Origin of the sequence: Microbacterium terrisoli (assembly GCF_030866805.1) — a bacterium.
Lineage (GTDB): Bacteria > Actinomycetota > Actinomycetes > Actinomycetales > Microbacteriaceae > Microbacterium > Microbacterium terrisoli.
This window is the reverse complement of the sequence record NZ_CP133019.1, coordinates 2006880-2115419: the sequence shown is the minus strand read 5'-3', so window position 1 is coordinate 2115419 and position 108540 is coordinate 2006880. Positions and strand designations below refer to the sequence as shown.

Below are 108540 nucleotides of genomic sequence, written 5' to 3'. Positions count from 1 at the left end.
TCTTCCATCGCCGTCAGGGCCAGCAGCTGCAGCAGGTGGTTCTGGATGACGTCGCGCGCGGCGCCGATCCCGTCGTAGTAGCCGGCCCGCCCGCCCACGCCGATGTCCTCGGCCATGGTGATCTGCACGTGGTCGACGTAGTTGCGGTTCCAGATCGGCTCGTACAGCTCATTGGCGAAGCGCAGCGCCAGGATGTTCTGCACGGTCTCTTTGCCGAGATAGTGGTCGATGCGGAAGATCGCGTCGGCCGGGAAGGCGCTGCGCAGTGCGTGGTTCAGCTCGCGTGCCGAGGCGAGGTCGTTGCCGAACGGCTTCTCGATCACGACACGCCGCCAGCGGTCGGGCTGGTCGGCGGTGTCGTCGACCAGACCCGAACTCTTCAGCTGCTGTGCGACCATGGCGAACGCCCGGGGCGGGATGGACAGATAGTATGCGTGGTTGCCCATCGTCCCGCGTTCGACGTCGAGCCTTTCGACGGTCTCGCGCAGACGCCGGAACGCCGCGGGATCGTCGAACTCGCCCGAGACGAACCGGATGCCCTGCAGCAGCTGCTGCCAGGTCTCTTCGCGGAACTCGGTGCGCGAGTGCATCCGCACCGCGTCGTACACGACGGCCGCGAAATCCTGGTCGGCCCAGTCGCGACGGGCGAAGCCGACCAGGGCGAACCCGGGGGGCAACAGGCCGCGATTGGCCAGGTCGTACACGGCCGGCATCAGCTTCTTGCGTGACAGGTCTCCCGTCACACCGAAGATGACCAGGGCGCTCGGCCCCGCGATGCGGTTCAGTCGTCGGTCGTCGGGATCGCGCAACGGATTGGCGTCCCGGGTGATCAGCACACTCATGCGGCTCCTATTGGGCGGCTTCGAAGAGCGCGAGCACTTCGGTCGTCGAATCGGTCAGGGTCAGGCTCACGACGGGACGCCCGTGGTCGGCGAGCACCTGCGCATCTCCCGCGGCCTGGGCGGCGAGCAGCCGTCCGAACGTGAACGGCAGGCCTGGGATCTGCACGTCATCGCCGGCGCGTTCGACGATCTGCAGGAACACCCCGGTGGCAGGACCCCCCTTGTGATACTGCCCGGTCGAGTGCAAGAAGCGCGGCCCCCAGCCGAAGGTGGTCGGACGTCCGGCATCGGCGGCGACGAGCTCGCGCAGTCCCGCGAGCTCGGGCGTGTGCACGCGATCGACGTAGGCCTGGATCGCGACGTAGCCGTCGTTGCCGAGACGCTCCCAGAGGGCGTCGAGCGTGCCCTCCAGAGTGCCCGAGGCGGCCAGCGCGGGGTCCGACACGCGCACCTCCACACCGCCGACGGTGAACGCGGCCGGTGTGGCGACGGGCGTGCGGGCCAGCAGGTCGCGCGTGGCGGCCTTGGCCGACTCGACGTCGGGCTGATCGAACGGGTCGATGCCCAGCATCCGTCCGGCGATGGCCGTCGCGTACTCCCAGACCACGAACTGCGCCCCCAGCGATCCGCTGACCAGGATCTCACCCTCGTGCCGGTCGAAGAAGTGGAACTCGTGAGCCTCGTCGACCAGTCGCACGACCTGAAGGTCGGCCGGCTGAGTCTCGAGTTCGGGGGAGACCGGCAGCAGGACGACGGGCAGGATGCCGGTGCCGGCCTTTCCGGTCGACTCGGCGATCAGCTGCTCGATCCAGTCCGGAAGGCCTTGGATGTGCGTGCCGTCCGATACCAGGCCCAGCTTGTCGCGGCGCGGGGTGCCGCCGGCGATCGCCGCGGCCAGCACCAGCGCCGGGTTCTCGGGGCTGTCGATGGCCACTTCCAGCAGCGTGGCATCGGCCTCATCGAGCAGTTCGCCCAGATCCGCGCCGGCCAGGCCCGCAGGCACCAGACCGAACGCCGTCAGCGCCGAGTAGCGCCCGCCGACGGTCGGGTCGGCATGGAACACGCGGTACCCCGCCGCCTGCGCGGACTGGTCCAGCGCCGAGCCCGGGTCGGTCACCACAATGATCCGCTCGGCTGGGTCGACGCCCATCTCGCGGAAGGCCGACTCGAACAGCCGTCGCGCGGCATCCGTCTCGACAGTCGAGCCGGACTTGCTCGAGACCACGAGCACCGTATCGGTCAGGCTCCCCTCCCCGTCGCCCTCGAGCGCGGCCAGCACCTGGCCGGGCGCCGTGGAATCCAGCACCGTCAAGGGGACGCCGGTGGTGGCGGCGATCACCTCGGGGGCGAGGGAGGAGCCTCCCATCCCGGCCAGCACGACGCGCGAGAGCCCGCGCGCTCGCAGGTCATCGCGCAGAGCCGTGATCTCTGCGACCAGTGGTCGCGAGACCGAGACCGCCTGCACCCAGCCGAGGCGACGGGATGCCTCATCCTGCGCGTGCGGACCCCACAGTGTGGGGTCCTGCGCGGTGATGCCGGAGGCGAGCAGGCCCTGGACGAGCCGGGGCAGCTCGTCGTCGACGATGGCCTTGACATGACCGCTGACGCGGATGTCGAAACTCACCGGGTCGCGCCCTGCGCTTTGGACAGAGCGGCGGCCACCGTGTCACGCATGTCGTGCCACGATGCGATGAACTTCTCGACTCCTTCGTCTTCGAGAAGCTGGGTGACGTCGTCGAAGTCCACGCCCACCATCGCCAGCGCATCGATGACGGCGTGCGCGTCGGCGTAGTTGCCGGTGATGTTGTCACCGGTGAACACTCCGTGGTCGTACACGGCGTCCAGTGTCTTCTCGGGCATCGTGTTCACGACGCCCGGGGCGGTGAGTTCGACGACGTACAGCGTGTCGGGCAGAGACGGGTCCTTCACACCGGTCGACGCCCACAGCGGGCGCTGCGTGTTGGCGCCGGCGGCAAGCAGCGCCTTCGCGCGGTCGCCCGCGAACGTCTGCTCGTACAGCTCGTACGCGAGCCGGGCGTTGGCGATGCCCGACTTCGAGCGCAGCGCGGCTGCGGCATCCGTCCCGATGGCGTCGAGCCGCTTGTCGACCTCGGTGTCCACGCGGGAGACGAAGAACGACGCGACCGAGAAGATCTGCGTCAGGTCCTTGCCGGCCTCGCGGGCGCGTTCGAGACCGCTGAGATACGCCTCGATGACCTGGGCGTAGCGCTCCAGCGAGAAGATCAGCGTCACGTTCACCGAGATGCCCGCGGCGATCGTGTCGGCGATCGCGCTGATGCCCGCCTGGGTGGCGGGGATCTTGATGTACGCGTTTGGCTGGTCTACCGCTGCGGACAGCTGCGCCGCCTGGGCGATGGTGGCGGCGGTGTCGTGGGCGAGGTCGGGGGAGACCTCGATCGACACGCGGCCGTCGACACCGCTGGTCGCGTCGTACACGGGGCGCATGATGTCGCACGCGTTGCGCACGTCGGTCGTCGTGATCTCGAAGATCGCGTCGTCGGCCGAGGCGCCGCGCGCGGCGAGTTCGGCGATCTGGCCCTCGTAGCCTTCGCCGTGGCTGATCGCGTTGGCGAAGATCGTGGGGTTGGTGGTGATGCCGACGACGTTGCGCGTCGCGATCAGATCGGCCAGATTGCCGGTCGTGATCCGTCGACGTGCGAGGTCGTCCAGCCAGATGCTGACGCCCTGGTCGGAAAGCTGCTGGGTCGGGCTGGTCATGCGATCTCCTCAGTGTGTGTCGAGGTCGCCGCGTTCGCGGCGAGGGTCTGACGGGCCGCCTCGATGACGGCCTCGGCGGTGATGCCGAATTTCTGGAACAGGGTCTTGTAGTCGGCCGAGGCACCGTAGTGCTCGATCGACACCGAGCGACCGCGGTCGCCGACGATGCCGCGCCACGGCATCGAGATGCCGGCCTCGACCGAGACGCGGGCGGTGACGGCTGCCGGCAGCACGCTCTCGCGGTATGCCTCGTCCTGCTCGGCGAACCACTCCAGGCAGGGTGCCGACACGACGCGCGCCTTCACGCCCTCGGCGGCCAGCGCCTCGCGGGCTGCCACCGCCAGCTGCACCTCGGAACCCGTGCCGATGAGGATCACGTCGGGCGTGCCGCCCGGCGCCTCGGCCAGCACGTATGCGCCGCGCGCGGTGTGCGCAGCCGAGGCGAAGGTGTCGCCGTCGGCCTCTCCGGTGCCGCGTGCGAAGGTCGGCACGTTCTGGCGCGTCAGCGCGAGACCTGCGGGCCCTTCGTGCCGGCGCAGGATCTCGAGCCACGCCTGCGCGGTCTCGTTCGCGTCGGCGGGGCGGACGACCGACAGCTGCGGGATGGCGCGCAGCGCCGCGAGCTGCTCGATCGGCTGGTGGGTCGGACCGTCTTCGCCGAGGGCGATCGAGTCGTGCGTCCAGACGTAGGTCGACGGGATGTTCATCAGGGCGGCCAGACGCACGGCCGGGCGCATGTAGTCCGAGAAGATCAGGAACGTGCCGCCGAACGCGCGTGTCGGACCGTGCAGCGTGATGCCGTTGACGATCGCGCCCATCGCGTGCTCGCGGATGCCGAAGTGCAGCACGCGGCCGAACGGGCTGGGCTTCCACTCGTGGGTCGTCCACTGGTCGGGGTTGAAGGATGCCGCGGCCTTGATGGTCGTGAGGTTGGACTCGGCCAGGTCGGCCGACCCGCCCCACAGCTCCGGCAGCTGTGCGGCCAGCGCGTTGATGACCGCACCCGATGCGGCGCGTGTGGACAGGTCCTTGCCGGCCTCGAACGCCGGAAGGGCGTCGTCGATGTCGTCGGGCAGCGCCTGCGCCTCGAGTCGGTCCAGCAGCGCTTTGCGCTGCGGGTTCGCCGCCGCCCAGGCGTCGAACGACTCCTGCCAGGCACGGTGCGCGGCCGCACCGCGGGCACCCAGCTCGCGGGTGTGCTCGAGCACGCCGTCGGGCAGGGCGAAGGACTGGTCGGGGTCGAAGTCCAGCACCTTCTTGGTGGCGGCGACCTCGTCGGCGCCCAGCGCCGAGCCGTGGATCTTGCCGCTGTTCTGCTTGCCGGGGGAGGGCCAGCCGATGATCGTCTTGAGGATGATGATCGAGGGCTTGTCGGTCTCGCCCTTGGCCGCCTCGATCGCGTCGTTCAGCTCCTGCACGTCCTCGACGTACTGTCCGGTCTTCTTCCAGTCGACCGTCTGCACGTGCCAGCCGTACGCTTCGTAGCGCTTGGCGACATCCTCGGTGAACGCCACGTTCGTGTCGTCCTCGATGGAGATCTGGTTCGCGTCGTAGATGACCACCAGATTGCCCAGCTGCTGGTGACCGGCCAGCGAGGACGCCTCGCTGGTGATGCCCTCCTGCAGGTCGCCGTCCGAGGCGATGACGTAGATGAAGTGGTCGAACGGCGACGTGCCGGCCGCGGCATCCGGATCGAACAGCCCGCGCTCGTAGCGCGAGGCGTATGCGAAGCCGACCGCCGACGCCAGGCCCTGACCGAGCGGTCCGGTCGTGATCTCGACGCCCTTCGTGTGCCGGTACTCCGGGTGGCCCGGGGTCAGCGAGCCCCAGGTGCGCAATGACTCGAGATCGTTCAGCTCCAGTCCGAAGCCGCCCAGGAACAGCTGGATGTACTGCGTCAGCGACGAGTGGCCGCACGACAGGATGAATCGGTCGCGGCCGAGCCAGTGAGTGTCGGCCGGGTCGTGGCGCATGATGCGCTGATAGAGCAGATATGCCGCAGGCGCGAGGCTCATCGCGGTGCCGGGATGTCCGTTGCCGACCTTCTGCACGGCGTCTGCCGCCAGTACGCGCACGGTATCCACCGCACGCCGATCGATCTCTTCCCAACGCAGTTCGGACACGAGGCCGCCTTTCACAGGTTGGGCGCCCGGCACCCGAGAGTGCAGCGTCGCCACGGCAGGGTCCGGCGCAGGGCGCACGTGTGGTTCCAGCATAGCGATCCGCCGGTGGCGGAGAACGTGTGTGACCGAGTGCGGCCCGGTCGCCGCGCCCCTCGCGGCTCGGCCGCCGCCGGTGGGGTCAGGCGTGTCGCTTCAGGCGCAGCACCACGACGGTCATCGCGGCCACCGACAGTCCCGCGATGATCATGTGGATGCCGACGGCCAGGGCGGGAAGCCCCTCGTCGGCCTGATAGATCCCCAGCGGGATCTGCACCAGCAGCAGCACCAGCAGACTGAGCAGCCACGGCCTGGTGGGCAGCCTCTGCACAGAGGCGACGGCCATGAGCACGACCACGAGCACGAGCAGCGTGTAGCCGGGGATCGAGTGCACGTGGGCCATGATCTCGGGGTTGAGCAGGTGCCGTACGACGCGCTGGTCGCCAGAATGCGGGCCGGATGCCGTGGTCAGCACGCCGATCAGAAGGGTCAGCACGAGCGCGACCGAGGTGATGTGGGTGAGGATCGCGTACCAGCGCGGCACGGCGGCGACACGCGGTCCGCGCTCGTCATAGGCGCGCACCACGAACGCCGCGGTCAGTCCCACCAGGGCCAGCGTCGCGAGGAAGTGGAAGCCCACGATCCACGCGTTCAGTCCGGTGAGAACCGTGATGCCGCCCACGACCGCCTGCGCGAGGATGCCGCCGATCACGATCCACGCGATGGTGTACAGATCGCGCCGGTCGCGGCGGATCCGCAGGATCAGCAGCAGCACGGCGAGGGCGGCCAGCCCCACCACACCGGTCATGAGCCGGTTGCCGAACTCGATGTAGGAGTGCAGGCCCATGCCCGGCAGCGGCACGAGCGAGTCCGGCGTGCACAGCGGCCATTCGCAGCCCAGGCCCGACCCGGTCAGCCGCACCGCACCGCCGGTGCCGATGATGAGCACTTCGGTGATGAACGAGATCCAGGCCGCCACCCGTACCCGGCGATCCACGCTGTCGGGCAGCCACTCCCAGATCCGCCGGCGCAGTGTCGGGCGCGAGGGGGTGGTCGTTTGCGTGGACATCGGGATGCTGCCTCCAGGCCGGTCCGCAGCGCGTCGCGGGATGGGTCCGGCCCGCCGGTCGCAGGGACCCTATAGAATCGAGGGGTCGGATGCACCGCACCTGCGGAGCGCATCCCTGACAGTCTAGGCGTGCTGATCGCGTCTGAAGAGCGGGGCCCGAGAAGCGGCATCCACCCCCACCACTCCCGTGGGGGACTGAGTTGCCGGGACGGATGACACCGTAGCGGTCCGAAGAGGAGAGTGTGTGACGTCATGTCTGATGTTCTGATCGAACGCCCGGAACTCGATGGCCTGGGGGTGTACGAATTCGGCTGGCACGACGCCGATGCCGCCGGTGCCATCGCCCAGCGCGGCCTGACCGAGTCCGTTGTACGCGGAATCTCGCAGCTGAAGAACGAGCCCGAGTGGATGCTGCGCAGCCGGCTCAAGGGCCTGAAGCTGTTCGAACGCAAACCGATGCCGACGTGGGGCGCCGATCTCAGTGAGATCGACTTCGACCACATCAAGTACTTCGTGCGCTCGACCGAGGGCCAGGCCGAGACCTGGGAAGACCTCCCCGAAGACATCCGCAACACGTATGAGCGGCTCGGCATCCCCGAGGCCGAGCGCCAGCGCCTGGTCGCCGGTGTGACGGCACAGTACGAGTCCGAGGTCGTGTACCGCCAGATCCGTGAGGATCTGGAGGCGCAGGGAGTCATCTTCACCGACACCGACACCGGACTTCGCGAGCACCCCGAGTTCTTCGAGGAATACTTCGGCACGATCATCCCGGCCGGCGACAACAAGTTCGCCGCGCTGAACACCGCGGTGTGGTCGGGCGGCTCGTTCGTCTACGTGCCGCCGGGCGTGCACGTCGAGATCCCGCTGCAGGCGTACTTCCGCATCAACACCGAGAACATGGGTCAGTTCGAGCGGACGCTGATCATCGCCGACGAGGGCTCGTACGTCCACTACATCGAGGGCTGCACGGCTCCCGTGTACAAGTCGGACTCGCTGCACTCGGCCGTCGTCGAGATCGTCGTGAAGAAGAACGCACGCGTGCGGTACACGACGATCCAGAACTGGTCGAACAACGTCTACAACCTGGTCACCAAGCGTGCGATCGCGCACGAGGGCGCCACGATGGAATGGGTCGACGGCAACATCGGATCCAAGGTGACCATGAAGTACCCGTCGATCTACCTCGCCGGCGAGCACGCCAAGGGCGAGACCCTGTCGGTGGCCTTCGCCGGTCCCGGCCAGCACCAGGATGCCGGCGCGAAGATGATTCACCTGGCGCCGTACACGCAGTCCTCGATCGTGTCCAAGTCGATCGCCCGCGGTGGTGGGCGCTCGGGTTACCGCGGCGAGGTGCGGGTCGAGCCGACCGCGCACCACGCGGCCAACACCGTGCGCTGCGATGCCCTGCTGGTGGACACCATGTCGCGCTCTGACACCTACCCCGCGATCGACATCCGGGTCGACGACGCAGAACTCGGTCACGAGGCGACGGTGTCGAAGGTCAGTGCCGAGCAGCTGTTCTATCTGCAGTCGCGCGGCATGCCCGAAGACGAGGCGATGGCGATGATCGTGCGCGGCTTCATCGAGCCGATCGCGCGTGAGCTGCCCATGGAATACGCGTTGGAATTGAACAAGCTCATCGAGATGGGCATGGAAGGATCGGTCGGCTAGATGGCGGCCACGACGACAGCGTCCGAGCAGGTTCCCGCCGCTCGGACGGAAGACAACCACGCCCACATCGACCCCGCGGCGCAGCTGCTGCGCACCTACGAAGCGCCGGTGCAGACGCGCTCCGAGCGCCCGCACTCGTTCGAGCCCGCCGACTTCGGCGAGCCGAACGGGCACGAGGTGAACTGGAAGCACACGCCGATCGCCCGCGTGCGGCCCCTGTTCGCGGTCGCCACAGGCGATGACGCCGTGCAGTACGAAGTCAGCGACGAGCGCTTCGTGCAGCCTCCGCTGGCCATCGGCGTCGCACCCCGCGGTGAGACGTTCCGCCCCGAAGACGTCGTCTCGGCAGTGGCATGGCAGGGTTCGAGCCAGGCGCTGCACGTGCGCGTGCCGCGCGGTGAAGAGGTCGCCGAGCCGATCACGGTGTCCATCACCGGCACGAGTGCTCATGACCGCGCCGACGCCCACCTCGTGATCGAGGCCGAGGCCAACAGCCAGGCCACCGTCGTGCTCAACCACAGCGGGGCGGCGCAGTACGCGCAGAACGTCGAGATCCTCGTCCGTGAGGGCGCGCGTCTGACCGTGATCGCCGTGCAGGACTGGGATCGCGATGCCGTGCACGCAGCGTCCCACCAGGCTGTCGTGGCCAAGGATGCGTCGCTGCGCCACTTCGTCGTCAGCTTCGGCGGCGACCTGGTGCGGGTCAACCCCAGCATCCTGCTGGCCGGCGCGGGGTCGCACGCCGACGTCTACGGCGTCGGCTTCTGCGACGCCGGGCAGCACCTGGAGAGCCAGGTGTTCGTACACCATGAGGGCGTGGCCACCCGTGCCAACGTGCTCTACAAGACCGCGCTGCAGGGGACCGACGCGCACACCGTGTGGGTCGGCGACGTGCTGATCGGGCGCAACGCCGTCGACACCGACTCGTACGAGGCCAACCGCAACCTGGCTCTGACGCCGGGCGCACGCGCGGACTCGATCCCGAACCTCGAGATCGAGATCGGAGACATCCGCGGTGCCGGTCACGCCAGTGCCACGGGTCGCTTCGACGACGAGCAGCTGTTCTACCTGCAGGCTCGTGGGATCAGCGAGCTCGAAGCCCGTCGCCTGGTCGTGCTCGGATTCCTCAGCGAGGTCATCCAGCGCATCGGCATCCCCTCGCTTGAGACGCAGCTGATCTCGCACATCGAGCGCGAACTGGCCGACGACGAGATGCTGGCGCCCGCCGAGGCGACGGCATGAGCGCTGCGCGGGCCTGTGCACTCAGCGAGCTCGTGCAGGACCAGCCCCTGAAGGTCGTTCTGGATGACGTGCCGATCTGCGTCGTGCTCGACTCAGCCGGCGACGTGCACGCGATCGGCGACACATGCACGCACGGCGAGGTCTCTCTGTCCGAGGGGTTCGTCGAGGACGACACCGTGGAGTGCTGGGCCCATGGCTCGCGCTTCTCGCTGCGCACCGGCGCCGCGCTGAATCTGCCCGCATACGAACCGGTGCCGGTGTATGTCGTTCAGATCGACGGCGACGATGTTCTCATCGACCCCGCCGTCACCAAGGCCGTGGCCTGAGCCCGGCACCGTCACCACACGCTTTCACGAAGGAAAATCAATGTCAGTCCTGGAGATCCGCGACCTGCACGTGACCGTCGAGACCGAATCCGGCGTCACGCCGATCCTCAACGGTGTCACCCTCACGATTCGCACCGGCGAGACGCACGCCATCATGGGCCCGAACGGCTCGGGCAAGTCGACGCTGGCCTACACGATCGCCGGCCACCCGAAGTACAAGGTCACCGGCGGCTCGATCACGTTCGACGGCGAGGACGTTCTGGCCATGACCGTCGACGAGCGCGCACGCGCCGGCCTGTTCCTGGCGATGCAGTACCCGGTGGAGATCCCGGGCGTGACCGTGACGAACTTCCTGCGCACGGCCAAGACCGCCGTCGACGGCGAGGCTCCCGCGGTGCGCACGTGGAGCAAAGAGGTCAAGCAGGCCATGAAGAACCTGCGCATGGACGCGAAGTTCGCACAGCGCAACGTGAACGAGGGCTTCTCGGGCGGCGAGAAGAAGCGCCACGAGATCCTGCAGCTGGAGCTGCTGCAGCCGAAGATCGCGATCCTCGACGAGACCGACTCGGGTCTGGACGTCGATGCGCTGAAGATCGTCTCGGAGGGCGTGAATCGCGCCAAGGAGGCGACGAACCTGGGAGTGCTGCTGATCACGCACTACACCCGGATCCTGCGCTACATCCACCCGGACTTCGTGCACGTGCTCGTCAAGGGCCGGGTTGCCGAAGAAGGCGGGCCGGAGCTGGCCGACCGCCTTGAAGAAGAGGGCTACGACCGTTACCTCGAAGGCGAGCCGGAGCCCGAGGGCGACCTCGACCCGCTCGCCGAGATCGATGCGTAGACTCGAAGCATGAGCGCGACCCTCACACCCGAGAAGTACGACGAGGTCACCGAGGCACTGAAAGACGTCATGGACCCCGAGCTGGGGATCAACGTCGTCGATCTCGGTCTCATCTATGACCTTGCCTGGGATGACGAGAACGATGCGCTGATCGTCCACATGACGCTGACCAGTGCGGGCTGCCCGCTCACCGACGTGATCGAAGAGCAGACGGCGCAGGCGCTGGACGACGTCGTCGAACGATTCCGCATCAACTGGGTCTGGATGCCGCCGTGGGGTCCCGAGAAGATCACCGACGACGGGCGTGACATGATGCGCGCGCTCGGGTTCGCGATCTGACGCGAGTCGAACCGTGACGTCGGCGCGGACGCTGTTCGCGTGCGTCGGTAGGCTCGTGGGGTGACCGTCACCGTCCTCGAAGCCCTTCCGATCGATCAGCTGCGGCAGCGTTCCAGCACCAAATGGCGCAAGTATCCGGCCGACGTGCTGCCGCTGTTCGTCGCCGAGACCGACTTCGCGCTGGCTCCGGCGATCACCGCGCGCTTGAACACCGCGGTGGCGCTGGGCGACACCGGCTACACACCGCCGGATCCCGGCATCCGTGAGGCGTTCGCGTCGTTCGCGCAGCGCCGCCTGGGGTGGGATGTCGATCCCGCCAGGGTGCGCTCGACGTGCGACGTCATGATGGGCGTCGTCGAGGTGCTGCGTGCGGTCATCGAGCCCGGTGACCGCGTGGTGGTCACCCCGCCGGTGTATCCGCCGTTCTACGACACCGTGCCCGAAGCGGGCGGAGTGGTCGAGCGTGTGCCGCTGACGGAGGGCGCGGCAGGGCCTGCGCTCGATCTGGCGGGAATCGAGGCTGCTCTGGCCGCCGGCGCGCGGGCGGTGCTCTTGTGCAACCCGCACAATCCCACGGGAACGGCGCACTCCCGCGAGAGCCTGGCAGGGCTGGCCGAGATCGCCGAGCGATATGGCGCGCACGTGATCAGCGATGAGATCCATGCGCCGTTGACGCAGCCGGGAGTCGTTTTCACGCCGTTCCTGGCGGCATCCGATGCCGCCGCCCGCGTGGGGTTCGCGGTGACCAGCGCGAGCAAGGCGTTCAACCTGGCCGGTCTCAAATGCGCGCTGATGGTGACGGCGGACGCCGCGACGGCGAAGGTCGTGAACGCTTTGCCCGACGAGGTCGAGTGGCGCACCGGACTGTTCGGGGCGGTGGCCGGGGTCGCGGCGTTCGCGCCGGAGAGCGACCCGTGGCTGGACAGCCTGCTGGCGACGCTCGACGCGAACCGGCGGCTGCTGGCCGACCTGCTGACCGAGCACGTCCCCGGAGCGCGCTATCGCATGCCCGACGCGGGGTACCTCGCGTGGGTGGACCTGCGCGAGCTCGGCTGGGGCGACAACCCGGCGCGCAAGATCCTGCGCGAAGCGAAGGTGGCGTTGCATTTCGGCCCCATGTTCGGGGTGCAGGGCAAGGGCCACGTGCGCATCAACATCGGCTGCTCGCCGGCGGTGCTGCGCGAGGCCGTGGAACGGATCGGAAGCCTGGTCTCAGCCGGCTGATGCGGGTCACACCCTAACAGTGCTCGGGAACGAGTTCCACCCGCCTCGTCTGTGCCGCGGCCGCGGCCTGCTCCGCCGCACGGGCTCGTGCGCGGCGGCGGCGCACGGCCGCGAGCTGATCCACTGTCACGCCGATCGTGATGGCCAGTGCGACCCCGATCACACTCGCCACCAGCGGCTGCTGGGCAACCCAGCTGCCGGCGAGCACGCCGATGCCCGCGCCGTACGCGGCCCAACTCACTCCCGCCACGACGCTGACCGGCAAGAACGTGCGCCACCGGTAGCGCAGGGCGCCGGCGGCCATGTTCACGGCGACCCGTCCCGCCGGGATGTAGCGGGCACCGATGATCAGCGCGGCGCCGCGTTCGGTGAGAGCCTGCTGCGCGCGGTCGAGGGCGGCGACCACGCGGGGCTGCCGCATCCATCCGAAACGTCGCGTGCCCAGCGCGCGACCCAGTCCGTAGGCGAGATTGTCACCCAGCACCGCGCCGGCCGCCGCCGCCAGGCACAGCAGCGGGATCACGCCGCCCGCGGCCGACGCCGCCAGCGCCGCAGCCGCCGCGACCAGGATGGTCTCGCTGGGAATCGGAGGAAAGACGGCGTCGATCACCGCGACGGCGAACATGACCAGCAGCATCCATGGGGAGGCGGCTGCGGTCAGGAGGAAGGCGTTGACGATGTCCACCCCAGAACGGTAGGTGGATGGCGCAGGGGGACACATCCCTCTGCAGTACCTTCGGCGTCATACTTCAGGGTGGTCTTCGTGGCGGCGACGTTCAGGGAGGCGGACGCCGGGCGAACTATACTGGGAGGCTGGCCCGTTTTCTGGCCGATCCCCCTCCACCGAGCGAACGGACGTCGACTGTGCTTGCCGTGCACGACCTGCAGATCCGCGTGGGCGCGCGCATCCTCATGTCCGAGGTGTCGTTCCGTGTCGGCGCAGGCGACAAGATCGGGCTCGTCGGGCGCAATGGCGCGGGCAAGACGACTCTGACGAAGGTGCTCGCCGGTGGCCTGCTGCCCTCCGAGGGCAAGGTCGATCGCTCCGGCGAACTCGGCTACCTGCCGCAGGACCCGCGCTCGGGCGACCCCGACATGCTCGCGCGCACCCGCATTCTGGACGCGCGTGGCTTGGGTTCTCTGGCGATCGGCATGCGCGAGGCATCTGAGCAGATGGCCTCAGACGACATGGATGACGCGGCCCGCGCGATGCGGCGGTACTCGAACCTCACCGAGCGCTTCGAGACCCTGGGCGGGTACGCAGCCGAAGCCGAAGCGGCATCCATCGCCCACAACCTCTCACTGCCCGACCGGATCCTCGACCAGCCGCTGCGCACCCTCTCGGGCGGTCAGCGCCGCCGTATCGAACTGGCGCGCATCCTGTTCTCGGATGCCGAGACCATGATCCTCGACGAGCCGACCAACCACCTCGACGCCGACAGTGTCGTGTGGCTGCGGGAGTTCCTCAAGAGCTACAAGGGCGGGCTGATCGTGATCAGCCACGATGTCGAACTGGTCGGCGAGACGGTGAATCGGGTGTTCTACCTCGACGCGAACCGTCAGGTCATCGACATCTACAACATGAACTGGAAGAACTACCAACGTCAGCGCGTGGCCGACGAGGAGCGTCGCAAGAAGGAGCGGGCGAACGCTGAGAAGAAGGCCACCGCGTTGCAGCAGCAAGCCGCAAAGTTCGGCGCGAAGGCCACCAAAGCCGCCGCCGCCCACCAGATGATCGCCCGCGCCGAGAAGCTGCTCAGCGGCCTGGACGAGGTGCGTCAGGTCGACCGGGTCGCGAAGCTGCGCTTCCCCAAGCCGGCACCGTGCGGCAAGACGCCGTTGATGGCCTCGGGGCTGTCGAAGTCGTACGGATCGCTGGAGATCTTCACCGATGTGGATCTGGCCATCGACCGTGGGTCGAGGGTGGTCGTGCTGGGTCTGAACGGCGCGGGCAAGACGACGCTGCTGCGCATTCTCGCAGGTGTGGACAAGCCCGACACCGGACAGGTCGAACCCGGACACGGGCTGAAGATCGGCTACTACGCCCAGGAGCACGAGAACCTCGACGTGAACCGGTCGGTGCTGGAGAACATGATGTCGGCCGCGCCCGACATCACCGCGACCGAGGCCCGCAAGGTGCTCGGTTCGTTCCTGTTCACCGGCGACGACGTGCTCAAGCCCGCCCGGGTGCTGTCGGGCGGAGAGAAGACGCGCCTGTCGCTGGCAACGCTCGTCGTCTCCAGCGCCAACGTGCTGCTGCTGGACGAACCGACCAACAACCTCGACCCGGCTTCGCGCGAGGAGATCCTCGGCGCACTGGCGCACTACGAAGGCTCGGTCGTCCTGGTCTCGCACGACGAGGGCGCTGTCGAGGCGCTGAACCCCGAGCGGGTGCTCATCCTGCCCGACGGCGTCGAAGACATCTGGGGTCGCGACTACGCCGATCTGATCACTCTGGCCTGACCCGCGTACGCGCCTCAGCGTTCAGCGTGGTCGAGCAGCGCGTCCTCATCCTCGGAGTCGCGGTCCGCACGCAGCTTGGTGCGGCTGTGTGTCCGTTCGGCCACGCGCTCGGCCGCCAGCCGCGCGGCGGCTTCGGGGTCGGTCGCCGCGAGCGCTTCGATCTCGGCGGCGTCCTCGCGGTCCTCCCGGCGAATGCGCCGCTCGGACCGGATCACGTACCAGATGAACACGAACCCCATCACGGCGAACAGGATCCACTGGATGCCATAGGACAGGAACGGTCCCGGGTCGGCCGAAGGGGCATCGAACCCACGCGGCGCTGTGGCGGGGGCGGGATTCTCGGAGACCAGCTGGCCGTAGGCGCCGCGATCGAGCGCTGCGCCGTCGGCCCCGCCGATCTTCTGCGCGATCAGCGGAAGATTGATCGAAGGCACCTGACCGGCCGGCGCGTTCTTGCCCGCCGAGGGGAGGTTCTCGCCCGGCAGCAGACGCACGACCACCTCGACGGTGCCCGACGGCGCGGCGGGGATGACATCAGGCGTCGGCTGTCGGTTGCCCGGGGGCTCCCATCCACGATCCACGAGGAAGACCCGGCCCTCGGCGGTGCGCAGGGGCACGATCATCTCGTATGCGGCGGTGCCCGCGTGAATGCGGTTGCGCACCAGCAGCTGCTGATCGCCGAGGTAGGTGCCGGTCAGCGTCACCGGGCGCCACTTGTCACCGGCCGGCAGCGTCTGGCCGGGGGTGAGGAGGTCGCCCAGGGCGACGGGCGTGGCGTCGTAGTTCGTCGCGATCAGCTGCAGCTGATCAGTGCGCTCGGAGTTCTTGCTCAGCTGCCAGTTCGAGAGGAACGCGCAGGCGATCGCGAAGACGATCGCGACGCCGACGTAGGCGGTCCACCGGACGGCGGCCGGTGCGGACTGGCGGCGGGTGGTCATCGAGGGTCCTCGTCGGCGTGGAAGGGGGCGACCTCGACCGGAAAGCGGCGCGAGGCGAGATAGTCGTGCAGGAATGCGACGTGCTCGTCGCATGCGAGCCAGATCTTACGTCGCTCGGCTGTGTGGATACGGGGGTTGCGCCACAGGATCTGCGCGGTGGCCGGAAGACGGCATCCCGCCCGCGAGCAGATCGGGACGTTCTCGCGGATCGCGGCGTCCGCATCACCGGACGCGAAAGTCACGACGCGTCGCCGGGAGTGTGGTGCTCGGCGGTCGGCTGCGTGCCGTCCGGGGTCGCCGCAGCCTCGGGCTCTCCGCCGATCTCGCGCGTCTCGCGTACGGTGATCACCGTCGGGGCGTGCTCGGAGTCCGCGTGCGCCGTGGCATCCAATGCCCGCTCGGGCGTCTCGGCGACCGCGGTCTTCGCGTCCTGACCGACGTTTGCCAGCACCACGGCGATGTACGGCAAGAAGATCGCACCGGCACCGAAGACCCAGGTGTACCACCCGAACGGCTGGACGAAGACCATGAGGATGAAGCACAGTACGCGAATCCCCATCAGCAGCAGATAGCGATGGGAGCGCGTTCCCACCTCGTCACGCGGGGCGCGGGGCAGCGAGGTGGCCGATTGAGGGTGCGACGTGGTCTTCACGATGCATCCAGCCTACGCCGAGTGCGCCGGATGGTCGCCACTAGGCTGGTGCGAGAATCCGACCGCTGATCCATGGAGTCACCTATGTCTGAAGCCCCCGTCGTCCTCGTCACCGGTGGCAACCGGGGCATCGGCCGGGCCATCGCCACGCGTTTCGTGAATGCCGGCTATCGTGTCGCGGTCACGGCGCGTTCGGGCGAGGGCCCCGAGGGGACGCTGACCGTCCGCGCCGACGTCACCGACTCCGCGGCGGTGGATGCCGCCTTCACCGAGATCGAGCAGCAGCTGGGTCCGGTCACGGTTGTGGTCGCCAACGCCGGCATCACCAAAGACACGCTGCTGCTGCGCATGACCGACGACGACTTCGACAGCGTCGTCGCCACCAATCTCGGCGGCACGTTCCGTATCGTCAAACGCGCGTCCAAAGGGATGCTGAAGGCGCGTTGGGGCCGAGTCATCCTGATCTCCTCCGTCGTCGGGCTGTACGGATCGGCCGGCCAGATAAACTACGCAAGCTCCAAGGCGGGGCTCGTCGGCTTCGCCCGTTCACTGACCCGTGAACTCGGCGCGCGGGGAATCACCGCGAACGTCGTGGCACCCGGCTTCATCGAGACCGAGATGACCGCGGAGCTGCCCGAAGAGAAGAAGGCCGAGTATAAGAAGGCCATCCCCGCCGGCCGCTACGCGTCGGCCGACGAGGTCGCCGGTGTGGTCGCGTGGCTGGCCTCCGACGAGGCGGCCTACATCTCGGGCGCCGTCATCCCCGTCGATGGTGGACTGGGGATGGGGCATTAGCCATACGTGGCGAGGAAGTCCTCGATCGCGGCGATGGTCGTCGTGTTGTCTGTGTGCAGGATGCCGCGAATGCCCGCCTGTGCTGCTCCGTCGAGCGAGCCCTGGTGGTCATCGATGAACAGCACATCGGCCGCACCTGCGCCCATGCCTGCCAGCGCGATCTCATACGCGGCGAGCGCGGGCTTGTTGACGCCGATCTCGTGGCTGTAGAAGATCGGATCGACGACGCTGGACAGACCGAATCGACGCTCTTCCTGTTCTCGGGCTCCGTCGGCGGAATTGGACAGGGCCGCACGCCCCACCGGCGCGGGCAGTGCGCGCGCGTAGGAGAGGAGCTGCTCATTGGGCGTGCCGCAGTACAGGTCCCAGAACTGCGCGCGCACCTCGTGGCGCGTCGTTTCGTCCAAGCCCAGTGCGTCGCCCAGACGACTCCAGTACTCGGTTTCCACATCGGACTCGATATCGATGCGGGGAAGATCGGCGGCGTCGACGCACGCGCCGAACTGGTCGTCGTCCAGACCGGACAGGTCGCGCAGCCCGAGAGAGAAGCGCTTCTGCCAGACTCCGTCGTCCGCGAGTGCGAAGACTCCGCCGATGTCGAACAGAATCCAGGGCTTGGAGGTCACCCCGTCAACGTACCGGACGAGGACGGCAGCCGTCGGATGGCCACCCTCAGCGGTCGATCGCCTGAACCAGAAGCTGCGCGAGACGCTCCGGCACCGAGAACTGCGGCCAGTGGCCCGACCCGATGCGCACCACTTCGAGATCGGCTATCGCCTCATATTCGGCGGCGAACGGGCCCCACTGCCGGATCGCCTCCGACAGCTGCTCCTGCGTGGCATCGCCCATGAGCAGCGTCACCGGGACATCGTGCCGGCGGGCGTCGGACAGACGGATGGGGTCGGTGGGCACGCGGGCCGGAACGCTGTGGGTCAGTGGCAGCGTGCGCTCCCGGGTGGCCGCGTCGAGATCGTGGACGTCTTCGTCGGGGAAGAAGTCCCACCCCGGGAACGGCACGACACCGTCGACGACGTCGAACTCGGAGATGCCGTTGTCGCCGGGTGGCGGGACCGTGTCGACGAAGACGACGCGGGCCACGCGGTCGGGCCGCGCGTCGGCGGCGCCCCAGACGACGTTGCCGCCGCCGGAATGCCCGACGAGCACGACCGGGCCCTCAGCCGCGTCGATCGCATCGACGGTGGCCGCGACCCAATCGGCGATGCCGATATCGGCGGTGTCGGCGGCGCGCCCACCGGTGCCGGGCATCGTCAGCGGTTGAACGCTGTGGCCGGCACCGCGCAGGGCGGGCAGGATCAGATCCCACGATGATGCGTCGAGCCACAGTCCGGGCACCAGGATGATGTTCATCCCCGCACGCTAGTCCAGGCGTCCGACACTGCGCTCACAGCGGCAGCAGTGGGATGACCTGAGCAAGGTCGACCGGACCGACCACGAGGTCGGCCTGGGCCCGCACGGCAGGCTTCGCGTTGAAGGCCAGCCCGAGAGCCGCCGCCTGCATCATCAGCAGGTCGTTCGCGCCGTCGCCGATCGCGATCGTGCGCTCGGGCGGCACGCCGTGCCGATCGGCCCATTCTCGGAGCGTGGACGCCTTGGCCGCGGCATCCACGATCTCGCCGTCGACCCGACCGGTGAGCACCCCCGCTGCCGCCTCCAAGCGGTTGGCTCGCCATGCGTCCACCTCCAGCTCACGGGCGACAGTGTCGAGGATCTCGTGGAACCCGCCGGAGACGACGCCCACGATCCCGCCCCGCTCATGGACGGCGGCGATGAGTTCGCGCACGCCGGGCGTGGGCTCGATGCGGGTCAGCACCCGCGCGAAGGCGGCGGTCGGAACGCCGCGCAGCGCCTGCACCCGCGCGCGCAGACTCTCGGCGAACTCGACCTCGCCGCGCATCGCCGCCTCCGTGGCGGCGGCGACCTCGGCCCGGCGACCGACCTCGTCGGCGATGAGCTCGATCACCTCGTTGCGGATCAGTGTGGAATCGGCATCGAGGACGACGAGCAGGCGCGCAGACACGCGTCCACCCTATCGGCGGCTCAGCGCTCGACCCGCACGCCCTTGCCGACGATCGTGATGCCCGAATCGGTCACGGTGAATCCCCGGGCAAGATCGCGCTCGCGATCGACGCCCACCGTTGCGCCGTCTTCGAGGACGACGTTCTTGTCCAGGATCGCGCGGTGCACGCGAGCCCCCTGGCCGACGCGCACGTGGTCGAACAGCACGGCATCGGTGATGGTCGAACCGCCGCCTGCGAGCGTCCAGGGACCGACGACGCTGCGCTCGAGGTGGGTGCCCGAGAGCACCGAGCCGAGCGAGACGACGGAGTCGATGGCGTTGCCGATGCGACCCACCGAGTCGCGCACGAACTTCGCCGGCGGCGAGTTGACCGACTGCGCATGGATCGGCCACTCCGTGTTGTAGAGGTTGAACACGGGCAGAGTCGAGATCAGATCCATGTGGGCGTCGAAGAACGAGTCGATCGTGCCCACGTCGCGCCAGTACGAATGGTCGCGGTCGTTCGAGCCGGGCACGTCGTTGAGCTTCATGTCGTAGACGCCTGCTTCGCCTCGGTCGACGAAGTACGGCACGATGTCGCCGCCCATGTCATGGTTCGAGGTGGGTTCCTCGCCGTCGGCGGTGACCGCCTCCACCAGCGCGTCGGCGTCGAAGATGTAGTTGCCCATCGAGGCCAGCACCTCGTGCGGTGCGTCGGCCAGCCCGGTCGCATTCTGCGGCTTCTCGAGGAACTGCCGGATCCGGCCGTCGTGCTCGGGGTCGACGTCGATCACGCCGAACTGGTGCGCGAGGCCCAGCGGCTGGCGGATGCCGGCCACCGTCGCCCGCGCGCCCGAGGCGATGTGCGCGTCGAGCATCTGGCGGAAGTCCATGCGATAGACGTGATCGGCGCCGATGACGATCACGATGTCGGGCTGCTCGTCGTTGAGCAGGTTCAGACTCTGCAGGATGGCATCCGCGGAACCCGAGAACCAGCGTTTGCCCAGTCGCTGCTGTGCGGGCACCGACGCGACGTACGAATCCAGCAGCGCCGACATCCGCCACGTCTGCGAGATGTGCCGGTCGAGGCTGTGCGACTTGTACTGCGTGAGCACCACCACCTGGCGCAGCCCCGAATTGATGAGGTTCGAGATTGCGAAGTCGATCAGGCGGTACTGACCGCCGAACGGCACCGCGGGCTTGGCCCGGTCGGCCGTCAGTGGCATCAGCCGCTTTCCCTCACCGCCGGCGAGGATGATTCCGAAGACCTTGGGTGTGGCTGGCATGGCACCACACTAGGCCCCGGATGGCGTGTGTACTAGCGTTCCTGACATGCGCGTGGACATCGTGACGAAGGAGTACCCGCCGGAGATATACGGCGGCGCGGGAGTGCATGTGACCGAACTGGTCAAAGCCATGCGGGGGGATGCTGCGGCCGACCTCGACGTGCGGGTGCACGCATTCGGCGCTGCGCGCGAGGAGCCGGGCACGACGTCGTACGGCGTGCCTGCGGAGCTTGCCTCGTCCAATCCGGCGATCCAGACGATGGGCACCGACCTGCGGATCGTTGCCGACGTGACCGGAGCGGATGTCGTGCACAGCCACACCTGGTATGCGAACTTCGCTGGTCACCTCGCCTCGCTGCTGCACGGCATTCCGCATATCGTCACCGCGCACAGCCTCGAGCCGCTGCGCCCGTGGAAGGCCGAGCAGCTTGGCGGCGGCTACGCCGTCTCGAGCTTCATCGAGCGGACCTCCTACGAGGGGGCCGCGGCGATCGTGGCGGTCTCGGACGGCATGCGCTCCGACATCCTGCGCAGCTATCCCGACCTGGATCCGCGCAAGGTCCGCGTCATCTACAACGGCATCGACGTGCAGCAGTGGCATCCCGTCGACGATCCCGACCTGCTGCGCGCTCTGGGAGTGGACCCCGAGCGTCCCTCGGTGGTCTTCGTCGGACGGATCACCCGCCAGAAGGGGCTGCCGTATCTGCTGCGTGCCGCGGCGCTGCTGCCGCCGGAGGTGCAGGTCGTGCTGTGTGCGGGTGCACCCGACACGCCCGAGATCATGGCCGAGGTGACGGGTCTCGTGCATGCCCTGCAGGCCACGCGCGACGGGGTGGTGTGGATCGACCGGCTGTTGAGCCGTCACGAGCTGTGCACCGTGCTGACGGCGGCGACCACGTTCGTGTGTCCCTCGGTGTACGAGCCGCTGGGCATCGTCAACCTCGAGGCGATGGCGTGCGGGGCGGCCGTGGTGGGCACGGCCACCGGGGGAATCCCCGAGGTGGTGATCGACGGACAGACCGGGCGACTGGTTCCCATCGATCAGGCCGATGACGGCACCGGCACGCCCAACGACCCCGACAGGTTCGTGGCCGATCTCGCCGCCGCACTCACCGAGGTGGTCTCGGATCCGCAGCAGGCCGCCCGATACGGCCAGGCGGGGCGTGAGCGGGCGACCGACGACTTCAGCTGGGCGACGATTGCGACCCAGACCGCGGCGCTGTACGCGGAGGTGGTCGGCTCCGGCCGATAGGCTGGACGCATGCCACACGTCCTCGAGTTCTCCGACGTCGTCGTTCGCAGAAGCGCCCGGAACATCGTCGACGGCATCGACTGGTCTGTCGACGACGACCAGCGGTGGGTCGTGCTCGGTGCCAATGGCGCGGGCAAGACGACGATCCTGCAGCTGGCCGCGACGTTCATCCACCCCACCGCAGGCACGGTCACGATCCTCGATGAGCGACTCGGTCGCACGGACGTGTTCGACCTTCGCCCGCGCATCGGTTTCGCGTCGTCGGCGATGGCGCGGAGGATGCCGCCCGAAGAGACCGTGCTGAACACGGTGATGACTGCCGCCTATTCGGTGCTGGGCCGCTGGAACGAGTCGTACGAAGACATCGACGAGCGCCGTGCGCTGCGGGTGCTGGCGGAGTGGCGGCTGGATCATCTCGCCGATCGCACATTCGGCACGCTGAGCGAAGGCGAGCAGAAGCGCGTGCAGATCGCCAGGTCGGTCATGACCGATCCCGAACTGCTGCTGCTGGACGAGCCGAGCGCAAGCCTGGATCTGGGTGCGCGCGAAGAGCTGCTGCAGCTGCTGGGCGGCTACGCCCAGGCGCCCACCACTCCGGCCATGATCATGGTCACCCATCACGTCGAAGAGATCCCGGTCGGCTTCACGCACGTCCTGCTGCTGCGCGAAGGCGAGGTGGTCGCCGCGGGGCCGCTGGCCGAGACGCTCACCGCAGCGAACCTGAGCACGGCATTCGGCATGCCGATCGAGCTGACCAGTACCGCGGGGCGGTACGCGGCGCGTGCCGCGTCGCAAGCACCCGTCGCGCACTGATAGAATCGACCCTTGGTGCTTCTCGCGCCGTAGATTTCCCTTCCGCACTCGCAAGGAATTCCATGAAGACTGACATCCACCCCGACTACCACGCCGTCGTGTTCCGTGACCTGGGCTCAGGCGAGACCTTCCTCACGCGCTCGACCGTGACCAGCGACAAGACCGTCGAGCTCGACGGCGTCGAGTACCCCGTCATCGACGTCGAGATCTCGTCGGCATCGCACCCGTTCTACACGGGCAAGCAGCGCATCCTCGACTCGGCCGGCCGTGTCGAGAAGTTCAACCAGCGCTTCAAGAACTTCGGCGCCGGCAAGTAGCCGACCCCGCACGAAGCACCGTCTTCAAGGCCCCGCCTCGGCGGGGCCTTCGGTGTACCCGGGATCGCGCAGGCCGTCGGTCGGCGGCTCCGCTACGGCGTCAGCGGACCGGCCGGTACGGCGTCAGCGGACCGGCCAGCTGCCGTCGAGCTTCTCGGCCGGGTCGATCCGCCCGATGCGGACGAAATACTCGGTCAGGCTCTCGGCCTGATCGCGTGCCCATCCGATCTGATCGGTGTGCAGCTGCGCGGCCGTCGACGGCAGCAGATCGGCGAAGCGTTCGACCAGGGCCAGGGCCACTCGTCCGGCGGCGACGGCGTCTGCCGAGGCTTCGTGCGCGTCGTCGAGCCGCACGGCGTAGTGCTCGGCCACCGCCGTCAGCGTCCGCTTGCCGCGGCGATAGCGATCGTAGGCCTTGTCGATGACGAGCGGGTCGATCACCGGCGCGGGGGCGTCCAGCGGAGCCAGCGCATGGCGGATCGCCTCGTACTTGAGCAGCGAGAAGTCATACGAGGCGTTGTATGCCACCACCGGTATACCTGCGTCCAGCAGGTCGCGCAGCGCGGCCGACACCTCGGCGACCACCTGCGCAGCCGGCAGCCCGTGCTCCCGCGCATGGGCCGTGGTGATGCCGTGCACCGCGGTCGCGGCATCCGGAATCTCCATGCCGGGGTCGGCGAGCCAATCACGGGCGCTGAGCACAGCACCTTCGGCGTCGAGCACTCCCACGTGTGCGGTGACGATCCGATCACGGGTCACGTCGACCCCGGTGGTCTCCAGATCGAACACCCCCACTCGACGTGACCATTCAGGTGTGTCGAAGAGAGGGAGCTGCTCCATGTCGCCCACGGTATGCGAACCCTCCGACATCGCACGATCCCACGCCGATGCGGGGCGGCTCGGTCTTTAGACTCGTGGGGTGACCGAGTCCGACCAGGCGTCCGTGCCCAGCCCGTACGCTCAGCAGTTGAAGGCCATCCCCGTCGCGCGACACGAGGCGCGCGTGCTGGGCGGCACCACGGCGTACTGGGTGTACGGACCCGATGACGCGACCACCACGATCGTCGCGGTCCACGGCTTCCGCGGTGAGCATCACGGGCTGGAGCCGGTCGTCGCGCACCTGCCCGGCATCCGCGTCGTCTCACCCGATCTGCCCGGTTTCGGCCAGACTCCGCCGCTGCCCGGACGGCGGCACGACCTGGACGCGTATGTCCAGTGGCTCACCGCGTTCTGCGCGGACGTGGCACCCGGCGCGGTCGTCCTCGGCCACAGCTTCGGCTCGATCGTCGCCGCCGCCGCCGTCGCACGGGGCCTGCCCACGCCGCGGCTCGTCCTGGTCAATCCGATCGGCGCGCCCGCGCTCGACGGACCCCGCGGCATCCTGACCCGTTTCGCCGTCTTCTATTACTGGCTCGGAGCGAAGCTGCCTGCCCGGGCCGGCGACGCGCTGCTGCGCAACGGGCTGATCGTGCGGGCGATGAGCGTTGCGATGGTCAAGACGAAGGATGCCGCGTTGCGGCGATTCGTGCACGACCAGCACGACACGTACTTCTCACGCTTCGCCGACCGCGAGGCGCTGCACGACGCGTTCGTGACGAGCGTGACGCACGACGTGCGCGAGGCGGCCGCCGGCATCGCTCAGCCGACGCTGCTGATCGCCGCCGAACGCGACGACATCACGCCGATCGAGAAGGAGCGTGAGCTTGCGGCCCTGTTCTCGGACGCGACGCTCGTGGAGATCCCGGGGGTCGGGCACCTGATCCATTACGAGACGCCGGCCGAGGCGGCAGCGGCCATCACCGCGTTCCTGCCCTGATCGGCCGACGCCGTCACACTCTCTGACGAAATCATATGATTTCGACCGCAACACATCGCTTTGACGTCGGTTCGATGTGTCCTGGTCGAAATCACATGATTTCGACGCGAAAAGGCGGGCGGGTCAGAGCTCGGCGCGAGCCAGATCCATCAGCGGCTGCACGCGGTAGCCGATCACTTCACCCATGGCCAGTGACGTCTCGGTGCGCTCGACGCCTTCGATCGACAGGATCCGTGCGTCGGTGTCGAACAGGTGCTGCGTGTCGCGGCAGGCGACCTGCACGAGCAGATCGATCGGGCCGCTGAGCCCGTGCGCCTGCACGACCTCGGGGACCCGGTGCAGTTCGGTTCTGATGTAGGGCAGGTCGGCCTGACGCACCGTCACGCTGATGAATGCCTCGATGGGAAATCCCAGGGCAGTGGCCGAAATCGCACGTTCGAACGAGAGGAAGGCGCCGGAGCGCTCCAGACGCGCCATCCGCGCCTGGACGGTGTTGCGACTCAGCCCCAGCTTGTCGGCGATGGCGACCACGGTGGCACGCGGTTCGTGCGAGAGGGTTGCGAGAAGCTCGAGATCAACGCTGTCCAGTTGAGCCATAGTGCGAAACATTAGCATGGATGACCGGCCTGCTTCTGCGCAACATGCTCACTATGACCCGGCATGCTTGAGCTAGGTGTGAATCGGACGTACTCTCGGGGTATCCGGTGATGACGCCGGCTCGTCACGCGGAGCGCCCCACGAGGGACCCGCGAGAAGGAGGGATGACCGATGGTGTACACCCTTACTCCAGCCGCAGACCTGCATTCCGACGTCGAGGACGTCGCACGTCTGCTGACCGCAGACGGTGAGCGCATCACCGACCACGAGCTCGACCCGTGGGTGACAGACGTCGGCCCCGAGCAGCTGCGCGCGCTGTACCGCGACATGGTGCTGCTGCGCCGCATCGATTCCGAGGGCATGGCCCTGCAGCGGCAGGGCCAGGTGGGACTGTGGGCCCCGTGCCAGGGGCAGGAAGCCACGCAGATCGGATCGGCGCGGGCACTGCGCACCGATGACTTCGCGTTCCCGAGCTACCGCGAGACGGGCGTCGTCTACGCCCGCGGCGCCGAGCCCGAAGGATTCCTGCGGGCCTGGCGCGGTGAAGCGCACTCCAGCTACGACCCGAACGAGCTGGGCACCGCGATCCCGCAGATCATCATCGCCGCCCAGACGCTGCACGCGGTCGGCTATGCGATGGGCATCCAGCGCGACGGCACCGATCAGGCCGTGGCGACCTGGTTCGGCGACGGCGCGACCAGTCAGGGCGACCTCAACGAGGCGATGGTCTTCGCCGCCTCGTACAACGCGCCTGTCGTGTTCGTGTGCACGAACAACCAGTGGGCGATCAGCGAACCCGTCGGTGTGCAGGCGAAGGCCCCCATCGCGGGCCGGGCGCCGGGCTACGGCATCCCGAGCATGCGGGTGGACGGCAACGATGTGCTCGCCGTGACCGCCGCCATGCGCTGGGCGCTGGATCACGCGCGCACCGGCAAGGGACCCGCGTTCATCGAGGCGGTCACCTACCGGATGGGGCCGCACACCACCAGCGACGACCCGACGCGCTATCGCGGCAAGGACGAGGTCGAGTACTGGCGCTCCCGCGACCCGCTGGCCCGTGTCGAGGCGTACCTGCGGGCGCAGGACGAGTTCGGCGACGCGTTCGCCGCACAGGTGGCGAAGGATGCCGATGACCTCGGCGCCGCGGTGCGGGCGGCGTGCCTGCAGATGACGACCGCTCCGGCCATCAGCATCCTCGACAACGTCTATGCCGAGCCGCACACGGGGCTCGAGGAGGAGAAGGCCTGGTTCGGCGCGTACCTCGACGGATTCGAGGAGGCGGCACTGTGACCGATCTGACGATGGTCAAGGCCATCAACGAAGGGCTGCGGCGCGCGATGCGCGACGACGACAAGGTCCTGGTCATGGGTGAGGACATCGGGCGTCTGGGCGGCGTGTTCCGCGTCACCGATGGGCTGCTCGACGAGTTCGGGGCGCAGCGCATCGTCGACACCCCGCTGGCCGAATCCGGCATCATGGGCACCGCGGTCGGTCTCGCGTATCGCGGGTACCGGCCGGTCGTGGAGATCCAGTTCGACGGGTTCGTCTATCCCGCGTTCGACCAGATCGTCTCCAACGTCGCCAAGCTGCACTACCGGTCGCAGGGCGCAGTGAAGATGCCGATCACGATCCGCATCCCGTGGGCGGGGGGAGTGGGAGCGGCCGAGCACCACTCCGAGTCGCCCGAGGCGTACTTCGTGCACACGTCGGGGCTGCGCGTGGTCGCCGTCTCCAACCCGCAGGACGCCTACGTGGTGCTGCGTCAGGCGATCGCCTGCGACGACCCGGTCGTGTTCTTCGAGCCCAAGCGGCTCTACCACACCAAGGGTGCCGTGAACCTCGACACCGACCTCGCCGACGCCGCGCCCATGGGCCTTGCCCGCATCGCGCGGCCCGGCACCGATGTGACGCTGCTCACCTACGGCGCGCAGGTGGCCACGGCGATGGATGCCGCGATTGCGGCAGAAGACGAAGGCACCTCGATCGAGGTGATCGATCTGCGGTCGCTGTCGCCGGTGGACTACAAGACGGTGACCGCGTCGGTGCGCAAGACCGGGCGCGTGATCGTCACCCACGAGGCGGCCCGTGAGGCCGGTGTGGGCGCCGAGCTCATCGCCAGCGTGACCGAACGCTGCTTCAACTACCTCGAGTCCGCGCCGGTGCGGGTGACCGGGTGGGACATCCCCTACCCGCCCGCGAAGCTCGAGAAGCACCATGTGCCCGACCTCGACCGGATCCTGGACGCGGTCGACCGCGTGCTGGACCGCCCGAACAGTCTGACGGGGGTCGAACTGTGACCGGCGTGAGCCTCGGCCGCGCAGCGGCCGGAGATAGAGGAGCACTCTAAATGGCACAGGACTTCCGCCTTCCCGACCTGGGCGAGGGACTTCCCGAGGCCGAGCTCGTGCAGTGGCTGATCGCCGAAGGCGACACTGTCACGCTGAACCAGAACATCGCCGAGGTCGAGACGGCCAAGGCCGTCGTTGAACTGCCCTCGCCGTTCGCCGGAACCGTGGGCAAGCTGCACCACGCCGCCGGAGACACGATCGAGGTCGGCGAGGTGCTCGTCACATTCGACACCGGCGATGAGCCGGCGGCTGCTTCGTCGGCGCCGGTCGCAGGCACGGCCGAGCCCGAAGAAGAGAAGGCGACCCCGAACCTCGTCGGCTACGGGGCGGCCCCCCGCAAGTCGGCGCGTCCGCAGCGGCGCGCTCGCGTCGCGCGCGGTGGCGCCACCGGGGCGACCGACACCGCCGTGCTCGAGGCGGCTCCCCACGACGCGATCGTCGAGACGCCGGCCGAGCGCCCGGTGGAGCGTCCGCGCTCCACGCCACCGGTGCGTAAATTCGCCAAGGACCTGGGCATCGATCTCGCCCTGGTCGAAGCCGGCGGTGTCACGGGGCTGATCACCCGCAGCGACGTGGAGGCGTACGCCGCCCACGTCGGTGTCGTGCCGGCCGCACAGCCGGATGCTGCAGCCGCGGCATCCACGCCCGCACCGCGGGACGAGGCTCGCGTGAGCCGCACGCCGATCCGTGGGGTGCGCAAGCACACCGCCGAGGCGATGGTGCGCAGCGCCTTCACCGCTCCGCACGTGTCGACGTTCCACACGTTCGACATCACCAAGACGATGCGGCTGGTCGCCTCGCTGAAGGCCGACCGGTCGCTCGAGGGCCATCGCATCGGCGTGATGGCCGTCGTGGCCAAGGCTGTGTGCCTCGCGCTCGGCCGCAATCCCAGCCTGAACGCGAAGTGGGATGCCGAGGCCGGCGAGATCGTCGAGCATCACTACGTCAACCTCGGCGTGGCCGCGGCCACCGACCGCGGGCTGATCGTGCCGGTGATCACCGATGCCGACACCCTGACGCTGGTCGAACTGGCCGACGCGATCACCGAGCTCGCGCAGGTCGCCCGCTCGGGCAGGACCGCGCCGGCGGCGATGATGGGCGGCACGTTCTCGATCACGAACTTCGGCGTGTTCGGCATCGAGGCGGGCACGCCGATCCTCAATCCCGGTGAGGCGGGGATCCTGGGCGTGGGCAGCGTGCAGCGCCGGCCGTGGGAGCACAAGGGCAAGATCGCCCTGCGTGACGTGATGACCCTGAGTCTGTCGTTCGACCACCGGTTGGTGGACGGCGCCGAAGGCTCGCGGTTCCTGGTCGATGTGGCCGGCATCCTGCAGGACCCGGGCCGGGCGATGCTGCTGCGCTGAGCGGTTGCGCTTTCGATCGCCGGATGACGCTCGTGCACACGCGTGCGCGGGCGTCATCCGGTCAATGCCTGCGCGGAAGAGCCCTAGGCTGACGACCATGTCCGACTATCGCGCGCACTTCGACTTCGCCGTCTCCTTCGCCAACGGCGGAGAGATGTCGGGAACCGGGTTCCGGCTCGATCTGCCTTCGGCCGACCTCGATGTCGATGCGATCGGACGGCTGTTCATCCAGCACCTCGGACTCGCACTGGTGGGGCGGCTCGAGCTGCGCGGGCTGCAGATCGTGCAGGAGCAGCACCGCGGCAGCCGCGGCATCGCGACCGCGGATGCCGCCGACCGGGGCACGATGCGGGTCGTCGACCTCTCGCACACGATCCGTGCCGGGCTCGTGACCTATCCCGGACTGCCGGCGCCGGTGATCACGCCGCATCTCACGCGCGAGGACTCCCGAGCGAAGTACGCCCCGGGCACCCAGTTCGCGATGGACATCATCACCATGATCGGCAACACCGGCACCTACCTCGACGCGCCCTATCACCGCTATGCCGACGGCGCCGACCTCGCCGGTCTCGACCTGGCGACGCTGGTCGGGCAGCGCGCCGAGGTGTTCCACCTCGACGACGCCGTCTCGCCCGTGAACCGCGGAATCAGCGCCGAGATGCTCGCGGACCGCGACGTGCGCGGCGCCGCCGTGCTGCTGCACACCGGGTGGGATCGCTGGTTCGGTGCGCCCGAATACGCGGTGGACGCACCGTTCCTGACTGCCGAGGGCGCGCAATGGCTGATCGATGCGGGGGCGGTGCTGGTCGGCATCGACTCGCTGAACATCGACGACACGCAATCCGGCGGGCAGCGTCCTGCGCACTCGTCGCTGCTGGCGGCCGGTGTGCACGTCGTGGAGCACCTGGCCAACCTGGGGGCGGTGCCCGCTCGGGGTGCGCGGTTCACTGCCGCACCGCCGGCGGTCGAAGGCTTCGGCACGTTCCCGGTGCGCGCGTTCGCCGAGGTGCCCGCGTAGTCTCGACGGCTGGGCCGGCGCGTACGCGGGCGGCAGCGGGTCGCCGGGCGGCCGTCAGGCCGTGAGGGCGGCGTGGGCCTGCTGAGCGAGGATCGCGCGCACTGCCTGTTCGGACGGGGCCGTGCGCAGGCCGCGCACGCTGTGCGGTGTCGAGTTGATCAGCCCGAACACGGCGTGGGCGCGCACGCGCAGGTCCGCGTCGTGGCGGGAGGGGTGGATGCCGCGCAGCACGCCGACCCAGATCTCGACGTATTCGCGCTGCAGGCGTCGAACCCGATTGCGATCGGAGTCGGCCAGGCTCTCGAGATCACGATCCTGCACGCGGATGACGTCGGCGTCGGCCAGGGCGAAGTCGACGTGGAACCGGATCAGCGCGTCCAGGCGGGCCGCGGCATCCTGCTGCTCGTCCAGGACCGCAGCCCCTCCGTCGCGCAGCCGTTCGCTGACTTCGACGAGGATCGCCGCCAGCAGCGCCTGCTTGCCGGCGAAGTGCCGATAGACGGCCGGTCCGCTGACGCCGACGGCCGCACCGATGTCTTCGAGGCTGACCCCGGCGAATCCGCGGGCGGCGAACAGGCGCGCCGCCTCGCGCACGATCGCCGCGCGCCGGTCGGACTTCGCGCGCATGCGATCTGTCGTCGCCGTTGCCATCTCAGTTAATCCTCGCTAACCTGGAATCCCAGTTAATGAAGACTAACAGTCCTGTGCAGGGGACGGGAGAGGCGCGATGAGCAACCTTGCCACCGATGCGATGCCGGCGGACCCGGTGACGCAAGCCGCATTGGCCGCTGCGCTGCGCGAGCGCCTGGCGGCGGTGGCGCTGGGCGGACCCGAGCGGTCGCGCCAACGCCATCTCGCGCGCGGCAAGCTGCTGCCGCGCGATCGCGTCACGCGGCTTCTCGATGAGGACAGCCCGTTCATCGAGCTGGCACCGCTGGCAGCAGAGGGACTCTACGACGGGCAGGCGCCCGCCGCCGGCGTGATCGCCGGGATCGGCCTCGTGCACGGGCGACAGGTCATGGTCGTCTGCAACGACGCGACCGTCAAGGGCGGCACGTACTTTCCGATGACGGTCAAGAAGCACCTGCGTGCGCAGGAGGTCGCGCTCGAGAACCGGCTGCCCTGCATCTATCTCGTCGACTCCGGTGGTGCCTTCCTGCCGATGCAGGACGAGGTGTTCCCCGACCGCGACCACTTCGGTCGGATCTTCTTCAACCAAGCGCGGCTGTCCGCCGAGCGGATCCCGCAGATCGCCGCGGTGCTTGGCTCGTGCACGGCCGGCGGTGCGTACGTTCCCGCGATGAGCGACGAGACAGTGATCGTGCGCAATCAGGGCACGATCTTCTTGGGCGGGCCGCCCCTGGTCAAGGCCGCGATCGGCGAGATCGTCACGGCCGAAGAACTGGGCGGGGGAGAGCTGCACGCCCGCCGTTCGGGAGTGGTCGACCACCTCGCCGACGATGACGAGCACGCGCTGGAGATCGTGCGCGACATCGTGGCGACCCTGCCGCCGCCGCCCGAGCCCGCATGGGAGGTGCTGCCGACGCGCGCGCCGGTGGCCGATCCGGCGCAGCTGTACGACGTCGTGCCGGTGGATGTGAACCAGCCGTACGACGTGCGCGAGGTGATCGCACGCCTGGTCGACGGCAGTGAGCTGCACGAGTTCAAAAGCGAGTACGGCACGACGCTGGTCACCGGGTTCGCGCACATCCACGGACACCCGGTGGGCATCGTCGCCAACAACGGCGTGCTGTTCAGCGAGTCGGCGCTGAAGGGCGCCCACTTCATCGAGCTGTGCGACCAGCGCGGCATCCCGCTGCTGTTCCTGCAGAACATCTCCGGCTTCATGGTCGGCAAGGATGCCGAAGCCGGCGGCATCGCCAAGGACGGCGCCAAGATGGTCACCGCGGTGGCCACCACGCGCGTGCCCAAGCTGACCGTCGTCATCGGCGGCTCGTTCGGCGCGGGCAACTACTCCATGTGCGGTCGGGCCTATTCGCCGCGCTTCTTGTGGACATGGCCTGCCAGCCGCATCTCGGTGATGGGCGGCCCGCAGGCGGCCTCCGTGCTCTCCACCGTCAAGCGCGATCAGTACGAGGCTCGCGGCGAGCAGTGGGATGCCGCGGACCAGGCCGCGTTCGAAGCCCCGATCCGCAATCAGTACGAGCAGCAGGGCAACCCGTTCTACGCCACGGCGCGGCTGTGGGACGACGGCATCGTCGACCCCGCCCACACCCGCGACCTGCTCGGCCTCGCGCTCGACGTCGTCGCCCGTACCCCTCTGCCGGAGCCTCGCTTCGGCGTCTTTCGGATGTGATGGTGACCATGCCCGTGTTCGACAAAGTCCTCATCGCCAACCGCGGCGAGATCGCCCGCCGGGTCATCCGCACCCTGCGACGGCTCGACATCCGCTCCGTCGCCGTCTACAGCGACGCCGACGCCGACGCTCCGCACGTGCACGAAGCCGACGAGGCGGTGCGCATCGGCCCGGCCGAAGCCGCCCACTCATACCTCGACATCGATGCGGTGATCGCTGCGGCCACCTCCACCGGCGCGCAGGCGATACACCCGGGCTACGGCTTCTTGTCGGAGAACCCGGCCTTCGGGCGCGCGTGCGCCGCGGCAGGGATCGTGTTCATCGGGCCGGGGGAGCGCGCACTGGATGTCATGGCCGACAAGATCCGCGCCCGTGACCACGTCGCCGCCTCCGGCGTGCCGATCGTCCCCGGCTTCAGCGCGGCGGGCATGACCGACGCCGAGATCGCGCACGCGGCGGCCGAGGCCGGTCTGCCGCTGCTGATCAAGCCGTCCGCGGGCGGCGGCGGCAAGGGCATGCAAGAAGTGCACCACCTGTCTGAGCTGCCCGACGCCGTCGCGACCGCGCGACGCGTGGCCAAGGCCGCGTTCGGCGACGACACGCTGCTGTTCGAGCGCCTCATCCAGACGCCGCGGCACATCGAGGTGCAGGTGCTCGGCGACGCGCACGGCACCGTCGTGCACCTGGGCGAGCGCGAGTGCACCCTGCAGCGCCGACACCAGAAGGTCATCGAAGAGGCGCCGTCGCCGATCATCGATGCGGCCACCCGCGCCCGCCTGGGTGATGCCGCGTGCGCGGCGGCGGCATCCGTCGACTACACCGGTGCCGGCACCGTCGAGTTCATCGTGTCGGCCGCCCGCCCCGACGAGTTCTTCTTCATGGAGATGAACACGCGGCTGCAGGTGGAGCACCCGGTCACCGAGCTGGTCACCGGCATCGACCTGGTCGAGCAGCAGCTGCGCATCGCCGCAGGAGAGCCCCTCGCTCTGGGCGAGATCGTGCCGCAAGGACATGCCGTCGAAGCACGCGTGTATGCCGAGAGCCCGTCGCGCGGATTCTTGCCTGCCACCGGCGACGTGCAGCTGTGGCAGGCCTCGCAGGATGTGCGCACGGATGCCGCGGTGAGCACCGGCAGCGTCGTCACCGCCGACTACGACCCGATGATCGCGAAGGTCATCGCCCACGCCGACGATCGCGCGAGCGCCCTCGCGGCTCTGGATGCCGCGCTGGCCGACACCGTGCTGTTCGGTGTGGACGCGAACATCGACTTCCTCCGCACACTCCTCAGCGATCCCGCCGTGCAGGCCGGGTCCATGGACACCGGCCTCATCGATCGCATGCCGCCGTTCGAAGACCCTGCTCCCTCGGCGGACGCGCTGGATGCCGCGGCTGCGGCGGTCGCATCGCGCGAGGATGCGGCATCCCACGCTCACGCCTCACCCCTGTGGCTGTCGCGGTCGGGATGGCGGCTGGGCCAGCCCGCCGCCCCCGCCGGGCAGGAGTTCGTGACCCAGGGCGGCGAGATCGTGCACGCCTCGGGCGAGCGCCGCGGTCGTGCGGGCGCGGCCGCGGGCACGGCTGTCACCGCGACCGCGCCCGACGGCACCGTCTGGGTGCATGCCGACGGGGTGACCACCGCGCTGACGCCGCTCACGCGCCGTGCCGCCGCCGCCCGCCGCCGGGCGCTGCGCGAGCGCGAGGCGGGCGCTGCCGACCCCGAGCTGCGCGCCCCCATGCCCGGGGCCGTGGTCGCCGTGCACGTCGGCTCCGGCGAGCGGGTCGCCGCCGGCACCAAGATCGTCACGATCGAGGCGATGAAGATGGAACACCCCGTGACCGCGCCGCACGACGGAGTGGTCACCTTGTCGACCGCGCTGGGCGACCAGGTGCGGCGCGACCAGGTGCTCGCCCGGGTCGACCCTGAATCCGACGACGTCACCGAGCCCGCCGCCGCACCGCAGTCGCCGGACCCGATGGCGCATGACCGCGCACACCGAAACGACACACAACCCTGACCGATCTCCATTCAGAGGACACCATGGACACCTACACCACGTATGACGTCACCGACGACGAGCGCGAGCTCGCCGGACTCGTGCGCGAGTTCGCCGACACCGTCATCGCACCGATCGCCTACGAAGCCGATCGCACCCACACCCTGCCGCTGGACGTGGTGGCGCAGATGGGCGAGATGGGGCTGTTCGGCCTGCCCTTCCCGGAGCAGTACGGGGGACAGGGCGGCGACTACTTCGCGCTGTGCCTGGCGATCGAGGCCATCGGACGGGTGGACCAGTCCCTGGCCATCACCCTCGAGGCGGGCGTGAGCCTGGGAGCGAGTCCGGTCTTCCGCTTCGGCACCGAGGAGCAGAAGCAGGAGTACCTGCCCGATCTGCTGGCCGGCCGCGCGCTGGCCGGCTTCGGTCTGACCGAGCCCGACGCGGGGTCGGATGCCGGTGCCACCCGCACCACGGCGCGCCTGGACGGTGGCGAGTGGGTCATCAACGGCGCCAAGCAGTTCATCACGAACTCCGGCACCGGCATCACCCGCTTCGTGACGGTGACCGCGGTCACCGGTGAGAAGGACGGGCGCAAGGAGATCTCGACGATCATCGTCCCCAACGGCACTGCGGGCTTCACCGTCGAGCCCGCCTACGACAAGGTGGGCTGGCATGCCTCCGACACGCACCCGCTGACCTTCGCCGACGCACGCGTGCCCGAGGGCAACCTGCTCGGCGAGCAGGGGCGCGGGTTCGCGAACTTCCTGCACATCCTCGACGAGGGGCGCATCGCGATCGCCGCGTTGGCCACGGGCGCCGCAGAAGGCTGTGTGGATGCCGCAGCCGACTACGTGCACACGCGCATGGTGTTCGGCCAGCCGCTGGCGAGCAAGCAGGCGATGCAGTTCATGATCGCGCGCATGCACGCGCGCGTGCACACCGCACGCCTGGCCTGGCACCATGCGGCACGGCTGCGCGACGCCGGAAAGCCATTCAAGACCGAGGCGGCCATCGCCAAGATGGTCGCCAGCGACGCGGCGATGGACAATGCCCGTGATGCCACCCAGGTGTTCGGCGGCAACGGGTTCATGAACGAATACCCGGTGGCGCGTCACTACCGCGACTCGAAGATCCTCGAGGTCGGCGAAGGCACCACGGAGGTGCAGCTTCTGGTCATCGCCCGGGCGCTGGGGCTGGCGTAGCGTGGGCGGCATGACCGAGATCGTGCAGCGCGGCCTGTATTACGAGGAATGCGAGCTGGGCGCGCACTACCTGCACCGCCCGGGCCGCACGATCACGCAGGCCGACAACACGCTGTTCTCGGCGCTGACGATGAACGAGCAGGCGCTGCACGTGGATGCCGCCTATGCGGCCACGCAGCCGTTCGGCAAGCCGCTGATGAACTCGATGTGGACGCTGGCCACGATCGTCGGCATGTCGGTGGGCCCCATCACGCAGGGGACGCTCGTGGCCCAGCTGGGACTGTCGGACATCTCCTTCGCCCACCCGCTGTTCGCCGGCGACACCCTCTACGGCGAGACCGAGATCGTGGCCAAACGGCTGTCGAAGTCGCGCCCCGGCCAGGGACTGGTGACCATGACCCACACCGGCCGCAACCAGGACGGCACGATCGTGGCCACCGCGACCCGCGTCGCGCTGATGTGGTGCCTGCCCGAGGGAGAAGAGACCCGCTCATGACGTTCATGATGGGGCCGGCGCTGCTGTTCTGCCCGGCCGACCGACCCGAGCGGTTCACGAAGGCCGCCGAGCGGGCCGACGCGGTGATCCTCGATCTCGAGGATGCCGTCTCGGCCGATGCGAAGGTCGCCGCCCGCGGCGCGGTGATCGAGTCGGGGCTGGATCCGGCTCGCACGATCGTGCGCATCAACGAGCTCGGCGGCGAGCACGAGGCATCCGACCTCTCCACCGTGCTGCAGACCGATTACCGCACGATCATGGTGGCCAAGGCCGAATCGGCGAAGAAGATCGGGCGCCTGGACCGTCGGCTGCGCGTGATCGCGCTGTGCGAGACCGCGCGCGGTGTGGAGGCCGCGGGAAAGATCGCCGCCCTCGAGAACGTCGTGGCGCTGATGTGGGGCGCCGAAGACCTGGTCGCGTCACTCGGCGGCACGTCCAGCCGCAAGAAGAACGGCCGCTATCGGGAGGTCGCCCGGTATGCCCGTTCGCGGGTGCTCGTCGCCGCGGGTGCCTGCGCGAAAGCGGCGATCGATGCCGTGCACCTGGACATCCCCGACCTCGGCGGGCTGGGGCGCGAAGCGCGGGATGCCGCGGCCAGCGGGTTCGCCGCGACGGCGTGCATCCACCCCTCGCAGGTCGCGGCTATCCGCGGCGCGTACCGCCCCGACGCGAAGACGGTCGCCTGGGCGAGGGCGGTGCTGGCTGCGGCCGAGGCAGAGCGCGGAGTGTTCGCGTTCGACGGTCGGATGGTCGACGAGCCGGTGTTGCGGCACGCGCGCGCGGTGCTCTCCCGCGCGTGAGGCCGTTCCCGGTGATGCCCGCCCGAGACTGAGATCTTCGCGGCGTAGGTGCCTCGGAGTGTCCTCGCCCCGTTCAGCGCGCGACAGGGGAGAAGTCGGCGTGGCGCACGGCATCCACCAGACGCAGCCGCTCGCGTTCGTACAACATGGTGTAGCCGCCGCCGTTGGGCAGGGTCGTGCCGGGAAGCGGCAGGTCGCCGTTCGTCGCGTGGCGCACGAGCTCGCGGATCACCCCACCGTGCGAGACGACGATGACGGATGCCACGGCCGGCGCGGTGGCGCGACGCACGTCGCGCACGACCTGGCGCACCCCCGCGAGGGCGCGGCGGCGCAGCTGGTCGTGGGTCTCGGCGCCGGGGACCTGGGCTGTGGCCCATGGGCCCCACAGGGTCTCGAACTCCTGGTCGTTCTTGCCCTCGGCGGCGCCATATGCGCGCTCCTGCAGCTGCGGGTAGAGCCGCGGCGCATCGAGCCCGAGCTCGGCGGCGATGATCTCGGCGGTCTCACGTGCCCGCGAGAGATCGCTGGACACGAGCGCGACGGGGCCGTCGAGCTGCGCGCGCAGATCTGCGGCGGCCTCGCGCGCCTGACGCCGACCGGTGTCGTTGAGGGGGATGTCGGTGGATCCCTGCACGCGACGGGTCAGGTTCCAATCGGTCTGGCCGTGGCGCACGAAGATGAGAGTGGTCACGGTTTCAGCCTATCGGCGCCGGCGCAGAGGTCCCTGTGCGCACGGTCCCCGAGGCAGAGCCTGTCAAGCCCGGGCTTTCAGCCGCTCGGCGAGCTCGGCGAGGACCTCGCTGGTGCCGGCGTCGATCTTCACGTCGGCGCGGGCGTCGGCCCGGGTCTGACCGCGATTGACGATCACGATCGGCAGGCCGCGGCGCTCGGCGCGCTGCACCAGCCGCATTCCCGAGTTCACGACCAGCGAGGACCCCGCCACCAGCAGGGCGTCTGCGGCCGCCAGCATCTGTTCGGCGCCGGCGAACCGCGCCACCGGCACCACCTCGCCGAAGAAGACCACGTCGGGCTTCAGCATCCCCCCGCACACGGTGCAGGTCGGCAGCACGAAACCGTCGACGGAGTCGGGGCGCACATCGCCGTCGGGCAGCAGCACGGCGTCGGGCGAGGCGACGAGCCACGGATTTTCGGCGTCGATGCGCACCGCGAGGTCACGACGGTCGAACACCTGCCCGCAATGCAGGCACACGGCCCGACGCGAGGTGCCGTGCAGTTCGACGACGCGGCCTGATCCCGCTTGCAGGTGCAGGCCGTCGACGTTCTGCGTCGTCACGCCGTTCGAGATGCCGTCGCGTTCGAGGCGCGCGAGGGCCCGGTGGCCCTCGTTCGGCAGGGTGGACGCGAAGCGCAGCCAACCCAGATGGCTGCCCACCCAGTAACGGCGTCGGGCCTGGTCGCCGGCGAGGAACTGCTGCACGGTCATCGGCGTGCGCACCGGTGCACCCTCGCCGCGATAGTCGGGGATGCCCGAGTCGGTGGACACGCCCGCTCCGGTCAGCACGGCGATGCGGCGCCCTCGCAGCGTGCGGACGGCGTCGTCGATCGTCGGTGTCATGTGCCTCTCCCCGCGCCCAGGCTAGTCTGTGCGTTTGGGCGGCGCGAGGCGGCGCGGCATTCTGGACGAGTGCATGTGATTCCGCTCTCTGACCCCGACGACCCGCGACTGGCCGATTACCGCGACCTCACCGATGTGGCGCTGCGCCGCAAGCTCGAACCCGCCGGTGGGCTCTACATGGCCGAATCATCGAAGGTGCTGGTGCGGGCTCTGGCGGTGGGCCATCAGCCGCGGTCGGTGCTGCTGCAGGAGAAGTGGATGCCGGAGGCAGAGCAGCTGCTGGTCTCGCACACCGACGTGCCCGTGTACCTCGTGCCTGCCGAGGTGGCCGAGCAGGTCACCGGCTATGCCGTGCACCGGGGGCTGCTGGCCGCCATGCACCGGCCGCAGCTGCCGCCGGTCGCCGACGTGGTGGCCGGGGCGCGGCGGGTGGCGGTGCTCGAAGACGTCGTCGATCACACCAACGTGGGCGCGGCCTTCCGCTCTGCCGCGGCGCTCGGGGTCGACGCGGTGCTGGTCACCCCGCGCTGCGCCGACCCGCTGTACCGCCGCTCGGTGCGCGTGTCGATGGGCACGGTGTTCCAGGTGCCGTGGACGCGCTTGGAGACCTGGCCCGCCGGCATCGACGAGCTGCGGGATGCAGGATTCGTCGTGGCGGGCATGACCTTGGGCGAGGGCGCGATCTCGCTCGACGAGCTGGTCGCCGAGCAGCACGGAAAGCTGGCGCTCGTGTTCGGCACCGAGGGGCACGGCCTCACCCTCCGAGCCGATCGACGGCTCGATCGGCGGGTCACGATCCCGATGACCGGCGGTGTGGACTCGCTGAACGTCGCCGCCGCATCGGCCGTGGCGTTCTACGCGACCCGGTGAGCGCGCGCAGAGCTCACGAGACGATCGCGCCCGATCCCAGCAGGTGCCGGGCGAGCAGAGCGTGCCCGTCACCTGTCGGGTGCAGCCCGTCGAGCAGCAGGTCGGGCCGTCGGTCCAGAACCGCGCCGATCGGGATGAGGTCGCGGTAGGTGCGTGCGCTCCACGCCGTCAGCACGCGTTCGAATTCGAGCACGGATCCGCGCGGCAGGTCGACGCCGAGCGCTTCACGGGCTTGCTGCTCGTCGTGCCGGAGCGGGCCGAGAACGACGACGCGGGCGCCGTGCGACTCGATCGCGGCAGCGATCTTCTCGAGGCCGGCGACCACGTCGCCTGCGGTCGCAGCGGGGTGACCGGGATGTCGGATCAGCTCGGTGACGCCGACGGATACGATCACGGTGTCGGGGGAGCAGTCGAGGGCACGGACCAGTCCCGCACGGAGGACCTCGTCGACGGTGGACCCGGGCGCGGTGAGGTCGAAGAAGCGATTGCGCACCGGGTTGTGGCCGGCATGGGCGGCTGCGAATATCGGCGCCCATCCGCAGGAGCGGTCGCTGCGACCGGAGGTAAGCGAGTCGCCGACCACGGCGATGCGCTCGGCGCCGGCCAACGGCCGGGCGTCGAGGTAGGCCCAGGCATTCGGGTGGTGCGCGGTGCGCACTCGACGTCGTGCATACGCCGACACCTCGTAGGCGTCGGCCTGGCGCAGTTCGGCATCGGTGAGCGCGAGCACGGCGCCTTCGACGGTGCTGTCGCGTCGGCGCGCGAGCCCGCGATGCACGGCCAGGCCGCTGGCGGCGACCACCTCCGGGTCGTCGATGACGACGTCGGTGAACTCGTGGCCCAGCAACGCATCCGGCTCCGTCGTCAGGGTGCGCCCGAACACGTGCCGCTGCACCTTCTCGTCCAGTAGCGTGCCGAACGAGAAGACCCGATGGAGGGTGCCTGGTCGATGATCACCGCTGGTCGGTGCCGGAGCGCTCACTCTCAGACCTGATCGCCGCGGCGGGCTGCGGCATCCTTCCCCGGAGCGAGGGTCTTCACCGGCAGGGGCTCGGGCCGTTTGGCCGTGACGTGGTCGCCGGAGGACTGGTGGCGCAACCGCCGCAGCACCCAGGGCACGAGGAACTCACGCGCCCACACCAGGTCTTCGCTGCGTGCCTCGCGCCAGGGACGCACGGGCAGCGGATCGGGCTGCATCGGCTCCAGCTCGTTCGGCACGTTCAGCGCGCGCAGCACCATGCGGGCGACCTCGTGGTGGCCGAGGGAGTTGAAGTGCAGACGGTCGTCGGCGAAGAATCGCGGATCCTGCACGACCTTCAGCGACCACTGGTCGGCCACGATGCAGTCGAACTCATCGGCGATCGTGCGGATGTTCTCGTTGTAGATCGCGACCTTGCCGCGGATCGAACGGAACACCGGAGTGAAGTCGGTGTCGATGCCGGTGAACACGACCACGGTCGCCCCACCGCTCGCCAGCCGCGCGACGGCGTCATGGAACAGCTCGGCGACGGCGTCGGGGTCACTTCCCGGCCGGATGACGTCATTGCCCCCCGCGGAGAACGTGATGAGGTCGGGCTTGAGCGCGAGCGCCGGTTCGATCTGGTCGTCCACGATCTGCCGGATGAGCTTGCCGCGCACCGCGAGATTCGCGTACGCGAAGTCGTCGACCTGAGCCGAGAGCACTTCGGCGACCCGGTCGGCCCAGCCGCGGAACACGTCCGGATCGCCGGGAGACGGGTCGCCCACTCCCTCGGTGAACGAGTCGCCCAGGGCGACATAGCGACGCCACGGGTGCGGCTGGGCATTGGCGATGAACGGTGTGCGGTGATCGTCGGCAGCGGGCATCGGCATCCTTCCGGTTCGTGACCGGATCCCAGACTAATCGTGTCGGCACCCGCTCGCCTGTGGGGTCGGAGGTGTCGCATAAGCTGGAACGTCGTCGTGCAACGGAAGGAGATCGGGTGGAGGAGCAGGCCTCATTGGGCAGCTTCGCCGCCGAACATCTCTCGCCGACCTACCCGCAGCGCGCGCCGTGGGGCACCGCGCAGCGGCTGCGTGCGTGGCAGGCCGAGGCCCTCGATCTGTACTTCTCGCTCGATGGTCCCGACGGCGTCGGCAAGGGACCACGCGACTTTCTCGCGGCGGCGACCCCCGGTGCCGGCAAGACCACGTTCGCGCTGCGTCTGGCCAGCGAACTGCTGCGTCGCGCAGTGGTGGACCGCATCGTCGTGGTCGCCCCCACCGAGCATCTGAAGACGCAGTGGGCGGATGCCGCGGCCCGCGCGTCGATCCGGCTCGATCCGGCCTTCACCAACCGGCATGCGGCGCCGTCCCGCCAGTACCAGGGCGTCGCGGTGACCTATGCGCAGGTCGCGGTGAAATCCTCGGTGCATGAGCGGTTGATCCTCGACAGACGCACCCTCGTGATCCTCGACGAAGTGCACCACGGCGGCGACGCGCTGAGCTGGGGTGACGCCCTGCGTGACGCCTACCGGCGCGCCACACGGCGGCTGTCACTGTCGGGCACGCCGTTCCGCAGCGACACCGCACCCATTCCGTTCGTCGAGTACCACCCCGACGAGCACGGCATCCGCCTCTCACGCAGCGACTACGCCTACGGCTACCGGCGCGCACTCGAAGACGGCGTCGTGCGCCCCGTTATCTTCATGGTCTATGCCGGCCAGATGCGCTGGCGCACCAAGACCGGCGACGAGATGGAAGCCCAGCTGGGCCAGGACAACACGAAGGACATCACGGCGCAGGCCTGGCGCACCGCCCTCGACCCGGAGGGCGACTGGATTCCCGCCGTGCTGCGCAGCGCCGACCGGCGACTGACCGAAGTGCGCGAGCAGGTCCCCGATGCCGGCGGGCTCGTTATCGCCACGGACCAGACCGCGGCGCGGGCCTATGCCACGATCCTGCAGCAGGTCACCGGCGAGGCGCCGACGGTCGTGCTCTCCGACGAAGCCGAGGCCTCCAGCCGCATCGAGTCGTTCTCGAAAGACACGAGCCGGTGGATGGTGGCCGTGCGCATGGTGTCCGAGGGGGTCGACGTGCCGCGGCTGTCGGTGGGCGTGTACGCGACCAGCGCATCGACTCCGCTGTTCTTCGCCCAGGCCATCGGCCGGTTCGTCCGTGCGCGGCGGCGCGGGGAGACCGCGAGCGTCTTCCTGCCGAACGTGCCGCAGCTGCTGGCGCTGGCGGGCGAGCTCGAGCGCCAACGCGACCACGCCCTGGACCGCGAGGGCTCGGACGATGAGTGGAACGCCGAAGAAGATCTGATGGACGCCGCCGAGCGCGACGAGAAGGCCTCCGACGCGCTCACCGAGGAATTCAGCTACCAGGCGCTGGGCTCGCTGGCCCATTTCGACCGCGTGCTCTACGACGGCAAGGAGTTCGGGCAGCTCGCGACACCGGGCACGCCCGAAGAAGAGGAGTTCCTCGGCATCCCGGGACTGCTCGAGCCGGAGTCCGTGCACGAGCTGCTCATGCAGCGGCAGGCGCGCCAGACCCGGCGCCGTCACGAGCGCGAGGCGCGCGAGCCGGCAGGGGCAGGCGAGGCGAACGGTCAGGATGCCGTGCCGCAGGCGCTGCATCGGACGCTGAAAGAACAGCGCCAACTGCTCAACAGCCTGGTCGGGCTGTACGCGCGCCAGTCTGGGCAACCGCACGGATCGGTGCATGCCGAGCTGCGCCGCGTGTGCGGGGGACCGGCCGTCGCGCAGGCCACGGTGGCTCAGCTGCAGAAGCGCATCGAGGTGCTGCGCCGGCGCGTGCACTCCTGACCTGCCGTGCGGTGGCGGCTTCGGAGCTCCGAAATGCTGGCAATCGCACGGATCCGCGAGGTTCGACATTCCCTGGCGGATAGCCTCGAAAGGTTGTCGAGACCAGGAGTGACCGTGAGACCCGATTCCACCGCACGTGACCGGCGCCGATGGGCGCAGTACCTCGTGAACGAACGCGCGGAGGCGCGCGTGTACCGGGAGCTGGCCGGGCGCAAGACAGGAGAGGAGCGTGCGATCCTGCAGGCGCTGGCCGAGGCCGAAGGCCGGCACGAGGCGCACTGGCTCGGCCTGCTCGGCGGGGAGCCCGGCAGTGTTCCAGCGGCCTCGACGCGCACGCGGATGCTGGGCTGGATGGCCCGGCACTTCGGATCGATCTTCGTGCTGGCCCTCGCTCAGAACGCCGAGGGGCGCTCGCCGTACGATCAGGACCCGCATGCGACGGCGGCGATGGCCGCCGACGAGAAGGTGCACGAAGAGGTCGTGCGCGGCCTTGCCGCCCGCGGCCGTCGGCGCCTGTCGGGCGGTTTCCGTGCGGCCGTGTTCGGCGCCAACGACGGACTCGTCTCCAACCTCGCCCTCGTGATGGGCATCGGCGCGACCGGTGTCGGTGCGCATTTCGTGCTGTTCAGCGGCATCGCGGGGCTGCTCGCCGGTGCCCTGTCGATGGGCGCCGGCGAATACGTGTCGGTGCGTTCGCAGCGCGAGCTGCTCGAGGCCACGGAGCCCGCCGAACTCGACGCGGGTGTGCTGCCGGACCTCGACCTCGACGCGAACGAGCTCGCACTGGTCTACCGCAGTCGCGGGATGGACGCCGAAGACGCACTCACGCGTGCGCGGCGTATGCTGCACCGCTCGCGGACCTCGGGCGCCGCCGCGGCCGAGAGCGGGCCGGTCGCGGTGCCCGACGCGCACGAGGTCATCGGCGGGGCCTGGCGCGCAGCATTGTTCAGCTTCGGGTTCTTCGCGTCGGGTGCGATCATTCCCGTGCTGCCGTGGATCTTCGGGCTCTCGGGGAGTGTCGCGATCCTCATCGCGCTCATCCTGGTGGGAGCCGCGCTCATGGGCACCGGTGCCATGGTGGGTCTGCTCTCGGGCGCACCGCCGCTTCGTCGCGCGCTGCGGCAGCTGCTGATCGGGTTCGGGGCCGCCGCCGTGACCTACGCGCTGGGGCTGCTGTTCGAGGTGACCCTGGGCTGAGTCGGGCGGGATCCGGCTGCGTTCCGCCGGGTTGCCGCGGATTGCGCGTCCCGCCATATCCTTCAGCTACACTGAAGCCGTATCGGGAGAACTGCTGGTCGGAGCGCTGCGCGTGCGCGCCGTGTCGGGTGCCGCCGTGCGAAAGTTGAACGGTGACGATCTATCTGGACCACGCGGCGACCACGCCGATGCGCGCCGAGGCGCGTGACGCGTGGCTGCAGGCAGCGGACGGCGTCGGCAATGCCTCCTCGATCCATCGGGCGGGGCAGGACGCGCGTCGCCTGCTCGAGGAGTCGCGTGAACGCGTCGCCGCCGTGCTGGAGTGCGACCCGATCGAGGTCGTGTTCACCTCCGGCGGCACCGAGTCGATCAACGCGGCGCTGAAGGGCATGTGGTGGGCGCGGCCGCAGGGCCGGGATGCCGTCGTCCTGCCAGACGGTGAGCATCACGCGACGCTCGACACGGTCGAGTGGCTGCGCGTGCACGAAACCGCCGCGGTGCGGCCGGTCGCGCTCGACGCTCGCGGGCGCATCCCGGTCGATGCGTTCACGGCCGCACTGCCCGGCGCCGCCTTCGCGACGGCACTGGCGGCCAACAACGAGGTCGGCACGGTCAACGACGCGGCGGGGCTGTCGGCGGCATCCGCGGCCGCAGGTGTGCCCCTGCACGTGGACGCCGTGGCCGCCCTCGGCCATGTCGCGGTGTCGTTCCGTGCGTGGCGCGGCGACGTGCGTGGCGCGTCGGGGCTGAGCGCGCTGAGCGTGTCGGCGCACAAGATCGGGGGACCGGTCGGAGTGGGGGCGCTGGTGGTCTCCCGCGCGCTGACCCCGACCCCGCTGCTGCAGGGCGGCGGCCAGCAGCGATCGCTGCGGCCGGGAACCCAGGACGTGGCGGGCGCCGCGGCCTTCGCGGTGGCAGCCGAGCTCGCCGAGGCCGAGCGTCTGGGCGAGGCCGATCGGCTGCGGCGGCTGCGGGATCGACTGGTCCGCGGCATCCTGCACACCGTGCCTGAGACGCAGCTGCTCGGCGATCCGCAGGTTCGCCTGCCCGGCAATGCGCACGTGCTGTTCTCGGGAGCGCTGGGCGAGACGCTGCTGTTCCTGCTCGACGAGGCGGGTGTGTGCGTGTCCACAGGGTCGGCCTGTCAGGCGGGCACTCCTGAGCCGTCGCACGTCGTGAAGGCGATGGGGCGCACGGATGCCGAGGCCCGCCAGGTTCTGCGCTTCACGCTGGGTCGCACGAGCACCGATGCCGACGTCGACGCGACGTTGGCAGCGCTTCCTGTCGCGGTCGAGCGCGCCCGCGCCGCCGCGCGGCACTGACAGCAGGGTCGGTCGTCACCGTCGGGCGCGCCTCGAGCGGGCACGCGGCGCACGTCCAGCGCGTCGCTCGTAGACTGGAGCCCATGCGTATTCTGGCGGCGATGAGCGGTGGTGTGGATTCCGCGGTCGCGGCAGCGCGTGCGGTCGAGGCGGGGCACGAGGTCGTGGGCGTGCATCTGGCGCTCTCACGGGCCGGGGGCACATTGCGCACCGGCAGCCGCGGTTGCTGCACGATCGAAGACGCGATGGATGCCCGCCGCGTGGCCGACAAACTCGGAATCCCGTTCTACGTCTGGGACTTCTCGGAGCGGTTCCACGAGCGGGTGGTCGACGACTTCATCTCGGAGTACAAGGCCGGGCGCACGCCCAACCCCTGCATGCGCTGCAACCAGTACATCAAGTTCGCCGCGCTGCTCGAGCGCGGCATCGAGCTCGGCTACGACGCGGTGTGCACCGGCCACTACGCCAAGCTCGTCGACGGGCCGCAGGGCCGCGAGCTGCACCGCGCCTCCGATGCCGCGAAGGACCAGTCCTACGTGCTGGGAGTGCTCACCGCCGAGCAGCTCGCGCACACGTACTTCCCGCTGGGCGACACGCCCTCCAAAGACATCGTGCGCGCCGAGGCCGAGCGTCGCGGATTCTCGGTGGCGCGCAAGCCCGACAGCTACGACATCTGCTTCATCCCCGACGGCGACACGCGCGGGTGGCTCGCCGACAAGCTGGGCGCCGCCGACGGTGACGTCGTCGACCGCAGCGGAGCCGTGGTGGGCACCCACAAGGGTGCACACGCCTACACCGTGGGTCAGCGTCGGGGCCTGCAGCTGGGGGTGCCCGCCGCTGACGGCAAGCCGCGGTTCGTGCTCGAGGTGAAGCCGGTCTCGAACACCGTCGTCGTCGGTCCGAAAGAGGCGCTGGCGACCGCCGAGATCGTGGGGGAGCGCCTCTCGTGGGCCGGTCGCCCTCAGGCAGAGGGCACTTTCGACTGCGAGGTGCAGATCCGCGCGCACGCCGATCCGGTCGCAGCCGTGGCGGTCTATGCCGAGGGAACCATGACGGTGCGGCCGCGGCATCCCTTCGACGGCGTCGCGACCGGTCAGACCGCGGTGCTGTATGAGGGCACGCGGGTGATCGGACAGTTCACGATCGACCGCACGGTGTCGGCCGTGCCCGTCGAGGCCTGATGCCCCGGCCGCGCGCTGCCGCCACGGATGTCGGTGCCCGCTCGTAGACTCGATTCGTGCCGCAGAACATCTCCCGTGACGACGCTCGCACCGAGGCCGAAGAGCTGACCACGCGCATCCTCGAGGCGAAAGACGCGTACTACGGGCGCGACACATCGCTGGTGGATGACGCGACCTACGACGGCTGGATGCATCGGCTCGAAGCGCTCGAGCAGCTGTATCCCGAGCTGCAGGGGCAGGACTCACCCACGCAGATGGTGGGAGCGGCCGACACGACGGGGCTCGACACGATCGAACACGCTGAGCGGATGCTCAGCCTCGACAACGTGTTCTCGATCGACGAACTGCGCGAATGGGCGGTCAAGACCCACGCGGCGGCGGGGCGGGATGTCGCGTGGTTGACCGAGTTGAAGATCGACGGCCTGGCGATCAACCTGCGTTACGAGAACGGTGTGCTCACCTCGGCCGCCACCCGCGGCGACGGTCGGGTCGGCGAGATCGTGACCGAGAACGCGCTGCGGGTCGCCGGCATCCCGGCGAAGCTGAGCGGCACCGGTCATCCGGCGCTGGTCGAGGTGCGCGGCGAGGTCTTCATCCCGGTCGCAGCATTCGAGCGGCTCAACGCGGCGCAGGCGTCGTTCCGCGACCGCGCCTACGACGACGCGCTCGCACGATGGGCGGCGCGGGGCGGTGCGGCCAAGAAGCCGTTCGACGAAGAGAAGGCCAAGACGGCTGCGGCGAGACGTTTTCCGTCGTTCGCGAACCCGCGCAATGCCGCCAGCGGCGGCCTGCGGCAGCAATTCGACAAGAAGACGGGGCTCGAGCACGAGGCAGCGGTGCTGCGGGTCCAGTCGCTGGCCCTGTACGTACACGGCATCGGGGCGTGGCCGAACCCACCGGTGGCGACCCAGAGCGAGATCTACGACCTGCTGGGCGGCTGGGGCCTGCCGATGAGCCCGCACACCAAGGTCTGCCATTCGCTGGACGAGGTCGCGGAGTTCGTCGCGTCTTTCGGCGAGCATCGCCACGACGTGGAGCACGAGCTCGACGGCATCGTCGTGAAGGTCGACGAGTTGGCGCTGCACGCAGAACTGGGCGAAACCAGTCGTGCGCCGCGCTGGGCGATCGCGTTCAAGTACCCGCCTGAAGAGGTGCAGACCAAGCTGCTCGACATCGTCGTGTCGGTGGGGCGCACCGGCCGAGCGACGCCGTTCGCGGTGATGGTACCCGCGCGGGTCGCAGGATCGGTCGTGCGGCAGGCGACGCTGCACAACAAGGATGTCGTGAAGGCCAAGGGTGTGCTGATCGGCGACACCGTCGTGCTGCGCAAGGCGGGCGACGTGATTCCCGAGGTGCTCGGCCCGGTCGTCGAGCGGCGCGATGGCACCGAACGCGAGTTCGTGATGCCCGAGCGCTGCCCGGAGTGCGGATTCGTGCTCGCGCCCGCGAAAGAGGGCGACATCGACCTGCGCTGCCCGAACACGCGCTCGTGCCCCGCGCAGGTACGCGGCCGCGTGGAGCACATCGGCTCACGCGGTGCGCTCGACATCGAAGTGCTCGGCGAGGTGACCGCGGCCGCGCTCACGCAGGCCGAGCCGCCAGCGGTGGCGCCGCTCGACACCGAGGCGGGGCTGTTCGACCTGACGCTCGACGAACTCGTGCCGATTTCGGTCGTCGTGCGCGATGCCGAGACGGGGTTGCCGAAAGAGGACGAGGACGGCGTCGTCAAGACCCGGCGGCCGTTCCGACGCAACCCGACCTCCGACGAACGCAAGGCCGGCATCGACGGACCGCAGCCGTCGTCTGCGGCGGTGAAGCTGCTCGCCGAGTTGGAGAAGGCCAAGACCAAGGAGCTGTGGCGGCTGCTGGTCGCGCTCAACATCCGCCATGTCGGTCCGGTCGCGGCACGTGCGCTCGCGCAGTGGTTCGGCTCACTGGACGCGATCCGCAGTGCCTCGCCAGAGGAGCTGGCAGCGGTCGACGGGGTCGGAGGCATCATCGCCGAAGCGCTCAGCGAGTGGTTCGAGGTCGACTGGCATCGGGAGATCGTGCAGCGATGGACGGATGCCGGGGTGCAGTGGGCGACGCCGGGGCATCCCGGCCCAGGCGCGGCCGCAACGGCCGGTGGTGTGCTCGACGGCCTGACGGTGGTGGCGACCGGCTCCCTCGAGGGGTACACCCGCGAAGGTGCCCAGGAGGCCATCATGGCCGCCGGCGGCAAAGCCGCGTCATCCGTCTCGAAGAAGACCAACTTCGTCGCCGCCGGGCCCGGCGCAGGGTCCAAGCTCACGAAGGCCGAAGAGCTCGGGCTTCGGATCATCGACGCCGCACAGTTCAAGATCCTCGTCGAGCAGGGTCCTGACGCGCTCGAGGCCTGACCGGATCACCGTCGTCAACGGCATGGCCGGTGCTGGCGACTTCGACGCCCTCGAGGGGGCGACGGGCGTGACGGTGATCCGGGTCTGACTCACTTGTGACGAGGCTTGCGCGGCGGGCGGTCATCGCGTGCTGTGCGGTCCTCACGAGGCCGCCGGTCGTCACGATCGGTGTAGGAGCTGCGGTGATCGCCGTCGTGGCGCGCGGGCCGCCGGTCGTCATCGTGACGTGCCGGGCGACGCCGGTTGGGCGCACCGCGGTCGGCGGTGATCTCGATCAGCCGGCCCGAGATGCGGGTGTCGCGCAAGCGCTCCAGCACTGCCGGGTCGAGGTTCGCCGGCAGCTCGACGATCGAGAAATCGGGCTTGATCGCGATCGCTCCGAAATCGTCGCGGCGCAGGCCGCCCTCGTTCGCGAGGGCACCGACGATCTGGCGGGGCTCCACGCGGTGCCGGCGGCCCACCTCGATGCGGTACGGAGCGTAGTCTCCGCGTCCGCGACGCGGCTCGCGCGGTTCGCGGGGCTCTCCGCCACGATCGCGGCCGCTGCGCCCGCGCGGCGGACGGTTCACGGCCTCGACCGAGGCGGCGAGCGGGTCGTTCTCGGGATCCAGCAGCAGTGGCGTCTTGCCCTGGGCGACGATCGCGAGGGCGGCGGCGACATCCCCTTCCGGCACATCGTGGTGCCGCACGTAATGGGCGATGATGTCGCGGAAGGCCTCGATGCGGCCGGTCTCGTCGAGGGCCGTCGTGATGGCGTCGTCGAACCGATTCAGACGCGTCGTGTTGACGTCTTCGGTGGTGGGCAGCTGCATCTGCGCCGGCTGCTGGCGCGTCGCCTTCTCGATGTGCCCCAGCAGGTAGCGCTCGCGGGGAGTGATGAAGCTGATCGCGTCGCCCGAACGTCCCGCACGGCCGGTGCGCCCGATCCGGTGCACGTACGACTCGGTGTCGGTGGGGATGTCGAAGTTGATCACGTGGCTGATGCGCTCGACGTCCAGGCCGCGGGCGGCGACGTCGGTGGCCACCAGGATGTCGAGCTTGCCGTCCTTCAGGTGGTTCACGGACCGCTCGCGCTGGGCCTGCGGCACGTCGCCGTTGATCGCCGCGGCCGAGTACCCGCGTGCGCGCAGCTTCTCGGCAAGGGTCTCGGTCTCGTTCTTCGTACGCACGAACACGATGACCCCGTCGAAGTTCTCGACCTCGAGCACGCGGGTCAGAGCATCCACCTTCTGTGCGTACGAGACCACCAGATACCGCTGCCTGATGTTCTGGTTGGTGGTCGTCTTGGTCTTGATCGCGACCTCTTCGGGGTCGCGCAGGTACTTCTGCGCCAATCGACGGATCGCGGCGGGCATCGTCGCCGAGAACAGGGCGACCTGCTTGTCTTCCGGGGTCTGGGCGAGGATCTGCTCCACGTCCTCGGCGAAGCCCATCTTGAGCATCTCGTCGGCCTCATCGAGCACCAGGTACTTCAGCTCGGTCAGGTCGAGCGTGCCCTTGGCCTGGTGGTCCATGATGCGGCCGGGTGTGCCCACCACGATGTGCACACCGCGGCGCAGGGCTGACAGCTGCACCCCATAGCCCTGCCCGCCGTAGACGGGCAGCACGTGCACGCCCTTCATCTTCGACGCGTACGACTCGAACGCCTCGCACACCTGCAGAGCCAGTTCACGTGTGGGCGCCAGCACCAGGGCCTGCGGGGTCTTCTGCGCCAGGTCCAGGCGCTCGAGCACCGGCAGCGCGAACGCGGCGGTCTTGCCGGTTCCGGTCTGCGCCGTGCCGAGCACGTCGCGGCCCTGCATCAGCAGCGGGATCGTTGCGGCCTGGATGGCCGAGGGACTCTCGTATCCGAGATCGCGGATCGCGCCCAGCACCGGCCCGGTGACGCCCAGGTCCTCGAACCCCGGAGCCTGCGGTTCACCGGCGGAGTCGGCATCCACCACCGTCTCGGTGGAAGTGTCGTCGGTCATGATCCAGCTCCTGTCAGGTCGATCAGCTTGTCTCGCACCTGCCGACGCAGCACCTTGCCGATCAGCGATTTGGGCAGTTCGTCGACGACGAACACGCGCCGGGGGACCTTGTAAGGGGTCAGGATGCCGCGGCCGAACGCGCGGATCGCCTCGACGTCAGGCTCTGTCACGCCTTCGGCCAACACGACCGCGGCGACGACTTCTTCGCCGGAGTGACCGCTGGGCAGCCCCACCACCGCGACGTCTTCGACGTCGGGATGCTGGCGCAGCGCGTTCTCGACCTCGGTGGGGGCGACGTTGAAGCCGCCCGTGATGATGAGTTCTTTGATCCGGTCGACGATGCGCACGAATCCGGCCTCATCGATCGTGACGATGTCGCCGGTGCGGTACCAGCCGTCGACGAACGAGTCTTCGGTCGCTTCGGGGTTGCCGTAATAGCCGCCGAAGACCTGCGGGCCGCGGACGACGAGTTCGCCCTCGCCGCCGGGCGCGACGTCCTTGGTGGGTTCGTCGGGGTCGACCACGCGGCACTGCGTACCCGGCAGCGGCAGACCGACGGTGCCGGGCACGCGACTGTCTGCCACGGGGTTGGCCATCAGCACCGGCGAGCACTCGCTCAGGCCGTAGCCTTCGACGAGATAGCCACCGGTGGCCTTCTCGAACGGGACGACGAGCTCGTGGGGGAGCGCCATCGCACCCGAGATCGCGATCTCGGTGCCCTTCAGCGATACGCCCTTCTCGGCGGCGGCGGCGAGGAGCCGCTCAGCGATCGGCGGGACGAGAGGCAGGAAGGTCGCCGGATGCTTCTTGGTCACCTCGAGCACCAGGTCGGGGTCGAACTTGGGGAAAAGCACCAGGCGGGCGCCCATCGACATTGCGAACGTCAGGCACAGCGTCAGGCCGTAAGCATGGAACATCGGCAGCACGGCATAGACGACGCACCCGTTGCCGCGGATGATCTGCGGCACCCACGCCCGGGCCTGTGCGGCATTGGAGAGCAGATTGCGGTGTGTGAGCGATGCTCCCTTCGGCGCGCCGGTCGTGCCGCTCGTGTACTGGATGATCGCGAGGTCGTCGGTTGCCGGCTTCGGGTGGCTGGCGGGCAGTGGCTCGCTGCCGACGATCTGGTCCCACCCGATGGTTCCGCTCACGCGGCTGTAGAGGGCTTCGCGCGACTCGCGGGCCTTGGCGATCGGCAGCTTCAGCGCGAGACGCGTCGTCCACGGCATGGCCTGGATGACGTCGACCGAGATGAGGTGGGTGACGGCCAGGTCGGTGGGGAAGTCCTGGATCGTCTCGACGACCTTCGTCCACACGATCGCCGTCTTCGCGCCGTGGTCCTCGAACTGCTTGCGCAGCTCGCGCGGGGTGTACAGCGGGTTGTGCTCGATCGCGATCGCGCCCAGGCGCAGGATCGCATAGAACGCGACGATGTGCTGCGGGCAGTTCGGCAGCACGATGGCCACGGTGTCACCGGCGCCGACACCTCGTGCCTTCAGACCCGCGGCCGCCCGATCGATCTGCTCCTGCAGCTCGCGGTACGTCGTCTCACGGCCGAAGAACTGGAGGGCGGGTGCGTCGGGATAGTCGCCAGCGGATGCCGCGACGATGTCCACGAGCGAGCCGGTGACGGGTTCGAGATCGACAGGGACACCGGTGGCGTAGCTGGCAGTCCACGGGCGCGGCGGATCGAACGACGTCATCGTTTCAGCCTACGCGCCGCGGGAGTTCTTCTGTGATGATCGGGCCGAGGAGGCCGCGCCCCGACTGACGTCGTACCTGACGGCGCGACGCGCGGATGGCGCGGCGCGCGGATGGCGCGGCGCGGACGGCGTGCAGCGCCGTCGGCGCTATCGATATCTGCGCCCGCGCATGCGATTCTCACGCGCGGACGCAGAACCAGGCAGCGCGGGCAACCAGGCGGCGCGGATGACGTGCGCGGACGCAGGGCGAGACAGCGCGGGCAACCAGGCGGCGCGGATCTCGTGCGCGGACGCAGGGCGAGACAGCGCGGGCAACCAGGCGGCGCGGATGGCGCGGCGCGGACGGCGTGCAGCGCTGTCGGCGCTATCGATATCTGCGCCCGCGCATGCGATTCTCACGCGCGGATGCAGAGCCAGGCAGCGCGAGCGATCTGGGCGGTGCAGTTTCGGGGCGCGAACGCAGATCCGGGTCGCGAACACAGAACGAGGCAGCGCGAGCGACAGGGTGCGTACCCAGTTCCGGGGCGCGGATGCGGAATGGCGCAGCGCGAGCCGAACCAGGCAGCGGGAGCCGAACAAGGCAGCGCGAGCGACGTGGGCGGTGCAGCGCGAGCGACGTGGGCGGTGCAGCGCGACCGACGTCGGTGCGCGCAGCCTGTCGCATCCCGGCCCGCCGGGTGCGGCATCCACTCGCCCGTAGACTGAGGGGGTGTCAGAAATCACCCCCGATCTCGTGCGCCATCTCGGTGTGCTCGCTCGCATTCAACTGAGCGACGCCGAAGTCGAGCGCCTCACCGGCCAGCTCGACGTCATCGTCGACAACATCGCGAAGGTATCGCAGGTGGCGACCCCCGACGTGCCTGCCACCAGTCACCCGATCCCGATGCAGAACGTCTATCGCCCCGATGTGGTGGGTGACACACTCACCCAGGAGCAGGCCCTGCAGAACGCTCCCGATGCCGACGACGGCCGATTCCGTGTGACCGCGATCCTGGGAGAAGAGCAGTGAGCGACATCACCCGACTGTCCGCGGCCGAGTTGGCCGGCAGGCTCTCCGCCGGCGAGGTCTCGTCGGTCGAGGCCACCCGCGCACACCTGGATCGCATCGCCGCCGTCGACGGCGACGTCCACGCGTTCCTGCATGTGAACGAGAAGGCGCTGGATGTCGCGGCCGACATCGACGCGCGGCGTGCGGCCGGCGACGAGCTCGGCCCGCTGGCCGGCGTGCCGCTGGCGGTCAAGGATGTGCTGGTCACCACCGACATGCCCTCCACGAGCGGATCGAAGATCCTCGAAGGGTACATGTCGCCCTTCGACGCGACCGTCGTCGCGCGATCGCGTGCCGCGGGCCTGGTGCCGCTGGGCAAGACCAATATGGACGAGTTCGCGATGGGATCGTCCACCGAGCACTCGGCATACGGCCCGACCCACAACCCGTGGGATCTCGAGCGCATCCCCGGCGGATCGGGCGGCGGATCCGCCGCGGCGCTTGCCGCTTTCGAGGCGCCGCTGGCCCTCGGCTCCGACACGGGCGGATCGATCCGCCAGCCCGCGCACGTGACCGGCACGGTGGGCATGAAGCCGACCTACGGCGGCGTCAGCCGCTACGGGGCGATCGCGCTCGCGTCATCGCTCGATCAGGTGGGTCCGGTCAGCCGCACGGTGCTGGATGCCGGCCTCCTGCACGACGTCATCGGCGGCCACGACCCGCACGATTCCACCTCGCTCACCGACGCCTGGCCGTCGTTCGCCGACGCTGCTCGCGAGGGCGCCCGCGGCGACGTGCTGAAGGGTCTCAAAGTCGGTGTGGTGAAAGAACTGCCCGACGACGGCTTCCAGCCCGGCGTCGCGCAGTCCTTCCGTGCCGCGCTCGACCTGCTGCAGGCCCACGGCGTCGAGCTCGTCGAGATCAGTGCCCCGCATTTCGAGTACGGCGTCGCCGCGTACTACCTGATCCTGCCGGCCGAGGCATCCAGCAACCTGGCGAAGTTCGATTCGGTGCGGTTCGGCATGCGCGTCGCGGTTCCCGGCGGCACCGTCGAAGACGTCATGGCCGCCACCCGCGACGCGGGCTTCGGCGATGAGGTCAAGCGCCGCGTCATCCTCGGCACCTACGCGCTGTCGGCCGGCTACTACGACGCCTATTACGGGTCGGCCCAGAAGGTCCGTACGCTGATCCAGCGCGACTTCGACCACGCGTTCGCCGCGGTCGACGTGATCGCGACTCCGTCGGCGCCGACCACGGCGTTCAAGCTGGGCGAGAAGATCGGCGATCCGCTGCAGATGTACCTGAACGACCTGACGACGATCCCGGCGAACCTCGCCGGCGTCCCCGGTATCTCGATCCCGTCGGGATTGGCTGTCGATGACGGTCTGCCCGTCGGCATCCAGTTCCTCGCGCCGGCGCGTGAGGACGCCCGGCTCTACCGTGTGGGCGCGGCCGCCGAGGCCCTGCTCGTCGACTCGTGGGGCGGCCCGCTGCTCGAGAAGGCACCGATTCTGGGAGGAGCGCGCTGATGGCCGACAAGCTGATGGACTTCGACAAGGCCCTCGAACTGTTCGAGCCCGTGCTCGGCTTCGAGGTGCACGTCGAGCTGAACACGAAGACCAAGATGTTCTCCGATGCGCCGAACTCGTTCGGCCGCGCGCCGAACACCGATCTGGCGCCGGTGGATCTCGGTCTTCCCGGCTCGATGCCGGTGATCAACGAGCAGGCGGTGCGGTATTCGATCAGCCTCGGGCTGGCGCTGGGCTGCCAGATCGCCGAGTCGTGCCGCTTCGCCCGCAAGAACTACTTCTACCCCGACATGGGCAAGAACTACCAGATATCGCAGTACGACGAGCCGATCGCGTTCGATGGGCAGGTCGAGGTCGAGCTCGAAGACGGCACGCTCGTGCAGGTGCCGATCGAACGCGCGCACATGGAAGAGGATGCCGGCAAGCTCACGCACGTCGGCGGCTCGACCGGACGCATCCAGGGCGCCGACCACTCGCTCGTCGACTACAACCGGGCCGGGGTTCCGCTGGTCGAGATCGTCACCAAGCCGATCATCGGCGCCGAGCACCACGCGCCCGAGTTGGGCGGCGCTTACGTGCGGACGATCCGTGACATCGTGCGCTCCCTGGGGATCTCGGACGCCCGCATGGAGCGCGGCAACATCCGGTGCGACGCGAACGTGTCGCTGCGCCCGCGCGGCCAGGAGAAGCTCGGCACCCGCACCGAGACGAAGAACGTCAACTCCATGCGCTCGGTCGAACGCGCCGTACGGTATGAGATCCGGCGGCAGGCGGCGATCCTGGCCGATGGCGGATCGATCAGGCAGGAGACACGGCACTGGCATGAAGACACCGGTGCGACCTCTGCAGGCCGGCCGAAGTCCGACGCCGATGACTACCGCTACTTCCCCGAGCCGGATCTGCTGCCGGTCGTTCCCTCGCGCGAACTGGTCGAGCAGCTGCGTTCCGCCCTGCCCGAGCCGCCGGCTGCGCGCCGGCGGCGGCTGAAGGGCGAGTGGGGCTTCACCGACCTGGAGTTCCAGGATGTCGTCAACGGCGGCGTGGTCGATGAGGTCGCGCAGACCATCGCCGCGGGCACGACCCCCGCCGCCGCCCGCAAGTGGTGGACCGGTGAGATCGCCCGGTTGGCGAACATCGCCGACCGTGAGACGAGTGATCTCGTCGAGCCGGCCGCGGTCGCCGAGCTGCAGAAGCTCGTCGACGCCGGCACGCTGACAGACAAGCTCGCCCGCCAGGTGCTCGAGGGCATGGTGGCCGGCGAAGGGACACCGCAGCAGATCGTGGATGCCCGGGGCCTGGCGGTCGTCTCGGACGACGGTGCGCTCATCTCCGCCATCGACGACGCTCTCGCCGCCCAGCCGGACGTGCTCGCCAAGATCAAGGACGGCAAGGTGCAGGCCGCCGGAGCGGTGATCGGAGCCGTCATGAAGGCCATGCGCGGTCAGGCCGACGCAGCCCGCGTGCGGGAGCTGATCCTGGAACGCGCCGCCCAGTAGACCTCCCCTCGCTCGTTGAGCGAGGCCGCGCCGGAACGTGTCCTCGGTCGTTGAGCGAGTGTCGCAGGCCTCGGCGAGAATAGAGCGATGGGACGGGGCGACGGATCAGGCAGGCGTGTCTCGCCTGCCGGTGCCGACGACACCGGCGCCGGCATCCTGCACGTCGACATGGACGCGTTCTACGCATCCGTCGAGGTGCTCGATGATCCCTCGTTGCGCGGCAAGCCCGTGATCGTGGGCGGCGTCGAAGGGCGAGGCGTCGTCTCCAGCGCGACGTACGAGGCGCGGCGCTACGGCGTGCGCTCGGCGATGCCGATGGGGCAGGCGCTGCGATTGTGCCCCACGGGGGTGGTCGTCGCGCCGCACTTTCCGCGCTACGTGGAGCTGTCGGCGCAGGTAATGGACATCTTCCACGGCATCACGCCGTTGGTCGAGCCGCTGTCGATCGATGAGGCGTTCCTCGACGTACGGGGTGCCCGGCGACTGTGGGGCTCTCCCGGAGAGATCGCACGGATGCTGCGTGCCCGGGTTCTCGGGCAGACCGGGCTGACCTGCAGCGTCGGCGCCGCGGCGACCAAGCACGTGGCCAAGATCGCCTCGACGATGAGCAAGCCCGACGGGCTGCTGATCGTCGCCGAGCAGGACACGCACGCGTTCCTTGCCCCGCTGAGCATCCGGGCGCTCTGGGGAGTCGGGCCCAAGTCCGCCGACGCGCTCGAGGCACGGGGCATCCACACCGTCGGAGACATCCTCGACACGCCTCGTTCCGTGCTCGCGCGCGCGATCGGCGAGACCATGAGCCAGCGCATCTCGGAGCTGGCTCGCGGGCAGGATGCACGCTCCGTCGAGCCCGAGAGGGTCGAGAAGAGCGTCGGGCACGAAGAGACCTTCCGCACCGACATCGGTGACGGCGTGGTCCTGCGCGGCGAGCTGCGCCGGCTTGCCGACCGCGTGGCGGCACGGCTGCGTCAGTCGGGATGGGAGGCGGCGGCCATCGCCATCAAGGTGCGGTTCTCGGACTTTCGCACGGTGACGCGCACGCAGACGCTGACCGAGCCGACTGCCGTCGGCCAGCGCATCGGGCAGGCGGCGATCGAGCTGTTCGATGCGCTGGAGCGGCCCCTGCCGGTGCGGTTGATCGGTGTGCGCGCAGAACGGCTGCGGCCCGGGGGAGCGGCGGGCTTTGCACTCTGGGACGACGACGAGGAGTGGCGTCAGGTCGAAACCGCGCTCGATGATGCCACGGCGCGATTCGGCAACGGGGCGATCACCCGGGCCTCAGCGCTCGGGGGTCGGCGCGACGTCGGGGGCGTCACGCACCATCCGCCGATCAGACGCCACGAGGACGGCTGACGTGCCGCAGCCGCCGCCTGCCCGATCTCGGCGCGTCCTGAGCACGGGGTGTGAACCGGCGCGCCGGACGACTACCGTGTAGTCATGCCCAACATCGCACTAGAGCTCGGCAAGCAGGTCGCATCGCTCGGCGTCGACGCCGCCTACGGCACGCAGCAAGACGTCGACGGCATTCGACTGATCCCCGTGGCCCTGACCTGGTCGGGCTTCGGGGGCGGCTCCGACGAGGCCGGCAACGGGGGTGGCGGCGGAGGCGGGTACACCGTGCCGATCGGCGCGTACATCCGTCGCGGCGACGATCTGCGCTTCGAACCGAACATCGTGTCGTTCCTGGCCGTCGCGGTCCCGTTCGTCTGGGTCGCCGGGCGTGCGCTGGCACGTGTCATCCGCGCCCTCAAGAAGTAGCCTGCTCGCCACCGCGCTGCAGTCGGGCGCTGACGAGCTCATCAGTGCCGCCGGTGGGCGCGATCGTGTCGTGGTGCTGATCGACGGCCGCAGCGGCGCCGGAAAGTCCACGCTCGCACAGCTCGTGCAGCGCGGCTGGCCCGGCGGGGGACTGCAGGTGGTCGCGCTGGACTCGCTGTATCCCGGCTGGGACGGATTGGATGCCGGCACCGCGCTGGCCTGCCACCGCATCCTCGAACCGTATCGGCGTGGGCATGACGCCACGTGGCCGCGCTGGGATTGGGTGAACGAGCGTGCGGCCGAAGAGCATCGCGTCGATGCGGACGCGCCGCTGCTGGTGGAAGGCTCGGGCATCCTGACCCCGCAGACCGCCCCCCTGGCCGATCTTCGCGTGTGGCTGGAGGCGCCCGATGAACAGCGACGGCGGCGCGCACTGCAACGGGACGGTGAAGGCTATCGGCCGCACTGGGACCGGTGGGCGGCGCAGGAACAGCGTCACCTCGAGCGTGATGACCCGCAGCGGCTTGCGACCCACGTGTTCACACTGCCCTGAAGATCATTGATCCGAAGGACCCGTCCGGAGGAACGCGCCCGGGCGATGAGAGTCCTGGCGATCACTCCTCGTCGGAGGCCTGCACCAGAAGCTCGAGCCGGTAGCCCAACCATTCATAGATGCCGAACCGCGGATCGTCGTCCTCATGGTCGTCCTCGGAGTCGATGCCCAGCCGCGAGGCGAGCACGAGACGCAGGGCGGCAAGGGTCCGCATCCATGCGTCGACCTGATCCGGCGACAGATCCACCACCATGACGTCGGCGCTCGGATCGTCGGCGTCGGGGTCGCCGAGGCACGCGAGCACCACCTCGGCGTCGTGGTCGCGCCGCCCCAGCAGGTCACTCTCGGTCAGGTCTCGGAACTGTCGGGCGGCCGCCTGGTCGTCGGGGTAGGCGTCGGGAACCAGACGTGCCAGCGCGGGATCCGCCGGAGCATCGGCATCCTCCCCGAACCCGCCGAGGAGGTCGCGGAACTGCCGAACGAGACCGGCCAGGTGCGCCGCCTCCATATGGGTGATCTCCATCACGACGGTGCGGGTCATTCGGGCGCCTTCCGGATCGTGGCCCACAGGCCGTAGTCGTGCATGGCCTGCGCGTGCAGCTCCATCTGTTCTCTCGGCCCCTCGGCGACCACGGCATGCCCTTCGTTGTGCACGGCGAGCATGAGCTTCGTGGCGACCGCGCGCGGGTAGCCGAAGTACTCGCGCAGAACGCGCACGACATAGCTCATGAGATTGACCGGGTCATTCCACACGACGGTCTGCCAGGGCCGGTCGGGGCTGACCATGAGGTTCAGATCGACCTCTTCGCCCGTATCGGGCGTCGCCGAGGCGATCATGCCCATCCCAGTTCGTGCAGTCGTGCGTCATCGATGCCGTAGAAGTGCGCGATCTCGTGAACGAGAGTGGTGTGCACTTCGTCGCGCAGCTCGGTCTCGTCGTCGCACGCGTCCAGATGCGCGTCGCGGTAGACGATGATCCGGTCGGGCAGCTCTCCGATACCGTAACGGTCGCGTTCGGTCAGGGACCACCCCTCGTACAGGCCGAACAGGTCGCGGTCGCCGTCCTCAGGGTGATCCTCGACGACGAACACGACGTTCTCGAGGCCGTCGACCATGTCGTCGGGCAGCAGGTCCAATTCGCTGACCACGAGAGCCTCGAACGCGTCGGCGTCCATCTGCATCATCGGCGGTTCACCTTCACGGGTCGGGCAGGGGGTCGTGTCCCATCTTCGCAGGGTTGCGGGCTCCGGGGTGCCCGGGGTCATCGTCGCTGGGCGATGGGCCGACGCCGCTGAGGCGGCATCGGCCCATGCGCGGTGGCAGCCCGATCAGCGGTTCTGCGCCGCGGCGTTCTCGTCCCACCCGTGCAGCACGATCTTGCCGACCGTGCGGCCCGCCTCGACGAGTTCGTGGGCCTCACGCAGTGTGGCGGCCGAGATGGGTGTCAGAGTCCTGGTGGCGGTGGTACGGATGCGCCCGCTGTCCACCAGGTCGGCGACCGTGTTCAGCAGCCTGTGCTGCTCGATCATGTCGGCCGTCTGCTCGAGCGGGCGCGTGAACATGAGCTCCCAGTGCCACGTGATGCTCCTGCCCTTCAGCGGCGACACGTCGCGGGGACCGTCATCGATCGCGACGATCTGACCGAAAGGCCGCACGATCTGCGCATATGTCTCGATCTGCCCCTGCGAGTGCGCGGTGAACACCCAGTCGACGCCGTCGGGTGCCAGCGCCAGCACCTGCTCGGTGAGATCGGCGTGGTGGTCGACGACGTGGTCGGCCCCGAGGCTTCGCACCCACGAGGCGCGCTCGTCATCCGATGCCGTGGCGATCACTATCACGTGCGGAAGCAGTGCCTCGGCCACCTGCAGCATGATCGAGCCGACCCCGCCCGTCGCGCCGACGACCAGGAGCGTTCCTGCGGACCGCTCCGTGAGATGCAGCTTGTCGAACAGGGCCTCCCACGCGGTGATGGCAGTCAACGGGAGCGCTGCCGCATCGGCGAAGGAGAGCGTTGCGGGCTTGCGTCCCACGATGCGGGAGTCCACCACATGCCGGCGCTGGTCGGCGCCTGGCCGGCCGATGGTCCCGGCGTAGAAGACCTCGTCACCCGGGGCGAACAGATCCACGTTCGAGCCCACGTCGCGCACGATGCCGGCGGCGTCGAACCCCAGGACGGCGAATCCACGTGCAGGGACGTTCGCCCGAAGCTTCACGTCGACGGGGTTCACCGAGACGGCCTCGACCTCCACGAGAAGGTCGTATGGGCCCAGTTCGGAAACGGGGGTCTCTCGGGTGATGAGCGCGTCGGGATCGGTCACCGGCAGGTTCTTCTCGTATCCAACAGCGATTGTCGTGGTCATGACAGCCATGGTTCCGCAACCCCACTGGTTACCGTCAAGGATCCTTGGTTTCCATCGGATACCATCAGGGCGTGAGTCAGATTGTCGACGAGTGCGAACGCAACGATGTGTATGCGGCGATGTGCCCGTGTCGAGACATGCTCGATCTGCTGGCCAACAAGTGGAGCGCCCTTGTCATCGGTGCGCTTGAGGACGGTCCCCGGCGGAATGGGAGCATCAAGCGGCGCTTGGAGGGGATCAGTCCGAAGGTGCTGTCTCAGACGTTGAAGCGCTTGGAGGATCACGGTCTGCTCACGCGCACCGTGTATCCGGAGGTTCCGGCCCGGGTCGAGTATGAGCTGACGAGCCTCGGACGCAGTGCCGCGGCGCCGCTGAAGCAGCTGCGCGACTGGGTGGAGCTCAACGTCGCCTGAGCGCACGCCATCGAACTGGATGCCGGTCAGCCTGACCGCGCAGACGGCCGGGCGAAAGAAGATGGGCGAGGTTCAAACCGGATCGAGAGTGGTGACTCTCGTCGAGCGCTTGAACCTCGCCCATTCGGGGTGAGTAACGGGACTTGAACCCCTTACTCGCGCAGGCTCGTTTGCCCTGTTCTGCCCCGGAAATACGCGGGAATCACGCGGATCGGGGCGGGGATGGTTAGCACTCAAAAGCACCCAAAATCACGCCTGTCTATTGGCATGCCAACAGGCGACCAACCATCGACGAGCCGTGTCCCCAAAATGGGGGACACGCACAAATCGCCGTGACCGAACCGTTACGCAACGCGGGTAATCGACCACACTCGCCGGCCTGAATGTCCAAGCCCAGGCCTAGAGTTATGGGAAATCTCTCATACTCCGACCCTCAGGAGCCTCAAGATGGACGACGACGCCGACCCACGCGAAACATCGGCAGCGTGCGGAGGTAGTTGCCCGTTAGCCCGACCGGGGCAATCGTGCCCGACCGTCGCAGAGTGGCGACGTCTCGCACATGAGTCCGGTGTCAGCGTCGGCGAACTCTACCGTCAGAGGTTGCTCTCTGCGTCCGTCAGCACCTGAGCCGGGTCGAGACCGAGGGCAAGGCACATGAGCCGCAGGTACCGCATGGTGATGTCGCGCTTCCCGGTGAGGATGCGGGAGACTGTGGCGCGGCCCAGGCCGGTCATCTCGGCCAGTTCGTCATAGGTCGGCTGACCGTGCCGGGTCTGTGCGTCTTTGAGGATCGCAGCTATAGCCCTGGTGTAGTCGTCCACGTCGGTCTCCATTCGGATAATCGTAGCGGTAGAGCGTGTCTGCGGGGTGCTGATACACGCTCCCGCTAATTGAGAACAGTTATCACTGGTTATCCGCGCGGATAACGGGTACTGTGATCCACATGGATAACGCAGAGTACGACGAAGCGATCGGCAAAACCGTCCGCTCGGCGATCCTGGCCACAGTCGGCTCCGTCAATGGCGCGGCCCGAGAGTCCGGGATCGCATACACCACCCTCGACCGCAAGCTGCGCGGACTGTCCTCGTTCAAGGCATCCGAGCTTCGACGGCTCGCGAAGATCACCGGTCGCAGTGCCGCTGACTTCCTCCCCAGGGAGGTGGCGGCATGAACGGTCAGATGGTCACCGCCGCCGAGTTGGCCGGCATTCTCCGTGTCGCGACGGCCACGATCTACCGGCAGGCGAACGCGGGCGACATCCCCGGCACACGTGTCGGCAGGGTGTGGCGGTTCGACGTCGACCGGGTGAAGACCGCTCGGGGTGCCGTCCCCACCGACTGGTCGCAGTCGCGTCGGTCCACGAGCCGGAAGCGGGTCGCGTGATGTTCACCGGCCTGAGTCTCCTCTGCTGGATCGTCGGTCTGACTGTGCTGTATGGCTCCTACAAGGTCGCGGTGTGGATCGCTGAAACACCGACTGTCGAGGACGCACCGCTGTCACGGCTTGACCGGCTCGACGGGCGCGTTGACGACGTGGACGTCATGGAGTTGTTCGCGAGGGATCGGGGTGCGCGGTGATGCGCACCTGAGTTGATCCCTCATCCTCTGGCCTCCGGGACGGTCGAACGACTCGGGAGCACTATTCGTCGCGCAATTGCGGCGGAGACAACAACATATCGCGCTGTGGATTCCGATGCCGCCCAGGCCCGGTCAGTAGCAGACGCGAGACACATACACACCTGGTACGGGCGGGCCGCTGATGGGATGCGCCGCTGTCGGGGTTGTGGAGTTTCAAGGCTGATGAACCGTGTCAGTAGGTCCGTGCTGCGGCATGTGAGACCCCATCGGTGAAGGCGAACAAGGCTGCGCTAGTGACCCCCGTGAGGGGATAGGGGCGCAGGACCGGCCACTGGGCAATGTGGCGGCGCTCTGACCAGTGGACCCCTTTTGGGTGCTGGCATCACGGAGGGATCAACCCCCTCTCAGAGCACTGCGGAGGCGGGAGGCATCACGCGCCCCTGAACACGATGCACGCACTCACCGGAACGTATGCCGTGTGTTGAGTGCATTGCAGCTCGCGTGGGGGAGGTTCACGGGTTCGAATCCCGTCTGCTCTTGTCCAGTCAAGACATAGCGAGAGGACGTTCGACTATGAACGCTACCCAGGTAGCAGCCGATCTGCGGAGAAACCGCGAACAGCATGGATGTAGCCAGCAGGAGCTTGCGGACGCCATGAACGCGGCCGGATTCTCTCACTGGTCGCAGGCCACCGTGTGGGCAGTAGAGACCGGCAATCGGAACCTTCTCTACATCGAAGGAATCACGCTGTCGTCGATCCTTCCGGGGTTCGGTATCAACAGCGACCGCATTGGCCGAAACATCATCCGAGACGCACAGACGCTCGAGAAGGTGCGCGAGTTGATCGAGACGTCATCTTCATACGATCTCGCCTGATCGACGTTGGCCCCTGAGCCTGAAATCGGTTGTCTCGGAGCATTACCGAGCAGGGGCACTAGCGACCTGGGGGTGTCGCTTTCGTCCGGTTACCGCGCTGGGGAGTGCGGGGGACCGGGCATGAAAAACCTCAGGAACTCTCCGACGCTTCGGCGCGAGGGATACCACCCGGATGCCGCACCGGGCCTGAGTGATGCGGCGGTCACGTGACGGTTCCACCCTTCCCAGACAGGGTGCCGCAGTTCGACTCTGCGGGCGTGCACGACGGGGCAGGAATACCGCATGGGCGTGGGGTCCATCCGAACCTGCCCCTCACTCACCCCGAATGGCGCAAGGAGGACTGATGGACACGCTCGTATTCACTGGCACCCTGCAGATCTTGGTCTGCGGAGAATGTCAGATTCGACACGCGATCCCGGCCGAGATGTATCAGGATCGGCTCAACAACGGCGGCAACTGGTGGTGCCCGAACGGCCACAAACTGCACTTCGAGTCGACGGAGAATCAGAAGCTCGAGAAGCAGCTCTCGCTAGAGAAGCTGCGTCGCGGGTGGGCTGAGACTTCCCTGACCGCGACTCGTGACCAACTGCATGCCACAGAGCGTTCTCTGCGTGGTCACAAGGCGGCGAAGACCCGCATCAAGAACCGGATCGCCGCCGGCGTGTGCCCGTGCTGTAACCGGTCATTCCAGGATCTGCACCGGCACATGGCCGGCCAGCATCCCGACTTCACGCATGGGGGGGCCGACTGATGGCACGTCGCGTGTTCTACGCACCGAAGTACGCGCAACGCATGCCCACCGGGATGCAGAGGTTCCGTAAAGACCTTCCGTGGCATCTGCTGACCTTGGCCCCGTTCGCACTGTGCATCGGGGCTTTCGCGTACTACCTGAGCTTGGGGGCACCGTGAGCACGCAGACAGCGGACTGGTGCGAAGACCTCGGGCCGGTTGTCATCTGCGGCACCGACATGGAGGAATACAGCCGTCGCTCGGAAGGTGAGCGGTGGTGCTTCCACTGCCGGAAGCGGCACGAGTTCTGGTGGGTGTGCATGGCACCTGTAGGGCTGTCCTACTACGGCCCGACCGCGCACATGGAAGGCATCACCCCGGAGTGCAGTGACCTGTTCCCGGGCTGGACGAGAGAGCAACCGGACTACTGAGGAGAGCAGTCATGAGGATCTACGATCACCCGTTGCCGATCGTGTGGGATGACTCACCGCGTGCACGCAGAACCGACCCGATCGAATCGCACATCGCCGCGGACGTGTCAGGCGGGAAACGGGTACCACAGAAGATCGCCGTGGCGCGTGCGCTCGAAGCTGCAGGCCACCCGATCACCGCTGATGAAGTGTTCCGACTCGCACGCCGCATGGGCCTCTACTGCACGAGGGAGAGGGTGCGCACGATCCTCGCCGAACACCGGCACTCCGAGGATCCGGAGAAGCAAGGCGAGTACGGATCCGAGTTCGTCGCCGTGTCCGGTGGACGGTCAGCACTCGGTAATGCCGCCCAGTTGTGGGCACTCAGAGAGGACAAGCAATGAACCCTATGTCGATCGACATCAAACCGCTGGTCGCAGAGTCAGTGCGCGAACGGCTGCTGGTCGCTCGCGCCCGATCCGCCGCGTTGCTGGAGGCGCTCAACCGTGCAGAAGAAGCGGCACGTGTCGCGAACGACCTGTACAAACTGTCGGTCGCGGACGAGATGGACCTCATCGATGAGGTGCTTCAACGGTGAGTTGGTCAGCGATGGTGTCGGAAGAAGAACCAGTCAAACGCATCCTCGAGGACCACCACGGCACGTACGTGCGGATGCTGCGTCTGGCGCACGAGTCGATGAAAGCGTGGGCCGATTCGGTCATGTACGACCGTGGGTTCTCCCGTGGGTGGGGTGAAGCCGTGGCCTGGTACCGCCGGCAACTGCTCGAGTGGGAGTCGCTGACCGTCGATGAGGCGATCCGTGAGCTCGGGAAAGGCGAAGGCTCGCTGTGGTGGCCGATCTTCGGTGAGGACCCGGTTTTCTGGGTCGACTGTCCGGGCGGGCACAAGTGCCTGGTGGATGCTCGCGGGCTGTGCGACAGCTGCGGGTTCGATTTCCTGGCGAAGGGATCAGAGATATGACCGAGCACAAGACCGAGGAATGGCGCCCCGTGGCCGGATTCGAGGACCGATACCAAGTATCTGACGGTGGACATGTGATGAGCCTGATCCACCCGAAGACTCGGATCCTCGCCGGAAGCATGGCAGGCGACGGCTATCGCAAAGTCATCCTCTGCCCGGCCGTTGGGAAACGCGTTCACGTATATGTGCACCGTCTTGTGCTGTCCACGTTCGTGGGGCCCTGCCCGCTGGGCATGGAGGCGTGTCATGGAAACGGCAACCGGCAAGACAATCGACTCGCCAACCTTCGCTGGGACACTCCATCGGAGAACAACCGAGACATCGTACGGCTCGGCAATCACAACTCGGCGAATCGGACCAGTTGTCCTCAGGGGCACGCCCTTACATGGCCGAATCTCGTACTGAGCGAACTACGCCATGGGGGGCGTAAGTGCCGCGCATGCAGCCAGGCGCGTGCCATCCTTCAGCGTCGCGACGGAGACGCGCAAGCGATATCCGACGAACGCTACGCGTTGATCTTGAGGGGGGTCGCGTGATGGCTGGACAGAGTTACAAGGGGCCGTTGGACTACATCGATGTCGCGGCACGCATTGTCGACTTCCGAAAGAAGCATCCCGAGGGGTCATTGACGCGCATCGGACCAGACGGATCACTGGTGGACGTTGAGTTCCGCGAGTTCGGCGGCAAGACGTGGGTCGTGTACACGGCGTTCGCGTACCGCTCCCCGGACGACATGAGACCGGGCGTCGGGACCGCTTGGGAGCCGGTGCCCGGACCAACCCAGTTCACCCGCGATTCGGAGGTCCAGAACGCGGAGACCGCGGCATGGGGGCGTGCGATCGTCGCAGCTCTCGCCGGGGACACGAAGAAGGGCATCGCGTCGGCGGAAGAGATCCGGAACCGCCAGCAGAAGGCCACAGGGCAGCCGATCCCCACACTGTCGGACGCTGACCGGATCAGGAAAGCGGCAGGCGCTCTGAGGGGCGCACAGTCCGCTGACGCGGTCGCGAAGGTGTGGGTCGATATCGAGAAGTCACGACTGCATGAGGCGCCGGAGTTGGTTGCGATCCACGACGACCTGGTGCACACGTTCAGTGGTGACGGTACCCAGTGGGACCCGTCCGATGGGTAGACCATCTGGTTTCAGCCGGGCCACAGCAGCGCTCATCGTCTCCCGTGACGGTGGGCGCTGTTCATTTCCGGGGTGTGAGAGACGCTTCTACGCGAAGAATCTATGTGCGACGCATTACCAGCAACAGCTCGCTGGCCGCGAGCTAACGTCCATTCGCTCATACACGACGCGAGGTACGCCCGTCCCTGAACGCATCGCGCGTTACACGGTGAAAGGTGAGGGGTGTTGGGAATGGGCCGCGCAGCACTCCACTAGTGGCTACGCGATGCTGACCATCGATCACCGTCCACATCCCGTGCATCGTCTGGTGTTCGAGTTGGCGCATGGCCCTCTTAGCCCGGATCTGTTCGTTGATCACAAGTGCCACAACCGCGGTTGCGTGCGACTGGAACATCTTCAATCTGCGACGAACAAACAGAACATGGAAAATCTCGCTGGTCTGCTCCGAAACAACACGTCCGGCTACCGCGGCGTCTCCCGTATCGGGAAGTCCAACCGCTGGCTGGCGTACGTCACGCACAACGGTCAGCAGATGAGACTGGGTCGCTTCGATAGTCCCGAGGAGGCAGCCGAATGCGCACGACAGGCACGAATGGAACTGTTCACAAACAACCTCAATGACCGGAGCGCGCAGTGACAACGGGATTCAGCGCACGGACCGTTCAACAGATCATCGCACGTGATAACGGCAGGTGCTTCAAATGTGGGCAGCCTGTCCAGTTGGACGAGCGCGGAATCTCATGGTCCCTGCATCACCGTCGTCCGAGAGCGATGGGTGGCAGCTCTGCCGCGTGGGTGAACCTCCCCAGCAATGGGGTGATTCTGTGCGGCACGGGCACGACCGGCGACCACGGCTGGACGGAGTCGCACCGGCACGCGGCCCGCGAGCTCGGATACCTGGTGCCACTCAACGGCATCGCACGGCCCTCTGAGGTCGCGATTCTTCGCTGGGACGGGGCGTTGGTCCGCCTCACAGATGACGGGGGAATAACCCTCATAGGAGAGACAGCGTGAAGCCTCACTACGAAGACGGTGGTCTGCACCTGTGGCACGGCTCCAACAAGGACATCCTGCCGACATTCCCGGACAACACGTTCGACTCGATCGTCACCGACCCACCATATGAGCTCGGGTTCATGGGCAAAGGGTGGGACTCATCCGGGATAGCGTACGACGTCGACCTGTGGCGCGAATGCTTGCGGGTGCTTAAACCAGGTGGACATCTGCTCACGTTCGGTGGCACACGCACATGGCACCGGATGACGGTGGCGATCGAGGACGCCGGCTTCGAGATCCGCGACTCCATCGCGTGGCTGTACGGGTCCGGGTTCCCGAAGTCGATGGATGTGGCGAAGGCGATCGCCTCGGGGACGGGTCGCCCCGAGGACATCCGCCGTCTGAGCATGGGCGAGGATTACGCACCCTCTGGGCGTGGACGAGTGAACTACGACCACGGTGGCGGCTCAGCCATGAACGGCAGGACTGGACCTGTTGAACTGTCTGTCGAGGCGGAGCGGTGGCAGGGCTGGGGTACTGCCCTTAAGCCCGCGCATGAGCCGATCGTCGTCGCGCGGAAACCGCTCGCTGTGCCGGCGTGGACCGGGCCCACGTGTATCGGATGCGGCGGCAAAGGTGTCGCACGGTTCACCCCTGCGCCACCCGCTTCGCCTTACGTCTACACGTGCCCGGCATGCAACGGTCATGGACGCGAGCCATCGATGAAGCCCGCAACTGTGGCCGAGAACGTCCTCGCGTACGGCACCGGGGCATTGAACATCGACGCGAACCGGATTCACACGGCAGGCAGCGAAGGCAAGGCCTATACGGTCAAGCGACTCAAACCTGGCGCAACCCTGAACCGCGAGGGAGGCAATTGGCGCCCAGATGATCCCAACGCCGAGGAGTACGTCGGCCACACGAAGGACGGCCGATTCCCACCGAACGTGCTACTGGATGAGTCGCAGGCGGCGGCACTCGATGAACAGTCGGGCGTACTCACCTCCGGTCTCATGAAGGCTCGCACCGAGCGTGCACCACGACCGGGCGGGACCATATACGGTGCGGACAAACGGAACATCGTCGCCGGCGACACGTACGCGGATTCGGGCGGTGCGTCACGGTTCTTCCCCACGTTCCGCTACGAGGCGAAAGCACCGTCGTCGGAGCGCCCCGAGGTGGACGGTGTTCAGCATTCGACGGTGAAGCCACTCGACCTGATGCGTTGGCTTGTCCGTCTCGTCACTCGCCCTGGCGGGCACGTTCTCGACCCGTTCGCCGGGTCCGGGACAACGGGGGAGGCGGCGCTTCTCGAGGGCATGGAAGTCACGCTCATCGAGCTCGAGGCTGACCATCTGCCGCTGATCATGCAGCGGGTGCACAAGCCATTACAACCGGCCATGTTCGGCCTCTGAGGGAGTGTCTTGATGCCTACTGAACCGAAGACGCGTCCTCGACTGTTGGACCTGTATTGTCGCGCGGGCGGTGCAGGCATGGGGTACAGCCGGGCGGGGTTCGAAGTTGTCGGAGTGGATATTGAACCCATCGACGACTACCCATTCGAATTCCATCAGTCCGACGCGATCGAGTACGTGAGAGCACATGGCAACGAGTTCGATGCAGTACACGCATCGCCACCCTGCCAGCCGCACAGCGCGCTCACCAAAGGCACGAACAAGGGCCGCACCTACACCGACTACATCAAAGAGACACGGCTCGCGCTGTGGGCACTGAACAAGCCCTTCATCATCGAGAACGTCCAAGGTGCACCGATCCGCCGTGACGTCGTGCTGTGCGGTGAGATGTTCGGTCTGAACGTCATCCGTCACCGATACTTCGAAGTGCACGGTTTCCCGTCTGAACAACCCGTGCACATCCCGCATCGCGGACGTGTACGGGGTTGGCGTCATGGGCGGTACTTCGACGGACCGTACCTCGCAGTCCACGGCGACGGCGGCGGCAAAGGCACCGTCGCGGAGTGGCAGACGGCGATGGGTATTGATTGGACGTCCGACCGGAAGAACCTCGCTGAGGCTATCCCGCCGGCGTACACGGAGTTCATCGGACGTCAACTGCTCAGTGTTTGTCGGTGATCGTGTCACCGAAGTCTTGATCGCTCATCCACTGCTGAACCTCTTCATCCGTAGCACGTTCACGGATCTTGCCGTCTCGACTGCGCCATTCGACGTACGGGTCCGCTGAGCCTCGGTCTTCGACCGGGAGCAGGTACAGGATCGTGCCGGTCTCGTCATGCGTTTTCGTCATCATGCGCCGCAGTCTAGGGCGTTTCAACCACTACCCGAGGGGGTTCCAATGACCATTCAACGGCTCCGGTGTATCCGGTGTGACAACCCAGACTGCACGGCACGTCTGGTCGCGTTCGAGGGCGAGTCGATAGGCGAGTTGCGGGAACGTGCACGTGTCGAGAACGGGTGGCGGACTGTGCCGTCGTTCGAGGCTGGCGGGCACACAGACATCTGCAGGATCCATGCGTAGGAGCGGGAAATGAGACACGTCCAGTTCACAGTGCACGGGATACCGGCACCACAAGGGTCCAAGCGAGTGTTCATGGTGAAGGGCCGGCCGGTACTCACCGACGCGTCGAAGAACCTGACACCGTGGCGTGACTCGGTAGCGTCCGCGGCGCACGAGGCCGCTCAAGGGGAGATGTTCGACTGTCCGCTGTTCGTACACCTGCACTTCCGGATGCCGCGCCCCAAGACGATCAAGCGCGTCCACCCGACCGTCGCCCCTGACCTCGACAAGCTCGCGCGTGCAGTGTTCGACGCGATGACCGCGGGCGGACTGATCCGTGACGATGCGCTGATCGTGTCCGCGTGCGTGAACAAGAGGTACGACGACGCGCCGGGCGTGTGGGTGAGCGTGAGGGAGGAAACGACGTGAACCAGCGTAAGTGGAACGTGGTCAAGCGGTACTCGGAGTGGGTGGCGTATCCGCCGCTCTCGTTCGATGGGATCAGCTTCAGGTCGTGGCGTGCCGCGTACAGCTACGCCCACTGGGCATCAAGAAGGGACTGACGGCATGAAGCTCACATCGAGCGAATGGGAGTTGGCGTTGGGTGTTCTGGTACTCGACCCGGATGGTTGGGATCGGCAACGGCTCGAAGAATCGTGGGCAGAGTTCATCACCGAGGGCGAGTTCCGGGCGCGCTGCATGCTGTCCACGACCACGACAGATCCGCTGTGGGTCGGTGGTACCGATGGCGCGTGAACGTGCGACGATCAACATCGATATCTGGTCTGACGCGGACTTCCGCGACCTGACGGCACCGGCACAGTCCCTGTACTTCAAGCTCACGTCACACCCGAAGCTCGACTACTGCGGGTGTGTGGAGTTCCACCCGGGCAGGCTCGCTGCGATGTCTCGAGAGATGACCAGCGGCGACGTGATGGTCGCGGCGCAGGAACTGTCCGACAAGTGGTTCTGCGTGTTCGACCAGTCCACGGATGAGGTGTTGGTCAGGTCGTTCCTGAGGCATGACGGTCTGATGAAGCAACCGCGACTCGCGGTGTCTGCGGCGAAGGCGTATGGGGCGATCGCGTCGAACAAGATCCGTGCCGTTGTTGTGCATGAACTGCAACGGTTCAAGCGTGAGAACCCGGATCTTCTCGCATGGGAGAAGCCGCAAGTGATGACGTTATTGAAGCAACCGGCGGTGTCTGTGCGAGAGACAAGAACGGATCTTGAGTGGGACTTCCCGGGGTTCTTGCCCATCCATAATTTGGAGGCTACGACCGACGCTACGGCCAACGTTTAGGCGAAAGTTTGGGCAAGGCTACGGGCGGCGCTACTACTACTACGTCTACATCTACTACTACAGCTACGAATCTAAAGATTCTCGCTCGTCAGCGTGACGAGTTATCCACAGGTCACTGTCTCGGGTCTCCCGAGGTCGTGACCTTTTCCATTGAGAGGGTTTCGATGAGAGCAAACGTCGAGATCAGTGACGCGTCCGTAGCGATGATCCGCCGTGTTGCCCGTGAAGAACAGGTCACGAACAGTCAAGCCCTCGAAATCATCCTCGCCCGTGTCCGTGGGGTGAAGAACGCATCCCTCGCCGACCTCGAGTTCGCGGCGTTCATCGAACGCCTGCAGTCGGACCGGCGGCGGATGAACCGGCTCCGATACCAACGGTTCGAGGTCCCGTCGTGGGAGGCCGGGAAACGACGCTACGACCAGAAGACCGAGGAACTGCGTCTGATGATGACGCACGAACAGAAAGCAGCAGCATGAGCTACACCACGATCATCGGCAACACGACGTCGGACATCGACATCAGATTCACGAAGTCAGGTAAAGCGGTGGGGAGTGTGACCGTCGCGGAGAACATAAAACGTGGCGACGATGAGCGGACGTTCTTCCACCGGGTGACCTTGTGGGGGTCGTTGGCGGAGAACGCGTCGAAGCTCCCGAAGGGGACACGGGTGATCGTCACCGGCCGGCTCGAGCAACGCGACTACGAGACACGTGAGGGCGAGAAACGTCAGTCGTGGGAGGTCACGGCTGATGGGTTCGGCCCCGATGCACGGTTCGCGCAGGTTGAGGCGTCACGCACGGAGCGCCGTCAGGAAACACAAGCCGGCGCATGGTCGGTGCCAGCAGAGACGGGATTCAACGATGCCGACTCGACGCCGTTCTGACCCTGACTGCCCGTACTGCCACGGTGCCGGGGAACTGATCGTGACACGTGACCCTGACCTGGACATGCCGTGCGTGTGCACATGGGAGCACACCATCGAAAGGACCGAAATGATCGAGGAGTGGACGCCGACGACTGAGCAGGTGCGCGACGGCTACGCGATCGACCCCGAAGCGGAACACCACGACCCGATCGGATACCCGCAGTGGGAGCGTTACGCGCGCCGTGCTTTCGACCGCTGGCTCGCCGCTCACGACGCCGAGCTGCTCGAGCGGGTGGCGGACGAGTACGCGGCGCAGCCCGAACAGGAGCGCGTCTACTTCTCGAAGATCATCCGCAACTGGTTCCGCGGCCGCGCCGCCCAGATTCGGAAGGAGGCGGGACTGTGACCGACGAAGAACTGATCGAAGCCGCCGCGAAGGCCGCATACGAGGGCGCATTCCTGAAGCACGCACCTGAGGATGTAGACCGCTGGGAAGACCTGGTTGTCGACAACATCCCGGCCGTCGAGTCTTGGCGCGAGGTTGCGCGGCACGTGCTGACCGTGCTCGCGTCCGCCCGCCAGGACGACTGGGAGTACCGGACGGTCGGCGACTGGATGATGTATGCATCGCTCGAAGAACTGCGTGAGGACTTCCGAGATCCCGATGTCGAGATCGAGCGCCGCCACCCCGCCACCGAGTGGGAGCCCGTACCCGACACCGAAGGGAGCAAGACCGATGAGTGAAGCAATCGAGCAAGCCGAGGCGGTGCTCGCCGCGTTCGATGATCCCGAGTCGAGGTGGCAACCGAATGAGGCGGACCTTGCCCTGACCGTTCGAGACCTCCTCGCCGAGCACAAGCGGGTGCTGGCTGAGATGCACCAGCGTGAGCTGCACCACTTCGAGACGGAGCAGATGCTCACCGAAGCCGGCATTGACGTGGACTCCTCCGTCGAGGAGAAGCCTGCGTGCGAGACGTTCGCGTGGGTCGGACAACCGTTCACCCACTGTGACGACTGCGGCCGTCCGTACTGGGAGCACACGTATGAGTGGGGTCTCGGCGCGAACGCCGGTAAACGGATCAAGATCACCGACGCCGCGCGGGTGCGAGCCCGTGCGAGATGGGAGCAGTCATGACCGAGCTTGACGAAGCCGTGAAGCGACTGTGGAACGCGATACCTGCTGGCCAGTTCGGATTCGGCCAGTCCGAAGACGACATCCGCACCGTGCTCGACGCCCTGGCCAAAGCACAGATGAAGCTCAGAGCACATCCGCGAATCCAGGAGGCTGACTACTTCCGAGAGGTGCTGGCCCGCGCCGAAGCCGCCGAGGCCGAGAGCGTGCGTCTGAGAACGCTCTGGGAGAAGACGGACGCTGATGACTTGATTGCCCGAGCCGACGCCGCCGAGGCCGAGCGTTACGTCCTGCAAGCCCGCATCGACGAAGCGCTGGCCATTGCAGCCCATTACGCGGTCGTCCCCGGTGACACGTCGCAGCCCGCTCCGTCGTATTACGTCGCAGTCGGGTCGCAGGTTGTAGCCGACCGGATCAGGGAAGCACTGTCCACCCCGAGCAAGGAGGAATACCAGAAATGAGCAACACCTGGAAGGACCGGGCGCGGGATGCCGCGCTCAATGGGTTCACGTTCGACGCGCTGATGCACGAGATCGTCGGGCGTGCATCGACGTTGATGGTCGGTGACCGCGAGTTCGACGACCGCGAGGCAACTCAGGTCGCCGTCGATGCCGAAGCTGCCGTGCTGGAGTTCCTGCGCGTCGCGATCAACCAGCAGAGCATCGATGCCGCGGCGGACATGGCCGACTGGGAGATCGTCGAGCTGATCGGGCAGGCTCCGTGCTTCGGGATGGAGAACCCCGATGCTTGACCGTGAGCAGATGATCGAGGAAGCCCAGCGAGTCGCGTTTGATGCGTATCGGCGCGTCCCGTGGGGAAAGGATGCGTGGGAGGCGGTTGCCGAGGCGGTGTTTGCCGTCTTCGAGCAGTCATCCGCCCCCACCGACCAAGACGATCGCGAGGCGCTGGAGCATGGCGCCCCTCCCCGGATCATGTCCCCGCATATCATCACCGGGGTCGCTGGCCACGCCCCCGCCGAGCGCTCTGACGACTACGAAGCCGGGTACACCGAGGGGTTCCATGACGGGCTGTCCACGCCGCGCGGGAGCGCTGAGGATGACCGCACTCCCACCGAGCACCCGGAACCGCCGAAGTGCACCTGTAGCCCAGCGTCCATCGTCAGCGACGGACCGAACGTCGACTGTCCGATCCATGGTGCCGACCGGGATTACTACCGGGACGAAAGCAAGCGGTGGGAGGACCGCGCCTATGAATACTCGAAGCGCGCAGACGCCGCCGAGGCGAAACTCGCCCGGATCGCTGGGGTACTGGACGACGACGAGCGATCCTCGGTGATCCTGGCCGTGATCCGAGGAATCATCTACGACGACAAGGAGGGCGACTGATGACCACCCACATCGAGCAGGCGATCTTCGAGGCGCTGGCGGACCGGCTGGGCGAGCATCCGAGGGCTCGAAACTACGAGATCGCAGACAGCGGAGAGTACGAGACCAAGCTGGACGGTCCGATCGACGTGGAGATGCTTGCCGAGTGGCTGGTCCCGACCGTGCTCGCCACCCGCCCGGAGCCTCCGGTGACGGACGCCGAGGTCGAAACGGCGGCGCGGACGCTGTGGCGTGCCGACGACGCCGAAATTGACACGTCGTGGGCGTCGAACCGTGGGTTCTACACGGACACCGCCCGCGCCGCTCTGGAGGCTGCCCGAGCCACACGAGAGGGGAAGAAGTGATGGATTTTGACGACGAGCGAGTTATGGCAGTCGTAACCGGTTCACCGGAAGTGCGTCTGCTCGCGTGCGTGGCGTGCGGGGTCTTGCTCGGGGATATCGACGCCCACTATGCGGCGACGCACCCAGAGGGGAACGAATGACCGCCGCAATGGACGACCGGTGTGAGGACTGCGGACATGTGGCTGACTGCACGGGGAACTGCGGTTGTAACCGTGCGTCAACCTCACAATCCGTCCTGTACGGCGCTGTGCGCTCCGCGGACGCGTCAGAACCTCGACCAGGTACAACGAACTACACCCGTGTAAGTAAGCCGCTCAAACGGGCACTGAGGGAGAAACCATGAGTACCGATGTTGAAGTCCTCACCCGCACACATAAACGGGGGATACACACAATCGACGGTTTCGAGGTCCACTCGGAACCGTCTCTCATTTCCCAGCTCAGGGAAGCGATCTTCGGGTCCGGTGTCGCCGACAACTCCGGGCGCGGGCACAGGTCGAAACTGCCACTGCAGGCCGCAGCATTGGACCTGTACACCGACATCGACACGGAGATCACCGTGTGCTGGGCGGAACAGTTCGAGCTCGTGCCAGGGCCGGAACGACTCGAGCAGATGCTTGCACGGTGGGCGGCGAAGATCGACGACGACACGATCGTCACCGTGAACGGTCGGGACATGTACGCAAAGGACGCCGTGAAGGGTTGGGAGCAACGCATCCGCGACTACTTCGACCCGCCGCGCATGGCCGAAATCCAATCACCGTGCGTGTCCTGCGGTGAACGGTACGTGTACCGGTGGGTGGACGGTGAGAACGTCCGGTCGTCCGCGTTGGGGTTCCGACGTGATAGGGACACGGGGGAGACGTTGGATGCGAGGTGCGCGGCGTGCGGGGTCGTGTGGACCCCGGCACAGTTCAAGTTCCTCGCCGAACAGATCGCCAAGACTGAGACCATGATGGGAGGATCAAAACTATGAGTAAGACGCGCTGGGTGATCGGCTGGCACGGAGACCTCGTGGATGACGTGCAGGAGACGGGCGGGTGGGCGTGGATACGCATCAAAGTCCTCATCTGGAAAGCGATGCGAGCACGCGAGATCGTGCATTGGTTGAACCGACTGTGTGACACGCGAGACAGAACTACACGCATGTGATTCGTTTCTGCTAGCATCGGTAAGTGCCGGGGGACAGGTTTGTCCACCCGGCTTTCTTATGCCCGCCCCGGTCCCCAGCCCGGCGGGCATCATTCGTCCCGGCGTAGCGGCTACGGTCGCCGGTCGGTGACAAGCCGCACCCCGAATGCGGCGACAAACCTCAGGGGGGACTTGAGGTCACAACTGAACATGGCCGAGCCGGCGTATTAAGCCGTGGCGGTCACGGGCCTGACAGGGAAGCCCGACGCGCATGTCAGTGGCGATCACGCCTCACCTCGCCATGCGGTCGGATATCCGGTTTCGATTACCGGCAGGTCCACCGGGACGGCACTCCAATGCTGAGATAACCCGCGGAGGGATAGCCCGTATCTGGACCTCGCACCACCGACCAGGACGCTTCGCCTGTTGGAGCAGACGTCGTGTCCCTCAACGTCGGTGGGTCACTGTTCGATGGTGTCGTTTGCCGATACCGACCCGTCGACGGAAGTATATCGGCTCAGCAGTTCCTCCGTGGCTCCTGCATGGTGAACCCGAACCAAAAGCTACGGCCTGCCCACCACAACCTTTCAGGTATCAAATCCGCGTGCGGTTGTGGTGGTGCGCCACGGTAGCTCATCAGGCTAGAGCGGCTGTCTTGTAAACAGCGGGTGCGGGGTTCGAGTCCTCGCCGTGGCACAATGCGAGGCCGAGTTGGCGGATTGCGACTGAGCCCGACGCGGGCCGAGTACACGCTCCCGCCGAAACGGAGTTGCAACCCTCGCAGAAGTCCACGGCCGAATACAGCCGGTAAGGGCGGGATCGTGGAGCCAGTGATGGCCGAGCCTGTGGATGCCCCCGCCGCCGTGGCATCTTCCATCTTGCGTGTGAACCTCTCCGACCGAACACCTGTCAAACGGGCCGCGAAGTCGCACGCATCCTCTTGAAACTCCACAACCTCCTCGGGAGGCGTCATGTTCGAGCCGAAGCCTTGCCCTGTGTGCGGGTGTGCTCTGAGTGCTGCTCTCGCTGACGCTATCGGCAACCCCGACGCCCCCGAAACCTGTCCCGCGAAACCGTTCGTTCCAACGTTCATCGTGTAGCCATGGACACGCCCGTCGACATCGTGGACCGCATCAAGGTCGTCGAAGTCGAGCACGACACGTGCGACCGGTGCGGCCCCTCAGTTAAAGCATTCGTCTACGCGAAGATGCACTCCGGTGTCACACTCACCTACTGCGCCCACTGCGGGACCAGGTTCTGGGAACAACTCAACGCGCAAGCATCAACGGTTATAGACCTCCGGTACATGGTCGGGTTCGCATGAGGTTCACTCTGGGCCTGACCCTCGGCATCATCATGATGACCATCATGTGGCGCTACCACGGCATGATCCTGTACACGATCTTCACGTTCGCTGACCCACCCGAAACCAGACTCCGGAGGCGGAAGTGGCAACCGAAGCCGTAATCAAGGTCGACGCCGTGATCCGAGACATCCCCGGCGAATGCCCCGGCTGCGGGTTCGATGCGCTCCGTCAGGTCGTGATGCTCCACCTGACCAGTGCAGGTGTAAGCACGCTCGCGGAGCGAACCTACTGCGGACGATGTGAGGCGGAACGATCATGAAGCGACCAATCGTTTTCGGTCGCAAAGTGGTCACCGAGCCACTGAACCGTGATGCGACACGCGCGATCGCCGGCTTCATCAATGCTCACACCGACGAGCTCCGGGTGCTGCTCGAGCCGTACGGCGTAGACCCCACCGACATCCTGGAGCCAGCATACGAACGGTGCATCTCGGAAGATGAAGCACCGATCTTCGCACGTATGGCGCGCGAAGACTACCGGAGACCGCGACGATGAGCGACGATGAAGCGCAGGCCGCGAAAGACCGCCTCCACGCCGCAATCCGCGAATACCACGACACCGTATACCCGGGCCAGTACGTCGAAGCCTGGGTCCTGTGCACACACCGACTCTCCGCCGAACTCGAACAAGCCAACTCGTCAGTCGTCGGCCATCTTGTCCCCACCGGTCAACCCTGGCCCATGACGGTCGGCATCCTCCGCATCACATCACAGCAGGCCGAGAACTCGGGCGAGGACGACGACGAATGACCCGCCCCGCCTACATCTGCGATGACTGCGGACGCATCTGCCACAACCTCGCCGAACTCGCCACATGCTGCGACCCGATCAACGAACTCCACGACCCCAGCCTCGACCCTGCCGAAGAGTTCACCATCGGGAAGCGCGACGCACCGGTCACTGTGGACACGCACCCGCTCGGCATCACCGCCCGCGCATACGGCGACAACCCCGCAGTCATACTCGGCGAGGACTAACCCGGGGGCATCAGGCGAGGGGGAGGGCACAGTGGCCACCCCACGACACAACACCAACGGGGCCAGACGCCGAGCCATCGTCGCCCGAGTCCGGGCCGAAGAACCCAACTGCGCACTCTGCGGCCTCCCCATCGACCGCACCCTCCGCTACCTCCCAGGCCAACACGGACGCACCTGCCCACGCACCACCTGCACCGGCTGCGTCCCACACCCACTCTCAGGCGAAGTCGACGAAGACCTACCACGCGCAAGAGGCGGATCACCCTACGACCGCAACAACACCCACCACCTACACCGACGCTGCAACGCATGGAAATCCACCATGACACTCGCAGAAGCCAAAGCGAAGCTCGCACAAACCCACACGCCAGCCCAACCATCCAACATCTGGTGACACGAACCGCGAACGACCCATTCGAACATCGGCACGCGGACATTCGAACATAGGTGGCACCCCACCCCCCACCCCCGCCGGACAGGAACCCCCCGGGAGCAGGGCCGCTCTCCCCCCGCCGTTTTCCACCAAGGAGGTGTTCGGCATGGTTCGAACACGTGTTCTCCGTGCGGTGGCTGAGGATGAGGTGCCGCGGCGCCCTCCGACGTCGATCGAGGAGGCCGCCGAGCGGGATGACGACCTGTGGCAGTTGAAGCTGACGCGGAAGGTCATTGCCCGGAAGTTGGATGACCCGAATTGCCCGTCGCGTGACATGGCGTCGCTGTCGATCCGGTTGATGCAGCTCGGCAAGGAGATCGCTGTTCTTGAGCAGCGGAAGGCTGAGGAAGGTACGGATGCCGCAAACGTCGCAGACGAAGCGTTCGACGCGTCGGCTGTCTGAGGTTGCTCGGCATGTGGTTGTGCCGGTCGGGATCGTGTCGACGGGGTGGCCGGCTGTTGAGGCGCGGATCCGTGAGTTCGGTGACGAGTTCGATGAGTGGCAGCGGGGCGCGTCGAAGCTGATCTTGTCGAAGCGTGAGAACGGCGATTACGCGGCGACTATCGGCGGCATCACGTTGTCGATTCCTCGTCAGGTGGCGAAGACGTACATGGTCGGTCGGATCGTGTTCGCGTTGTGCACACTGTTCCCGAATCTGACGGTGTTGTGGTCGGCGCACCGGACTCGTACCGCGTCGAAGACGTTCGCGTCGTTGCGTGGGTTCGCGGGGCGTAAGTCGGTGGCGCGGTTCGTGGAGTCGACCCGTGCGACGAATGGTGAGCAGGAGATCTTGTTCACGAATGGGTCTGTGATCATGTTTGGTGCCCGCGAGATGGGGTTCGGGCGTGGGTTCGATGAGGTCGACATTGAGGTGTTCGATGAGGCGCAGATCCTGACGGAGAAGGCGCTTGAGGACATGGTGGCGGCGACGAACCAGTCACGGTTCCCTGCGGGCGCGCTGCTGTTCTTCATGGGGACGCCTCCGCGGCCTGTTGATCCGGGTGAGGCGTTCACCACCAGGCGTCATGAGGCGTTGTCGGGTGAGTCTGAGGATGCCGTGTACATCGAGTGTTCGGCTGACCCTGACGCGGACCCGGACGATCGGGGGCAGTGGGCGATCGCGAACCCATCGTACCCGCACCGCACGCCGTTGCGGTCGATGCTGCGACTGCGGAAGAACCTCCCGAATGACAACTCGTGGAAGCGTGAGGCCCTCGGGATCTGGGATGAGGACCGTGGGTCTTCCGGTCCGCTCGCACCGTTGTGGGGCGGGTTGCAGGTGCCGGAGGATCGTGTTCCCACGGAGGGGCAACGAGCGTTCGGCGTGGCGTTCAGTGTGGATGGGATGCGGGTTGCGGTGGGTGGCGCGCTCGTCGCTGAGGATTCAACGCACGTGGAACTGTTGGATGCGTTCGCTGGGGCGATCGAGCAGGGGCTCGCACCTCTCGCTGACTGGTTCGCGGAGAAGGTTGGCGCGGTGCCTCGGTGGCGTCGTGCACGCGCGATCGTGATCTCGGGTCGTGCCGGCGCTGGTGTGCTCGAGCAATTGTTGATTCAGCGGGGTGTGCCGAAGCGGCGGATCATCCTGCCTTCGACGGGTCAGTATTTGCAGTCGTGCGCGATGCTGTTGGATTCGGCGCGTGACGGGTCTCTGACGCATAAGGGCCAGGAACAGTTGGATGCTTCCGCGTTGTCGGCGGTGCAGGTTCCGCGTACTCGTGATGGCGGTTGGGGGTGGGGTTCTGTGTCGGATGAGACCCCTGTTGAGGCCGTGGGTTTGGCGTTGTTTGGTGTGAAGTCGCGTCCTGTGAAGCAGGCGTCTGAGCGTGGACCGAGGGCGGTGATCCTGTGACAGACGTTGTGCTGCCTGTGCTTCCGGCCGTTGATCTGGGTGATGATTCTGACCTGTTCGGTGACTTGTGGGAGGTGTGGAACCGTCGCCGTCGCCGGAATCTCACCCGTTCGGTGTACTACGACGGTGAAGCGGCGCTGAAAGACTTCGGCATCAGTCTGCCTCCGCAGATGTCGGGCATTGCTGCGGCGTTGGGGTGGACCGCGAAGGGTGTCCACGCGTTGACGGACCGTTCCCGTTTTGAAGGGTTCGTGGACGCGTCGGGCGATGTCGACCCGTACGGGCTCGAGCAGATCATGTGGGAGAACCGGTTCCGGGTGGAGCTTCCTGCGGCTCAGATCTCTTCCGCTGTCCACGGATGTTCGTTCCTGACCGTCACGCCGGGTGACGTCGGCGCTGGTGAGCCTTCGGTGTTGGTGATCGCGCGTGCAGCGGAAGACTCCGCTGCTATCTGGGACCGTCGCCGCCGCACACTGAAGGGCTTCCTGTCGGTCACGGACGTCGACAACGACGGGCTCGTGTCCGAGATGATCATGTACACGCCGTTCTACGTGCATGTGATTTCCAAGGCGCTGAATGGGTGGGACGTTTCTTCACGTCCGCACCGTTTGGGACGTGTGCCGGCGGCGGCGCTGGTGCACAAGTTTGAGCTGCGTCGTCCTCTGGGTCATTCGCGTATCACCGCGGCGTCGATGTACTTCCTCGACGCGGCGCTGCGGAACATCGTCCGCATGGAGGTGTCGTCCGAGTTCTATTCGGCCCCGGAGTACTGGCTTTTCGGCGCGGATGTGTCCCAGTTCGCGGGCGGTGACCGTTGGTCTGCGGTGATGGGACGGATCAAAGCGCTCCGGTACGACCCGGATGAGGGCGAACCGGAACCGACGCTGCAGCGTTTCAACGGTGCGTCGCCGCAGCCGCACACGGAGACTCTGCGCACGTGGGCGAACCTGTTCGCTGACGACCAGGATCTGGATGTGAAGTTCGCGGACACGTCGAACCCGTCGAGCGCGGACGCGATCTTCGCGGCGAAGGAGACCCTGATCACCACCACGCGGGATCAGAACGCGTTGTGGGGTTACGGGGATGTCGACGCGATGAGCATGGCCGTGATGTTGCGCGACAACCTCGACGCGCCGCCGGAGCAGATGCGCACACTGCGGGCGTCGTACACGGACCCGGCGATCGTGTCTCCCTCGGCCCGTGCCGATGCGTACACGAAGATCGCCGGTCAGGATCCGGTGTTCGCGACTTCACGTGTGGGTCGGCAGTACGCGGGTCTGTCGCTTGAGCAGATCGATCAACTCGAGGCGGAAGGGCGACGCGCGCAGGCGCTCCAGTTGCGGACGGGTGTTGCGGCGGCGGCGGGTGCGGCGGTGGAAAGTGCTGCTGTCGGAAGTTGACGCGCACCGTGATGATGTCGCCGCGATCACCACGACGGCGGCGTCGGATCTGACCACATACGGAAACACGATCCTCAACGAGGCACCAGAGAAGGTCGCCGGTCAGTTGCGAGCCGCGTCCACGGCGGTGATCTCCACCTACGGGGAGACTGCGGCCGTGACGGGTGCGTTGTTCTATGAGACGCAGCGACCCAAGCCTGGTTTCACCGCGCAGCTTGCCACCCCGTCGCTGGGTGAAACGCTGTCGTCGGAGCTTGGTTGGGCGTTGGTGCCGCTGTTCACCCCGGAACTGTTCGAGCTCGGGCCGGCTGAAGCGTTGAACCGGCTGGGCGGTGTGACGCAGAAGTATGTCGCGAACATGGACCGCCAGACGGTGTTTCAGGCCGCGAAGAAAGACCCGACGTCGACGGGTGTGCGGTGGTATGCGTCTGCGAATGCGTGTGCGTTCTGTGCGCTGATGTCGGCGCAGGAGGCTCGGACATCCGATCCGCATTGGCATGATCACTGCCACTGTGTGGAGGTTCCGTCGTGGGATGGCTCGCCTATCCCTGACGCGGAATACATGGACGAGTACGGACGGGCCGCGTCTGGCGCCCGTCAGTACCTGATGGATCAGCACTACAACCACCCGGATTATCCGAAGTTCCGGTCCGATCGCCGCTTCTTGAAAGCGCACCCGGAACTGTCGATCAACAACAAGAACCTGACCCGCGTGATGCGCGAGAGGTACGGGTTCGACCACTGACTTGCACGGTTTCTTCCGTGCTCCGTACGCGACGGTTTCGCGGCCATGGGCGACGGCCCCAAAACGGATGAAGGGATCAGCTCATGGCTGATGAAACGGCCCCCACCACGGGCACGGAAGAAACCAACGGGCAGAGCACGGAAGGCAAGGAGTTCACCGCGATCACGTCGCAGGAGGACTTCGACAAGGCCATTCAGGCTCGCATTGCTCGGGAGCGCGCGAAGTTCGCCGACTACGAGGACATGAAGGCAAAGGCCTTGAAGTTCGACCAGGCGGAGAACGACAAGAAGACCGAGGACCAGAAGAACGCGGACCGGCTCGCGACCCTTGAACAGGATCTCGCGGACGAACGGTTGGGCCGCGTGAAGGCTGAGGTCGCCGCCGCGAAGGGTGTTCCCGCAGACCTGCTGAACGGCAGCACTCGGGAAGAGCTTGAGTCCGCGGCGGATGCGCTCATTCAGTTCAAGGGTGAACAACCGCGTATGCCGGTCGTCACCCAGGAGGGCAAGCATCCCTCCGGCAAGAAGACCACGGCCGACCTGTTCGCGGAAGCGATCGGGGACGCCATCTGACCTGAAAGGACCGCATCATGGCTGGCATTGATGTGAACCGCAGCACCACTGGGGTGCCGCTTCCCAAGGAGGTCTCTGCGGAGATCTGGACCAACATGCAGGAGGCGTCTGCTGTGCAGCAGCGCGCCCGACGCATCAACATGCCCGGTTCGGGTATCACGATCCCGATCGTGACGGGCGACCCTGAGGCCGACTGGGTGGCTGAGACGGATGAGAAGCCCGTTTCGACGCCCACGTTCGGTTCGAAGGACATCACCCCGTATGTGCTCGCGGTGATCGTCCCGTTCTCAAACCAGTTCCGTCGCGACAAGGCGGCACTGTACCGGGAGTGCATCACGCGTCTCCCCGGTGCACTGGCGAAGAAGTTCGACGCGACCGTGTTCGCATCGTCGGGTGCGCCGGGCTCGAACTTCGCGCAGCTCGGCGGTTCGACCACCGTCGCGATCGGACCGAACGCCACCGACGTGAAGAAGGGTACCTACGCGGGCCTCGTGGCGGCGTATCAGGCCGTCGCGGATGCGGATGGTGCGCTCGACGGGTGGGTATTCAACTCGTCCGGCAAGGGTCTCCTGCTGAACCAGGTCGACACGACCGGCCGTCCGCTGCTGGTCGATTCGATCGCGAACGGTTCGAATGTGCCGCTGCTGCTCGGCGAGCCGGTGTCGTACTCGAAGGGTGTTCCGTCCGCGTCGAGCCAGGTCGGTTTTGCCGGCGACTGGTCGTCTGCGGTTTGGGGTTCGGTCGAGGGTGTGTCGATCTCCTTCTCGGAGGCGTCGATCACCAACGGCACCACCACACTGACCACCTCGGGCACCGACACGGTGGACGTTCCCAACGTGATCAACCTGTGGCAGCGGAACATGTTCGCTGTCCGGGCTGAGATCGAGATCGGCTTCCAGGTCCGTGACTCGTCGCGGTTCGTGAAGCTGACGAGCACGGCTCGTTCCTGAGTTGAGGGGGTGCGGTCATGGCTGTGACACCTGCGGATATTGCGGTTGCTCTCGGGCAGACCGCACCCTCCACCGACTCGCCTACGGAGAAACAGTGGGCGCTGTGGATCGCCGATGCGACGATGTTGATCAACGCGCGCGCGACGGAACTGGACAAGACACCGGACCCGGACCGGATGGATTATGTGGTCCGTGAGGCTGTCGTCGCGCAGGTGAAACGCCCCGATGACGTGACACAGGTCACCGTGTCGGTGGATGACGGTCAGACGTCGAAGTCGTATCGGTCGGGCAAAGGTCGGGTGACGATCCTCGACGAATGGTGGACGTTGCTGGGGCTGACCGATCCGGGGGGCGCGTTCAGTGTCGACCTGTTGCCGAGTGACTACACGTTGGGGTTCTGATGAGCCTCGGGTCTGACACACAGACAGCGCTCGCGTATCTGCGGGCTGAGGCTGAGTCACGGTTCACGGAGACTCTGCGGTTCACCCGTGTCGGGACGGTGGATGACGCGAACGGTGTTCCGGTTCCAGGTGAGACGACCTTGTATGAGGTTCCCGGGCGGGTGAAGTTCACGTCTCAGGTGGTGTCGCCGCGCGAGTCTGGCGCCCAACTGGTGGTGGTGCAGCAGCGTCGCGTGGATGTGGCGGTGGGGTCCACCCCGGGTGTGCGGCCGGGTGATGTGGTGACTGTTACCGCGTCGACGGTTGATGCGGGTCTGGTGGGCCGGAAGTTCACCGTGGATGGTCTGCCCGATTCGGGGCAGGTCACCGCGGCGAGGTATCCAGTGTCGGAGGGTTCCTGATGTCCAAGCGCGTGAAGGTCACGCTCGTCGTCGACGTGGCGAAATACGTGAAGGTGATTCGCCGTGGCTGACGATGACCTGTCGAAGCTTGTCGCGGACCTGTCAGCGGTGGCGAAGGGTTCACCGAAGAAAGCCCGCCAGGTGGTGCAGCAGACGGGCATCAGGACGAAGAAGCATTGGCAGGAGATCTCGAAGAACCCTGCAGGCTCGAGGTACAGCGCGACGATCGACTACGAGATCACCGGTTCCGTCCTGGACGGTGATGTTGAACTCGAGGTCGGGCCCGATCTCACCCGGTATGGCGGGAAGACAGGCCACGGAGGTTTGGTGCCCTCGTTCGGCATTTTCGACGACCCGCTGTCCACAGGGTCGATCAAACGTGCCCCGGATCGTGCGCGTCGTCGGGCGGAGAAGTTCGCTGCGGATGACGTGGAGAAGGGGATCGGGATTGCCCTGGATCAACTGTTGAAGGAGAACGGGCTGTGAGTGAGACATACGCGGAAAGGCGCGAGCGCATCTGTCAGCCGGTTGGGACTGCGTTCTACGACTACGACATGGCGTATCTGTTCGGGTACGAGCCGGAGTCGTGGGATGGCATGTACAAGCTGCGCGCTCACTGGCCGATCATCCGATTGTCGAAGCGTTGGGCGATCGCGGCTGAGGTTGTCGGCATGCGGGTGGACCGTCGGGGACGGCAGGTTCAGCGCATCCATTATCGGTTGGTGAAGGCGCGGGCGTGACTGTTCTCACGGATGTGCAGGCCCGGCTTGCGACGTTGTATCCGGCGTATGACACGCTCGCGGTGAACCCGGACGGTGTGCCGTTCCCGACCCCGTACTACGTGCTGTACGGGGCGTTGAGCGAGTTGGACGACAAGAGGCTCACATCCACCCAGGATGCGGATTCTGATGCGTCCTGGGACTTCACAGTGCGTGCGGTGTCAACGTCTGCGGCGGGTGCACGGCGTATGTCGGAGTTGGCGCGGGGGGTGCTGATCGGGTGGGCACCGACTGCGGCCGGTCGTGCGTGCAGTGTCCGGTTCGACGGTGAGGACGACCCGCAGACCGATAAAGACTTCAAGACGGTCGTGTTTCAGGACGTGGACTATGTGCTCGTGTCACGGCGGGCGTGAAGGGACGAATGATGCCTCAGATGAAAGACGCCCAGACGGGTGTGGTCCGGGAAGTGTCCGAAGCGTGGTTGAAGCGCTTCCCCGGCGATTACGTGAAGGTTTCCGCCAAGAAGGCGGGTAAGGCCGCGACAGCGGGCAAGAAGGCCGGTGGCGATGTGAAAGGAACTGAGAAATGACCAGAGCAAAGGTCACGCCCGGGTCTGTCGCCTCCGACGACAACCTGCTCGTGCTTTTCGTCCCCTCCGATGGTGTGGCGTCGAAGCTCAGCCCGAAGGTGTCTGAGCTGACCGCGGCGACGGTGAAGGACATCACCTACAACCTGACCGGTGACGGCTTCACGCCCGGTGGGGATCAGGCGACCGTTACGGATGACCGGCTGACGCTGGGTCAGACGCTGGAGCGTCCGGGCCGGGAAACGAAGTCCCTGACGATCAAGCGTGTGTACGGTGCGTCGGATGATGTGGCGGACGCGGTACTCACGAAGGGTGTGGAGGGTTCACTGTACATCCGGTGGGCTGTCCCGTACACGGACGACATCGCCGCGGACGACATCTTCGAGGTGTGGCCGATCCAGGCCGGGTCCGCGATGAAGGACGCCCCGACCGCGAACGGTGTGTTCACGAAGACGCAGAAACTGTTCGTGACCGGTGAGGTCGAGGACGCGACAGTTTCCGCGACGTGAGATGTGTGGGGCGGGCGGTTCCATCCACCGGCCACGTCCGCCCCGCACTTGACCTGGCCGGTGGGATAGGTGGATGAGATGAATCTGGACGAACTGCTGGCTGCTGCCGCGGCTGCTCCCGTACCGCACAAGGATGTCCTGATCCCTCTGGGTGTGGACAATGGTGAGCGTGATGCTCTGGCCCGTGAACGGGAAGAGTTGGAGCGTCGGATCGCCGATGCGACGGAGAACGCTTCACGGGACAAGCGGCTGACGTCGACTCCCGACATTCCGACGTTCGCGGATGAGTTCGCGTCGATCCTGGAGCGTGAGAACGCGTTGGATGCCCGCGATGCGGAGCATATGCTGACTCTGCGTGTGTACGCTCTGCCTGGTGTTGAGTGGGTCGCGTTGACGGCGAAGCATTCGAACGGGTTCGGCGGGTACGACCTGAACACGGTGTGTCTCGACGCAGCACAGGTCAACGGTGTTGCTGTGATCGATGGCAAGGAGTCCCCGATCACGGAGGCTCAGTGGGATCAGCTTCTGGGGCGGATGCGTGGCCGGTCGGTGGATGAGATCGCCGCGGCGGTGTTCGAACTGAATGTGGCCGACACTGCTGACGAGGTGCAGCGTCTGGGAAAAGTCTCACGCCCGAAGCTCGCCAGCGACTCCGACTAGCACGCACTCTCGGTGTCTCCCCACGCCGGTTGTATGGGTGGGAGCCCCGCGAGTTCGTCTCCTACATTCGTGAGGCCGGCGAGATCGTCGGGCATGTTGTGTCCCGTGAACCGGAATGGTCACGCGAGGATGTGCGGTTGATGCTCGCGCAGATGGTATGGGAGCAGAGCTTGGACGCCAACGGGATCCCGTTGGATGACGCTTTGCAGGGCAACCCGGACGATCGGTCGGGTGACTGGTTCTGGCGTGCCGGTGTTCGAGTGGTCGACCCGGAAACCAAGAAGGTGCTGTACGCACCTGACGTGAATTACGCGGAGAAGGTCAAGCAGGACGCGCTCGATCGTCTGCGTCAGTCCAACCCTGAGGCGAATCTCAACGGACTGTTCTTCCGGCTCGAGCGGGTCGAACGCACCAAACGCTAGTTCTTGACGTTGGTGAGCGCAGAGATCGCGGAGCCGACGAGGCAGAAGAACGTGCCCGCAGCCATGACCCAGAACAGTGACCACGGCCCGGTAACGAAGCAGACCACCGTGACGATGAGCAGCACGAGCGCGACGATCAGCCACGTTGCCCATGCGGGCCGCGCCGGCTTCACTCCTGCTCCGTACGGCTCCCCGTAATTCTGCTTGTTCATGGCCCGCACTTTACCAGGCAACGCAGCCTGTTCGACCGGTCAAGAAGCTACGCGCGAAGCAGTAGGTATGCGCCGAGCGCACTGAGCGCAAGCACTGGGATGAGCACGAAGATCGGCGCTCCGATCACGATCAAGACAATCGTCGCCGCGACTGCGACCGCAACGACGACGGCCGCAAGAGCCCGTTTCGGTGTCGTGGTGCGATGCGTCGTTTCGCTGGCCATGGCCGCACTTTACCAGCAGGAGGTGGTCTCGTGGCAGATCGTGTAGTCAAGGTCACGCTGCTGGCTGAGATCGCTAAGTATGTCGGAGACATCTCGAAAGCACAGCAGGCCACGCAGCAGCTCGCGTCTGAGACGTCGAAAGCGTCGAAGGCTGAGAAGATCGCGGCGCAGGATGCGGCGAAATCCGCGCAGATCCGCAAGCAGTCGATGGAGACCGTGGCGAAGGTCGCTATCGGTGTCGGTGGCGCGATCACCGCAGTCGGGCTGGCGGCACTGAAAACCGGCATCCAGTACAACACGCTGCAGCAGACCACCCGTGCGGCGTTGAAGACTCTGCTGGGGTCTGCGCAGGCCGCGAACGCGCAGATGGACAAGCTGGATGCGTTCGCACGGACAAGCCCGTTCTCCAAGCAGGTGTTCATCACCGCTCAGCAGCAGTTGATCGGTTTCGGCATGGAGGCGAAGAAGGTCATACCGACCCTCGACGCCGTGCAGAACGCGGTGGCGGCGACTGGTGGGTCTTCTCAGCAGCTGTCGGAGATCACGTTCGTGCTTGCGCAGATTCAGGCTGCGGGGAAGATCACTGCGACTGATCTGATGCAGCTTGGGCAGCGTGGTATCGACGCGGCCACGCTCATCGGTTCACAGATGGGTAAGACGGGCGCGCAGATCCGTCAGGACATCACGGCGGGGTCATTGTCTGCCAGCGACGCGCTGGATGCTCTGACGAAGGGTATGGCGGAGCGGTTCGCGGGTGCCGCGGCGAATGTGAAGCAGACGTTCTCAGGCGCGATGGACCGGGTGAAGGCCGCGTGGCGTGACTTCTCGTCCGTGCTCGCCGAACCACTGGTGGGCAAGAACGGTGGCGGAGCGCTCGTTGACCTGCTGAACTGGACTGCGGATGTGATGCGGGCGTTCATCGCACTTCCGGAACCGGTGAAGCTCACAGCTTCCGCAATCGCCGGAGTGACGGGCGCGATTCTGCTCGCGGGTGGCACCGCCGTCCTTGCGGTGCCGAAGATCGTAGCTTTCCGTGTCGCGCTCGAGACGCTGAAAACTCAGTCACCGCTGGCTGCATCCGCGATCGGTCAAGTGTCGAGTGCGATGCGAGCACTCCCGTACATCGGGTTCATCGCGGGTCTCGCGGCGGCGAGCGGCCAGTTGGCAGACGTGACGCTCGAGGCGACCGGTGCGAGGAAAACTCTCGACGGGCTCAATGACTCGTTCGGTGAGCTCGGGACGAAGAAGACCATCGATGACGCGCTGGGTTTCAGTGGTAGCACGCTGCTGAAGAACGCTACGTCGTTCGGTTGGATCTCTGACGTGAATAACCAGGCCAGTGGCCTGCTAGACACGTTGAAGGGCTGGAACGTCGTAGGCCGACTCATCGGTGGTTCGACGGGAGAGTTCCGACACAACCTCGAAGAGCTCGACAAGACCATGGCTGGCATGGTCGCGAAGGGCGACACGAAGTCTGCGGCTGAAGCGTTCACGTATCTGGCGTCGAAGACGGACGGGTCGAAGGAGTCGCTGAACAAGCTCAAGGCGATGTTCCCCGAGTACGCGAAGGCGCAGAAGGATGCTGCGCAGTCCACCAAGGACCTCGGAGACAACACCGCGGATACGGCAGCCAAACAGGATGATGCGGGGCATGCGGCGAGCAGGTATTCTGCGGCTCTCGGCGGCGTCAATGAGATGACCGAAGAGGCCGTCAAGACACAGCAGAAATGGATCGAGCAGGTTGCCGGTTCGTCGGCCGCGTTCATCGACATTCAAAGCGCGTACGACGGTCTTGTGGAAGCGAACAAGAAGACTGCGGAGTCGACCGCGAAAGCCACGAAGAGCGGCAAGGACTCGTGGGAGGACTTCTACGACGGTTCGTCCGTGTCGATCGACAAGTGGATCAAGGTACTCCAGGGTCAGGTCGCTGCACAGGCGAACTGGCAGACGAACATGACGAAGCTCGCCGGCCGGGTGTCGGAAGACACTCTGACGGAGTTGGCGAAGCTGGGGCCGAAGGGTGCCCCGCTGGTGGCTCAGTTGGTGAATGCGTCGGATGCGGAGTTGGCGAAGCTCGACAGTGTGACGAAGCAGCGTTCAGAACAGGCGACGGGGACGTTCGCGACGACGCTGGATCAGGCGAAACCGATCATTGCGGCGGCTGCAGCTCAACTGGGCAAGAAGGGCGCAGATGAGATTGCCGAGAAGCTCGGTTCTGGTGCGATGTCGATTGAGCAGGTCATCAAGAAGTACAACCTGAAGCTAAAGGAAACGAAGCTCTTCATCTGGGCTGACACATCGCATGCGTCTTCCGCTGTGGACACGTTCATCCGGCATCAGAACGGGCGCACGATCACGATTCGTGTGCGTGCGGACGGTATTTCGACGCTGCAGAACTCGGTGTCTCGGATGGTTGCCACGTCGCGTGCAGGTGGCGGACCTGTCCCCGGTACTCCGTCACACACCGACAACACCCTGATCTATGCCGCGTCGGGCGAGTTCATCACCCGTACCGCGCAGGCGCAGAAGCCGGGTAACCGCCGGGTGCTGGAGTGGATGAACGCGGGCGGCGACTTCGGTGGGGGGTACGCGAACGGCGGGTTCGTGCAGCCCCGGTACGCGTCGAACACGACTGCGCCGGTTGTGAACGTCGCGGCACCCTCGTTGGAGGGAGCGGTGATCACGGGGCGTATGCGGTTGGACCCTGACGGGTTTGTGACACTCATTGATGGTCGGATCTCCGCGGCGATGCCATCCGCTGTGAGTGTCACGTCACAGTTCGGTAGCCATTGAGTCGGGGGATGCTATGACCTGGGACCAGTCGTTCACCACAGATGGTTTGGGGTTGCTGTTGTGGGTGCCGTCGATCAGCGACGTGTTCAACCCGTCCGAGAGTGAGTTGGCGGCGGGCACGGATGTGACGTATTCGATGCGGCGGTTCGACGACAACCCCGTATATGAGTCGTTGACGTTGCGGCGGTGGCGTGGCTCGTCCGGCGTGGAGAGTGAGCCCACGCAGTCGGTCGAATGCGAGTGGGTGTATTCGCGTGTCGCCCCGTCCGTCCCACAACAGTTGCTTGTACCGGGGGCGGTGGGGTTTGTCGCGTGGCGGCTGGGTTACCCGAAAGAGACGCCGGTTTCCGCAGGGCAAGTCTTCAACGGTGTGTACCCGGTGACTGCCGGCGCGTGGCGTGACGGTGCGGATCTGATCGCGTCGAAGGTGCAGCGGTTGAACGTCACCGGCCGTGTGGGTCGTGAAGTGACGGTCGTCTGATCGTGGAGGGGGACGTCATGAGTGTTGTCACGAAGTTTCGTGTGCTCGACGCGGAAGGCATGGTCGTTGCGGGAGACGACCTGTACGGGGAGTATCTGGAGCGGGCCGCTGATCGTGTGGGCGGGTCGGTCGTGGATGAGTCCGGCGTGCAGGTGTACCCGTCATGACGTCTTGGGAGATCTCCGCGTCTGGTGTCAGCCAGTACAAGATCATCATGGATGCGACCGTGTCGGGGACGACGGTCACCGTGGCGGCGAAGTGGCGCCGTGATTCGTACGGCTACTCGTCGTTCTCTAGTAACGCGACGTGGAAGATCGTCATCGACGGGACCACCTATTCGGGGACCTGGGATTTCAGTGGCCCTGCGGGTGGGTCGATTTCGACGAAGACGATCGCGACCAGGTCGAAGAATGTCGGCTCGCAGAGTTCCGCGTCCGTGTCTGTGACGGTTGATTTCGATGTGTCGCCGGGGTCGGGCACGATCTCGAAGTCGGTGACGGTGGTCATCCCGCCGCCTGCGGCACCGTCGAATCTGTTGGTGGCGTGGGTTTCGGACGCGCAGCAGACGTTGAACTGGAACCGCAACGACACCTACACGAGTGTGGTGGTTCAGCGTCGGTATGGTACGGGGCCGTCGTGGTCCCAGTGGCAGCAGGTGGGTGTCGCAGCGGGGAACGCGTACACGTACACGGATAAGACGACGTACGCGGATCGGCGTTTTCAGTATCGGGTGGCGGGTGTGGCCGCGGGCGGTCAGTCGTCATGGTCCGGCACTGCGTTCATTGATACGACTCCTGCCGCGCCGACTGGGGTGGCGGCGGCGAGGTCTGGCAGCGACATCGTGGTGTCCGCGTCGGGCACGCCACCGTATGCGACGTCGTACGATGTGCGCGACGGTGCCGCGACGGTCGCGTCGGGTGTGTCGTTGCCGTGGACTGACGTCGCGGTGGACCCTGGTATCCCGCACACGTACACGGTGCGTGGTGTGACGGCCGCGGGCCTGGCTGGGGTGTGGTCGTCGGCGTCGAACACGGTGCAGCTGATCGCCCCGCCGAATCCGCCCTCTGGTCTGGTCCCGAACGGGACGGTGTTGCCGTCCGATCAGGATGTGGTGTTCCAGTGGGTGCATAACCCGGTGGACTCGTCCCCGCAGTCGGCGTTCGAGTTGCAGTGGCGGCTCGACGCTGGTGCGTGGACGACGGTGACGGGCACGACAGCACAGTCTGCCGCGGTGACGGTTCCTGTGGGGGCGTTGGAGTGGCAGGTTCGCACGAAGGGCGCGGACCCGTCGTTCTCCGACTGGTCGGCGATCGCCACAGGGACGGTCATCGACCGGCCTGGTGTGGCTGTGGTGCAGCCGGCGGACACGTGGGATGCGTCGGTCCTGACGGTGGAGTGGACATGGTTCCAGGCGCAGTCTCGCCCGCAGTCGGCGTGGCAGCTTGAGCTGATCCGTGTCAGTGATGGTGTGACGGTCGAGTCCCGGAACGGGTCCGGCGATACATCGTCCCTGCAGCTGTCGACACGGCTGACTGAAGGCGATTGGACTGTACGGGCACGCGCCGCTACGGGTGACGTGTGGTCCCTGTGGGGCACCGAGACGTTCACGGTCGTTTTCGACCCGCCTGGGGAACCGGTTCTGACGGGCGTGTGGGACGAAAGCCAGGGCGGGGTCGCTCTGGTCGTTGCGGGTGAGCAGTACGGGGTGGCCGTGCTGGATGGCGGCGTTTGGTACGCAGAGTTTGGAGATTGAGACATGGCGAGCATTCCCCTGCTGACTGAGGCTGAGCTGCAGTCCGCGACGATCGACCCTGTCACAGGGGAGTTGTATTGGACACGTGCGGATGGGACGAAGATCATCGCGGGTGTCGCTTCTGGTGCGAGCGATGCTCAAGTTGCGTCGCTCCTGGCATCCGGTCCGCTCACAGGGACGCAGTTGTCGGCCGCGATCGACGGATCGGTGCTGCCGCTGCGCGACCAGACGGCAGTGGCGGCGCGTCGTGCGGGTTCGTTTCTTCGGGGTGTGCCCGCAGCAAATGAACAATTCCACTATACAAGTCAGTTCGGCTCCGTGCCGAGCGCAAACAGTGTGAAACGGCACCAGACGTTCAAGTCGGGGCCACAACTCATGCGATTGGTATTCGGAAACAATTTTGCGGTGGAAACGAACCTGAACGCGGTTCCAATCGTTGTGCGGGCGTCAGTGGATAATGGCTCTGTGCGATCGCCCGTGTTCTTCCGTGGCTCGCGTGACGCGACGATCGAGGTTGGGGCGTATGTGGTCAGCGACCCGGTGGTGATCAATGTCGCCTCCGACAAGTTCTTCTGGCAGCGGGTATTCGTGACCGCATCCGACAGCCTCCACATTCCGTATGTGGGGTCGCCGTCGACGACGATCTCCGCGTGGGGTGAGGGCTGCGATGCGACGAATAACGTGTCGCAGACGGATAAGACGATGACCGGCGGACCCACGCCGACCGGTGGCCTGTCATGGTACGGCGCGTGCGCGATCATCACCGAGGACGAAGGGCAGACGCCGTACGTCAGCCTGAACGGGGATTCGGTTCTCGTTGGCGTAGGCGACACCAACGGGCAGGCTACGGGCGTTGGTTTCGGTCGCCGGGCGATGAACAACGAAATCCCGTACGCCATGCAGGCTGTCATCGGTGCGAGCATGACGCATGGACGGGATCGACGACGGATCCTGCTGGGCGGGGAAACGGGCGCGTTGTGCGAGTTCGGCGTCAACGACGTGTCAGGAAACACGGTCGCTCAGTTGAAAGCGAACTACATCGCGGAGTGGACTTTCCATCGTGCGATCGGCGCGACTGCTGTGTATCAGACGACGATGATGCCCCGCACTTCCAGCACAGACAACTGGGCGACGGAAGCGAACCAGAGTGTCGACTCCAACAGTCCGAAACGCATCGAGATCAACGACTGGATTCGGGCCGGCGCACCCATGGTCGCCGGTGTCGGTGTGGTCCCCGGTACGTCCGGTGCGATCGTGGCGGGCGATCAGGGGCATCCCTTGTCGGGGTACTTCGAGGTCGCAGATACCGTCGAAACCGCTCGCAACTCGGGCAAGTGGAAGGTGGGGATGGTGTACACGACGGATGGCCTGGGTGTGCATCCGAACGCGGCCGGCCATGCGGCTGCTGCGGCAGCCATTGACATCGACGTCTTCCGTTAGCCGTCGAACACCGACTCGATGAACTCCGCGTAGGCGTGATGACCTGACACGGTCATGTGCCGATGGTCGGGGCCAAACTCGGGGGAGAGACTGAGCATCGAGATGTAACGGACGCCCAGCGTTCTGGACGCGTCGGAAAGTGCGGCATCAACCGCTCTGATCTGATTCTGGTCGTATGCAGGCGCTCCCACCGGACCGATCACAATCAGATCTGGAGCGTTCAGAGCAGACACGACCTCGGTCAGGGCGGGCCCGGTCTTTTCGGGGGTGTCGTTCAGGCCTGTCTGGATGATCACAACGCCGGGTTCGAGCGCGTTGACATCATCAACCCGAGATAGGAATGATTGGCCACCGCACGGTCCTCCGCTGGTCAGACCAGTGCCGCCGACCGCGTTGACGTACGTCTCCCATCCTTCAGCCTCGCCGACAAGCGCAGGCCAGGATTCGCTGCGAGGTTCATCCAGGGATTGGCCCTGAGCATACGAATCACCCAAGACGACTGCCACGGGTGCACCTTCTGAGACAGGCAGTGAGTCACTGCGGTGATCGTTGAGTGTCGTGACTTCGACGCATGCCTGAGCGGTAGCGGCGGCGGCCTCTGAAGCGCGCATGTCCTTGTAGATCACATAGGCGCCTGAGCCGACCGCAAGAGCGAGTGCTATCGATGTGATCACGATCCATGGCCGACGCATCTTTAGCACGCGGCCCACAATAGTGCACCGCCGTGCGGTGCTTATCAGATTGGGGAGTATCCGCGTGGTATCGAACCTGACGATCATCAACGGTCACCCATACATCTCCGAGGGCGCCGACGACGCCGAACTGTCTCTTGGAGAGGATGACCGTTTGCGGGTGGTCAACACGCGTGCCGTGGAGTTCACCATCGACCGGTCCGTTGACGGTGGGGACACGTGGGAGTCGGTGCTGGGTGACACTCTGTCCGGTGACGGAGCGAACCTACCGGATTTCGAGTGCCTGTCGTACGGTGACACGTTGTATCGGGCGGTGGCTTTCACCGCTGAGGGCGCGACGGCAGACACGATCATCACCGTGCACGCCGACTCTGAGGCATTGTGGCTGTCCGGGGGACCCGAGTTCGGCGTCACCGGCCGGCTTCCCTGGGATCCGCAGGTGCAGGTCACGGCTGGCCGAGAACGTGCGCTGAAGCAGTACGCGGGCCGGGCGTTGCCTGTCGCACTCACAGGTGAGGCCCTGTCTCGGAAAGTGGAGGTGTCGGGCCGGACATTCGACGGGCCGGTCGATGGTGAAGACACCGCGAACGTGGAACAGCTGACGGAGATCGCACAGGTCGAAACGGACCTGTTCCTGTTCCGTGACCCGGACGGTCGACGCATCTACGGTCAGATCGGTGACATCCAGCTTCCCCGGCAAGGGGTCGCCGGGTCGACTGGCATGTGGGGGTACTCGTTCACCCTCGTCGAGACGGACAAGTCGTGATCACCTGGGGATTCGAGCTGCTGGACAGCGAGGACCGCCCCATCGGGATGCTGGATGGGGTGACCGGTGGTAGTGCGGAGATCGTCGCGCAGGATGTGCTCGGCGGGTCCGGGTCGCTGAATCTGGACGCTCGGCAGGATATCGACTGGATGTCGAACCGTGTCCGGGTCATCTACAACAGGGGCGACGTGTCGTGGCCGGTGGGCACCTACCTGCTCACCTCACCGAAGGAGAGCCACTCCAAGTTCGTCCTCGGCTACGAGGTGGGGCTGCTGACGAAAATGTCCGTGCCCAGTGAGGACACCGTGGATGCGAGGTTCTCGCTCGACGCCGTCACCGCGATCATCCCCGCCGCAGTCGCGCTGCTCCAGTCGACAGGCGAGGACCGGATCGCCGTCACAAGCTCTGATGCGGTGCTGTCGTCCGCGTTGACGTGGGAGGCGGGCACGTCGAAGCTGCAGATCATCAACGACCTGTTGCAGGCGGCGGGTTACTGGGCGTTGTGGTGCGACGGGTCCGGACAGTTCCGGGTGGAGCCGTACACGGACCCAGCCTCGAGGCCGGTCGCTTTCGATTTCCAGCACGGGGCGCAGTCCCTGCACATGCCGGACTGGTCGCGTGAGCAGAACAACACGTCAGTGCCGAACAAGGTCACATTGAAAACGGTGGGCGACGGGGACGCGGAAGGTCTGGTCGGTGTCGCGACGAACGAGGACCCTGAGTCGCCCTACTCATTCCAGGCGCGCGGCGACAGGTGGATCAGCGCGACTGAGGAAGGTGTGGAGGCAGCGACGCAAGCGATCATCGACGCTCTCGCGGCGAAGAAGCTCCGGGACGCCATGACTCCCGTGTCGAGGCTTGAGGTCACGCACGCGATGCTCGACCTGAACCCGAATGATCTGGTCGGCTTCACCCCGGAGGACGGTGTGCGGCGGTTCGCGACGATCCAACGCATGAGCATGGACTTCACGTTCGATACGGACATCAGTGCGGAGTGGCGGGAGGTTCTGTCGTGACCGATGTGCTGCGACCCATCCTCGACCAGATCGGGAAACTGCGGGCGGGGTTCGACCGGACCCCGACGATCAAGCTCGCGACCGTCACACAGGCATCTCCGCTGCGGATCCGCATGGACGGGGACACAGACCCGTTGCCGTTCGCCCCGATCGGCGTATCCACGTGGACGGTCGGTGACCGTGTGATCTGTGCTGAGCAGCACCGACGAGTGTTCATCCTCGCGCCCGCATCCTGAACCTCTCGTATCTACCTTGAGCCTCGCCGTTTGGGTGGGGCTTTCTCATTGGAGGATCCATGACCAGATATCGGAACGGCATGGTCCCAACGTCCGCGCTCGTTCAGATCGACGGGGAACCGTACCACTACACATCACCCAAGGGGCTGGCGATGTGGCACGCGCTGCAGCGCAACGTGCTCGCGAAGTACAAAGTCAAGTTGCGGATCACCCCGGGGTGGAACGCCTACCGGCCGTTCGCGAACCAGACGTTCGCACGCAACCAGGCGTGCGCCGCAGGCAACTGCAACAGCGCCGCCGTGCCCGGGTTCTCGTCGCACGGCGGCACGTGGAAAGACGCCGTCTACACGAACGGTGTCGAGGTCGACGCGATGGCGTTCGACGTCGACAACTGGGCCGAGATCGGCGAGGCCGCGTTCTTCGCCGAAGCCCGCAAGGTGGGGTTCCTGGTCGACGGCATCCGTGCCGCCGTGGCCGGCCACCGCGAACCCTGGCACATCATCGTGCTCGACCCGAGGGGCGCGATCCCCGCAAGCCTCGAATCTGAACCCCTGAAGAAACCTGCCCCCGTGCAGGAGGAAGAAGACGACGACATGGCCGCACTGAAGGGCGCGTACTACACGCGCGCGAGCGACAAGAAGACCGTGTACATGCTGTTCAACGAGTCCTCCGGGTTCTGCGTCGAACACTCCGGTGTCGGCGGGGACTACAACAACCCGATCGCTCAGGCGTGGGATACCGGGGCGTGGCCGAAGATCACCGAAGCCCACGCGGTGGTGATCAAACGCGGTCTCACCGCGGTGCAGCGCACCGTGGTGAACGGTTCCCTGTCCGTCGATCTGACCGGCACCGTCGACACTGCGGTAACCGGGTCGATCGCCGCTGACGTGAGCTGACCCGTGGGTGACGTGCCGCCCGGATGGGCGCTTATCCTCGCCGCCGTCGCCACCGGTGTACTCGCCCTCGTCGCGGGCATCGTCCTGTGGTGGCTGCGACAGATCGACAAGAAGTCTGACGCCCAGCAGCGGCGGATCGAGAAGCTCGAGCAGCGTGACCGGTTGGGCTGGCTGTACATCCAACGGCTCATCATCTCGCACACCACCAACGCGCCGGGTGTCCCGTTGCCCCCACCGCCGGCCGGGTGGTTGGACGACGACACGTGAGCCCGTTCACGAGCACGAACGAACGACACGAACCTATAGGAGGAATGATGCAGAGAATCAAGGAGATCGCGAAGGCTATCGCGGCGGTGGTCGGTGCGGTCCTGTCGGCAGGGCTGACGCTGATCCCTGTGGAGTGGTCGCCGTGGCTGGGTCTGGTCGGTGTGATCGCTACGGCGATCGCGACGTACTCGATCCCGAACGCGGCACCGGCCGTTCCCGTGGTCGATCCGTCCGAGCTCGACTGACCGCACGCACGTAGCGCCCCCGCACACCGTCATGGTGTCGCGGGGGCGCTATTCGTGGTTCTGGTGGTCGCGTCAACCGGGGTCACTTCCCGAGCGCTTTCCGCACGGTCATCCGGGTGATCCCGGTGGAGGTGCTGATCGCCACTTCCGACATGTCCGCAGATGATGCGATGATCGCACCCGTGAGGGATGCCATCGCGTCCCGCTCCGCGCGTCGCGCCTGAGCGTATGCGACGCTGTAAGCGTCGAGGGTGTCGTCGCCGAGGATGACCTGCGCGGCAGCATTGAAAGCCAGTGTCCGGTCGTCCTCGAGGTCGGCACCATACCGGGCCGCGCACATATCGGATGCACGGTGCAGGGCCGCCCGCTGCTCATCGGTGACCTCGGTGTCACCCAGCCAGGCGTCCAGCTCGTACTCTTCCATGTTACTCTCCGGTGCAGATCGTGCAGACGTCGATGTAGTCGTCTGCGGGGTCGATGGTGGAGCCGCCGACAGCGTGCGCGAAAGCGTCCCCCTCGGCGGTGCGGTGGTGCTCGAGTGCGTGGAAGCACTCGGCTTCGGCGTTCGCGTGTTCCCACAGGCTGCGGGCCAGCCCCTCGCCCCGGTAGGCGGTGCGGGTCTCGATGTTCGCGACCTTGCGAGTGGCGGCATCGATGACCAGGGTCGAGGCGTCCGTGCCGTCGATGGTGACCGTGTAGGTGATCGTGTCGGCCTGCTCGGTGCGGGTGATCTCCGTGCTGCTCATGTATATGACTATACAGGGTGTGAGAGTCAATGTCTAGACCTATACAGTCTGTTATCGAACCGTGACCAAAAGCGCGGTTAAGGTCAAGTGGTGACCTGCCGCAGCGGTCGCACGCCCTCGAGCGCTTCGGTCACAATGTCGGCCATCTGCACATGCGCGTCGGGCTGCAGGTGACCGTACACGCCAACGGTGGTGTTGATGGACTCGTGACCCAACCTGGCTTGCACGTAGGGGAGTGGGACGCCGCGTGCGATCAGCCAGGATGCGTGAGAGTGCCGCAGGTCGTGGATGTGCGGTGTTTTGCGGATCGGGGTGAGGCCTTCCTCCGCGCACAGGGCCGCGTCCTGTGCTTTCTGCACGGCAGGTTCCCACACCCGCGACCGTGTGGGCCCGTACCACAAGTGCGTGCCGGACAGCGGACCACGGAACACGAGTTGGTCTGCAGGGCGCGGTGTCCCCATGGCGTCCACGACGTCGGCGCTGAGACTCACCGTCCGTCGACCCCGTTTCGACTTCGGCTGTGCGAGGACCGGCCTACCGGTCGGCCCCTTCTTCCATGCCTTCTCAATTCGTGCCGTGGGCGGATGTGCGGTGAGATCCACATTCCCCCACGTGAGTGCGGTGGCTTCCCCCCATCTGCAGCCGGTGCCGGCGAGGAACAGGAACAATCCCTCGTATCGTTGCGGGATGAAGTGCAGGATGGTGGCGAACTCATCCCTTGTCAGGAACACGCCTTCACGGCGCACACCTTCGCTCAGGCGCGTCCGGTAGGCCGGGTTGCTGTCCATGTGCTTCAGGTCGACTGCGGATGCCAGGACGGCGCTGAGCAACGCATGGTAGTTGCGTAGTGTCTTCGCGGACACAGGGCCGTCACGTCTGGCTGAGGGTTGCTTCTCCTGCCATGCGATCCACCGTCCGACGTCCTCTTTGCCGATCGCGTTGACGGGGTAGTCGCCTAGGACGTTCAGGAACGAGAGTGCGGCGATGCGTTCGTATCCGTGGCGGGTGCCGTCTGTGACACCTGTGAGCAGCCCTGATGCGGGGTCGAGGTAGTGGGCGGTGAAGGCGCGGAGTGTTGGCGTGTCGTTGGCATCCGGGTTTTGTCGAGCTTCGAGCACCCGCAGTGCAGCTTCACCGCCTACACGGTCCACGAGTTTCGCGAACTCGTGCGCGGGTTTGTCGGTCGGGAACGTCTCTTGACGTTGCCGTGTCCCGACCCGGAACATGACCCGCCAGGTGACGACTCCCGTGGACTTGGAAACCCTGGGGTGAACACTCGCCATGATCGTCTACGCCGCACGCCGAGCGGCGCGCAGAATCGACCACACGGTATGTTCCGTCACGTCGTAAATCTCGGCCAATTCTCGTTGCGTGATGCCGCCCGCGAGGTAGCGGTCCACGAGTTGCTGTCGGTCTTTGATCTTGCGACGATGGACTGCTGGTCCTCGGCGTCGACCGCGCTCATCGGCCATGTTCTGAGCTCGCGTTCCCACGTAGCAATGGTCTACGTTGACGCACCGCGCGTTGTGGCAAGTGTGGCAGACCTCGAGGTCACGAGATACAGGTCCGCGTTCGATCTCCCAGCGGAGACGTGCGACGTTTCGGTTACCCAGTTCCGTGTTGTACTTTGCGCGGCCTCGGTGGATCTGTCCCCGCCAGTTCCAGCACCCGGTCACTGGATCTATGTCCCACCCGATGCGAGCTATGCGCTCAGCGAGCGGCGTGCCGCGTGTTCTGACCGACTCGTGCGTTATCCCCATGCCTAATTTTACCGCGTTTGTTGGCGGATTTGTTGGCACAAGGTGTCAGTTTCGAGCCGATGCCCCGTTCTGCCGCGTGTTTCCGCGGTTGTTATTTGGGTGAGTAACGGGACTTGAACCCGCGACCCCCTGGACCACAACCAGGTGCTCTACCGACTGAGCTATACCCACCATGCGCCTGCCGAAACAGGCAACCACACGAGTCTATTACACGTTTGCCGCGAACTCCGAAACGACCGACTCGGAGACCGCCTTGGCCTCGTCGCTGCTGGGTCCGGGCTCGGAAACGAACACCGCGCGACGGTAGTAGTGCAGTTCGCGGATCGACTCGAGGATGTCGGCGAGGGCGCGGTGCCCGCCGTCCTTCGACGGTGCGTTGAAGTAGGCGCGCGGGTACCAGCGGCGGGCGAGCTCCTTCACGCTGGAGACGTCGACATTGCGATAATGCAGCCATTGATCGATGTTCGGCATGTACTTGGCCAGGAACATGCGGTCGGTGCCGATCGTGTTGCCGCCCAGCGGTGCCTTGCCCGCCAGCGGCACGAACTGCCGGATGTAGGCGAGGGTGCGTGCCTCGGCCTCTTCGAGCGTCACACCGTTCGGGATCTCGTCGATGAGTCCCGACGTCGTGTGCATCTTGGTCACGAAGTCATTCATGTGCGCCAACGCGGCGTCGGTCGGTTTGATGACGAGTTGAAAGCCGGCATCCAAAGGTTTGAGTGTGAAATCCGTGACGACCACGGCGATCTCGACGAGCTCGTCGATCGCCAGGTCGAGCCCGGTCATCTCACAGTCGACCCACACGATTCGATCGTTCTCGGATGCTGTCGTCATGAATTCATCCTAATGAACGCCTGCGACGGCCTGCGCGCGGCGTGATGGCGCGGTGCGTGCGATTGGTCCCTCCGGGAGGATTCGAACCCCCGACCTGGCGGGTAGAAACCGCTCGCTCTGTCCCCTGAGCTACGGAGGGAAGGACACCGACAAGGGTACCTGGGATGGACGCCTGAACGGAACCGGAGTGGCGTCGGGGTGGCGTCGGGGTGGCGCAGCCCTGCGGCCCGGCGTACCGTCGGCAGTGCGGCAGAGAGGGGGCTCACGATGGCTGAGAGCACAAGCGGAGTGTGGGTGGCTCACGGTGCCGCCGGCGTCGCAGGAATGATCCGGGGTTCGGAGGACGGGTATTCCGTGACGATGGCCGGGGCGGACGAGGCGGTCGGCACCTATCCCACCATGGATGTCGCCAAGGCCGCGCTGCATGCAGCGATGCCGGCCGGAAGCGACTGGCCCCGATTCGAGCAGCACTAGGACGGGACGTACTGAGCCGACCGCGTGGACGTGCCCACGGCGCGCTCGCGTGGCGTGCGTCAGCGCAACAGGCAGTCGACCGCGTCTTCGACGGACCAGAAGGCACCGCGCTCGAGGAACGCCCGCGACGCGGGGTGGTATCGGCGTGCGAGGTAGCGGATGCCCTGACGCTCCGGGCGGGCATCGATATGTCCGATGATCACGCCCGACTCGTCGAGGACGCGCCAGCGGCCCGGGCCGATGCGGGCGAGTCGCGCATGGATGCCTGGACGCAGTCTCGGTGTGTCGATGATCGACGTCGATGTGAGCATGATGACCTCCGCATTCGAAGATAGGTCCTACCTCCGACATCCCCTTCTGCCGTCGTCACCGCCGCATCACCGCCTCCTCCCCATTTCGTCGCAGCGGGCGATGCGCGCGGATTCTCCCCAGAACGACTCGGACGCCGCACCGGCGCGAACGCCCCCGGTCAGGGTGGAGTCAGCTCCGGCGTCCACCGGGCACGGGGCGCCGGAGCCACCGACCGGGTGCTCCGCAGATGCGGAAGGGCAGTGAGATGAGCGACAACATCACGATCATGGGAAACATCGCGGCAGAGCCGCAGCGACGGCAGATGGGCAACGGCACGGCGGTCACGTCTTTTCGCGTGGCCAGCAGCCAGCGGCATTTCGACAAGGATCGCAACGGCTGGGTCGAATCCGGAACGAACTGGTACCAGGTGTCGGCGTTCCGCGCTCTCGGAGAGCACGCGTTCGCGTCGCTGCACAAGGGTGACCGCGTCATCGTCACCGGGCGGCTCAAGCTGCGCCGCTGGGAGAACGACCAGGGCAAGGGGCTGAGCGTCGAGATCGACGCCGACGGCATCGGGCATGACCTCCTGTGGGGCACGACGCAATACCGCCGCACGGCCGGAACCGGCGCATGGAGCATCTCCGGCTCGGACGGCTCGGGCCAACAGCGCGATGCCGGTGAGGCGGGCTGGGAGACGGCGGTGCCGGGCGCTGCGGCGGCAGAGGCGACGTCGCCGGAATCGGCATCGATCGCGATGGCGCCGGATGCCGAGGCTGCGCCGGACGCGGGCGCGTCGGAGGGCGGTGCGGACTCGGGTGACGGCGACTCCGCGCACCCTCGCGTGCGGGAGCTCGCCGACGCGCCGTTCTGAACGGTGTGTGGGGTGGGGGCCGGTGGTTGCGTCTGGCTTAGACTCGGGGCGTGCTGTCGACCGCGAACCCTGCAAGAGGGTTCCGCGCGCTTGTGGCCTCGGGCGTTCTTGCGGTGGCGGTGCTCGCGATCGCGGGATGCGCAGTCACATCCGCGCCCGCCCCGGGTCCGGCGTCCTCATCTTCCCTCGCGGCGCCTGCCCCTGCAGACTCTGCGACGGCGCCCACGACGGCTGCCTCCACACCTGTGCTCGTGCCCGACGGCACGGCCGCGGACAACATGCCGCTGTTCCGCGCCGTCGTCGAGCGCGTGTGGGGCGGGTCGGATCGCGTCCACGGTCGCGCCTACATCGATGCGCTGGTGAAGGCGGGGTTCGACAAGAAGTCGATGCAGGTGACCGAGGACCGCTCCACGGTCGGCAACCCCGCCGAGAGCCTGCAGTTCGCCGTGCGGTGGAAGGACGGCCAGTGCCTGATCGGCCAGGTCGGCCCCGAGACCGGGTCACCGGTGACGGCACTGCTGCCGGGGCTTGCCGGCGGCGCGTGTCTCGTGGGCACGACGAGGACCATCGACTGGTGAGCGCGCGCCGGCCGTTGCGAGCAGGTGCAGTGCGCACGCCCGGACGGACCCCGCCGGGTCGGCCGGGTAGGCTGGGACGCTGACGTCGCGTCCGGCGACATCACCCAGGGAGAGCGTTTTGGCTGAGTACATCTATCAGATGGTCCGTGCCCGCAAGGCGGTCGGCGACAAGCTGATCCTCGACGACGTGACGATGGCGTTCCTGCCGGGTGCGAAGATCGGCATGGTCGGCCCGAACGGTGCCGGCAAGTCGACGATCCTGAAGATCATGGCAGGCCTCGACCAGCCCTCGAACGGCGACGCGACCCTCGCTCCCGGCTATTCGGTGGGCATCCTCATGCAGGAGCCCGAGCTCGACGAGAACAAGACCGTGCTGGAGAACATCCAGGAAGGCGTCGCGATCAAGGCGAAGCTCGACCGGTTCAACGAGATCTCGGCGCTGATGAGCGATCCCGATGCCGACTTCGACACACTGCTGGCCGAGATGGGCGTGCTGCAGGAGGAGATCGACGCTGCCGACGCGTGGGACCTCGACTCCCAGCTCGAACAGGCGATGGATGCGCTGCGCACGCCGCCCGGCGACGCGCAGGTGGCCAACCTCTCCGGTGGCGAGAAGCGTCGCGTGGCGTTGGCGCGGCTGCTGCTGCAGAAGCCCGATCTGCTGCTGCTGGACGAGCCGACCAACCACCTGGACGCCGAGAGCGTGCAGTGGCTCGAGCAGCATTTGCAGAAGTATCCCGGCGCGGTCATCGCCGTCACCCACGACCGGTACTTCCTCGACCACGTGGCCGAGTGGATCGCCGAGGTCGACCGCGGCCGACTGATCGGCTACGAGGGCAACTATTCGACGTACCTCGAGAAGAAGGCCGAGCGCCTGAACGTCCAGGGCAAGAAGGACGCCAAGCTCGCCAAGCGTCTGGCCGACGAGCTCGAATGGGTCCGCTCGAATGCGAAGGGGCGCCAGGCGAAGTCGAAGGCACGCCTGGCCCGTTACGAAGAGATGGCCGCCGAAGCGGAGCGCACGCGCAAGCTGGACTTCGAGGAGATCCAGATTCCCCCGGGGCCGCGCTTGGGCAGCGTCGTGATCGAGGCCAAGAACCTGCAGAAGGGGTTCGACGGCCGCTCCCTCATCGACGGACTCAGCTTCAGCCTGCCGCCGAACGGCATCGTGGGCGTCATCGGACCCAACGGGGTCGGCAAGACCACGCTGTTCAAGACGATCGTGGGCCTCGAAGAGCTGGACGGCGGCCAGCTGAAGATCGGCGAAACAGTCCAGATCAGCTACGTCGACCAGTCGCGTGGCGGCATCGACCCCAACAAGACACTGTGGGAGGTCGTCTCCGACGGACTGGACTTCATCACCGTCGGCAAGATCGAGATCCCCTCCCGCGCGTATGTGTCCAAGTTCGGTTTCAAGGGGCCCGACCAGCAGAAGAAGGCGGGCGTGCTCTCGGGCGGCGAGCGCAACCGGCTGAACCTGGCGCTGACCCTCAAACAGGGCGGCAACCTGCTGCTGCTGGACGAGCCGACCAACGACCTGGACGTCGAGACCCTGCAGTCTCTCGAGAACGCGCTGCTGGAGTTTCCGGGTTGCGCCGTGGTCGTCACGCACGACCGGTGGTTCCTGGACCGCATCGCCACGCACATCCTCGCCTACGAAGGGACGGAGGAACAGCCCGACAAGTGGCACTGGTTCGAGGGCAACTTCGAGGCGTACGAGAAGAACAAGATCGATCGACTCGGCCCCGACGCCGCAGCGCCCCACCGTTCGACGTACCGCAAGCTGACCCGTGACTGACGCGACGCCGGTCGTGGCGACCCCCGCTGCGGCAGGCGGCGGCCAGCGGCTGCACATCCCGATCCAGCTGCGCTGGGGCGATCTGGACGCGTACAACCACGTCAACAACACCGCGATGCTCAAGCTGCTCGAAGAGGCGCGCGTGCGCGCCCTGTGGACGCCGGCTGCGGGGGAGGACGCACCCGCTTCTGCCGTGCTCGAGGGCGGCCAGGGCAGCGGCGTCCTCACGCTCGTGTCACGGCAGGAGATCGAGTACCTCGCCCCGGTGCCGTATCAGCGCCATCCGCTGGACGTGCAGATGTGGTTCGGCAACCTCGGCGGCTCGAGCTTCGATGTCTGCTACGAGGTGTGCTCGCCGAGAAGCGACGGCGGCGTCGAATCCGGTGGCCGGCAGGTCGTCTACGCGCGTGCGACCACTGTGGTCGTGAAGGTGGATGCCGCCTCCGGTCGTCCGCTGCGCCTGAACGCGCTCGAACGAGAAGCGTGGGCGCCGTACCAGGGCGACCCGGTGCGGTACGCGCACCGGCGCTGAGCGCCCGCGACAGGCTCAGTCGGCGTCGGGCACGCGAATCATGATCTCCTGCGCGACCGAGGCGATGAGCACCCCGTCACGGGAGTAGATGCGGCCCTGCGCGAGGCCACGGCCGCCCCGCGCGCTCGGTGACTCCTGGACGTACAGCATCCATTCGTCGACGCGCCCGTCGCGGTGCCACCACATCGCGTGATCGAGGCTGGCGACCTTCAGACCGGGCGTGGCCCACGAGATGCCGTGTGCACGCAGGATCGATTCCTGGATCGACATGTCGGTCAGATACACCAGCGCGGCGCGATGGATGGCGGGGTCATCGGGCAGGTGTCG

The 108540-nt window shown here is 66.8% G+C and carries 135 protein-coding genes and 3 tRNA genes (2 of these 138 running past the window's edge); 99 read left to right on the top strand and 39 right to left on the bottom strand.

The window, feature by feature from the left end; translation table 11 throughout:
- From zwf to QU603_RS09360, 5 genes are all read right to left on the bottom strand, one after another.
- Positions 1-842, bottom strand: partial view of a glucose-6-phosphate dehydrogenase gene (zwf, locus tag QU603_RS09380; RefSeq protein ID WP_308491126.1) — the 5' portion only. It extends 709 nt beyond the left edge of the window; 842 of the gene's 1551 nt are visible here — the first part of the coding sequence; its start codon is at positions 840-842; its stop codon lies beyond the left edge, outside the window.
- A 7-nt stretch (positions 843-849) separates the two neighbouring features.
- The gene (locus QU603_RS09375; protein ID WP_308491125.1) at positions 850-2466 is read right to left on the bottom strand and encodes a glucose-6-phosphate isomerase; all 1617 of its coding nucleotides are present in this window, start codon (positions 2464-2466) and stop codon (positions 850-852) included.
- Positions 2463-3581 carry a transaldolase gene (tal, locus tag QU603_RS09370; protein ID WP_308491124.1) on the bottom strand — a complete coding sequence of 373 codons (1119 nt, stop codon included), beginning with the start codon at positions 3579-3581 and terminating at the stop codon, positions 2463-2465. The genes QU603_RS09375 and tal overlap by 4 nt, the downstream gene beginning before the upstream one ends.
- Positions 3578-5704, bottom strand: a complete 2127-nt coding sequence (tkt, locus tag QU603_RS09365; protein WP_308491123.1) for a transketolase — start codon at positions 5702-5704, stop codon at positions 3578-3580. Before tkt ends, tal begins: the two co-directional genes overlap by 4 nt.
- A gap of 178 nt (positions 5705-5882) precedes the next feature.
- Positions 5883-6809 carry a COX15/CtaA family protein gene (locus QU603_RS09360; protein ID WP_308491122.1) on the bottom strand — a complete coding sequence of 309 codons (927 nt, stop codon included), beginning with the start codon at positions 6807-6809 and terminating at the stop codon, positions 5883-5885.
- 252 nt (positions 6810-7061) lie between these two features.
- On the opposite strand from QU603_RS09360, the gene sufB reads away from it, so the two are divergent.
- From sufB to QU603_RS09330, 6 genes are read left to right on the top strand one after another with little or no spacing between them, the layout of a single operon-like run.
- Positions 7062-8480 (top strand): Fe-S cluster assembly protein SufB, encoded by a 1419-nt coding sequence (gene sufB, locus QU603_RS09355; RefSeq protein ID WP_308491121.1) that lies wholly within the window; start codon positions 7062-7064, stop codon positions 8478-8480.
- A complete protein-coding gene (sufD, locus tag QU603_RS09350) occupies positions 8481-9722 on the top strand; it encodes a Fe-S cluster assembly protein SufD (protein ID WP_308491120.1) in 1242 nt (413 codons plus the stop codon).
- Positions 9719-10048 carry a non-heme iron oxygenase ferredoxin subunit gene (locus QU603_RS09345; protein ID WP_308491119.1) on the top strand — a complete coding sequence of 110 codons (330 nt, stop codon included), beginning with the start codon at positions 9719-9721 and terminating at the stop codon, positions 10046-10048. Before sufD ends, QU603_RS09345 begins: the two co-directional genes overlap by 4 nt.
- A gap of 40 nt (positions 10049-10088) precedes the next feature.
- Entirely contained in the window at positions 10089-10889 is an 801-nt protein-coding gene (sufC, locus tag QU603_RS09340; protein WP_308491118.1) for a Fe-S cluster assembly ATPase SufC, read from the top strand.
- A 9-nt stretch (positions 10890-10898) separates the two neighbouring features.
- Complete coding sequence (locus QU603_RS09335) at positions 10899-11228, top strand: metal-sulfur cluster assembly factor (RefSeq protein ID WP_308491117.1); 330 nt, start codon at positions 10899-10901, stop codon at positions 11226-11228.
- Between the two features lie 60 nt (positions 11229-11288).
- Positions 11289-12452, top strand: a complete 1164-nt coding sequence (locus QU603_RS09330; protein WP_308491116.1) for a MalY/PatB family protein — start codon at positions 11289-11291, stop codon at positions 12450-12452.
- Positions 12453-12465: 13 nt separating this feature from the next.
- On the opposite strand, the gene QU603_RS09325 is transcribed toward QU603_RS09330, so the two are convergent.
- A complete protein-coding gene (locus QU603_RS09325; protein ID WP_308491115.1) occupies positions 12466-13137 on the bottom strand; it encodes a DedA family protein in 672 nt (223 codons plus the stop codon).
- Positions 13138-13316: 179 nt separating this feature from the next.
- On the opposite strand from QU603_RS09325, the gene QU603_RS09320 reads away from it, so the two are divergent.
- Positions 13317-14915 carry an ABC-F family ATP-binding cassette domain-containing protein gene (locus QU603_RS09320; RefSeq protein WP_308491114.1) on the top strand — a complete coding sequence of 533 codons (1599 nt, stop codon included), beginning with the start codon at positions 13317-13319 and terminating at the stop codon, positions 14913-14915.
- Between the two features lie 14 nt (positions 14916-14929).
- Here QU603_RS09320 and QU603_RS09315 read toward each other — a convergent pair whose 3' ends face one another.
- The 3 genes from QU603_RS09315 to QU603_RS09305 are packed head-to-tail and all read right to left on the bottom strand — an operon-like array spanning position 14930 to position 16505.
- Positions 14930-15853 carry an SURF1 family cytochrome oxidase biogenesis protein gene (locus QU603_RS09315; protein ID WP_308491113.1) on the bottom strand — a complete coding sequence of 308 codons (924 nt, stop codon included), beginning with the start codon at positions 15851-15853 and terminating at the stop codon, positions 14930-14932.
- Complete coding sequence (locus QU603_RS09310) at positions 15850-16095, bottom strand: hypothetical protein (protein ID WP_308491112.1); 246 nt, start codon at positions 16093-16095, stop codon at positions 15850-15852. Before QU603_RS09310 ends, QU603_RS09315 begins: the two co-directional genes overlap by 4 nt.
- Entirely contained in the window at positions 16092-16505 is a 414-nt protein-coding gene (locus tag QU603_RS09305; protein ID WP_308491111.1) for a DUF3099 domain-containing protein, read from the bottom strand. Before QU603_RS09305 ends, QU603_RS09310 begins: the two co-directional genes overlap by 4 nt.
- An 84-nt stretch (positions 16506-16589) precedes the next feature.
- Between QU603_RS09305 and fabG the strand changes: the two genes are divergently transcribed.
- Positions 16590-17300 carry a 3-oxoacyl-ACP reductase FabG gene (gene fabG, locus QU603_RS09300; RefSeq protein ID WP_308491110.1) on the top strand — a complete coding sequence of 237 codons (711 nt, stop codon included), beginning with the start codon at positions 16590-16592 and terminating at the stop codon, positions 17298-17300.
- Here the strand turns inward: fabG and QU603_RS09295 are convergent.
- From QU603_RS09295 to glgC, 4 genes are read right to left on the bottom strand one after another with little or no spacing between them, the layout of a single operon-like run.
- Positions 17297-17926 (bottom strand): HAD family hydrolase, encoded by a 630-nt coding sequence (locus tag QU603_RS09295; RefSeq protein ID WP_308491109.1) that lies wholly within the window; start codon positions 17924-17926, stop codon positions 17297-17299. The two genes, fabG and QU603_RS09295, sit on opposite strands and share 4 nt — an antisense overlap.
- A 46-nt stretch (positions 17927-17972) precedes the next feature.
- Positions 17973-18668: an alpha/beta fold hydrolase gene (locus tag QU603_RS09290; RefSeq protein ID WP_308491108.1), complete on the bottom strand. Its 696-nt coding sequence runs from the start codon at positions 18666-18668 to the stop codon at positions 17973-17975.
- Between the two features lie 34 nt (positions 18669-18702).
- Positions 18703-19338: a phosphoserine phosphatase SerB gene (serB, locus tag QU603_RS09285; RefSeq protein ID WP_308491107.1), complete on the bottom strand. Its 636-nt coding sequence runs from the start codon at positions 19336-19338 to the stop codon at positions 18703-18705.
- A 20-nt stretch (positions 19339-19358) separates the two neighbouring features.
- A complete protein-coding gene (gene glgC / locus QU603_RS09280) occupies positions 19359-20603 on the bottom strand; it encodes a glucose-1-phosphate adenylyltransferase (RefSeq protein ID WP_308491106.1) in 1245 nt (414 codons plus the stop codon).
- 46 nt (positions 20604-20649) lie between these two features.
- On the opposite strand from glgC, the gene glgA reads away from it, so the two are divergent.
- The 3 genes from glgA to QU603_RS09265 all read left to right on the top strand — a co-directional run bounded on the left by glgA (position 20650) and on the right by QU603_RS09265 (position 22985).
- The gene (gene glgA, locus QU603_RS09275) at positions 20650-21855 is read left to right on the top strand and encodes a glycogen synthase (protein ID WP_308491105.1); all 1206 of its coding nucleotides are present in this window, start codon (positions 20650-20652) and stop codon (positions 21853-21855) included.
- Positions 21856-21864: 9 nt separating this feature from the next.
- Positions 21865-22668, top strand: a complete 804-nt coding sequence (locus QU603_RS09270; RefSeq protein ID WP_308491104.1) for an ABC transporter ATP-binding protein — start codon at positions 21865-21867, stop codon at positions 22666-22668.
- 62 nt (positions 22669-22730) lie between these two features.
- A complete protein-coding gene (locus tag QU603_RS09265; RefSeq protein WP_308491103.1) occupies positions 22731-22985 on the top strand; it encodes a type B 50S ribosomal protein L31 in 255 nt (84 codons plus the stop codon).
- 123 nt (positions 22986-23108) lie between these two features.
- Here the strand turns inward: QU603_RS09265 and QU603_RS09260 are convergent, their stop codons facing one another.
- On the bottom strand, positions 23109-23825 hold the full coding sequence (locus QU603_RS09260) for a 3'-5' exonuclease (RefSeq protein ID WP_308491102.1): 717 nt from the start codon (positions 23823-23825) through the stop codon (positions 23109-23111).
- A 79-nt stretch (positions 23826-23904) separates the two neighbouring features.
- Between QU603_RS09260 and QU603_RS09255 the strand changes: the two genes are divergently transcribed.
- Positions 23905-24801, top strand: a complete 897-nt coding sequence (locus tag QU603_RS09255) for an alpha/beta fold hydrolase (protein ID WP_308491101.1) — start codon at positions 23905-23907, stop codon at positions 24799-24801.
- A gap of 123 nt (positions 24802-24924) precedes the next feature.
- Here the strand turns inward: QU603_RS09255 and QU603_RS09250 are convergent, their stop codons facing one another.
- The gene (locus tag QU603_RS09250; protein WP_308491100.1) at positions 24925-25398 is read right to left on the bottom strand and encodes an Lrp/AsnC family transcriptional regulator; all 474 of its coding nucleotides are present in this window, start codon (positions 25396-25398) and stop codon (positions 24925-24927) included.
- 171 nt (positions 25399-25569) lie between these two features.
- Here QU603_RS09250 and pdhA point away from each other — a divergent pair, with 171 nt between their 5' ends.
- The 4 genes from pdhA (at position 25570) to QU603_RS09230 (ending at position 30128) form a co-directional block, all read left to right on the top strand.
- Entirely contained in the window at positions 25570-26688 is a 1119-nt protein-coding gene (gene pdhA, locus QU603_RS09245) for a pyruvate dehydrogenase (acetyl-transferring) E1 component subunit alpha (protein ID WP_308491099.1), read from the top strand.
- The gene (locus QU603_RS09240) at positions 26685-27695 is read left to right on the top strand and encodes an alpha-ketoacid dehydrogenase subunit beta (protein ID WP_308491098.1); all 1011 of its coding nucleotides are present in this window, start codon (positions 26685-26687) and stop codon (positions 27693-27695) included. Before pdhA ends, QU603_RS09240 begins: the two co-directional genes overlap by 4 nt.
- A gap of 50 nt (positions 27696-27745) precedes the next feature.
- Positions 27746-29110: a dihydrolipoamide acetyltransferase family protein gene (locus QU603_RS09235; RefSeq protein ID WP_308491097.1), complete on the top strand. Its 1365-nt coding sequence runs from the start codon at positions 27746-27748 to the stop codon at positions 29108-29110.
- Between the two features lie 97 nt (positions 29111-29207).
- Entirely contained in the window at positions 29208-30128 is a 921-nt protein-coding gene (locus tag QU603_RS09230; protein ID WP_308491096.1) for a cyclase family protein, read from the top strand.
- A 54-nt stretch (positions 30129-30182) separates the two neighbouring features.
- Here the strand turns inward: QU603_RS09230 and QU603_RS09225 are convergent, their stop codons facing one another.
- Entirely contained in the window at positions 30183-30779 is a 597-nt protein-coding gene (locus tag QU603_RS09225) for an SACE_7040 family transcriptional regulator (RefSeq protein WP_308491095.1), read from the bottom strand.
- 76 nt (positions 30780-30855) lie between these two features.
- On the opposite strand from QU603_RS09225, the gene QU603_RS09220 reads away from it, so the two are divergent.
- The 5 genes from QU603_RS09220 to QU603_RS09200 are packed head-to-tail and all read left to right on the top strand — an operon-like array spanning position 30856 to position 36940.
- Positions 30856-32445 carry a carboxyl transferase domain-containing protein gene (locus QU603_RS09220; RefSeq protein WP_370655293.1) on the top strand — a complete coding sequence of 530 codons (1590 nt, stop codon included), beginning with the start codon at positions 30856-30858 and terminating at the stop codon, positions 32443-32445.
- A gap of 8 nt (positions 32446-32453) precedes the next feature.
- A complete protein-coding gene (locus QU603_RS09215; protein WP_308493988.1) occupies positions 32454-34460 on the top strand; it encodes an acetyl/propionyl/methylcrotonyl-CoA carboxylase subunit alpha in 2007 nt (668 codons plus the stop codon).
- A 23-nt stretch (positions 34461-34483) separates the two neighbouring features.
- Positions 34484-35644 (top strand): acyl-CoA dehydrogenase family protein, encoded by a 1161-nt coding sequence (locus QU603_RS09210; protein WP_308491094.1) that lies wholly within the window; start codon positions 34484-34486, stop codon positions 35642-35644.
- Positions 35645-35654: 10 nt separating this feature from the next.
- Complete coding sequence (locus QU603_RS09205) at positions 35655-36140, top strand: MaoC family dehydratase (protein ID WP_308491093.1); 486 nt, start codon at positions 35655-35657, stop codon at positions 36138-36140.
- Positions 36137-36940 (top strand): HpcH/HpaI aldolase/citrate lyase family protein, encoded by an 804-nt coding sequence (locus tag QU603_RS09200; RefSeq protein ID WP_308491092.1) that lies wholly within the window; start codon positions 36137-36139, stop codon positions 36938-36940. The genes QU603_RS09205 and QU603_RS09200 overlap by 4 nt, the downstream gene beginning before the upstream one ends.
- A 73-nt stretch (positions 36941-37013) precedes the next feature.
- Here QU603_RS09200 and QU603_RS09195 read toward each other — a convergent pair whose 3' ends face one another.
- Both QU603_RS09195 and QU603_RS09190 read right to left on the bottom strand, forming a co-directional pair.
- On the bottom strand, positions 37014-37631 hold the full coding sequence (locus QU603_RS09195; protein ID WP_308491091.1) for a histidine phosphatase family protein: 618 nt from the start codon (positions 37629-37631) through the stop codon (positions 37014-37016).
- A gap of 63 nt (positions 37632-37694) precedes the next feature.
- A complete protein-coding gene (locus tag QU603_RS09190; RefSeq protein WP_308491090.1) occupies positions 37695-38516 on the bottom strand; it encodes a Sir2 family NAD-dependent protein deacetylase in 822 nt (273 codons plus the stop codon).
- Positions 38517-38585: 69 nt separating this feature from the next.
- Between QU603_RS09190 and QU603_RS09185 the strand changes: the two genes are divergently transcribed.
- Complete coding sequence (locus QU603_RS09185; RefSeq protein ID WP_308491089.1) at positions 38586-39386, top strand: TrmH family RNA methyltransferase; 801 nt, start codon at positions 38586-38588, stop codon at positions 39384-39386.
- A 13-nt stretch (positions 39387-39399) separates the two neighbouring features.
- On the opposite strand, the gene QU603_RS09180 is transcribed toward QU603_RS09185, so the two are convergent.
- Together QU603_RS09180 and QU603_RS09175 are read right to left on the bottom strand one after the other, a co-directional pair.
- The gene (locus tag QU603_RS09180) at positions 39400-40368 is read right to left on the bottom strand and encodes a GDSL-type esterase/lipase family protein (protein ID WP_308491088.1); all 969 of its coding nucleotides are present in this window, start codon (positions 40366-40368) and stop codon (positions 39400-39402) included.
- Positions 40369-40370: 2 nt separating this feature from the next.
- The gene (locus tag QU603_RS09175) at positions 40371-41231 is read right to left on the bottom strand and encodes an SGNH/GDSL hydrolase family protein (protein WP_308491087.1); all 861 of its coding nucleotides are present in this window, start codon (positions 41229-41231) and stop codon (positions 40371-40373) included.
- A gap of 116 nt (positions 41232-41347) precedes the next feature.
- Here QU603_RS09175 and QU603_RS09170 point away from each other — a divergent pair, with 116 nt between their 5' ends.
- The 5 genes from QU603_RS09170 (at position 41348) to ligA (ending at position 49249) form a co-directional block, all read left to right on the top strand.
- Positions 41348-43171 carry a DEAD/DEAH box helicase gene (locus tag QU603_RS09170; protein WP_308491086.1) on the top strand — a complete coding sequence of 608 codons (1824 nt, stop codon included), beginning with the start codon at positions 41348-41350 and terminating at the stop codon, positions 43169-43171.
- A gap of 108 nt (positions 43172-43279) precedes the next feature.
- Positions 43280-44368, top strand: a complete 1089-nt coding sequence (locus QU603_RS09165) for a VIT1/CCC1 transporter family protein (RefSeq protein WP_308491085.1) — start codon at positions 43280-43282, stop codon at positions 44366-44368.
- Positions 44369-44520: 152 nt separating this feature from the next.
- Positions 44521-45690, top strand: coding sequence for a cysteine desulfurase family protein (locus QU603_RS09160; protein WP_308491084.1), 1170 nt, complete (start codon positions 44521-44523; stop codon positions 45688-45690).
- Between the two features lie 83 nt (positions 45691-45773).
- Positions 45774-46871, top strand: coding sequence for a tRNA 2-thiouridine(34) synthase MnmA (mnmA, locus tag QU603_RS09155; protein ID WP_308491083.1), 1098 nt, complete (start codon positions 45774-45776; stop codon positions 46869-46871).
- Between the two features lie 56 nt (positions 46872-46927).
- Complete coding sequence (gene ligA, locus QU603_RS09150; protein ID WP_308491082.1) at positions 46928-49249, top strand: NAD-dependent DNA ligase LigA; 2322 nt, start codon at positions 46928-46930, stop codon at positions 49247-49249.
- Positions 49250-49338: 89 nt separating this feature from the next.
- On the opposite strand, the gene QU603_RS09145 is transcribed toward ligA, so the two are convergent.
- Both QU603_RS09145 and QU603_RS09140 read right to left on the bottom strand, forming a co-directional pair.
- On the bottom strand, positions 49339-51219 hold the full coding sequence (locus QU603_RS09145) for a DEAD/DEAH box helicase (protein ID WP_308491081.1): 1881 nt from the start codon (positions 51217-51219) through the stop codon (positions 49339-49341).
- On the bottom strand, positions 51216-52922 hold the full coding sequence (locus tag QU603_RS09140) for a long-chain-fatty-acid--CoA ligase (RefSeq protein WP_308491080.1): 1707 nt from the start codon (positions 52920-52922) through the stop codon (positions 51216-51218). The genes QU603_RS09145 and QU603_RS09140 overlap by 4 nt, the downstream gene beginning before the upstream one ends.
- Before the next feature lie 709 nt (positions 52923-53631).
- Here QU603_RS09140 and gatC point away from each other — a divergent pair.
- From gatC to QU603_RS09110, 6 genes are all read left to right on the top strand, one after another.
- Positions 53632-53931, top strand: coding sequence for an Asp-tRNA(Asn)/Glu-tRNA(Gln) amidotransferase subunit GatC (gene gatC / locus QU603_RS09135; RefSeq protein WP_308491079.1), 300 nt, complete (start codon positions 53632-53634; stop codon positions 53929-53931).
- The gene (gene gatA, locus QU603_RS09130; protein WP_308491078.1) at positions 53928-55439 is read left to right on the top strand and encodes an Asp-tRNA(Asn)/Glu-tRNA(Gln) amidotransferase subunit GatA; all 1512 of its coding nucleotides are present in this window, start codon (positions 53928-53930) and stop codon (positions 55437-55439) included. The genes gatC and gatA overlap by 4 nt, the downstream gene beginning before the upstream one ends.
- Entirely contained in the window at positions 55439-56935 is a 1497-nt protein-coding gene (gene gatB, locus QU603_RS09125) for an Asp-tRNA(Asn)/Glu-tRNA(Gln) amidotransferase subunit GatB (RefSeq protein WP_370655292.1), read from the top strand. Before gatA ends, gatB begins: the two co-directional genes overlap by 1 nt.
- Positions 56936-57022: 87 nt before the next feature.
- Entirely contained in the window at positions 57023-58288 is a 1266-nt protein-coding gene (locus QU603_RS09120) for a DNA polymerase IV (RefSeq protein ID WP_308491077.1), read from the top strand.
- Between the two features lie 84 nt (positions 58289-58372).
- Positions 58373-58693 carry a hypothetical protein gene (locus QU603_RS09115; RefSeq protein ID WP_308491076.1) on the top strand — a complete coding sequence of 107 codons (321 nt, stop codon included), beginning with the start codon at positions 58373-58375 and terminating at the stop codon, positions 58691-58693.
- Complete coding sequence (locus QU603_RS09110; RefSeq protein WP_308491075.1) at positions 58668-59246, top strand: nucleoside/nucleotide kinase family protein; 579 nt, start codon at positions 58668-58670, stop codon at positions 59244-59246. The genes QU603_RS09115 and QU603_RS09110 overlap by 26 nt, the downstream gene beginning before the upstream one ends.
- A 61-nt stretch (positions 59247-59307) precedes the next feature.
- On the opposite strand, the gene QU603_RS09105 is transcribed toward QU603_RS09110, so the two are convergent.
- The 4 genes from QU603_RS09105 to QU603_RS09090 form a co-directional block, all read right to left on the bottom strand.
- Positions 59308-59787: a DUF2017 family protein gene (locus QU603_RS09105; protein WP_308491074.1), complete on the bottom strand. Its 480-nt coding sequence runs from the start codon at positions 59785-59787 to the stop codon at positions 59308-59310.
- A complete protein-coding gene (gene clpS, locus QU603_RS09100; RefSeq protein ID WP_370655352.1) occupies positions 59784-60083 on the bottom strand; it encodes an ATP-dependent Clp protease adapter ClpS in 300 nt (99 codons plus the stop codon). The genes QU603_RS09105 and clpS overlap by 4 nt, the downstream gene beginning before the upstream one ends.
- Positions 60080-60430, bottom strand: a complete 351-nt coding sequence (locus QU603_RS09095) for a metallopeptidase family protein (protein ID WP_308491072.1) — start codon at positions 60428-60430, stop codon at positions 60080-60082. Before QU603_RS09095 ends, clpS begins: the two co-directional genes overlap by 4 nt.
- Positions 60431-60574: 144 nt before the next feature.
- Entirely contained in the window at positions 60575-61606 is a 1032-nt protein-coding gene (locus QU603_RS09090) for a zinc-binding alcohol dehydrogenase family protein (RefSeq protein WP_308491071.1), read from the bottom strand.
- A 71-nt stretch (positions 61607-61677) separates the two neighbouring features.
- Here QU603_RS09090 and QU603_RS09085 point away from each other — a divergent pair, with 71 nt between their 5' ends.
- Complete coding sequence (locus tag QU603_RS09085; protein WP_308491070.1) at positions 61678-62019, top strand: winged helix-turn-helix transcriptional regulator; 342 nt, start codon at positions 61678-61680, stop codon at positions 62017-62019.
- A 593-nt stretch (positions 62020-62612) separates the two neighbouring features.
- Here QU603_RS09085 and QU603_RS09080 read toward each other — a convergent pair.
- The gene (locus QU603_RS09080) at positions 62613-62852 is read right to left on the bottom strand and encodes a helix-turn-helix domain-containing protein (protein WP_308491069.1); all 240 of its coding nucleotides are present in this window, start codon (positions 62850-62852) and stop codon (positions 62613-62615) included.
- Positions 62853-62962: 110 nt separating this feature from the next.
- Between QU603_RS09080 and QU603_RS09075 the strand changes: the two genes are divergently transcribed.
- The 15 genes from QU603_RS09075 to QU603_RS09010 all read left to right on the top strand — a co-directional run bounded on the left by QU603_RS09075 (position 62963) and on the right by QU603_RS09010 (position 70813).
- The gene (locus QU603_RS09075) at positions 62963-63190 is read left to right on the top strand and encodes a hypothetical protein (RefSeq protein ID WP_308491068.1); all 228 of its coding nucleotides are present in this window, start codon (positions 62963-62965) and stop codon (positions 63188-63190) included.
- Positions 63187-63402: a helix-turn-helix domain-containing protein gene (locus QU603_RS09070; protein ID WP_308491067.1), complete on the top strand. Its 216-nt coding sequence runs from the start codon at positions 63187-63189 to the stop codon at positions 63400-63402. Before QU603_RS09075 ends, QU603_RS09070 begins: the two co-directional genes overlap by 4 nt.
- On the top strand, positions 63399-63596 hold the full coding sequence (locus tag QU603_RS09065) for a hypothetical protein (RefSeq protein ID WP_308491066.1): 198 nt from the start codon (positions 63399-63401) through the stop codon (positions 63594-63596). The genes QU603_RS09070 and QU603_RS09065 overlap by 4 nt, the downstream gene beginning before the upstream one ends.
- A gap of 573 nt (positions 63597-64169) precedes the next feature.
- Positions 64170-64472, top strand: coding sequence for a helix-turn-helix domain-containing protein (locus QU603_RS09060; protein ID WP_308491065.1), 303 nt, complete (start codon positions 64170-64172; stop codon positions 64470-64472).
- 343 nt (positions 64473-64815) lie between these two features.
- The gene (locus QU603_RS09055) at positions 64816-65223 is read left to right on the top strand and encodes a hypothetical protein (RefSeq protein WP_308491064.1); all 408 of its coding nucleotides are present in this window, start codon (positions 64816-64818) and stop codon (positions 65221-65223) included.
- Positions 65223-65381 (top strand): hypothetical protein, encoded by a 159-nt coding sequence (locus QU603_RS09050; protein WP_308491063.1) that lies wholly within the window; start codon positions 65223-65225, stop codon positions 65379-65381. Before QU603_RS09055 ends, QU603_RS09050 begins: the two co-directional genes overlap by 1 nt.
- Positions 65378-65632: a hypothetical protein gene (locus QU603_RS09045; RefSeq protein WP_308491062.1), complete on the top strand. Its 255-nt coding sequence runs from the start codon at positions 65378-65380 to the stop codon at positions 65630-65632. Before QU603_RS09050 ends, QU603_RS09045 begins: the two co-directional genes overlap by 4 nt.
- Before the next feature lie 11 nt (positions 65633-65643).
- Positions 65644-66015 carry a hypothetical protein gene (locus tag QU603_RS09040; RefSeq protein ID WP_308491061.1) on the top strand — a complete coding sequence of 124 codons (372 nt, stop codon included), beginning with the start codon at positions 65644-65646 and terminating at the stop codon, positions 66013-66015.
- Positions 66016-66020: 5 nt separating this feature from the next.
- On the top strand, positions 66021-66209 hold the full coding sequence (locus tag QU603_RS09035) for a hypothetical protein (protein ID WP_308491060.1): 189 nt from the start codon (positions 66021-66023) through the stop codon (positions 66207-66209).
- On the top strand, positions 66206-66592 hold the full coding sequence (locus QU603_RS09030) for a hypothetical protein (protein ID WP_308491059.1): 387 nt from the start codon (positions 66206-66208) through the stop codon (positions 66590-66592). The genes QU603_RS09035 and QU603_RS09030 overlap by 4 nt, the downstream gene beginning before the upstream one ends.
- Complete coding sequence (locus tag QU603_RS16435) at positions 66589-67128, top strand: NUMOD4 motif-containing HNH endonuclease (protein WP_369698778.1); 540 nt, start codon at positions 66589-66591, stop codon at positions 67126-67128. Before QU603_RS09030 ends, QU603_RS16435 begins: the two co-directional genes overlap by 4 nt.
- Positions 67128-67724, top strand: coding sequence for a hypothetical protein (locus QU603_RS09025; protein WP_308491058.1), 597 nt, complete (start codon positions 67128-67130; stop codon positions 67722-67724). Before QU603_RS16435 ends, QU603_RS09025 begins: the two co-directional genes overlap by 1 nt.
- A gap of 265 nt (positions 67725-67989) precedes the next feature.
- Complete coding sequence (locus tag QU603_RS09020; protein ID WP_308491057.1) at positions 67990-68361, top strand: HNH endonuclease; 372 nt, start codon at positions 67990-67992, stop codon at positions 68359-68361.
- A 373-nt stretch (positions 68362-68734) separates the two neighbouring features.
- Positions 68735-70135 carry a DNA methyltransferase gene (locus QU603_RS09015; protein ID WP_308491056.1) on the top strand — a complete coding sequence of 467 codons (1401 nt, stop codon included), beginning with the start codon at positions 68735-68737 and terminating at the stop codon, positions 70133-70135.
- Positions 70136-70147: 12 nt separating this feature from the next.
- Positions 70148-70813, top strand: coding sequence for a DNA cytosine methyltransferase (locus tag QU603_RS09010; protein WP_308491055.1), 666 nt, complete (start codon positions 70148-70150; stop codon positions 70811-70813).
- Here QU603_RS09010 and QU603_RS09005 read toward each other — a convergent pair.
- Positions 70797-70988, bottom strand: a complete 192-nt coding sequence (locus QU603_RS09005) for a hypothetical protein (protein WP_308491054.1) — start codon at positions 70986-70988, stop codon at positions 70797-70799. The two genes, QU603_RS09010 and QU603_RS09005, sit on opposite strands and share 17 nt — an antisense overlap.
- 237 nt (positions 70989-71225) lie before the next feature.
- On the opposite strand from QU603_RS09005, the gene QU603_RS09000 reads away from it, so the two are divergent.
- The 33 genes from QU603_RS09000 (at position 71226) to QU603_RS08840 (ending at position 89308) form a co-directional block, all read left to right on the top strand.
- Positions 71226-71624 carry a RusA family crossover junction endodeoxyribonuclease gene (locus QU603_RS09000; protein WP_308491053.1) on the top strand — a complete coding sequence of 133 codons (399 nt, stop codon included), beginning with the start codon at positions 71226-71228 and terminating at the stop codon, positions 71622-71624.
- 138 nt (positions 71625-71762) lie between these two features.
- On the top strand, positions 71763-71951 hold the full coding sequence (locus tag QU603_RS08995; protein WP_308491052.1) for a hypothetical protein: 189 nt from the start codon (positions 71763-71765) through the stop codon (positions 71949-71951).
- Positions 71941-72498 (top strand): hypothetical protein, encoded by a 558-nt coding sequence (locus QU603_RS08990; protein ID WP_308491051.1) that lies wholly within the window; start codon positions 71941-71943, stop codon positions 72496-72498. The genes QU603_RS08995 and QU603_RS08990 overlap by 11 nt, the downstream gene beginning before the upstream one ends.
- A 164-nt stretch (positions 72499-72662) precedes the next feature.
- The gene (locus QU603_RS08985; RefSeq protein WP_308491050.1) at positions 72663-72974 is read left to right on the top strand and encodes a hypothetical protein; all 312 of its coding nucleotides are present in this window, start codon (positions 72663-72665) and stop codon (positions 72972-72974) included.
- The gene (ssb, locus tag QU603_RS08980) at positions 72971-73381 is read left to right on the top strand and encodes a single-stranded DNA-binding protein (protein WP_308491049.1); all 411 of its coding nucleotides are present in this window, start codon (positions 72971-72973) and stop codon (positions 73379-73381) included. Before QU603_RS08985 ends, ssb begins: the two co-directional genes overlap by 4 nt.
- Before the next feature lie 109 nt (positions 73382-73490).
- A complete protein-coding gene (locus tag QU603_RS08975) occupies positions 73491-73769 on the top strand; it encodes a hypothetical protein (RefSeq protein ID WP_308491048.1) in 279 nt (92 codons plus the stop codon).
- Positions 73766-74107 carry a hypothetical protein gene (locus QU603_RS08970; protein ID WP_308491047.1) on the top strand — a complete coding sequence of 114 codons (342 nt, stop codon included), beginning with the start codon at positions 73766-73768 and terminating at the stop codon, positions 74105-74107. Before QU603_RS08975 ends, QU603_RS08970 begins: the two co-directional genes overlap by 4 nt.
- A complete protein-coding gene (locus tag QU603_RS08965; RefSeq protein WP_308491046.1) occupies positions 74100-74498 on the top strand; it encodes a hypothetical protein in 399 nt (132 codons plus the stop codon). The genes QU603_RS08970 and QU603_RS08965 overlap by 8 nt, the downstream gene beginning before the upstream one ends.
- Complete coding sequence (locus QU603_RS08960) at positions 74495-74956, top strand: hypothetical protein (protein ID WP_308491045.1); 462 nt, start codon at positions 74495-74497, stop codon at positions 74954-74956. The genes QU603_RS08965 and QU603_RS08960 overlap by 4 nt, the downstream gene beginning before the upstream one ends.
- Complete coding sequence (locus tag QU603_RS08955) at positions 74953-75246, top strand: hypothetical protein (RefSeq protein WP_308491044.1); 294 nt, start codon at positions 74953-74955, stop codon at positions 75244-75246. Before QU603_RS08960 ends, QU603_RS08955 begins: the two co-directional genes overlap by 4 nt.
- A complete protein-coding gene (locus QU603_RS08950; protein WP_308491043.1) occupies positions 75239-75841 on the top strand; it encodes a hypothetical protein in 603 nt (200 codons plus the stop codon). Before QU603_RS08955 ends, QU603_RS08950 begins: the two co-directional genes overlap by 8 nt.
- Entirely contained in the window at positions 75841-76185 is a 345-nt protein-coding gene (locus QU603_RS08945; RefSeq protein ID WP_308491042.1) for a hypothetical protein, read from the top strand. The genes QU603_RS08950 and QU603_RS08945 overlap by 1 nt, the downstream gene beginning before the upstream one ends.
- 339 nt (positions 76186-76524) lie before the next feature.
- Complete coding sequence (locus tag QU603_RS08940; RefSeq protein WP_308491041.1) at positions 76525-77160, top strand: DUF7340 domain-containing protein; 636 nt, start codon at positions 76525-76527, stop codon at positions 77158-77160.
- 777 nt (positions 77161-77937) lie between these two features.
- Positions 77938-78011, top strand: a tRNA-Thr gene (locus QU603_RS08935).
- A gap of 406 nt (positions 78012-78417) precedes the next feature.
- Positions 78418-78639: a DUF7455 domain-containing protein gene (locus QU603_RS08930; protein ID WP_308491040.1), complete on the top strand. Its 222-nt coding sequence runs from the start codon at positions 78418-78420 to the stop codon at positions 78637-78639.
- A gap of 297 nt (positions 78640-78936) precedes the next feature.
- Positions 78937-79176, top strand: a complete 240-nt coding sequence (locus tag QU603_RS08925; RefSeq protein WP_308491039.1) for a hypothetical protein — start codon at positions 78937-78939, stop codon at positions 79174-79176.
- Positions 79173-79430, top strand: a complete 258-nt coding sequence (locus QU603_RS08920; protein WP_308491038.1) for a hypothetical protein — start codon at positions 79173-79175, stop codon at positions 79428-79430. The genes QU603_RS08925 and QU603_RS08920 overlap by 4 nt, the downstream gene beginning before the upstream one ends.
- Positions 79427-79657, top strand: a complete 231-nt coding sequence (locus tag QU603_RS08915) for a hypothetical protein (RefSeq protein WP_308491037.1) — start codon at positions 79427-79429, stop codon at positions 79655-79657. The genes QU603_RS08920 and QU603_RS08915 overlap by 4 nt, the downstream gene beginning before the upstream one ends.
- A 566-nt stretch (positions 79658-80223) precedes the next feature.
- A complete protein-coding gene (locus QU603_RS08910) occupies positions 80224-80493 on the top strand; it encodes a hypothetical protein (RefSeq protein ID WP_308491036.1) in 270 nt (89 codons plus the stop codon).
- Positions 80447-81943, top strand: a complete 1497-nt coding sequence (locus QU603_RS08905) for a hypothetical protein (protein WP_308491035.1) — start codon at positions 80447-80449, stop codon at positions 81941-81943. The genes QU603_RS08910 and QU603_RS08905 overlap by 47 nt, the downstream gene beginning before the upstream one ends.
- Complete coding sequence (locus tag QU603_RS08900; RefSeq protein ID WP_308491034.1) at positions 81940-83343, top strand: phage portal protein; 1404 nt, start codon at positions 81940-81942, stop codon at positions 83341-83343. The genes QU603_RS08905 and QU603_RS08900 overlap by 4 nt, the downstream gene beginning before the upstream one ends.
- Positions 83324-84088, top strand: coding sequence for a VG15 protein (locus QU603_RS08895; RefSeq protein WP_308491033.1), 765 nt, complete (start codon positions 83324-83326; stop codon positions 84086-84088). Before QU603_RS08900 ends, QU603_RS08895 begins: the two co-directional genes overlap by 20 nt.
- Before the next feature lie 83 nt (positions 84089-84171).
- Positions 84172-84660 (top strand): hypothetical protein, encoded by a 489-nt coding sequence (locus QU603_RS08890; protein WP_308491032.1) that lies wholly within the window; start codon positions 84172-84174, stop codon positions 84658-84660.
- A gap of 17 nt (positions 84661-84677) precedes the next feature.
- Positions 84678-85610: a phage major capsid protein gene (locus QU603_RS08885; protein ID WP_308491031.1), complete on the top strand. Its 933-nt coding sequence runs from the start codon at positions 84678-84680 to the stop codon at positions 85608-85610.
- Positions 85611-85627: 17 nt separating this feature from the next.
- Positions 85628-86011 carry a hypothetical protein gene (locus QU603_RS08880; protein ID WP_308491030.1) on the top strand — a complete coding sequence of 128 codons (384 nt, stop codon included), beginning with the start codon at positions 85628-85630 and terminating at the stop codon, positions 86009-86011.
- On the top strand, positions 86011-86412 hold the full coding sequence (locus QU603_RS08875) for a DUF6093 family protein (RefSeq protein WP_308491029.1): 402 nt from the start codon (positions 86011-86013) through the stop codon (positions 86410-86412). The genes QU603_RS08880 and QU603_RS08875 overlap by 1 nt, the downstream gene beginning before the upstream one ends.
- A 63-nt stretch (positions 86413-86475) precedes the next feature.
- Positions 86476-86898, top strand: coding sequence for a hypothetical protein (locus QU603_RS08870; protein WP_308491028.1), 423 nt, complete (start codon positions 86476-86478; stop codon positions 86896-86898).
- Positions 86895-87152: a hypothetical protein gene (locus QU603_RS08865; RefSeq protein WP_308491027.1), complete on the top strand. Its 258-nt coding sequence runs from the start codon at positions 86895-86897 to the stop codon at positions 87150-87152. Before QU603_RS08870 ends, QU603_RS08865 begins: the two co-directional genes overlap by 4 nt.
- Positions 87149-87544, top strand: coding sequence for a hypothetical protein (locus tag QU603_RS08860; protein ID WP_308491026.1), 396 nt, complete (start codon positions 87149-87151; stop codon positions 87542-87544). The genes QU603_RS08865 and QU603_RS08860 overlap by 4 nt, the downstream gene beginning before the upstream one ends.
- Before the next feature lie 20 nt (positions 87545-87564).
- Positions 87565-87720 carry a hypothetical protein gene (locus tag QU603_RS08855; protein ID WP_308491025.1) on the top strand — a complete coding sequence of 52 codons (156 nt, stop codon included), beginning with the start codon at positions 87565-87567 and terminating at the stop codon, positions 87718-87720.
- Entirely contained in the window at positions 87717-88226 is a 510-nt protein-coding gene (locus QU603_RS08850) for a phage tail tube protein (protein WP_308491024.1), read from the top strand. The genes QU603_RS08855 and QU603_RS08850 overlap by 4 nt, the downstream gene beginning before the upstream one ends.
- Positions 88227-88304: 78 nt before the next feature.
- The gene (locus QU603_RS08845) at positions 88305-88886 is read left to right on the top strand and encodes a hypothetical protein (RefSeq protein ID WP_308491023.1); all 582 of its coding nucleotides are present in this window, start codon (positions 88305-88307) and stop codon (positions 88884-88886) included.
- A gap of 137 nt (positions 88887-89023) precedes the next feature.
- On the top strand, positions 89024-89308 hold the full coding sequence (locus QU603_RS08840) for a hypothetical protein (RefSeq protein WP_308491022.1): 285 nt from the start codon (positions 89024-89026) through the stop codon (positions 89306-89308).
- Here the strand turns inward: QU603_RS08840 and QU603_RS08835 are convergent.
- On the bottom strand, positions 89305-89520 hold the full coding sequence (locus tag QU603_RS08835) for a hypothetical protein (RefSeq protein WP_308491021.1): 216 nt from the start codon (positions 89518-89520) through the stop codon (positions 89305-89307). The two genes, QU603_RS08840 and QU603_RS08835, sit on opposite strands and share 4 nt — an antisense overlap.
- 99 nt (positions 89521-89619) lie before the next feature.
- Here QU603_RS08835 and QU603_RS08830 point away from each other — a divergent pair, with 99 nt between their 5' ends.
- From QU603_RS08830 to QU603_RS08805, 6 genes are read left to right on the top strand one after another with little or no spacing between them, the layout of a single operon-like run.
- Positions 89620-89790 carry a hypothetical protein gene (locus tag QU603_RS08830; RefSeq protein ID WP_308491020.1) on the top strand — a complete coding sequence of 57 codons (171 nt, stop codon included), beginning with the start codon at positions 89620-89622 and terminating at the stop codon, positions 89788-89790.
- Positions 89775-92537: a tape measure protein gene (locus QU603_RS08825; protein ID WP_308491019.1), complete on the top strand. Its 2763-nt coding sequence runs from the start codon at positions 89775-89777 to the stop codon at positions 92535-92537. The genes QU603_RS08830 and QU603_RS08825 overlap by 16 nt, the downstream gene beginning before the upstream one ends.
- A 13-nt stretch (positions 92538-92550) precedes the next feature.
- On the top strand, positions 92551-93018 hold the full coding sequence (locus tag QU603_RS08820; RefSeq protein WP_308491018.1) for a phage tail tube protein: 468 nt from the start codon (positions 92551-92553) through the stop codon (positions 93016-93018).
- A 17-nt stretch (positions 93019-93035) separates the two neighbouring features.
- The gene (locus tag QU603_RS08815; RefSeq protein ID WP_308491017.1) at positions 93036-93185 is read left to right on the top strand and encodes a hypothetical protein; all 150 of its coding nucleotides are present in this window, start codon (positions 93036-93038) and stop codon (positions 93183-93185) included.
- On the top strand, positions 93182-94771 hold the full coding sequence (locus QU603_RS08810) for a hypothetical protein (protein WP_308491016.1): 1590 nt from the start codon (positions 93182-93184) through the stop codon (positions 94769-94771). The genes QU603_RS08815 and QU603_RS08810 overlap by 4 nt, the downstream gene beginning before the upstream one ends.
- Positions 94772-94774: 3 nt before the next feature.
- Complete coding sequence (locus QU603_RS08805; RefSeq protein ID WP_308491015.1) at positions 94775-96211, top strand: SGNH/GDSL hydrolase family protein; 1437 nt, start codon at positions 94775-94777, stop codon at positions 96209-96211.
- Here the strand turns inward: QU603_RS08805 and QU603_RS08800 are convergent.
- Entirely contained in the window at positions 96208-96717 is a 510-nt protein-coding gene (locus QU603_RS08800; RefSeq protein WP_308491014.1) for an SGNH/GDSL hydrolase family protein, read from the bottom strand. The two genes, QU603_RS08805 and QU603_RS08800, sit on opposite strands and share 4 nt — an antisense overlap.
- 160 nt (positions 96718-96877) lie before the next feature.
- On the opposite strand from QU603_RS08800, the gene QU603_RS08795 reads away from it, so the two are divergent.
- From QU603_RS08795 to QU603_RS08770, 6 genes are read left to right on the top strand one after another with little or no spacing between them, the layout of a single operon-like run.
- Positions 96878-97669, top strand: coding sequence for a hypothetical protein (locus tag QU603_RS08795; RefSeq protein ID WP_308491013.1), 792 nt, complete (start codon positions 96878-96880; stop codon positions 97667-97669).
- A gap of 47 nt (positions 97670-97716) precedes the next feature.
- A complete protein-coding gene (locus QU603_RS08790) occupies positions 97717-98685 on the top strand; it encodes a hypothetical protein (protein WP_308491012.1) in 969 nt (322 codons plus the stop codon).
- Complete coding sequence (locus QU603_RS08785) at positions 98682-98921, top strand: hypothetical protein (RefSeq protein ID WP_308491011.1); 240 nt, start codon at positions 98682-98684, stop codon at positions 98919-98921. Before QU603_RS08790 ends, QU603_RS08785 begins: the two co-directional genes overlap by 4 nt.
- 59 nt (positions 98922-98980) lie before the next feature.
- Positions 98981-99817, top strand: coding sequence for a M15 family metallopeptidase domain-containing protein (locus QU603_RS08780; protein ID WP_308491010.1), 837 nt, complete (start codon positions 98981-98983; stop codon positions 99815-99817).
- 3 nt (positions 99818-99820) lie between these two features.
- Positions 99821-100084, top strand: coding sequence for a hypothetical protein (locus QU603_RS08775; RefSeq protein WP_308491009.1), 264 nt, complete (start codon positions 99821-99823; stop codon positions 100082-100084).
- A gap of 47 nt (positions 100085-100131) precedes the next feature.
- Positions 100132-100329 carry a hypothetical protein gene (locus tag QU603_RS08770; protein ID WP_308491008.1) on the top strand — a complete coding sequence of 66 codons (198 nt, stop codon included), beginning with the start codon at positions 100132-100134 and terminating at the stop codon, positions 100327-100329.
- Positions 100330-100411: 82 nt separating this feature from the next.
- Here the strand turns inward: QU603_RS08770 and QU603_RS08765 are convergent, their stop codons facing one another.
- The 7 genes from QU603_RS08765 to QU603_RS08735 all read right to left on the bottom strand — a co-directional run bounded on the left by QU603_RS08765 (position 100412) and on the right by QU603_RS08735 (position 103808).
- Positions 100412-100753: a hypothetical protein gene (locus QU603_RS08765; protein WP_308491007.1), complete on the bottom strand. Its 342-nt coding sequence runs from the start codon at positions 100751-100753 to the stop codon at positions 100412-100414.
- A 1-nt stretch (position 100754) separates the two neighbouring features.
- Entirely contained in the window at positions 100755-101075 is a 321-nt protein-coding gene (locus QU603_RS08760) for a hypothetical protein (protein WP_308491006.1), read from the bottom strand.
- Between the two features lie 83 nt (positions 101076-101158).
- Positions 101159-102193: a tyrosine-type recombinase/integrase gene (locus QU603_RS08755; protein WP_308491005.1), complete on the bottom strand. Its 1035-nt coding sequence runs from the start codon at positions 102191-102193 to the stop codon at positions 101159-101161.
- 171 nt (positions 102194-102364) lie between these two features.
- Positions 102365-102835 carry an HNH endonuclease gene (locus QU603_RS16485; protein ID WP_502572641.1) on the bottom strand — a complete coding sequence of 157 codons (471 nt, stop codon included), beginning with the start codon at positions 102833-102835 and terminating at the stop codon, positions 102365-102367.
- Positions 102836-102933: 98 nt separating this feature from the next.
- Positions 102934-103006: transfer RNA gene (locus QU603_RS08745), tRNA-His, on the bottom strand.
- Positions 103007-103042: 36 nt separating this feature from the next.
- The gene (gene orn / locus QU603_RS08740; RefSeq protein WP_308491003.1) at positions 103043-103669 is read right to left on the bottom strand and encodes an oligoribonuclease; all 627 of its coding nucleotides are present in this window, start codon (positions 103667-103669) and stop codon (positions 103043-103045) included.
- A 63-nt stretch (positions 103670-103732) separates the two neighbouring features.
- A tRNA-Arg gene (locus QU603_RS08735) sits at positions 103733-103808 on the bottom strand.
- 128 nt (positions 103809-103936) lie between these two features.
- On the opposite strand from QU603_RS08735, the gene QU603_RS08730 reads away from it, so the two are divergent.
- Positions 103937-104143 carry a methyltransferase gene (locus QU603_RS08730; RefSeq protein ID WP_308491002.1) on the top strand — a complete coding sequence of 69 codons (207 nt, stop codon included), beginning with the start codon at positions 103937-103939 and terminating at the stop codon, positions 104141-104143.
- Between the two features lie 59 nt (positions 104144-104202).
- Here the strand turns inward: QU603_RS08730 and QU603_RS08725 are convergent, their stop codons facing one another.
- Positions 104203-104454 (bottom strand): hypothetical protein, encoded by a 252-nt coding sequence (locus QU603_RS08725; RefSeq protein ID WP_308491001.1) that lies wholly within the window; start codon positions 104452-104454, stop codon positions 104203-104205.
- 245 nt (positions 104455-104699) lie between these two features.
- Here QU603_RS08725 and QU603_RS08720 point away from each other — a divergent pair, with 245 nt between their 5' ends.
- The 4 genes from QU603_RS08720 (at position 104700) to QU603_RS08705 (ending at position 108213) form a co-directional block, all read left to right on the top strand.
- Positions 104700-105305, top strand: a complete 606-nt coding sequence (locus tag QU603_RS08720) for a single-stranded DNA-binding protein (RefSeq protein ID WP_308491000.1) — start codon at positions 104700-104702, stop codon at positions 105303-105305.
- A 251-nt stretch (positions 105306-105556) separates the two neighbouring features.
- A complete protein-coding gene (locus QU603_RS08715; protein WP_308490999.1) occupies positions 105557-105883 on the top strand; it encodes a DUF6993 domain-containing protein in 327 nt (108 codons plus the stop codon).
- A gap of 118 nt (positions 105884-106001) precedes the next feature.
- Positions 106002-107681, top strand: a complete 1680-nt coding sequence (gene ettA, locus QU603_RS08710) for an energy-dependent translational throttle protein EttA (RefSeq protein ID WP_308490998.1) — start codon at positions 106002-106004, stop codon at positions 107679-107681.
- Positions 107674-108213: an acyl-CoA thioesterase gene (locus QU603_RS08705; RefSeq protein ID WP_308490997.1), complete on the top strand. Its 540-nt coding sequence runs from the start codon at positions 107674-107676 to the stop codon at positions 108211-108213. The genes ettA and QU603_RS08705 overlap by 8 nt, the downstream gene beginning before the upstream one ends.
- A gap of 15 nt (positions 108214-108228) precedes the next feature.
- On the opposite strand, the gene QU603_RS08700 is transcribed toward QU603_RS08705, so the two are convergent.
- A protein-coding gene (locus QU603_RS08700) for an acyl-CoA thioesterase (protein WP_308490996.1) crosses the window boundary here: on the bottom strand, positions 108229-108540 show its final stretch. The gene runs 576 nt beyond the window's last position; only the last 312 of its 888 coding nucleotides appear in the window; the start codon falls outside the window, past its right edge; its stop codon occupies positions 108229-108231.

Coding starts and splice junctions, on each gene's coding strand:
- tal (WP_308491124.1), bottom strand. CDS start 3,581: ATGACCAGCCCGACCCAGCAGCTTTCCGACCAGGGCGTCAGCATCTGG.
- QU603_RS09360 (WP_308491122.1), bottom strand. CDS start 6,809: ATGTCCACGCAAACGACCACCCCCTCGCGCCCGACACTGCGCCGGCGG.
- sufB (WP_308491121.1), top strand. CDS start 7,062: ATGTCTGATGTTCTGATCGAACGCCCGGAACTCGATGGCCTGGGGGTG.
- sufD (WP_308491120.1), top strand. CDS start 8,481: ATGGCGGCCACGACGACAGCGTCCGAGCAGGTTCCCGCCGCTCGGACG.
- QU603_RS09345 (WP_308491119.1), top strand. CDS start 9,719: ATGAGCGCTGCGCGGGCCTGTGCACTCAGCGAGCTCGTGCAGGACCAG.
- sufC (WP_308491118.1), top strand. CDS start 10,089: ATGTCAGTCCTGGAGATCCGCGACCTGCACGTGACCGTCGAGACCGAA.
- QU603_RS09335 (WP_308491117.1), top strand. CDS start 10,899: ATGAGCGCGACCCTCACACCCGAGAAGTACGACGAGGTCACCGAGGCA.
- QU603_RS09315 (WP_308491113.1), bottom strand. CDS start 15,853: ATGACCACCCGCCGCCAGTCCGCACCGGCCGCCGTCCGGTGGACCGCC.
- fabG (WP_308491110.1), top strand. CDS start 16,590: ATGTCTGAAGCCCCCGTCGTCCTCGTCACCGGTGGCAACCGGGGCATC.
- QU603_RS09290 (WP_308491108.1), bottom strand. CDS start 18,668: ATGAACATCATCCTGGTGCCCGGACTGTGGCTCGACGCATCATCGTGG.
- glgC (WP_308491106.1), bottom strand. CDS start 20,603: ATGCCAGCCACACCCAAGGTCTTCGGAATCATCCTCGCCGGCGGTGAG.
- glgA (WP_308491105.1), top strand. CDS start 20,650: ATGCGCGTGGACATCGTGACGAAGGAGTACCCGCCGGAGATATACGGC.
- QU603_RS09270 (WP_308491104.1), top strand. CDS start 21,865: ATGCCACACGTCCTCGAGTTCTCCGACGTCGTCGTTCGCAGAAGCGCC.
- QU603_RS09265 (WP_308491103.1), top strand. CDS start 22,731: ATGAAGACTGACATCCACCCCGACTACCACGCCGTCGTGTTCCGTGAC.
- QU603_RS09260 (WP_308491102.1), bottom strand. CDS start 23,825: ATGGAGCAGCTCCCTCTCTTCGACACACCTGAATGGTCACGTCGAGTG.
- QU603_RS09250 (WP_308491100.1), bottom strand. CDS start 25,398: ATGGCTCAACTGGACAGCGTTGATCTCGAGCTTCTCGCAACCCTCTCG.
- pdhA (WP_308491099.1), top strand. CDS start 25,570: ATGGTGTACACCCTTACTCCAGCCGCAGACCTGCATTCCGACGTCGAG.
- QU603_RS09235 (WP_308491097.1), top strand. CDS start 27,746: ATGGCACAGGACTTCCGCCTTCCCGACCTGGGCGAGGGACTTCCCGAG.
- QU603_RS09230 (WP_308491096.1), top strand. CDS start 29,208: ATGTCCGACTATCGCGCGCACTTCGACTTCGCCGTCTCCTTCGCCAAC.
- QU603_RS09225 (WP_308491095.1), bottom strand. CDS start 30,779: ATGGCAACGGCGACGACAGATCGCATGCGCGCGAAGTCCGACCGGCGC.
- QU603_RS09220 (WP_370655293.1), top strand. CDS start 30,856: ATGAGCAACCTTGCCACCGATGCGATGCCGGCGGACCCGGTGACGCAA.
- QU603_RS09215 (WP_308493988.1), top strand. CDS start 32,454: ATGCCCGTGTTCGACAAAGTCCTCATCGCCAACCGCGGCGAGATCGCC.
- QU603_RS09210 (WP_308491094.1), top strand. CDS start 34,484: ATGGACACCTACACCACGTATGACGTCACCGACGACGAGCGCGAGCTC.
- QU603_RS09205 (WP_308491093.1), top strand. CDS start 35,655: ATGACCGAGATCGTGCAGCGCGGCCTGTATTACGAGGAATGCGAGCTG.
- QU603_RS09200 (WP_308491092.1), top strand. CDS start 36,137: ATGACGTTCATGATGGGGCCGGCGCTGCTGTTCTGCCCGGCCGACCGA.
- QU603_RS09190 (WP_308491090.1), bottom strand. CDS start 38,516: ATGACACCGACGATCGACGACGCCGTCCGCACGCTGCGAGGGCGCCGC.
- QU603_RS09175 (WP_308491087.1), bottom strand. CDS start 41,231: ATGCCCGCTGCCGACGATCACCGCACACCGTTCATCGCCAATGCCCAG.
- mnmA (WP_308491083.1), top strand. CDS start 45,774: ATGCGTATTCTGGCGGCGATGAGCGGTGGTGTGGATTCCGCGGTCGCG.
- QU603_RS09145 (WP_308491081.1), bottom strand. CDS start 51,219: ATGACCGACGACACTTCCACCGAGACGGTGGTGGATGCCGACTCCGCC.
- QU603_RS09140 (WP_308491080.1), bottom strand. CDS start 52,922: ATGACGTCGTTCGATCCGCCGCGCCCGTGGACTGCCAGCTACGCCACC.
- gatB (WP_370655292.1), top strand. CDS start 55,439: ATGGCCGACAAGCTGATGGACTTCGACAAGGCCCTCGAACTGTTCGAG.
- QU603_RS09120 (WP_308491077.1), top strand. CDS start 57,023: ATGGGACGGGGCGACGGATCAGGCAGGCGTGTCTCGCCTGCCGGTGCC.
- QU603_RS09115 (WP_308491076.1), top strand. CDS start 58,373: ATGCCCAACATCGCACTAGAGCTCGGCAAGCAGGTCGCATCGCTCGGC.
- QU603_RS09105 (WP_308491074.1), bottom strand. CDS start 59,787: ATGACCCGCACCGTCGTGATGGAGATCACCCATATGGAGGCGGCGCAC.
- clpS (WP_370655352.1), bottom strand. CDS start 60,083: ATGATCGCCTCGGCGACGCCCGATACGGGCGAAGAGGTCGATCTGAAC.
- QU603_RS09095 (WP_308491072.1), bottom strand. CDS start 60,430: ATGATGCAGATGGACGCCGACGCGTTCGAGGCTCTCGTGGTCAGCGAA.
- QU603_RS09090 (WP_308491071.1), bottom strand. CDS start 61,606: ATGACCACGACAATCGCTGTTGGATACGAGAAGAACCTGCCGGTGACC.
- QU603_RS09080 (WP_308491069.1), bottom strand. CDS start 62,852: ATGGAGACCGACGTGGACGACTACACCAGGGCTATAGCTGCGATCCTC.
- QU603_RS09075 (WP_308491068.1), top strand. CDS start 62,963: ATGGATAACGCAGAGTACGACGAAGCGATCGGCAAAACCGTCCGCTCG.
- QU603_RS09070 (WP_308491067.1), top strand. CDS start 63,187: ATGAACGGTCAGATGGTCACCGCCGCCGAGTTGGCCGGCATTCTCCGT.
- QU603_RS09060 (WP_308491065.1), top strand. CDS start 64,170: ATGAACGCTACCCAGGTAGCAGCCGATCTGCGGAGAAACCGCGAACAG.
- QU603_RS09055 (WP_308491064.1), top strand. CDS start 64,816: ATGGACACGCTCGTATTCACTGGCACCCTGCAGATCTTGGTCTGCGGA.
- QU603_RS09050 (WP_308491063.1), top strand. CDS start 65,223: ATGGCACGTCGCGTGTTCTACGCACCGAAGTACGCGCAACGCATGCCC.
- QU603_RS09040 (WP_308491061.1), top strand. CDS start 65,644: ATGAGGATCTACGATCACCCGTTGCCGATCGTGTGGGATGACTCACCG.
- QU603_RS09035 (WP_308491060.1), top strand. CDS start 66,021: ATGTCGATCGACATCAAACCGCTGGTCGCAGAGTCAGTGCGCGAACGG.
- QU603_RS16435 (WP_369698778.1), top strand. CDS start 66,589: ATGACCGAGCACAAGACCGAGGAATGGCGCCCCGTGGCCGGATTCGAG.
- QU603_RS09025 (WP_308491058.1), top strand. CDS start 67,128: ATGGCTGGACAGAGTTACAAGGGGCCGTTGGACTACATCGATGTCGCG.
- QU603_RS09020 (WP_308491057.1), top strand. CDS start 67,990: ATGCTGACCATCGATCACCGTCCACATCCCGTGCATCGTCTGGTGTTC.
- QU603_RS09010 (WP_308491055.1), top strand. CDS start 70,148: ATGCCTACTGAACCGAAGACGCGTCCTCGACTGTTGGACCTGTATTGT.
- QU603_RS09005 (WP_308491054.1), bottom strand. CDS start 70,988: ATGATGACGAAAACGCATGACGAGACCGGCACGATCCTGTACCTGCTC.
- QU603_RS09000 (WP_308491053.1), top strand. CDS start 71,226: ATGAGACACGTCCAGTTCACAGTGCACGGGATACCGGCACCACAAGGG.
- QU603_RS08995 (WP_308491052.1), top strand. CDS start 71,763: ATGAAGCTCACATCGAGCGAATGGGAGTTGGCGTTGGGTGTTCTGGTA.
- QU603_RS08990 (WP_308491051.1), top strand. CDS start 71,941: ATGGCGCGTGAACGTGCGACGATCAACATCGATATCTGGTCTGACGCG.
- QU603_RS08985 (WP_308491050.1), top strand. CDS start 72,663: ATGAGAGCAAACGTCGAGATCAGTGACGCGTCCGTAGCGATGATCCGC.
- ssb (WP_308491049.1), top strand. CDS start 72,971: ATGAGCTACACCACGATCATCGGCAACACGACGTCGGACATCGACATC.
- QU603_RS08975 (WP_308491048.1), top strand. CDS start 73,491: ATGATCGAGGAGTGGACGCCGACGACTGAGCAGGTGCGCGACGGCTAC.
- QU603_RS08965 (WP_308491046.1), top strand. CDS start 74,100: ATGAGTGAAGCAATCGAGCAAGCCGAGGCGGTGCTCGCCGCGTTCGAT.
- QU603_RS08960 (WP_308491045.1), top strand. CDS start 74,495: ATGACCGAGCTTGACGAAGCCGTGAAGCGACTGTGGAACGCGATACCT.
- QU603_RS08955 (WP_308491044.1), top strand. CDS start 74,953: ATGAGCAACACCTGGAAGGACCGGGCGCGGGATGCCGCGCTCAATGGG.
- QU603_RS08950 (WP_308491043.1), top strand. CDS start 75,239: ATGCTTGACCGTGAGCAGATGATCGAGGAAGCCCAGCGAGTCGCGTTT.
- QU603_RS08945 (WP_308491042.1), top strand. CDS start 75,841: ATGACCACCCACATCGAGCAGGCGATCTTCGAGGCGCTGGCGGACCGG.
- QU603_RS08940 (WP_308491041.1), top strand. CDS start 76,525: ATGAGTACCGATGTTGAAGTCCTCACCCGCACACATAAACGGGGGATA.
- QU603_RS08930 (WP_308491040.1), top strand. CDS start 78,418: ATGGACACGCCCGTCGACATCGTGGACCGCATCAAGGTCGTCGAAGTC.
- QU603_RS08925 (WP_308491039.1), top strand. CDS start 78,937: ATGAAGCGACCAATCGTTTTCGGTCGCAAAGTGGTCACCGAGCCACTG.
- QU603_RS08920 (WP_308491038.1), top strand. CDS start 79,173: ATGAGCGACGATGAAGCGCAGGCCGCGAAAGACCGCCTCCACGCCGCA.
- QU603_RS08915 (WP_308491037.1), top strand. CDS start 79,427: ATGACCCGCCCCGCCTACATCTGCGATGACTGCGGACGCATCTGCCAC.
- QU603_RS08905 (WP_308491035.1), top strand. CDS start 80,447: ATGCCGCAAACGTCGCAGACGAAGCGTTCGACGCGTCGGCTGTCTGAG.
- QU603_RS08890 (WP_308491032.1), top strand. CDS start 84,172: ATGGCTGATGAAACGGCCCCCACCACGGGCACGGAAGAAACCAACGGG.
- QU603_RS08885 (WP_308491031.1), top strand. CDS start 84,678: ATGGCTGGCATTGATGTGAACCGCAGCACCACTGGGGTGCCGCTTCCC.
- QU603_RS08880 (WP_308491030.1), top strand. CDS start 85,628: ATGGCTGTGACACCTGCGGATATTGCGGTTGCTCTCGGGCAGACCGCA.
- QU603_RS08875 (WP_308491029.1), top strand. CDS start 86,011: ATGAGCCTCGGGTCTGACACACAGACAGCGCTCGCGTATCTGCGGGCT.
- QU603_RS08855 (WP_308491025.1), top strand. CDS start 87,565: ATGAAAGACGCCCAGACGGGTGTGGTCCGGGAAGTGTCCGAAGCGTGG.
- QU603_RS08850 (WP_308491024.1), top strand. CDS start 87,717: ATGACCAGAGCAAAGGTCACGCCCGGGTCTGTCGCCTCCGACGACAAC.
- QU603_RS08845 (WP_308491023.1), top strand. CDS start 88,305: ATGAATCTGGACGAACTGCTGGCTGCTGCCGCGGCTGCTCCCGTACCG.
- QU603_RS08835 (WP_308491021.1), bottom strand. CDS start 89,520: ATGAACAAGCAGAATTACGGGGAGCCGTACGGAGCAGGAGTGAAGCCG.
- QU603_RS08830 (WP_308491020.1), top strand. CDS start 89,620: ATGAGCACGAAGATCGGCGCTCCGATCACGATCAAGACAATCGTCGCC.
- QU603_RS08820 (WP_308491018.1), top strand. CDS start 92,551: ATGACCTGGGACCAGTCGTTCACCACAGATGGTTTGGGGTTGCTGTTG.
- QU603_RS08815 (WP_308491017.1), top strand. CDS start 93,036: ATGAGTGTTGTCACGAAGTTTCGTGTGCTCGACGCGGAAGGCATGGTC.
- QU603_RS08810 (WP_308491016.1), top strand. CDS start 93,182: ATGACGTCTTGGGAGATCTCCGCGTCTGGTGTCAGCCAGTACAAGATC.
- QU603_RS08805 (WP_308491015.1), top strand. CDS start 94,775: ATGGCGAGCATTCCCCTGCTGACTGAGGCTGAGCTGCAGTCCGCGACG.
- QU603_RS08790 (WP_308491012.1), top strand. CDS start 97,717: ATGCTGGATGGGGTGACCGGTGGTAGTGCGGAGATCGTCGCGCAGGAT.
- QU603_RS08780 (WP_308491010.1), top strand. CDS start 98,981: ATGACCAGATATCGGAACGGCATGGTCCCAACGTCCGCGCTCGTTCAG.
- QU603_RS08770 (WP_308491008.1), top strand. CDS start 100,132: ATGCAGAGAATCAAGGAGATCGCGAAGGCTATCGCGGCGGTGGTCGGT.
- QU603_RS08765 (WP_308491007.1), bottom strand. CDS start 100,753: ATGGAAGAGTACGAGCTGGACGCCTGGCTGGGTGACACCGAGGTCACC.
- QU603_RS08760 (WP_308491006.1), bottom strand. CDS start 101,075: ATGAGCAGCACGGAGATCACCCGCACCGAGCAGGCCGACACGATCACC.
- QU603_RS16485 (WP_502572641.1), bottom strand. CDS start 102,835: ATGGGGATAACGCACGAGTCGGTCAGAACACGCGGCACGCCGCTCGCT.
- orn (WP_308491003.1), bottom strand. CDS start 103,669: ATGACGACAGCATCCGAGAACGATCGAATCGTGTGGGTCGACTGTGAG.
- QU603_RS08730 (WP_308491002.1), top strand. CDS start 103,937: ATGGCTGAGAGCACAAGCGGAGTGTGGGTGGCTCACGGTGCCGCCGGC.
- QU603_RS08725 (WP_308491001.1), bottom strand. CDS start 104,454: ATGCTCACATCGACGTCGATCATCGACACACCGAGACTGCGTCCAGGC.
- QU603_RS08720 (WP_308491000.1), top strand. CDS start 104,700: ATGAGCGACAACATCACGATCATGGGAAACATCGCGGCAGAGCCGCAG.